Annotated in this window: 107 protein-coding genes (2 of these 107 running past the window's edge); 71 read left to right on the top strand and 36 right to left on the bottom strand. The window is 72.0% G+C overall.

Annotated elements, in window-relative coordinates; translation table 11 throughout:
• Positions 1-621, bottom strand: the 5' end (the start) of a protein-coding gene (locus O7615_RS31030) for a glycoside hydrolase (protein ID WP_278181349.1). Its footprint begins 1,479 nt before the window's first position; the window shows 621 of its 2,100 coding nt (coding positions 1-621); the start codon lies at positions 619-621; its stop codon lies beyond the left edge, outside the window.
• A gap of 193 nt (positions 622-814) precedes the next feature.
• Between O7615_RS31030 and O7615_RS31025 the strand changes: the two genes are divergently transcribed.
• The gene (locus O7615_RS31025; RefSeq protein WP_278181348.1) at positions 815-1,369 is read left to right on the top strand and encodes a hypothetical protein; all 555 of its coding nucleotides are present in this window, start codon (positions 815-817) and stop codon (positions 1,367-1,369) included.
• A 46-nt stretch (positions 1,370-1,415) separates the two neighbouring features.
• Here the strand turns inward: O7615_RS31025 and O7615_RS31020 are convergent, their stop codons facing one another.
• The gene (locus tag O7615_RS31020) at positions 1,416-2,789 is read right to left on the bottom strand and encodes an aminotransferase class I/II-fold pyridoxal phosphate-dependent enzyme (RefSeq protein ID WP_278181347.1); all 1,374 of its coding nucleotides are present in this window, start codon (positions 2,787-2,789) and stop codon (positions 1,416-1,418) included.
• A gap of 135 nt (positions 2,790-2,924) precedes the next feature.
• Between O7615_RS31020 and O7615_RS31015 the strand changes: the two genes are divergently transcribed.
• From O7615_RS31015 to O7615_RS30980, 8 genes are read left to right on the top strand one after another with little or no spacing between them, the layout of a single operon-like run.
• Positions 2,925-3,764 carry a nitrilase-related carbon-nitrogen hydrolase gene (locus O7615_RS31015; RefSeq protein ID WP_278181346.1) on the top strand — a complete coding sequence of 280 codons (840 nt, stop codon included), beginning with the start codon at positions 2,925-2,927 and terminating at the stop codon, positions 3,762-3,764.
• 10 nt (positions 3,765-3,774) lie between these two features.
• Positions 3,775-5,175 carry a dihydropyrimidinase gene (gene hydA / locus O7615_RS31010; protein ID WP_278181345.1) on the top strand — a complete coding sequence of 467 codons (1,401 nt, stop codon included), beginning with the start codon at positions 3,775-3,777 and terminating at the stop codon, positions 5,173-5,175.
• A gap of 17 nt (positions 5,176-5,192) precedes the next feature.
• On the top strand, positions 5,193-6,680 hold the full coding sequence (locus tag O7615_RS31005) for a CoA-acylating methylmalonate-semialdehyde dehydrogenase (RefSeq protein ID WP_278181344.1): 1,488 nt from the start codon (positions 5,193-5,195) through the stop codon (positions 6,678-6,680).
• Between the two features lie 5 nt (positions 6,681-6,685).
• Entirely contained in the window at positions 6,686-7,693 is a 1,008-nt protein-coding gene (locus O7615_RS31000) for a TIGR03842 family LLM class F420-dependent oxidoreductase (protein ID WP_278181343.1), read from the top strand.
• A gap of 5 nt (positions 7,694-7,698) precedes the next feature.
• Positions 7,699-8,559: an ABC transporter permease subunit gene (locus O7615_RS30995; RefSeq protein ID WP_278181342.1), complete on the top strand. Its 861-nt coding sequence runs from the start codon at positions 7,699-7,701 to the stop codon at positions 8,557-8,559.
• On the top strand, positions 8,556-9,332 hold the full coding sequence (locus O7615_RS30990) for an ABC transporter ATP-binding protein (RefSeq protein WP_278181341.1): 777 nt from the start codon (positions 8,556-8,558) through the stop codon (positions 9,330-9,332). Before O7615_RS30995 ends, O7615_RS30990 begins: the two co-directional genes overlap by 4 nt.
• Positions 9,329-10,156 (top strand): ABC transporter permease, encoded by an 828-nt coding sequence (locus O7615_RS30985; RefSeq protein ID WP_278181340.1) that lies wholly within the window; start codon positions 9,329-9,331, stop codon positions 10,154-10,156. Before O7615_RS30990 ends, O7615_RS30985 begins: the two co-directional genes overlap by 4 nt.
• Positions 10,157-10,187: 31 nt before the next feature.
• A complete protein-coding gene (locus O7615_RS30980) occupies positions 10,188-11,339 on the top strand; it encodes an ABC transporter substrate-binding protein (protein ID WP_278181339.1) in 1,152 nt (383 codons plus the stop codon).
• Positions 11,340-11,445: 106 nt separating this feature from the next.
• Here the strand turns inward: O7615_RS30980 and O7615_RS30975 are convergent, their stop codons facing one another.
• Complete coding sequence (locus O7615_RS30975; protein ID WP_278181338.1) at positions 11,446-12,792, bottom strand: aspartate aminotransferase family protein; 1,347 nt, start codon at positions 12,790-12,792, stop codon at positions 11,446-11,448.
• A gap of 97 nt (positions 12,793-12,889) precedes the next feature.
• Between O7615_RS30975 and O7615_RS30970 the strand changes: the two genes are divergently transcribed.
• Positions 12,890-13,630, top strand: coding sequence for a DUF2071 domain-containing protein (locus O7615_RS30970; RefSeq protein ID WP_278181337.1), 741 nt, complete (start codon positions 12,890-12,892; stop codon positions 13,628-13,630).
• Positions 13,631-13,928: 298 nt separating this feature from the next.
• On the opposite strand, the gene O7615_RS30965 is transcribed toward O7615_RS30970, so the two are convergent.
• Both O7615_RS30965 and O7615_RS30960 read right to left on the bottom strand, forming a co-directional pair.
• Positions 13,929-14,708: an MIP/aquaporin family protein gene (locus tag O7615_RS30965; protein WP_278181336.1), complete on the bottom strand. Its 780-nt coding sequence runs from the start codon at positions 14,706-14,708 to the stop codon at positions 13,929-13,931.
• The gene (locus tag O7615_RS30960; protein ID WP_278182293.1) at positions 14,705-15,031 is read right to left on the bottom strand and encodes a metalloregulator ArsR/SmtB family transcription factor; all 327 of its coding nucleotides are present in this window, start codon (positions 15,029-15,031) and stop codon (positions 14,705-14,707) included. The genes O7615_RS30965 and O7615_RS30960 overlap by 4 nt, the downstream gene beginning before the upstream one ends.
• 130 nt (positions 15,032-15,161) lie before the next feature.
• On the opposite strand from O7615_RS30960, the gene O7615_RS30955 reads away from it, so the two are divergent.
• Entirely contained in the window at positions 15,162-15,626 is a 465-nt protein-coding gene (locus tag O7615_RS30955; RefSeq protein WP_278181335.1) for an ArsI/CadI family heavy metal resistance metalloenzyme, read from the top strand.
• A gap of 3 nt (positions 15,627-15,629) precedes the next feature.
• Here the strand turns inward: O7615_RS30955 and O7615_RS30950 are convergent, their stop codons facing one another.
• The 3 genes from O7615_RS30950 to O7615_RS30940 all read right to left on the bottom strand — a co-directional run bounded on the left by O7615_RS30950 (position 15,630) and on the right by O7615_RS30940 (position 18,012).
• Complete coding sequence (locus tag O7615_RS30950; protein ID WP_278181334.1) at positions 15,630-16,400, bottom strand: DUF2470 domain-containing protein; 771 nt, start codon at positions 16,398-16,400, stop codon at positions 15,630-15,632.
• Positions 16,401-16,551: 151 nt separating this feature from the next.
• Positions 16,552-16,848 (bottom strand): DUF1540 domain-containing protein, encoded by a 297-nt coding sequence (locus tag O7615_RS30945; protein ID WP_278181333.1) that lies wholly within the window; start codon positions 16,846-16,848, stop codon positions 16,552-16,554.
• A 252-nt stretch (positions 16,849-17,100) separates the two neighbouring features.
• Positions 17,101-18,012 carry an AraC family transcriptional regulator gene (locus tag O7615_RS30940; RefSeq protein WP_278181332.1) on the bottom strand — a complete coding sequence of 304 codons (912 nt, stop codon included), beginning with the start codon at positions 18,010-18,012 and terminating at the stop codon, positions 17,101-17,103.
• Positions 18,013-18,094: 82 nt separating this feature from the next.
• Here O7615_RS30940 and O7615_RS30935 point away from each other — a divergent pair, with 82 nt between their 5' ends.
• Positions 18,095-19,063 (top strand): SDR family NAD(P)-dependent oxidoreductase, encoded by a 969-nt coding sequence (locus tag O7615_RS30935; RefSeq protein WP_278181331.1) that lies wholly within the window; start codon positions 18,095-18,097, stop codon positions 19,061-19,063.
• Between the two features lie 43 nt (positions 19,064-19,106).
• On the opposite strand, the gene O7615_RS30930 is transcribed toward O7615_RS30935, so the two are convergent.
• On the bottom strand, positions 19,107-22,475 hold the full coding sequence (locus tag O7615_RS30930) for an endo-1,4-beta-xylanase (RefSeq protein ID WP_278181330.1): 3,369 nt from the start codon (positions 22,473-22,475) through the stop codon (positions 19,107-19,109).
• 187 nt (positions 22,476-22,662) lie between these two features.
• Between O7615_RS30930 and O7615_RS30925 the strand changes: the two genes are divergently transcribed.
• Together O7615_RS30925 and O7615_RS30920 are read left to right on the top strand one after the other, a co-directional pair.
• Positions 22,663-22,881 (top strand): nucleotidyltransferase domain-containing protein, encoded by a 219-nt coding sequence (locus tag O7615_RS30925; protein WP_278181329.1) that lies wholly within the window; start codon positions 22,663-22,665, stop codon positions 22,879-22,881.
• Positions 22,863-23,501: a nitroreductase family protein gene (locus O7615_RS30920; RefSeq protein ID WP_278181328.1), complete on the top strand. Its 639-nt coding sequence runs from the start codon at positions 22,863-22,865 to the stop codon at positions 23,499-23,501. Before O7615_RS30925 ends, O7615_RS30920 begins: the two co-directional genes overlap by 19 nt.
• 377 nt (positions 23,502-23,878) lie before the next feature.
• Here the strand turns inward: O7615_RS30920 and O7615_RS30915 are convergent, their stop codons facing one another.
• Positions 23,879-24,862 carry an NAD(P)-dependent alcohol dehydrogenase gene (locus O7615_RS30915; RefSeq protein WP_278181327.1) on the bottom strand — a complete coding sequence of 328 codons (984 nt, stop codon included), beginning with the start codon at positions 24,860-24,862 and terminating at the stop codon, positions 23,879-23,881.
• A gap of 114 nt (positions 24,863-24,976) precedes the next feature.
• Here O7615_RS30915 and O7615_RS30910 point away from each other — a divergent pair, with 114 nt between their 5' ends.
• Together O7615_RS30910 and O7615_RS30905 are read left to right on the top strand one after the other, a co-directional pair.
• Positions 24,977-25,690 (top strand): TetR/AcrR family transcriptional regulator C-terminal domain-containing protein, encoded by a 714-nt coding sequence (locus O7615_RS30910; protein ID WP_278181326.1) that lies wholly within the window; start codon positions 24,977-24,979, stop codon positions 25,688-25,690.
• Between the two features lie 114 nt (positions 25,691-25,804).
• A complete protein-coding gene (locus O7615_RS30905) occupies positions 25,805-26,812 on the top strand; it encodes a hypothetical protein (protein WP_278181325.1) in 1,008 nt (335 codons plus the stop codon).
• A gap of 10 nt (positions 26,813-26,822) precedes the next feature.
• Here the strand turns inward: O7615_RS30905 and O7615_RS30900 are convergent, their stop codons facing one another.
• From O7615_RS30900 to O7615_RS30880, 5 genes are read right to left on the bottom strand one after another with little or no spacing between them, the layout of a single operon-like run.
• Positions 26,823-27,665 carry a carbohydrate ABC transporter permease gene (locus O7615_RS30900; RefSeq protein ID WP_278181324.1) on the bottom strand — a complete coding sequence of 281 codons (843 nt, stop codon included), beginning with the start codon at positions 27,663-27,665 and terminating at the stop codon, positions 26,823-26,825.
• Positions 27,655-28,602 carry a sugar ABC transporter permease gene (locus O7615_RS30895; protein ID WP_278181323.1) on the bottom strand — a complete coding sequence of 316 codons (948 nt, stop codon included), beginning with the start codon at positions 28,600-28,602 and terminating at the stop codon, positions 27,655-27,657. The genes O7615_RS30900 and O7615_RS30895 overlap by 11 nt, the downstream gene beginning before the upstream one ends.
• An 8-nt stretch (positions 28,603-28,610) precedes the next feature.
• Positions 28,611-29,888 (bottom strand): sugar ABC transporter substrate-binding protein, encoded by a 1,278-nt coding sequence (locus tag O7615_RS30890; protein WP_278181322.1) that lies wholly within the window; start codon positions 29,886-29,888, stop codon positions 28,611-28,613.
• Positions 29,889-29,908: 20 nt separating this feature from the next.
• The gene (locus tag O7615_RS30885) at positions 29,909-31,504 is read right to left on the bottom strand and encodes an FAD-dependent oxidoreductase (protein WP_278181321.1); all 1,596 of its coding nucleotides are present in this window, start codon (positions 31,502-31,504) and stop codon (positions 29,909-29,911) included.
• Positions 31,505-31,540: 36 nt separating this feature from the next.
• Positions 31,541-32,587 carry a LacI family DNA-binding transcriptional regulator gene (locus tag O7615_RS30880; protein ID WP_278181320.1) on the bottom strand — a complete coding sequence of 349 codons (1,047 nt, stop codon included), beginning with the start codon at positions 32,585-32,587 and terminating at the stop codon, positions 31,541-31,543.
• A gap of 207 nt (positions 32,588-32,794) precedes the next feature.
• Here O7615_RS30880 and O7615_RS30875 point away from each other — a divergent pair, with 207 nt between their 5' ends.
• Positions 32,795-33,352, top strand: a complete 558-nt coding sequence (locus tag O7615_RS30875) for a hypothetical protein (protein ID WP_278181319.1) — start codon at positions 32,795-32,797, stop codon at positions 33,350-33,352.
• A 118-nt stretch (positions 33,353-33,470) separates the two neighbouring features.
• Here O7615_RS30875 and O7615_RS30870 read toward each other — a convergent pair whose 3' ends face one another.
• Entirely contained in the window at positions 33,471-34,682 is a 1,212-nt protein-coding gene (locus O7615_RS30870; protein WP_278181318.1) for a S8 family peptidase, read from the bottom strand.
• Between the two features lie 214 nt (positions 34,683-34,896).
• Between O7615_RS30870 and O7615_RS30865 the strand changes: the two genes are divergently transcribed.
• Together O7615_RS30865 and O7615_RS30860 are read left to right on the top strand one after the other, a co-directional pair.
• Positions 34,897-35,736, top strand: coding sequence for an AraC family transcriptional regulator (locus O7615_RS30865; protein ID WP_278181317.1), 840 nt, complete (start codon positions 34,897-34,899; stop codon positions 35,734-35,736).
• Between the two features lie 69 nt (positions 35,737-35,805).
• Positions 35,806-36,237 (top strand): DUF2000 domain-containing protein, encoded by a 432-nt coding sequence (locus O7615_RS30860; RefSeq protein ID WP_278181316.1) that lies wholly within the window; start codon positions 35,806-35,808, stop codon positions 36,235-36,237.
• Here O7615_RS30860 and O7615_RS30855 read toward each other — a convergent pair.
• The gene (locus O7615_RS30855) at positions 36,212-38,125 is read right to left on the bottom strand and encodes an AfsR/SARP family transcriptional regulator (protein WP_278181315.1); all 1,914 of its coding nucleotides are present in this window, start codon (positions 38,123-38,125) and stop codon (positions 36,212-36,214) included. The genes O7615_RS30860 and O7615_RS30855 overlap by 26 nt on opposite strands.
• A 239-nt stretch (positions 38,126-38,364) precedes the next feature.
• Here O7615_RS30855 and O7615_RS30850 point away from each other — a divergent pair, with 239 nt between their 5' ends.
• Positions 38,365-41,145: a BTAD domain-containing putative transcriptional regulator gene (locus O7615_RS30850; protein WP_278181314.1), complete on the top strand. Its 2,781-nt coding sequence runs from the start codon at positions 38,365-38,367 to the stop codon at positions 41,143-41,145.
• Positions 41,146-41,391: 246 nt separating this feature from the next.
• Here O7615_RS30850 and O7615_RS30845 read toward each other — a convergent pair whose 3' ends face one another.
• Positions 41,392-42,414, bottom strand: coding sequence for a LacI family DNA-binding transcriptional regulator (locus O7615_RS30845; protein WP_278181313.1), 1,023 nt, complete (start codon positions 42,412-42,414; stop codon positions 41,392-41,394).
• A gap of 360 nt (positions 42,415-42,774) precedes the next feature.
• On the opposite strand from O7615_RS30845, the gene O7615_RS30840 reads away from it, so the two are divergent.
• The 14 genes from O7615_RS30840 (at position 42,775) to O7615_RS30775 (ending at position 58,753) form a co-directional block, all read left to right on the top strand.
• Positions 42,775-44,304, top strand: coding sequence for a sugar ABC transporter ATP-binding protein (locus O7615_RS30840; protein WP_278181312.1), 1,530 nt, complete (start codon positions 42,775-42,777; stop codon positions 44,302-44,304).
• On the top strand, positions 44,301-45,350 hold the full coding sequence (locus O7615_RS30835; RefSeq protein ID WP_278181311.1) for an ABC transporter permease: 1,050 nt from the start codon (positions 44,301-44,303) through the stop codon (positions 45,348-45,350). The genes O7615_RS30840 and O7615_RS30835 overlap by 4 nt, the downstream gene beginning before the upstream one ends.
• Positions 45,340-46,392, top strand: a complete 1,053-nt coding sequence (locus tag O7615_RS30830; protein WP_278181310.1) for an ABC transporter permease — start codon at positions 45,340-45,342, stop codon at positions 46,390-46,392. Before O7615_RS30835 ends, O7615_RS30830 begins: the two co-directional genes overlap by 11 nt.
• Positions 46,389-47,447: a rhamnose ABC transporter substrate-binding protein gene (gene rhaS / locus O7615_RS30825; protein ID WP_278181309.1), complete on the top strand. Its 1,059-nt coding sequence runs from the start codon at positions 46,389-46,391 to the stop codon at positions 47,445-47,447. Before O7615_RS30830 ends, rhaS begins: the two co-directional genes overlap by 4 nt.
• A gap of 18 nt (positions 47,448-47,465) precedes the next feature.
• Positions 47,466-47,807, top strand: a complete 342-nt coding sequence (locus O7615_RS30820) for an L-rhamnose mutarotase (RefSeq protein ID WP_278181308.1) — start codon at positions 47,466-47,468, stop codon at positions 47,805-47,807.
• Entirely contained in the window at positions 47,804-48,985 is a 1,182-nt protein-coding gene (gene rhaI / locus O7615_RS30815) for an L-rhamnose isomerase (RefSeq protein WP_278181307.1), read from the top strand. Before O7615_RS30820 ends, rhaI begins: the two co-directional genes overlap by 4 nt.
• Before the next feature lie 59 nt (positions 48,986-49,044).
• The gene (locus O7615_RS30810) at positions 49,045-51,075 is read left to right on the top strand and encodes a bifunctional aldolase/short-chain dehydrogenase (protein ID WP_278181306.1); all 2,031 of its coding nucleotides are present in this window, start codon (positions 49,045-49,047) and stop codon (positions 51,073-51,075) included.
• A complete protein-coding gene (locus O7615_RS30805) occupies positions 51,072-52,562 on the top strand; it encodes a rhamnulokinase family protein (protein ID WP_278181305.1) in 1,491 nt (496 codons plus the stop codon). Before O7615_RS30810 ends, O7615_RS30805 begins: the two co-directional genes overlap by 4 nt.
• Before the next feature lies 1 nt (position 52,563).
• Complete coding sequence (locus O7615_RS30800) at positions 52,564-53,337, top strand: (Fe-S)-binding protein (RefSeq protein WP_278181304.1); 774 nt, start codon at positions 52,564-52,566, stop codon at positions 53,335-53,337.
• A gap of 17 nt (positions 53,338-53,354) precedes the next feature.
• Positions 53,355-54,764 (top strand): lactate utilization protein B, encoded by a 1,410-nt coding sequence (locus tag O7615_RS30795; protein WP_278182292.1) that lies wholly within the window; start codon positions 53,355-53,357, stop codon positions 54,762-54,764.
• Positions 54,761-55,351, top strand: coding sequence for an LUD domain-containing protein (locus O7615_RS30790; RefSeq protein WP_278181302.1), 591 nt, complete (start codon positions 54,761-54,763; stop codon positions 55,349-55,351). The genes O7615_RS30795 and O7615_RS30790 overlap by 4 nt, the downstream gene beginning before the upstream one ends.
• 94 nt (positions 55,352-55,445) lie before the next feature.
• A complete protein-coding gene (locus O7615_RS30785) occupies positions 55,446-55,892 on the top strand; it encodes a helix-turn-helix transcriptional regulator (protein WP_278181300.1) in 447 nt (148 codons plus the stop codon).
• A 5-nt stretch (positions 55,893-55,897) separates the two neighbouring features.
• Positions 55,898-56,314, top strand: coding sequence for a VOC family protein (locus O7615_RS30780; RefSeq protein ID WP_278181299.1), 417 nt, complete (start codon positions 55,898-55,900; stop codon positions 56,312-56,314).
• A 60-nt stretch (positions 56,315-56,374) separates the two neighbouring features.
• Positions 56,375-58,753 (top strand): excinuclease ABC subunit UvrA, encoded by a 2,379-nt coding sequence (locus O7615_RS30775; protein WP_278181298.1) that lies wholly within the window; start codon positions 56,375-56,377, stop codon positions 58,751-58,753.
• Positions 58,754-58,820: 67 nt separating this feature from the next.
• Here O7615_RS30775 and O7615_RS30770 read toward each other — a convergent pair whose 3' ends face one another.
• Complete coding sequence (locus O7615_RS30770; protein ID WP_278181297.1) at positions 58,821-59,006, bottom strand: DUF397 domain-containing protein; 186 nt, start codon at positions 59,004-59,006, stop codon at positions 58,821-58,823.
• A gap of 405 nt (positions 59,007-59,411) precedes the next feature.
• On the opposite strand from O7615_RS30770, the gene O7615_RS30765 reads away from it, so the two are divergent.
• From O7615_RS30765 to O7615_RS30755, 3 genes are read left to right on the top strand one after another with little or no spacing between them, the layout of a single operon-like run.
• A complete protein-coding gene (locus O7615_RS30765) occupies positions 59,412-59,753 on the top strand; it encodes a metalloregulator ArsR/SmtB family transcription factor (protein ID WP_278181296.1) in 342 nt (113 codons plus the stop codon).
• Between the two features lie 3 nt (positions 59,754-59,756).
• Complete coding sequence (locus O7615_RS30760) at positions 59,757-60,251, top strand: SRPBCC family protein (RefSeq protein ID WP_278181295.1); 495 nt, start codon at positions 59,757-59,759, stop codon at positions 60,249-60,251.
• A 56-nt stretch (positions 60,252-60,307) separates the two neighbouring features.
• Complete coding sequence (locus O7615_RS30755; RefSeq protein ID WP_278181294.1) at positions 60,308-60,922, top strand: GNAT family N-acetyltransferase; 615 nt, start codon at positions 60,308-60,310, stop codon at positions 60,920-60,922.
• A gap of 128 nt (positions 60,923-61,050) precedes the next feature.
• Here O7615_RS30755 and O7615_RS30750 read toward each other — a convergent pair whose 3' ends face one another.
• Complete coding sequence (locus O7615_RS30750; protein ID WP_278181293.1) at positions 61,051-61,689, bottom strand: hypothetical protein; 639 nt, start codon at positions 61,687-61,689, stop codon at positions 61,051-61,053.
• A 537-nt stretch (positions 61,690-62,226) separates the two neighbouring features.
• Between O7615_RS30750 and O7615_RS30745 the strand changes: the two genes are divergently transcribed.
• Positions 62,227-62,769 (top strand): transposase, encoded by a 543-nt coding sequence (locus O7615_RS30745; protein WP_278181292.1) that lies wholly within the window; start codon positions 62,227-62,229, stop codon positions 62,767-62,769.
• Between the two features lie 37 nt (positions 62,770-62,806).
• Here the strand turns inward: O7615_RS30745 and O7615_RS30740 are convergent, their stop codons facing one another.
• A complete protein-coding gene (locus O7615_RS30740; protein ID WP_278181291.1) occupies positions 62,807-63,685 on the bottom strand; it encodes an alpha/beta hydrolase in 879 nt (292 codons plus the stop codon).
• A 195-nt stretch (positions 63,686-63,880) separates the two neighbouring features.
• Here O7615_RS30740 and O7615_RS30735 point away from each other — a divergent pair, with 195 nt between their 5' ends.
• Positions 63,881-65,761 (top strand): BTAD domain-containing putative transcriptional regulator, encoded by a 1,881-nt coding sequence (locus O7615_RS30735; RefSeq protein WP_278181290.1) that lies wholly within the window; start codon positions 63,881-63,883, stop codon positions 65,759-65,761.
• A gap of 23 nt (positions 65,762-65,784) precedes the next feature.
• Here O7615_RS30735 and O7615_RS30730 read toward each other — a convergent pair whose 3' ends face one another.
• Positions 65,785-66,405, bottom strand: a complete 621-nt coding sequence (locus O7615_RS30730) for a GNAT family N-acetyltransferase (protein WP_278181289.1) — start codon at positions 66,403-66,405, stop codon at positions 65,785-65,787.
• Positions 66,406-66,481: 76 nt separating this feature from the next.
• On the opposite strand from O7615_RS30730, the gene O7615_RS30725 reads away from it, so the two are divergent.
• A complete protein-coding gene (locus tag O7615_RS30725; protein WP_278182291.1) occupies positions 66,482-67,237 on the top strand; it encodes a phosphotransferase in 756 nt (251 codons plus the stop codon).
• 142 nt (positions 67,238-67,379) lie between these two features.
• Here the strand turns inward: O7615_RS30725 and O7615_RS30720 are convergent, their stop codons facing one another.
• The gene (locus tag O7615_RS30720) at positions 67,380-68,573 is read right to left on the bottom strand and encodes a GAF domain-containing SpoIIE family protein phosphatase (RefSeq protein ID WP_278181288.1); all 1,194 of its coding nucleotides are present in this window, start codon (positions 68,571-68,573) and stop codon (positions 67,380-67,382) included.
• A gap of 300 nt (positions 68,574-68,873) precedes the next feature.
• Here O7615_RS30720 and O7615_RS30715 point away from each other — a divergent pair, with 300 nt between their 5' ends.
• Genes O7615_RS30715 through O7615_RS30705 form a run of 3 tightly spaced genes read left to right on the top strand, consistent with a single transcriptional unit; the run spans position 68,874 to position 72,706 of the window.
• Entirely contained in the window at positions 68,874-70,529 is a 1,656-nt protein-coding gene (locus tag O7615_RS30715) for a hypothetical protein (RefSeq protein WP_278181287.1), read from the top strand.
• Positions 70,529-71,608, top strand: coding sequence for a hypothetical protein (locus O7615_RS30710; RefSeq protein ID WP_278181286.1), 1,080 nt, complete (start codon positions 70,529-70,531; stop codon positions 71,606-71,608). The genes O7615_RS30715 and O7615_RS30710 overlap by 1 nt, the downstream gene beginning before the upstream one ends.
• Before the next feature lie 3 nt (positions 71,609-71,611).
• Entirely contained in the window at positions 71,612-72,706 is a 1,095-nt protein-coding gene (locus O7615_RS30705; RefSeq protein ID WP_278181285.1) for a hypothetical protein, read from the top strand.
• A gap of 10 nt (positions 72,707-72,716) precedes the next feature.
• On the opposite strand, the gene O7615_RS30700 is transcribed toward O7615_RS30705, so the two are convergent.
• Genes O7615_RS30700 through O7615_RS30685 form a run of 4 tightly spaced genes read right to left on the bottom strand, consistent with a single transcriptional unit; the run spans position 72,717 to position 76,252 of the window.
• A complete protein-coding gene (locus tag O7615_RS30700; RefSeq protein WP_278181284.1) occupies positions 72,717-73,943 on the bottom strand; it encodes an ABC transporter permease in 1,227 nt (408 codons plus the stop codon).
• A 1-nt stretch (position 73,944) separates the two neighbouring features.
• Positions 73,945-74,640 carry an ABC transporter ATP-binding protein gene (locus O7615_RS30695; RefSeq protein ID WP_278181283.1) on the bottom strand — a complete coding sequence of 232 codons (696 nt, stop codon included), beginning with the start codon at positions 74,638-74,640 and terminating at the stop codon, positions 73,945-73,947.
• On the bottom strand, positions 74,637-75,713 hold the full coding sequence (locus O7615_RS30690) for a peptidoglycan-binding protein (protein ID WP_278181282.1): 1,077 nt from the start codon (positions 75,711-75,713) through the stop codon (positions 74,637-74,639). Before O7615_RS30690 ends, O7615_RS30695 begins: the two co-directional genes overlap by 4 nt.
• A complete protein-coding gene (locus O7615_RS30685; RefSeq protein ID WP_278181281.1) occupies positions 75,710-76,252 on the bottom strand; it encodes a hypothetical protein in 543 nt (180 codons plus the stop codon). Before O7615_RS30685 ends, O7615_RS30690 begins: the two co-directional genes overlap by 4 nt.
• 157 nt (positions 76,253-76,409) lie before the next feature.
• On the opposite strand from O7615_RS30685, the gene O7615_RS30680 reads away from it, so the two are divergent.
• From O7615_RS30680 to O7615_RS30610, 15 genes are all read left to right on the top strand, one after another.
• On the top strand, positions 76,410-77,066 hold the full coding sequence (locus tag O7615_RS30680; RefSeq protein ID WP_278181280.1) for a response regulator transcription factor: 657 nt from the start codon (positions 76,410-76,412) through the stop codon (positions 77,064-77,066).
• Positions 77,063-78,217: a HAMP domain-containing sensor histidine kinase gene (locus O7615_RS30675; protein ID WP_278181279.1), complete on the top strand. Its 1,155-nt coding sequence runs from the start codon at positions 77,063-77,065 to the stop codon at positions 78,215-78,217. Before O7615_RS30680 ends, O7615_RS30675 begins: the two co-directional genes overlap by 4 nt.
• Before the next feature lie 187 nt (positions 78,218-78,404).
• Positions 78,405-78,782 carry a c-type cytochrome gene (locus tag O7615_RS30670; RefSeq protein ID WP_278181278.1) on the top strand — a complete coding sequence of 126 codons (378 nt, stop codon included), beginning with the start codon at positions 78,405-78,407 and terminating at the stop codon, positions 78,780-78,782.
• Between the two features lie 26 nt (positions 78,783-78,808).
• A complete protein-coding gene (locus O7615_RS30665; protein WP_278181277.1) occupies positions 78,809-79,648 on the top strand; it encodes a c-type cytochrome in 840 nt (279 codons plus the stop codon).
• Between the two features lie 13 nt (positions 79,649-79,661).
• Positions 79,662-80,489: a Rieske 2Fe-2S domain-containing protein gene (locus O7615_RS30660; protein ID WP_278181276.1), complete on the top strand. Its 828-nt coding sequence runs from the start codon at positions 79,662-79,664 to the stop codon at positions 80,487-80,489.
• Positions 80,486-82,225, top strand: a complete 1,740-nt coding sequence (locus O7615_RS30655) for a ubiquinol-cytochrome c reductase cytochrome b subunit (protein WP_278181275.1) — start codon at positions 80,486-80,488, stop codon at positions 82,223-82,225. The genes O7615_RS30660 and O7615_RS30655 overlap by 4 nt, the downstream gene beginning before the upstream one ends.
• A complete protein-coding gene (gene coxB, locus O7615_RS30650) occupies positions 82,218-83,273 on the top strand; it encodes a cytochrome c oxidase subunit II (protein ID WP_278181274.1) in 1,056 nt (351 codons plus the stop codon). Before O7615_RS30655 ends, coxB begins: the two co-directional genes overlap by 8 nt.
• Before the next feature lie 8 nt (positions 83,274-83,281).
• Positions 83,282-85,780 carry a cytochrome c oxidase subunit I gene (gene ctaD, locus O7615_RS30645; protein WP_278181273.1) on the top strand — a complete coding sequence of 833 codons (2,499 nt, stop codon included), beginning with the start codon at positions 83,282-83,284 and terminating at the stop codon, positions 85,778-85,780.
• An 8-nt stretch (positions 85,781-85,788) separates the two neighbouring features.
• Positions 85,789-86,160: a hypothetical protein gene (locus tag O7615_RS30640; RefSeq protein WP_278181272.1), complete on the top strand. Its 372-nt coding sequence runs from the start codon at positions 85,789-85,791 to the stop codon at positions 86,158-86,160.
• A 127-nt stretch (positions 86,161-86,287) separates the two neighbouring features.
• A complete protein-coding gene (gene ccsA, locus O7615_RS30635; protein ID WP_278181271.1) occupies positions 86,288-87,040 on the top strand; it encodes a cytochrome c biogenesis protein CcsA in 753 nt (250 codons plus the stop codon).
• 85 nt (positions 87,041-87,125) lie between these two features.
• Positions 87,126-87,515: a cytochrome c maturation protein CcmE gene (locus tag O7615_RS30630; protein ID WP_278181270.1), complete on the top strand. Its 390-nt coding sequence runs from the start codon at positions 87,126-87,128 to the stop codon at positions 87,513-87,515.
• 11 nt (positions 87,516-87,526) lie between these two features.
• The gene (locus O7615_RS30625; protein ID WP_278181269.1) at positions 87,527-89,623 is read left to right on the top strand and encodes a cytochrome c-type biogenesis CcmF C-terminal domain-containing protein; all 2,097 of its coding nucleotides are present in this window, start codon (positions 87,527-87,529) and stop codon (positions 89,621-89,623) included.
• Positions 89,620-90,159, top strand: a complete 540-nt coding sequence (locus tag O7615_RS30620) for a redoxin domain-containing protein (RefSeq protein WP_278181268.1) — start codon at positions 89,620-89,622, stop codon at positions 90,157-90,159. The genes O7615_RS30625 and O7615_RS30620 overlap by 4 nt, the downstream gene beginning before the upstream one ends.
• A complete protein-coding gene (locus O7615_RS30615; RefSeq protein ID WP_278181267.1) occupies positions 90,156-91,130 on the top strand; it encodes a cytochrome c-type biogenesis protein CcmH in 975 nt (324 codons plus the stop codon). The genes O7615_RS30620 and O7615_RS30615 overlap by 4 nt, the downstream gene beginning before the upstream one ends.
• Positions 91,131-91,137: 7 nt before the next feature.
• Positions 91,138-92,091, top strand: a complete 954-nt coding sequence (locus O7615_RS30610) for a cytochrome c oxidase assembly protein (protein WP_278181266.1) — start codon at positions 91,138-91,140, stop codon at positions 92,089-92,091.
• Here the strand turns inward: O7615_RS30610 and O7615_RS30605 are convergent.
• Positions 92,043-93,077 carry a LacI family DNA-binding transcriptional regulator gene (locus O7615_RS30605; RefSeq protein WP_278181265.1) on the bottom strand — a complete coding sequence of 345 codons (1,035 nt, stop codon included), beginning with the start codon at positions 93,075-93,077 and terminating at the stop codon, positions 92,043-92,045. The genes O7615_RS30610 and O7615_RS30605 overlap by 49 nt on opposite strands.
• Positions 93,078-93,192: 115 nt before the next feature.
• On the opposite strand from O7615_RS30605, the gene O7615_RS30600 reads away from it, so the two are divergent.
• The 10 genes from O7615_RS30600 (at position 93,193) to O7615_RS30555 (ending at position 104,261) form a co-directional block, all read left to right on the top strand.
• Positions 93,193-94,416, top strand: a complete 1,224-nt coding sequence (locus tag O7615_RS30600) for an amino acid ABC transporter substrate-binding protein (RefSeq protein WP_278181264.1) — start codon at positions 93,193-93,195, stop codon at positions 94,414-94,416.
• A 6-nt stretch (positions 94,417-94,422) separates the two neighbouring features.
• The gene (locus O7615_RS30595; protein ID WP_278181263.1) at positions 94,423-95,310 is read left to right on the top strand and encodes a branched-chain amino acid ABC transporter permease; all 888 of its coding nucleotides are present in this window, start codon (positions 94,423-94,425) and stop codon (positions 95,308-95,310) included.
• A complete protein-coding gene (locus tag O7615_RS30590) occupies positions 95,294-96,457 on the top strand; it encodes a branched-chain amino acid ABC transporter permease (RefSeq protein ID WP_278181262.1) in 1,164 nt (387 codons plus the stop codon). The genes O7615_RS30595 and O7615_RS30590 overlap by 17 nt, the downstream gene beginning before the upstream one ends.
• Entirely contained in the window at positions 96,454-97,194 is a 741-nt protein-coding gene (locus O7615_RS30585; RefSeq protein WP_278181261.1) for an ABC transporter ATP-binding protein, read from the top strand. Before O7615_RS30590 ends, O7615_RS30585 begins: the two co-directional genes overlap by 4 nt.
• On the top strand, positions 97,184-97,942 hold the full coding sequence (locus O7615_RS30580) for an ABC transporter ATP-binding protein (protein ID WP_278181260.1): 759 nt from the start codon (positions 97,184-97,186) through the stop codon (positions 97,940-97,942). The genes O7615_RS30585 and O7615_RS30580 overlap by 11 nt, the downstream gene beginning before the upstream one ends.
• 6 nt (positions 97,943-97,948) lie before the next feature.
• Positions 97,949-98,905, top strand: coding sequence for a LamG-like jellyroll fold domain-containing protein (locus tag O7615_RS30575; RefSeq protein WP_278181259.1), 957 nt, complete (start codon positions 97,949-97,951; stop codon positions 98,903-98,905).
• Positions 98,906-98,942: 37 nt separating this feature from the next.
• Positions 98,943-101,039: a PQQ-dependent sugar dehydrogenase gene (locus O7615_RS30570; protein WP_278181258.1), complete on the top strand. Its 2,097-nt coding sequence runs from the start codon at positions 98,943-98,945 to the stop codon at positions 101,037-101,039.
• Positions 101,040-101,158: 119 nt separating this feature from the next.
• Positions 101,159-102,313, top strand: a complete 1,155-nt coding sequence (locus tag O7615_RS30565; RefSeq protein WP_278181257.1) for a Gfo/Idh/MocA family oxidoreductase — start codon at positions 101,159-101,161, stop codon at positions 102,311-102,313.
• Complete coding sequence (locus O7615_RS30560; protein ID WP_278181256.1) at positions 102,310-103,461, top strand: DUF993 family protein; 1,152 nt, start codon at positions 102,310-102,312, stop codon at positions 103,459-103,461. Before O7615_RS30565 ends, O7615_RS30560 begins: the two co-directional genes overlap by 4 nt.
• Entirely contained in the window at positions 103,458-104,261 is an 804-nt protein-coding gene (locus O7615_RS30555; protein WP_278181255.1) for a sugar phosphate isomerase/epimerase family protein, read from the top strand. Before O7615_RS30560 ends, O7615_RS30555 begins: the two co-directional genes overlap by 4 nt.
• Positions 104,262-104,304: 43 nt before the next feature.
• Here O7615_RS30555 and O7615_RS30550 read toward each other — a convergent pair whose 3' ends face one another.
• The gene (locus O7615_RS30550; RefSeq protein WP_278181254.1) at positions 104,305-105,249 is read right to left on the bottom strand and encodes an FAD-dependent oxidoreductase; all 945 of its coding nucleotides are present in this window, start codon (positions 105,247-105,249) and stop codon (positions 104,305-104,307) included.
• Positions 105,250-105,290: 41 nt separating this feature from the next.
• Positions 105,291-106,415: a GNAT family N-acetyltransferase gene (locus O7615_RS30545; RefSeq protein WP_278181253.1), complete on the bottom strand. Its 1,125-nt coding sequence runs from the start codon at positions 106,413-106,415 to the stop codon at positions 105,291-105,293.
• Between the two features lie 56 nt (positions 106,416-106,471).
• On the opposite strand from O7615_RS30545, the gene O7615_RS30540 reads away from it, so the two are divergent.
• Both O7615_RS30540 and O7615_RS30535 read left to right on the top strand, forming a co-directional pair.
• Positions 106,472-106,921 (top strand): MarR family winged helix-turn-helix transcriptional regulator, encoded by a 450-nt coding sequence (locus O7615_RS30540; RefSeq protein WP_278181252.1) that lies wholly within the window; start codon positions 106,472-106,474, stop codon positions 106,919-106,921.
• Positions 106,922-106,952: 31 nt separating this feature from the next.
• Positions 106,953-107,417: a VOC family protein gene (locus O7615_RS30535; RefSeq protein WP_278181251.1), complete on the top strand. Its 465-nt coding sequence runs from the start codon at positions 106,953-106,955 to the stop codon at positions 107,415-107,417.
• A gap of 30 nt (positions 107,418-107,447) precedes the next feature.
• On the opposite strand, the gene O7615_RS30530 is transcribed toward O7615_RS30535, so the two are convergent.
• Positions 107,448-108,923: a hypothetical protein gene (locus tag O7615_RS30530; protein ID WP_278181250.1), complete on the bottom strand. Its 1,476-nt coding sequence runs from the start codon at positions 108,921-108,923 to the stop codon at positions 107,448-107,450.
• Positions 108,924-109,230: 307 nt separating this feature from the next.
• Between O7615_RS30530 and argS the strand changes: the two genes are divergently transcribed.
• A complete protein-coding gene (gene argS, locus O7615_RS30525) occupies positions 109,231-110,961 on the top strand; it encodes an arginine--tRNA ligase (protein WP_278181248.1) in 1,731 nt (576 codons plus the stop codon).
• A gap of 150 nt (positions 110,962-111,111) precedes the next feature.
• Here the strand turns inward: argS and O7615_RS30520 are convergent, their stop codons facing one another.
• The 5 genes from O7615_RS30520 to O7615_RS30500 all read right to left on the bottom strand — a co-directional run.
• Positions 111,112-112,017 (bottom strand): permease prefix domain 1-containing protein, encoded by a 906-nt coding sequence (locus O7615_RS30520; RefSeq protein ID WP_278181247.1) that lies wholly within the window; start codon positions 112,015-112,017, stop codon positions 111,112-111,114.
• Complete coding sequence (locus O7615_RS30515; protein WP_278181246.1) at positions 112,014-112,418, bottom strand: PadR family transcriptional regulator; 405 nt, start codon at positions 112,416-112,418, stop codon at positions 112,014-112,016. Before O7615_RS30515 ends, O7615_RS30520 begins: the two co-directional genes overlap by 4 nt.
• 318 nt (positions 112,419-112,736) lie before the next feature.
• Positions 112,737-113,285: a nucleotidyltransferase family protein gene (locus O7615_RS30510; RefSeq protein WP_278181245.1), complete on the bottom strand. Its 549-nt coding sequence runs from the start codon at positions 113,283-113,285 to the stop codon at positions 112,737-112,739.
• A 113-nt stretch (positions 113,286-113,398) separates the two neighbouring features.
• A complete protein-coding gene (locus O7615_RS30505; RefSeq protein ID WP_278181244.1) occupies positions 113,399-113,902 on the bottom strand; it encodes a hypothetical protein in 504 nt (167 codons plus the stop codon).
• 42 nt (positions 113,903-113,944) lie between these two features.
• Positions 113,945-114,284 carry the 3' end of a hypothetical protein gene (locus tag O7615_RS30500; RefSeq protein WP_278181243.1) on the bottom strand. 401 nt of this gene lie beyond the right edge of the window, so the window shows 340 of its 741 coding nt (coding positions 402-741); the start codon falls outside the window, past its right edge; its stop codon occupies positions 113,945-113,947.

The following is a 114,284-nucleotide window of genomic DNA, read 5'->3' as shown; positions in this document are numbered from 1 at the left end:
GCGCTCGTAGCCGAGCACGTACTCGGCGAGGTAGTCGGCGAACGCCTGGTACATGTCGGGCCGGAGCTTGTTCGGGGGGCCGGAGGCGCCGGAGGAGATCACGCTGTTGTTCTGCTTCATCCAGGCCGGCGGGCTCCACACGCTGGCGAGGATCGTCTCGACGCCACGCGCCTGCGCCTCACGCATCAGCCACACCTGGTACGCGTCGAAGTCGGCCTTGCGCTGCGCCCAGTCGGGCAGATCCCACACGAACACGCCCGGCTCCGGCTCGATCGTCTGCGTCGGGCCGTCGTAGAGCTGGTCGCCCCACACCCCCACGCCGCCGTCGCCCACCATGACCCGGACGATGTCCAGGCCGATGCCGGCCTGAGCGTCGAAGACCATGTCCAGCATCTGCGAGGTCAGCGGCTCCCCGAGCCGTTGGATTCCACCCGCCTTGTGGAACGCGAACGCCCCGCCGAAGCCGTCGACCGTCTGCCGTTCGACGCTCCAGTCGACCACCGTGGTGGCCGGGGGAGCGGGCCGGTGCGCGGTGCCGCCCACGGCGGTCGAGGCCACCAGGCTCCCGGCCACCATCGCCGCGGTGGCCAGCCGGACCGTCCACACCGTTCGCCGCCGCATCGCTGGCTCCCGTCGCTCGAACCACCCGACCGTGCGGGCGTGCGGCCAGCGGGAACGCGGGCAGCCCTGCGCCATCGAGACGCCGTCGCGGGTGGTGGATCATCGACGTCCGCGGATCCAGGCTATGGGGCCGCGCGCTGAGGGGCAAGGCGAGGCCCGTGGTGGTCGGCGGGGCGTGCGGGATGATGCGGTGGTGGCAGCCTCCAACTGGATTCCGATCGCCGGTACCGCGCTCGGCGCGGTGATTGCCCTGGGCGGCACGATCCTGGCCGGCGTGCGCAACGATCGCGGTCAGCGCCGCCGGGACCGGGAGTCCGATCGTTTCCGGACATACGTCGACTTCGCATTGGCTCTCGACGCCGCCCACGCCGGCCTGCGTGAGGTTGCTCGCGACCGGGCCGAGGATCTCGACCGACGCGGGGCGGCGTTGTCCGCAGTGCACGCGTCCGGGCTGTACAGCGTGCGGGAGCGGCTGCTCATGTCGGCGAGTCCGGCGGTGATGGAGGCCGGGGAGCGGGCCTTCAGCCGGCTGATCGACATCCGTGACGCGATCCGGTCCGGCGCCGCGCTGTCGAGTCGCGGGTATCACGACGCGTACCACCCGTTCGCCGAGGCACTGTGGACGTTCCGGGTCGCCGTCCGGGTCGAGATCGGCCAGAGTCGTCTCGATCCCGTGGATCTCGATCGGGAATCCTGGTCGGAGCGAGAGCGGTGTGCGGTCTGCGGGCAGGCCGGCACCGCTGTCTGAGGCGCGGCCCAGCCGGCACCGCCGTCTGGGGCGTGGCCCGGCCCGGTCAGCGGGCGCCGCGGGGGAGTGGGAAGCTGCGCGGGCCGCTGCCCCGCGCACTCGCCCGCGCCGCCTCGGCCAGGACGTCGGCCAGCTCGGCGAAGCCGTCGCGCACCAGCCCGACGGTGACCCGGACGTGGTCCGTCCCGGTCGGACCGACCTCGAACGGCGCGCCGGGGGCCACCGCGATGCCGTGCGCGGCCAGCACCAGCATGGCGAGCTGCTGGTTGCCGACGGAGAGCCACAGGTTGATCCCGTCGTCGGCGGTCGCCGTCACCCCACGGGCGTCGAGTTCGGTCAGGAGTGCCTGCCGCCGCCGGGCGTACTCGTCGCGGGCCCGCCGGATGGCCGACGCCGTGCCCGGATCGGTGAGCAGGTCGAGCAGGAGCAGCTGGAGCAGCCGGCTGGACCAGCCGGGACCGAGCAGGCGCCGGTCGGTGACCGACACGATGACCGGGGCGGCCCCGGCGACCGCGGCCAGCCGCAGGTCCGGGCCGTGGCTCTTGGAGAAGCTGTGCACCCGTACGGTCCGGTCCGGCAGGTGGGTGCCGAGGCTGACCGGCGGCGCGGTGGCGATGTCGCCGGCGTGGTCGTCCTCGACGACGATCACGCCGGGGTGCCGGGCCAGCACCCCGGCCAGCGCCGCCGTCCGGGCCGGGGTCATGCTGACGCCCGTCGGGTTCTGCGCGCGGGGTTGGAGGTAGAGCGCCACCGCCCGGTCGTCGAGCGCGTCGGCCAGCGCGTCGGGCCGGAGACCGTCGCCGTCCAGCGGGATCGGCACCGGTGTCGCGCCGGCCGCTTCCAGCAGGTCCAGCATCGGCGGGAAGGCCGGGTTCTCCACCAGGACCCGGTCGCCGAGCCGGACGACGGTGGCGGTGATCCGGTCGAGGGCGTCCAGGGCGCCGTCGACGACGGTGAGCGCCGCCGGTGGGAAGGGCCACCGGGCACGCAGGGCCGCCTCCAGCTCCGGCAGCACCGGTTCGTCGAGGTAGCTGGTGGTGAGCCGGGCATCGTGGATCCGGCGCAACGCGTCGGTCAGGTCCGGCAGCAGATCGTGGTCGGGCACCCCGGTCGACAGGTCGTTGGGCAGCGTCGTCGGGCGCGTGGTGAGCCGGGCGTACCGCAGGTGCTCGCGGGGCCGGGCCGGGGTCCGGACGAAGGTGCCGGAGCGGCCGCGGGTCTCGATGGCGCCGGCCGCGGCCAGGCTCCGCCATGCCTCGCTGACCGTGGTGGGGCTGATGCCGAGCTGCCGGGCGACCGAGCGCACGGTGGGTAGCCGGGTGCCGGGCGGCAGTTGACCGCCGTGGACCAGACGGCTCACCGCGGCGGCGATGCCCCGGGCGCTGCGGTCGTCCACGGCACCAGTGATGAGCTGCAGCATGTTACATCTCCGAAATAGCCCGTAACAGGCAACCCATTGTCCGGCCCTACCTGTGTCACTAGAGTCCTACGCCATCCACCGTGTCAAGACAACCTCTCGACGACGACCACCACCACCCGACACCGGAGGAGCGCCATGGCCGACAGCATCACCGCCGCCCTGGTCCAGACGACCTGGACCGGCGACAAGGAATCCATGATCAAGGCGCATGAGGAGTACGCCCGCCAGGCGGCCGCCCAGGGCGCCAAGGTCATCTGTTTCCAGGAACTCTTCTACGGGCCGTACTTCTGCCAGGTGCAGGACCGGGAGTACTACTCGTACGCCGAGTCGATCCCCGGCCCCACCACCGAGCGTTTCCAGGCCCTCGCGGCCGAACTGGGCATGGTCATGATCCTGCCGATGTACGAGCAGGAGCAACCGGGCGTGCTGTACAACACCGCCGCCGTGGTCGACGCCGACGGGCGCTACCTCGGCAAGTACCGCAAGACGCACATCCCGCAGGTGCAGGGATTCTGGGAGAAGTTCTACTTCCGCCCCGGCAATCTCGGCTACCCGACCTTCGACACCGCCGTCGGCCGGATCGGTGTCTACATCTGCTACGACCGGCACTTCCCAGAGGGCTGGCGGGCCCTCGGGCTCGGCGGGGCGACGATCGTGTTCAACCCCTCGGCGACCAGCCGCAGCCTCTCGTCCTACCTGTGGCAGCTCGAACAGCCGGCCAGCGCGGTCGCCAACGAGTACTTCATCGGCGCGATCAACCGGGTCGGCGTGGAGGACCTGGGGGACAACGACTTCTACGGCACCTCGTACTTCGTGGACCCGGAGGGCCGGTTCGTCGGCGACGTCGCGGACGGGCACCAGCCCGAACTGGTCGTCCGCGAGCTGGACATGAACCTGCTCGCCGAGGTCCGTGACCGGTGGGCGTTCTACCGGGACCGTCGTCCGGACGCCTACGACTCGCTCGTGAAGCCGTGAGGGGGCAGCCATGCCAACGCTGATCACCGGCGGCACGGTCATCGGCCCGACCGGCCCGCACGCGCTCGACGTACTCGTCGACGGCGAGACGATCGCCGCCCTGCACACCCCCGGCACCGGCCCGGCCGGTGTGCCGACCATCGACGCGACCGGAATGTACGTCATCCCCGGCGGCATCGACGCGCACACCCACATGGAGCTGCCGTTCGGCGGCACGTTCGCGAGCGACACCTTCGACACCGGCACCAGGGCGGCCGCCTTCGGCGGCACCACCACCATCATCGACTTCGCCGTGCAGAAGACCGGCGAGGTGGTCCAGGACGGCCTGGCGGCCTGGCACGCCAAGGCGGCGGGCAACTGTCACGTCGACTACGCCTTCCACATGATCCTCGGCGGGGTGGACGACGACTCGCTCAAGGCCATGGACCAACTCGTCGCCGACGAGGGGATCACCAGCTTCAAGCTCTTCATGGCGTACCCGGGGGTGTTCTACTCCGACGACGGCCAGATCCTGCGGGCGATGCAGAAGGCCCGCGACAACGGCTCCATGATCATGATGCACGCGGAGAACGGCATCGCCATCGACGTCCTCATCCAGCAGGCGATCGCGCGCGGCGAGACCGACCCGATCCACCACGGCATCACCCGCCCGACCGCCCTGGAGGCGGAGGCGACCCACCGCGCCATCGCCCTGGCCGACGTCGCCGGGGACACCCCGCTCTACATCGTGCACCTCTCGGCCAGCCAGGCCCTCGCGCACGTCGCGCAGGCGCGCGACAACGGCCGCAACGTCTTCGCCGAGACCTGCCCGCAGTACCTCTACCTCACCCTGGAGGAGCAACTCGGCGCCCCCGGCTTCGAGGGCGCCAAGTGGGTCTGCTCCACCCCGCTGCGCAGCGGGAGGGAGAGCCACCGCGCCGACCTCTGGCGCGGCCTGCGCAGCAACGACCTCGCGATCGTCTCCACCGACCACTGCCCGTTCTGCTTCAAGGACCAGAAGGAGCTGGGGCTCGGCGACTTCTCGAAGATCCCCAACGGGATCGGCGGCGTCGAACACCGCGTCGACCTGGTCTACCAGGGCGTCGTCGACGGCAAGCTGTCGCTGCAGCGCTGGGTCGAGACGATCGCCACCACGCCGGCCCGGATGTTCGGCCTCTACCCCCGCAAGGGAATCATCGCGCCCGGCTCCGACGCCGACATCGTGCTCTACGACCCGAACGGCCGGACCCGGATCGGCGTCGAGACGCACCACATGAACATGGATCACTCCGCGTGGGAGGGCTACGAGATCGCCGGCCGGGTCCACACGGTCATCTCCCGGGGCACGGTCGTCGTCGCCGACGGCGAGTACTCCGGCCGCAAGGGTCACGGCCGGTACCTGCCCCGTGGCCTCTCCAGCTACCTGGTATGACGGAGGTTGGTGTCCAGATGAGACAGATACCGCACTGGATCGACGGCGCGGCGGTCGCCGGCACCGGCCCCCGCCGCCTCCCCGTATGGGATCCCGCCACCGGCGAAGCACAGGCCGAGATCGCCGCCGCCACCGCCGGGGAGGTCCGCGCCGCCGTACTGGCCGCCCGGGCGGCCTTCCCCGCCTGGCGGGCCGCCTCCCTCTCCCGACGGGCCGAGGTGATGTTCCGCTTCCGGGAACTCGTCGACGCCCACCGCAAGGAGATCGCCGGCCAGCTCAGCGCCGAACACGGCAAGACCACCGCCGACGCGCTCGGTGAGGTGGCCCGAGGGCTGGAGAACGCCGAGTTCGCCGCCGGCGCGCCCTACCTGCTGCGCGGCGGCTACTCCGAGGGCGCCTCCAGCGGCGTCGACGTCTACTCCATCCGCCAACCGCTCGGCGTGGTCGCCGGGATCACCCCGTTCAACTTCCCGGCCATGGTGCCGATGTGGATGTTCTGCAACGCGCTGGTCTGTGGCAACACCTTCGTGCTCAAGCCGAGCGAGAAGGACCCGTCGGTCTCGCTGCTCCTGGCGGACCTGCTGCGCCGGGCCGGGCTGCCGGACGGGGCGTTCAACGTCGTGCAGGGCGACAAGGAGGCGGTCGACACGCTGATCGCCGACCCGGACGTGCAGGCGCTGAGTTTCGTCGGCTCCACCCCGGTCGCGCGGAGCATCTACGAGGCGGGCACGCGGGCCGGCAAGCGGGTGCAGGCCCTCGGCGGCGCCAAGAACCACATGGTCGTCCTCCCGGACGCCGACATCGCGGCCGCCGCCGACGCCGCGGTCTCCGCCGGCTACGGCTCGGCCGGTGAACGCTGCATGGCGGTCTCGGTCGTCGTCGCCGTCGGCGCGGTCGCCGACCCGCTGGTCGACGCTATCGCCGAGCGGGTGCACCGGATCCGGGTCGGCGCGGCGAGCGACCCCGACGCCGAGATGGGGCCGCTGATCAGCCGGGAGCACCGGGACCGGGTCGCCGGCTACCTCACCCTGGCCGACGAGGACGCCCGGATCGTGGTCGACGGGCGGCGGACGACCCCGACCGACGCGGACGGCTTCTTCCTCGGCCCGTCCCTGGTGGACCGGGTGCCGACCGGCTCGGCGCTCTACACCGACGAGATCTTCGGCCCGGTGCTCTCGGTGGTCCGGGTGGACACCTACGACGAGGCTCTCGCGCTGGTCAACGGCAACGAGTACGGCAACGGCACGGCGATCTTCACCCGCGACGGCGGGGTGGCCCGGCGGTTCCAGTACGACGTGCTCTGCGGCATGGTCGGCATCAACGTGCCGATCCCGGTGCCGGTGGCCTACTACAGCTTCGGCGGCTGGAAGGCATCGCTCTTCGGCGACCTGCACATGTACGGCCCCGAGGGGATCGCGTTCTACACGCGGACGAAGGTGGTCACCTCCCGCTGGCCCGACCCGGCGACCAGCGAGGTCGACCTCGGCTTCCCGAAGGTGCGGTGAGCGGCATGGACGTCGGAGTGGTCTTCCAGCTGGACCCGCCCGCGGAGTCGGTGATCCGCCTCGCCGAGGAGGCCGAGCGGGCCGGTTTCAGCCACGTCTGGAGCTTCGATTCGCATCTGCTCTGGCAGGAACCGTTCGTGATCTACAGCCAGATCCTGGCCCGCACCGAGAAGATCATCGTGGGGCCGATGGTCACCAACCCGGGCACCCGGGACTGGACGGTCACCGCCTCGCTCTTCGCCACCCTCAACGAGATGTACGGCAACCGCACGATCTGCGGGATCGGGCGGGGCGACTCGGCGCTGCGCACCCTGGGCGCGGCGCCGACCAACCTCGCCCAGCTCCGCGAGTGCGTGCACGTGGTGCGGGAGCTGGCGAACGGCCGGTCGGTGACCTACCGGGACCGGGAGCTGCGGTTTCCCTGGGTGGACCGGAGCGCCCTGGAGGTCTGGGTCGCCGCGTACGGGCCGAAGGCGCTCGCCCTGACCGGCGAGGTGGCCGACGGGTTCATCCTGCAACTCGCCGACCCGGACATCGCCGCCTGGATGATCAACGCGGTCCGGACCGCGGCCGAGCGCGCCGGCCGCGACCCGGCCGCGATCAAGTTCTGCGTCGCCGCCCCCGCCTACGTCGGCGACGACCTCGCCCACCAGCGGGAACAGACCCGCTGGTTCGGTGGCATGGTCGGCAACCACGTGGCGGACATCGTCTCCCGCTACGGGGCGAGCGGGGCCGTGCCGGCGGTCCTCACCGACTACATCGCCGGGCGGCAGGGCTACGACTACGCCGAACACGGCCGGGCCGGCAACGCCCACACCGGCTTCGTCAGCGACGACATCGTGGACCGGTTCTGCGTCCTGGGCCCGGCGGAGGAGCACGTGCGCCGCCTCACCGAACTGCGCAAGCTCGGCGTCGACCAGTTCGCCGTCTACCTGCAACACGACGGCAAGGAGGACACCCTCGCCGCGTACGGTGAGCACGTCATCCCGACGATCAACGCGCTGCCGGGGTGAGCCCGATGGTCGCCGCCCGGGTCCGGGCGGTCGTCGGCGCCCTGGCCGCGGCCGCCGTCGCCGTCGGGCTCTGGGAGGGCTACAAGGTCGTCGGTGACCCGGACGGCACCGTCGTGTTCGGCACCCGGCTGCTGCCCCGGGCCGACGACGCGGCGATGCCGCACGTGCTCGACGTGCTGCGCCGCTTCGCCGAACCGGAGCTGACCGGCGGCCGACCGGTCGGCCTCGTCGTCGCCGACGCCTGCCTCTTCACGTTCGGCATCGTGGCGGTCGGGTTCCTGGCCGGCACCCTCTTCGGCCTCGTCCTCGCCGTGCTGATGCAACGGCTGCGGGTGCTGGAGCGGGGGCTGCTGCCGTACGTGATCCTGTCGCAGACCGTGCCGCTGGTCGCGCTCGCGCCGGTCGTCGCCGGCTGGGGCGGCGCGCTCAGCTTCGGACCGTACCCGTGGCAGCCGTGGATGTCGGTCGCGACCATCGCCGCCTACCTGGCCTTCTTCCCCGTCGCCGTCGGGATGCTGCGCGGCCTGCAGTCCCCGCCACCGATCGCGGTCGAGCTGATGCGCAGCTACGCCGCCAGCTGGTGGCGCACCCTGGTGAAGCTCCGGGTGCCGGCGGCCCTGCCGTACCTCTTCCCGGCGCTGCGGCTGGCCGGCGCGGCGGCGGTGGTCGGTGCCGTGGTGGGCGAGATCTCCACCGGCACGCCCGGCGGCATCGGCCGGCTGGTCATCGAGTACTCCCGGGAGGCGACCACGGACCCGGCCAAGGTCTACACGGCGATGACCGGCGCGGCGCTGCTCGGCCTGGCCGTCGCCGGCACGGTCAGTCTGCTGGAGCGGCTCCTGCACGGGCGAAGGGTGACGGCGTGAGTGACGCGGGATCTGTCGAGTTGCGGGGCGTCGGCAAGACGTTCAGCGGTGGCCGCGGCGACGAGGTGGTCGCGCTCACCGGCGTCGACCTCGCCATCGAGCCCGGCGAGTTCATCTCCCTGATCGGCCCCTCCGGCTGCGGCAAGAGCACCCTGCTGCGGTTGGTGGCCGACCTCATCGCGCCGACCACCGGCAGCGTGACCGTCGCCGGCAAGCCGGCCCGGCAGGCCCGCCTCGACCAGGAGTACGGCATCGTCTTCCAGCAGGCCGGGCTCTTCGAGTGGCGCACCGTGCGGCGCAACGTGGAGCTGCCGCTGGAACTGCGCGGCGTGGGCCGGGCGCAGCGGAAGGATCGGGCGGCGGAGATGCTGGACCTGGTCGGGCTCGCCGACTTCGCCGGTCACCATCCCGCCCAGCTCTCCGGCGGCATGCAGCAGCGGGTGGCGATCGCCCGGGCGCTCGCCGTACACCCGCCGTTGCTGTTGATGGACGAGCCGTTCGGGGCGCTGGACGAGATGACCCGGGAACGGTTGCAGGGTGAGCTGCTGCGGATCTGCGCGGAGACCGGCACCACCACCATCTTCGTCACCCACTCGATCCCGGAGGCCGTCTTCCTCTCCGACCGGGTGGTGGTGATGTCGGCCCGGCCCGGCCAGATCACCGACGTGGTCGCCGTCGACCTCGGGCCCCGCACCGAACAGACCCGCCAGTCGCCGGGCTTCTTCGCCGGCATCACCGACGTCCGCAGGGCGTTGCGTGGGGAGGGGACATGACGGCCCCGCCCGACCTCACGGCGTTCCGGCCGCGCCGGAACCGGGCATCCGGTCCGCTGGCGCTCGCCCGCGCGGTGCTGCCACCGCTGGTCGTCGGGGTCGGGGCCGTCCTGCTCTGGGAGGCCGTCGTCGTGGTCGGCCGGATCGCACCCTTCGTGCTGCCGGCGCCGTCGGCGATCTGGGCACAGTTCCTGCTCAACCGGGAGGTGATCGTCCGGGTCGGCCTCGCCAGCGGCACCAACGCCCTGGTGGGCCTGGTCGTCGGTGCGGTGCTGGCGATCGTCGCCGCGATGGCGGCGAGCCGGTTCCGGCTGCTGGCGGAGATGTCGCTGCCGGTCTCGGCGACGCTCAACGCGCTGCCGATCATCGCGTTGGCGCCGATCCTCAACAACATGTTCGAATCCACCAGCAGTGTTCCCCGCCGGCTCGTGGTGGCGATCGTCGTCTTCTTCCCGGTCTTCATCAACACCGCGCGTGGCCTGCGGGAGGTCAACCCGATCCACCGCGAGCTGATGGAGAGCTACGCGGTCGGCGGGTGGACGTTCACCCGGCTCGTCCGGCTGCCGGGTGCGCTGCCCTTCGTCTTCACCGGACTGCGACAGGCGTCGTCCCTCGCCGTGATCGCGGCCGTGGTCTCGGAGTACTTCGGCGGGCTGCAGGACGGCCTCGGCTCCCGGATCACCTCGGCGGCGGCGAACACCGCGTACCCGAGGGCGTGGGCGTTCGTGGTCGGCGCCTGCCTGCTCGGTCTCGTCTTCTACCTCGTCGCGCTCGTGCTGGAACGGCTGGCAACACCGTGGCGCTCCGGCGGATCCACCACCTGATCCCCGCTCTGGACAAACTCCTGGAGGACCGATGAGAAGACCCGCAAAACGGTACGCCATCGCCGTCGCCGCCGCATCGACCGTGCTGGCCGTGCTGGCCGGCTGCGGTACGGCCGACCCCGAATCACCCTCCGGTGGCGCGACGGACGGCGCCCCCATCCCGGTCAAGCTGCAGTTGCAGTGGTTCTTCCAGGCCCAGTTCGCCGGCTACATCGCGGCGGTCGACAAGGGCTTCTACGCCGAGCAGGGGCTCGACGTGACGCTGCTGGAGGGCGGCGTCGACATCGTGCCGCAGACCGTGCTCGCGCAGGGTCGGGCCGACTTCGCCGTCTCCTGGGTGCCGAAGGCGCTCGCCTCCCGGGAGCAGGGCGCGCAGATCACCAACGTGGGTCAGATCTTCCAGCGCTCCGGCACCTACCAGGTCAGCTTCGCCGACAGCGGCATCACCTCGGCGGCGGACCTGCGGGGCAAGAAGGTCGGCAACTGGGGGTTCGGCAACGAGTTCGAGCTCTTCGCCGGGATGACGAAGGCCGGGCTCGACCCGGGCCGGGACGTCACCCTGGTACAGCAGCAGTTCGACATGCAGGCCCTGCTGCGCCGGGACATCGACGCCGCCCAGGCGATGAGCTACAACGAGTACGCCCAACTGCTGGAGGCGATGAACCCGGCGACCAACGCGCTCTACCGGCCGGAGGACTTCACGGTCATCGACTGGAACGACGCCGGCACCGCCATGCTCCAGGACGCGGTCTGGGCCAACACCGAGAAGCTGGGGGACGCCGCGTACCAGGAGACGACGGTGAAGTTCCTGACCGGCACGATCAAGGGCTGGATCCACTGTCGGGACAACCCCGAGGAGTGCCGCGACCTCGTCGTCGCCCGCGGCGCGAAGCTCGGCGCGAGTCACCAGCTCTGGCAGACCAACGAGACCAACAAGCTGATCTGGCCGTCGCCCGCCGGCATCGGCATGATCGACGAGACCGCCTGGAAGCAGACGGTCGACCTCTCGCTGACCACGAAGAACCAGGACGGGCAGACGGTGCTCACCACGCAGCCGGAGGGTGAGGCGTACACCAACGAGTACGTGACGAAGGCGCTCGACGCACTCAAGGAGGAGGGCCTCGACGTCGCCGGCGCGGGCTTCACCCCGGCGACCGTGACGCTGAACCCCGGCGGCGCGTAACCCGCCGGTTCCCGCACACACCGCATCGCGCCGGCCGGTCCGGGTTCCGGGCCGGCCGGCGCCTCTGGGCTGGCCGGCGCTCCGGGGCCGGCCGGCGGCGCCGGGGTCAGCCGTCGGTGCTGACCAGCCGGTCGGCGATGTCGAGGGCGTCGTCGATGACGTCGATGCCCCGGAGCAGGTCGTCGGTGGAGATGACCAGCGGCGGCACCACGTGCACCCGGTTGAAGTGCGTGAAGGGCCAGACCCCGCCCGCCTTGCAGGCCGTCACGATCTCGGCCATCGGGGCGGCGTCCGCGCCGGCGGCGTTGTACGGCACCAGCATCTCCCGACTCCCGGGGTCGCGGACCAGCTCGATCGCCCAGAACAGGCCGAGCCCGCGCACCTCGCCGACCGAGGGGTGCCGGTCGGCCAGCTCCGCCAGGCGGGGACCGACCACCTTCTCGCCCAGCTCGCGGACCCGCTCGATGATCCCCTCGTCGCGCATCGCGCCGATGGTCGCCACGGCGGCGGCGCAGGCCAGCGGGTGCCCCGAGTAGGTGAGCCCGCCGGGGTACGCCCGCGCGGCGAAGGTCTCGTACACCCGGTCGCCGACCACGACGCCGCCGAGGGGCACGTAGCCGGAGTTGACCCCCTTGGCGAAGGTGATCAGATCCGGAGCGACCCGCCACCGGTCGAAGGCGAACCACTCGCCGCACCGCCCGAACCCGCTCATCACCTCGTCGAAGATCAGCATGATCCCGTGCCGGTCGCAGAGTTCCCGCACACCGGCGAGGTAGCCGTCCGGCGGTACCAGGATGCCGTTGGTGCCGACGACGGTCTCCAGCACGATCGCGGCGATCGTCTGCGGCCCCTCCAGGGTGATGACCTCCGCCAGGTGCCGCAGGGCGCGTTCGCCCTCGGTGGTCTCGTCGCCGGCGTGGAAGGCGGACCGGTAGGCGTACGGGCCGAAGAAGTGCACGACACCGGGAATGGCGGGTTCGCTGGCCCAGCGGCGCGGATCGCCGGTGAGCGCGATCGCGCCGTTGGTCGCCCCGTGGTAGGACCGGTAGGTGGCCAGGACCTTGTGCCGGCCCGTGGTCAGCCGGGCCATTCGGACGGCGTGCTCGTTGGCCTCCGCGCCGCCGTTGGTGAAGAAGACGTGGTTCAGGCCGTCCGGCGCCAGTTCGGTGATGAGGCGGGCCGCCTCACTGCGGGCGTCGTTGGCGAAGGTCGGCGCGACGGTGCAGAGCTTGGCCGCCTGCTCCTGGATGGCGGCGACGATCCTGGGGTGGCCGTGCCCCATGTTCAGGTAGACCAGCTGGGAGCTGAAGTCCAGGTAGCTGTTGCCGGCGTCGTCGGTGAAGGAACTGCCCTCAGCTGCGGTGATCACAGCCGGCTTGAGGGCGGCCTGCGCCGACCAGGAGTGGAAGACGTGGGCCCGGTCGTCGGCGTACGCGCGGTCGGTGTCGGTCATCGGTGCCTCCCTGGTCGCTGGCACTGAACGTACTGGCACAACTCGCTGCGTCCAATACTCGTTCTGTTACAGGTCGGTCTGCGGGCATGATGGATCGGTGGACGTGGAACCGGTAACCGCGCTGGCGCCCCGGGGCGTCCGCCGGTCGATCCTGGTGCAGGGCTGGCACGATCTCGCCTTCCTGCACTGGCCGGTCCGTCCGGAGTCGGTCGCGCCGCTGCTGCCGGCCGGCACCCGGCCCGATCTGCTCGACGGCGTCAGCTACGTCGGTCTGATCGCGTTCCGGATGGTCGGCGTCGGGCTCCTCGGCGGGCCGGGACTGCCGTACCTCGGCACCTTCTGCGAGACCAACGTCCGGCTCTACTCCGTCGACGCCGCCGGCCGGCGCGGGGTGGTGTTCCGTTCCTTGGAGGCCGCCCGGCTGCTGCCGGTCCTGGTCGCCCGGGCAAGCCTGCGGCTGCCGTACATGTGGTCGCGGATGCGCCTGGAACGCGACGGCGACGTCTACACCTACACCTGCCGACGGCGTTGGCCCGGGCCGCGCGGCGTCGGTGGACGGATGGTGGTCCGGGCCGGTGCGGCGATTGCCGAGCCGAGCCCGTTGGAACACTTCCTGACCGCCCGATGGGGCCTGCACGTACGGGCCCACGGCCGAACGATCTACCTGCCGAACGTTCATCCACCGTGGCCGCTGCGCCGGGCGGAGCTGTGCCACCTCGACGACGGACTCGTGGCGGCGGCCGGGCTTCCCGCCCCCGACGGGCCCCCGGTCAGCGTGCTCTTCTCGCCGGGCGTCGCGGTGCGCTTCGGCCCTGCCGCCCCGCGCCTGCGGGTGTGACTCCGCCGAGCAGACTGACGACGGGTGCCGCTGGTGACCCGCCCGGCGGCGAGTGGCGTCGGGCCAGCGGGGTCGCCGATGGTTCATCCAGGTGTGCCGGTGCCGTCGTGAGGAGTCAGGCTGTCGAGGAGCCGGGTGACGTACTCGCGGATCTGGTCGCGGACTTCGCGGACGACGGGCAGCGGCTGGTGGGCGGGGTCGGTGAGTTCCCAGTCTTCGTAGCGTCGACCAGGACCGAGGGTGTGGTCTGCGGTGCGGGCATGCTCATGGCAGCGGGTCCTCGTCTTGGCTGGTCTGATCAGGTGGATTCAGGTCTGATCTGGTGGATTCGGGCCGGCGCCCCTTCCGGGCGGGCCGGTGTCCATTCGACCGATGCGGCGGTGCGGGGCTGGGTCGGGTACCACCAGCTGATCGCGGTCAGCGCGAGGGCGGTGGCGGCGAGTTGGGCGGTGACGAACCCGAGCGCGGAGGTGGGGGTGATACCGGCGAAGGTGTCGGTGAACATCCGGCCGATGGTGACCGCGGGGTTGGCGAACGCGGTGGAGGCGGTGAACCAGTACGCGGCCCCGATCCACGCCCCGACCGCAGCCGGTGCGACCGCCTGGCGGTGGGTGTGGGTGAGTGCGGCGATCAGCAGGAGCAGGCCACCGGTCGCGACGACCTCGGCCAGCCACAGCCCGCCGCCGTCACGGTGGCGGGTGGAGATGGTGACGGCGGGCAGCCCGAACATCAGGTGAGCCAGCACCGTGCCGCCGATCGCGCCGAGGATCTGCGCGTTCAGGTAGGCGGCCAGGTCGCGGGCTGGCAGGCCGGTGCCGGCGCGGCGGCCGAGCCACCAGTCGGCGACCGACACGACGGGGTTGAGGTGGGCACCGGAGACCGGTCCGAAGATGAGGATCAACGCGCCGAGGGCGAACGCGGTGGCGATGCTGTTCTCCAGCAGTTGCAGACCCACGTCAGTCGGCGAGAGGCGGCTCGCGGCGATGCCGGAGCCGACCACGGCGGTGACGAGCAGGCCGGTGCCGACGAGTTCCGCTGACGCCCGGCGCAGCACCGCTCGGTGCGGGTCGGGTGTCACCCGGTCGCCCCGGCCGTGGAAGGGGCGGTGGAGACGTCGAGGAGCTGGGACAGGGCGGCGAGCCGGGCCGGGAGGATCCAGTAGTAGACCCAGGTGCCGCGGCGCTGGCAGTCGATCAGCCCGGCCTCCCGCAACACCTTGAGGTGGTGGGAGATCGTCGGCCCGGTCAGGGTGAACGCGTCGGTCAACTCGCACACGCACACCTCGCCGCCGGCCCGCGCGGCGATCAGCGACAGCAGCCGTAGCCGCACCGGATCACCGAGGGCCTTGAACCCTCGCGCCAGGCCGGCGGCGGTCTCGGCGGTCAGTGCCTCGGTGACCATCGGCGGGCAGCAGGTCGACGCGTCGGCGAGGACCGGAAGCTCTTGTCTCGACACTCGTCTAGTTTGACAACCGTCTAGACAGAGTGCAACTCTCTGTCTAGACGGTTATCTAAACAACCGGAGGTGTGGGATGTCCCGCGTCCAACTCGCCCTGCGCGTCGCCGACCTGGAGGGGTCGGTCGCGTTCTACTCGAAGCTGTTCGACACCGAGCCGACCAAGCGTCGGCCCTGCTACGCCAACTTCGCCATCGCCGAGCCGCCGCTGAAGCTGGTCCTGATCGAAGGCGCCCCGGACCGGCCCACCGCGATCGACCACCTCGGCGTCGAGGTGTTCGACGGCGCGGAGGTCACCGCCGCCACCGACCGGCTCACCGACGCCGGCCTGATCACCCTGACCGAGAACGACACCTCCTGCTGCTACGCCCTCCAGGACAAGGTGTGGGTCTGCGGGCCCGGCGACGAGCGATGGGAGGTGTACGTGGTGAAGGGCGACGCCGACCAGTACGGCAGGTCCGCGCAGGACCAGCCGGGTGCTGGCGACGACTGCACGTGTGGCGAGGCCACCGGCCAGCAGCCGGTCGCCGTCTCGTGTTGAGCCCTACTCGTCGGGGGTGACCGCCATGCCCGGCAGCAGCCGCCGCAGCTCCCGGTCGAGCGCCGCCTCGTCGGTGACCCGAACGCGGAACGGTAGGCGGACGTCGTGGTGCCGGTGCGCCGTCTCCGCCCGCAGGGTCAGCCCGTCGGCATCGACGGCGACCGGCACCACCCGGGCGCCGGTGGCGGTCAGTTCCGGGTCCACAAGGGCGGCGAATCGGTGCCCGAGCTGGGGGTGATGCCGGGCCAGGCGGGCCAGGTGCGCCGCCTCGACAGCGGCGACCGGGTCGGGGCGCGCCGCATGGTAGGTCGCGACCGGCACGTCGACGGCGACCCCGTGCCGTTCGACGCGCACGCCGTCGGGCTCGATCGACCACAGAGCCACCGGCGGCAGGCGAAGCAAGGCGATGACGGCATCGTGGTCGCAGGAGTCGAGGACGGCCGGGTCGAACCGGCGGACCGTGCCGGTCACAGTCACCCGCGCCCGTACCCGCGCGCGCACCGGCACCGGCACCAGGTGCGTGACATCGAGCCGGACCGCGCCATCGGTTCCGCGGGCGGCGACGAGCAGCCCACCGAGCGGGGTCATCGGGTCGACGCCGACGACGACGGTGCCGTCGGGGAGGACGGCGTGCGTGTCGATCAGGTCGACGGCGGTGCCGGCCACCTCCAGCCGCAGCGAGGTGCAGGTCGCGATGGCGGAGCGGGCCTCGACGGCGTCGGGTGACGGCCGGTCGTCGGCGAGCGTCGACGGTGATTCGGTTGCGGATGCCACACCGGCCTCCTTGCACCGCGGTCGAGTTGAGGTCAGCCTACCGTAATAGGTAAGGCTTGCCTTATTCAAGCGGACCGTGGTGCGAGGAGGCCGGTGACACTGCCGCTGTGGCCGGGCCAGGCCGGGCCAGGCCGGGGCGAGTCGGGCCTGCTCAGGCCGGTTGGTAGGTCAGGCAGTCGCTGGCCGTGGCACCCGAGCCGACCTGGACGGAGGGCGCCGTGCAGGCCAGGTTGGTGTTGTAGGTGCAGTCGGTGCGGGCACACGCGCCGACGCTGCCGGTGATCTCCGCGATGCCCCCGCGAACCGACGACTCGACGAACGTGGCGCAGGAGGCCGCGTCGCCGGCCGTGGCGACGGTCACGGCCGGGGCGTGACAGCCACCGTCGTTGAAGCTGCACGTGACGGCAGCGCATTCGCGCACGGCGGGCATCTGCAAAAGGGTCTTCATGGTTCCTCCGCTCACTCAATTCCCATGCTGAACGACCGAGGTGCGATCACGTCCCAGAATAACCCGGAAACCGTTCGCCGGCGCGTTTCCCAGAGTCGTACCGGGTGACCGATGGCGGCATAGCTGCTGCTCAGGATGGTTGTGGAGGGCTGTGAAAATTTGCTGTGGCGTGCCCTACCGAAGGTAAGCCTATGCTTTGTTATCGCCATTCAGAAAGGCAAGGCTACCCTTTGTTCCCGCATTCGAGGGTGTTTAGCCGGCCGTGCCGACTCGGCTGCGGTAGGCGCGCGGCGACAGGCCGGTGGTGCGCTTGAAGGCCACGCTGAGCGCGCTCTCCGAGCCGTATCCGACCGCCCGGGCGATGGTGGCCAGGGTGTCCTCGCTGCGGCGGATCCGGTCGGCGGCGAGCTCGATCCGCCAGCCGGTCAGGTACTCCAGCGGACCCTGGCCGACGACCTCCTTGAACCGCGCGGCCAGCGTCGAACGGGAGACCGTGGCGACCCGGGCCAGCTCGGCCACGGTCCAGGGGTGGGCGGGGCGGGCGTGCATCGCCCGCAGCGCGGCGGCGAGCACCGGGTCGGCCAGGCCGGCCAGCCAGCCGGAGCCACCGCCCCGGGCGAGGTGTAGGCGCAGCATCCGGATCAGCATGACCAGGGCGAGGTGCTCGGCCACCAGCGTGCCGCCCAGCGGCGCCGCCCGCAGTTCGGTGTCGATCTCCCTGATCGCCCAGCTCACGGTCGCGGCCTCCGGCCTCGCGGCGGGCACGTGGATGACGGGCGGCAGGCCGTCCAGCAGCAGGGCGCGGGCGCGCTCGGTGAAGGAGAACGCACCACCGACCAGGAACACGTCGTCTCCCGCGCCGACCCGGGCCACGCCGTCGACGGCTGCCGTGAAGATGGGCCCGGCCGGTTCGGGCGGCGCGTCCGGGTCGCTGGCCAGGGTGAAACCCCGAGGGCTGGTCAGCAGGAAGCAGTCGCCCTCGGCCAGCACGACCGGCTCGGGCACGCCGTCGACCCGCAGCAGGCAGGTGCCGTACCGGACGGCGTTGAACTTCACTCCGGCCGGCGGGTCGAAGCGGATCGCCCAGCGGCCGCCGGCCGACATGGCCGCGGACACGTGGCTGGTCGCGCCGACGAGCGCGAGCACGTCCTCCAGCGGATCCACGACCCCTCCCTTGGACGCCTACTAAAGAGTGACGGATCTTAGACTACGGACAGTCCAGCACATCCGCTCGTAGCGTGGGGTCATGACAACGCACACCCGAGTCAGCACCCCGTTCACCGCCCGTACCACCGCTGCCGAGATCCTCGACGGCGTCGACCTCACCGGTCGCCGGATGATCGTCACGGGCGGCGCCTCCGGCATCGGTGCGGCGGCCGTCCGGGCCCTGGCCGGGGCGGGGGCGGAGGTCACGGTGGCCACCCGCAACCCGGCGAGCGCCGACGCCCTGGTGGCGGAGTTCGCCGGAGCCGGCCCCGGCACCGTACGGGCGGCCGCCCTCGACCTGGCCGACCTGGGCTCGGTCGACGCCTTCGTGGCGGCCTGGGAGGGCCCCCTGCACGCGCTGGTCGGCAACGCCGGGATCATGGCGATCCCGACCCGGGAACTCACCCCGCAGGGCTGGGAACTCCAGCTCGGCACCAACTACCTCGGTCACTTCGCGCTCGCCCGCGGCCTGCACGACCACCTGCGCGCCGCCGGCTCCGCCCGGGTGGTGCTCGTCAGCTCCGGAGCGCACCTGCGGGAGGCGTTCGACTTCGACGACCCGCAGTTCGATCGGCAGCCCTACGACCGCTGGGCGGCGTACGGCCGGTCGAAGACCGCGGAGGTGCTGCTCGCGGTCGGCATCGCCGGGCGCTGGGCCGCCGACGGGATCACCGCCAACGCACTCAACCCCGGCTTCATCACGACCAACCTGCAACGCCACATGGACGACGAGACGCTGCGTGCGTTCGGGGCGATGGACGAGGCGGGCAACCGCATCGAGCAGCCCTACTTCAAGACGACCGCCCAGGGCGCGGCCACCACCGTGCTGCTGGCGGCGTCGCCGCTGGTCGAGGGGGTCACCGGGCGGTACTTCGACGACAACCAGGAGGTCGAGGTGGTGGCCGGCGGGCCGGAGGCCACCGGAGGGGTCGCCGCGCACGCGGTCGACCCGGCCGCCGCCGATCGCCTCTGGGCGTACGCGGATCAGGCCCTGGCGTCACGCGGATGACCGGGTGGCCGCGCCGGGCGGGGTGGCCCGGCGCGGCCCGGCGTCACAGATTGGCGCAGTACCCGATGCTGAAGGTGCTGGCGCCCGGTGCGAGGGTGCGGTTCCAGTCCACGCCACGGATCCGGTAGCTGCCGTCGGCCAGCCGTTCCCGCTTGAAGTTCCACGCGTCGTAGATGTCGCCCTCAAGGTTGACGACGCCGCTCCACGCGACGGGCTCGCTGCCATTGTTGGTGGCGACGATGTTGGAGCAGTAGCCACCGCCGCTGTCGGAGTACCACCGCGTGAACCTGGTCACCGTGATCTCCACGGTGGAGCCCTCCACCAGCCGGCCCACGCCCCACCGGGCGGTGCTCTGGTAGCCCACGCCGTCCTGCTCGGCCCAGTTGCGGATCGCCGTACGGGCACCGTTCGACGCGTCGTTGACCTGGAAGTCCAGGCCGTGGAACGTGTCGAGGCCGCCGTATTCGAGCAGGCTGATCGCCGCCTCGACGGTGTAACCCGTCTCGGTACGGACGGTCGCGCTCTCCAACCGGCCCGCCTGGAACGCCTCGTCGCCGGTGCCGAACGACACGGCGTTGTCGGCGTTGATCCGGATCTGGGTGTCGTCGTAGCGGTAGGTGCCGTTCTTGGCGTTGCCCGCGTCGACGTAGATCTCCACCGAGTCCTGGGTCCACGGGTCGGAGCCGGAGACGTCCACCACCGGGTCGGCGACCTCGGCCAGCACGTAGAGCGTCTGGTCCCGCCAGAGCGTACGGACCTGGGCGATCGCGCCGTCGGTGCCGGAGACCTCCTTGGCGGTGGTCACCGTGCCCGCGTTGGCCCAGACGGCGTCCACCGTGCCGTCGATCACCGGTGCGGTGGCGGCCTGGCGCACCTCCAGGTAGGACAGCTCCTCCACCAGGGTGAGGGTGCCGACCGCGCCCGGACTGTTCCAGCCGGACGTGGTGCCGTTGTCGCTGACCCGCACGTCGAGGGTGAGCGTGTCGCCGTGCTCGGCGTCGGTCAGCGGCAGGTGGGCGACCAGGTGGTAGCCGCCGTCCCGCGCGGCGGCGACGGCCGGCACGTCACCGGTGCCGTCCCGGGAGACCTGGTAGGTCTCGTCGCCCAGGACGAAGGTCACCCGATCGTCGGCGGACGCGGTGGCGTCGGTGACCCTGACGTACGCGGTCAGGTGGTCCGGCGCCCAGCGCAACTGGAACTGTGCCGTCTCCTCCACCGGGTGCAGCGGAAGCTTGCGCCAGGTCAGATCCGTGGGAGCGGCGGCCGTGAGGGCCACGTCACCGGCGAAGACGTTGGCGGTCCGCAGCCGCGCCGGCAGCTCACCGTCCACCGCCCCGTAGTAGGCGGGCTTGGCCCGCAGGTTGTCGTCGAAGAGCAACGGCGCGTTGGCGGAGCGCCAGGAACGCCCGTCGGTCAGGCCCCAGATCGTGACGGCCTTCAGGTCGTCGGCGTACGCCCGGAAGATCCGGAAGGCGTCCCGGTAGTAGTAGCCCTGCTCGATCAGGTTCGCCTGGGTCACCGGGGTGCCCGTGGTGACGTCGAGCTCGGTGACGGCCTGGGTCAGCGGCAGATCCGTGAACGCCTCCAGCGCGGCCTCCAGACTGCTGACCGGCGTGGACAGCGAGACGTGGAACTGGTGGCCCACCCCGTGGATCGGCACGTCGCGGTCGAGCAGCCGCTCGACGAGTGCCCGATAGCGGGTCTGCTTGCCGCTCTGCTCGGTGTTGTAGTCGTTGATGAACAGGGCGACCGGGTCGCTGCCCGCGACGGCGTGCACGTCGTTGAAGGCCTCGTGCGCGTACTCGAAGGCGAGGTCGATGTAGCTCTCGCCGAGGATCCGGTACCACTCGCTGCGGCGCAGACCGTCGGCGTGCTCACCGCTGTCGCCCACCACCTCGTTGACCACGTCCCACGCGTTCAGCGGGTTGGTGGCCGAGCCGAACAGGCCGTACCGATCCGCCAGCGACTCGGCGACACCGAAGATGTGCGTACGCATCCGGTCGCGCAGCAGCTGCTGGTGCGCCGCCGACGTGGTCAGCGGCTCGCCGTCCGCGTCCTGGAAGAACCAGGCCGGGGTCTGGCTGTGCCAGACCAGCACATGACCGTAGACGCGCAGGTCGTTGTCCCGCGCGAAGTCCAGCACGGCCAGCGCCTGCTCGTGCGGCCGGAAGTTGCCCGCGGCGTCGTACCACGCCTCGGGCTTCATGTGGTTCTCGTGGGTGACCTGGTTGAAGTGCCGGGTCAGCAGCTCGGCGGCACCGCCCACCGTCTCCCGGGCGTCGATCGCCGCGCCGACCGGGAAGTCGGTGGTCTCGTGGAGGCCGGTGAGGTCCTCGATGACCGGGGGCTCCGGCACCCGTACGACGATGTCGTCGACGAGGAAGTCGCTGGTGTTGCCGACCTCGTCCGCGCCCTGCCAGCGGGTCTCGAAGTAGAGGAAGGCGCTGTCCGCCGTCGGCATGGTGAAGCGGGCGCTCACCTCCGTCCAGCCGGTGTTGCTGATGGACTCGAACTGGGCGAGCGTGCTGAACGACTGGCTGTCGCCGGTGGTACTGGCGAGGCTGAGCCAGATCTGGTCGGTCGGCTGGCCCTCGGCGAACCGCAGCCAGGCATTGAACTCGTACGTCACGCCCGCCTCGAACAGGCCGCTCACGTCGCGGCCGATGCCGGCGCCCTGGTTCACCCGGTCGGTGACCAGCGCGGCGGACTCGCCGCCGTGCGCGACATCGGTGATCTCGACGGTGGGAGCGCCCGGGCCGCCGTCGCGCGGGCCCCAGCCGTCCAGCCCGTCCTCGAAGTCGGTGTCGATGACGACGGTGCCCGGCTCGGGTCCGCCCGGCCCGCCGTCCGGCCCGCTGATCAGGACGTCGTCGATGAGGAACGGGGTGTCCCCCTCCGCCTCGACGTAGAGGGTGGCGGCGCTGAGCCCCGCGGGCAGCGTGTAGTCACCGCCGATGCGTACCCAGTTGTCCGCGGTGGTGGCGATGTTGCCACCGATCCAGGTGTACGAGTTGTCGCCGCCGCCGGCCGGAGTCGTCTCGACGGTGAAGTGCACGCCGGCGGTGCCCTCGGTGCCGGCCGGGAGCTTCGCCCAGGCGGTGACCGAGTACTGCGTACCGGGCCGGAACAGGGCGGTCGCGCTGGTCGCCGGGCCCTGCCAGTTCGCGGTGCGGCCGGTGACCGACAGGCTCTTCGCGCTCTCGTGACCCTCGTCGGCAATGGCCAGGGTCACGTCACCGCGTGGCCCCCAGGGGGCGTACGAGTCGGACTCGAAGTCGTTGGAGAGGATGACCTCCGAGGCAGCGGCCGGGGTGGCCACTGCGGCGACGGTCGCGGCGAGCGCGGTCGCACAGAGCGCGGCGAGGATCCGCGACCGGCGTCGTGATCGATGGGAAGAATTCCAAAGGCGCATCGGTGGTCCCTTACGCAAATGGGCGGTGGTGGGGTACCTGGTATCGCTCCCCAGGCGACCCAAGCGCGTGAATGCTATGGCCGAGACCACCGCTGTGGCCAGGACTTCCGGAAGTGATCGGCGCACGACGAGGCGATGCCGGCCGTCGTTGGCGCGGATTTCGGCGCCCGCATCCTAGGCTCTGAGAATGGTCGATCTGCCGCAGACAGTGACGGACGTGACTGCTCGCTATCTGGAATTGGTGGACCGGCAGTTGCCGGGGCTGGTGGCGGGCCTCCACCTCGTCGGCTCCGTCGCCCTGGACGATTACCAGGAGAGTCGAAGCGACATCGACATCGTGGCGGTCACCACCCGGCCGCTGTCCGGGGCGGTGGCAGGATCCGTGGCATGGAGTTCGCAGAGGTGATCCGTCGTCGTCGGATGGTGCGGCACTACACCGACCGGCCGCTCAGTTCCGAGGTCATCGAGAGGATCCTGGCCAGCGCGCTACGCGCACCGTCGGCCGGCTTCTCACAGGGCTGGGCCTTCCTCGCCCTGACCGAGCCGGAAGACCGCGCCAGATTCTGGCCGTTCGTCCCCACCCGGGTCGCGCAGACCCCCACCATGCAGGACGCGCCACTCGTGGTCGTGCCGCTGGCCCACAAGGCCGCGTACCTCGCCCGGTACGCCGATGCCGACAAGGGCTGGACCGATCGCTCCGAGGCCCGATGGCCGGCGCCGTACTGGTACGTCGACACGGGCATGGCCGCGCTGATGATGCTGCTCTCGGCCGTCGACGAGGGCCTGGGTGCGTGCTTCTTCGGCATCATGCCCACGATGGGCGAGGATTCCGACCCCGGCGTCGATGTCCCCGCGCACACGGCCGCCTTCAAGGCCGAGTTCGCCATCCCCGACGAGTACGCGCCGATCGGCGCCATCTGTATCGGCTATCGCGCCGACGACCTGCCGCCACAGACCCCCACCGTCGCCGCTCGCCGCCGCGACGCCAGCGCGGTCATCCACCGCGGACAGTGGGGCGCCACCTGAGCCGTGCGGACCTGCCCGAGCGAGCAGGCGGCGGGGCAACTGTGCGAGGGACACGTCACCCCGTGTCAGGTGACTGTTTGTGACGGTGACGCCCTCCATGCAGTGCCACATCTCCACGCTTTGCTCTGCTTCAACCCACGCAATGGGTCCTGAACTGCACTGACGCGGCACCTCAGTCGGCGCCACAGCGAGCCGATCGGTGCGGATAGTAATCGTTGCGTGGGTTGAAGCAGAGCAAAGGAAGCGGGTGGAGGGTGGGCGGCTGAGGGCGAAACTACGCCAGGTAACGATCGTGGCTCGCGGGCGAGGGCTCGGCGAGCACCGCGGTCCTGGTCACCCGACGGGCACCGGCGGGGCGACTCTCGCCCCACGCGCTGTCAGATGGTGATGACCACTTTGGCGCGGGCGTGTTCACCTTCGAGGTACCGGATGGCCTGCGGGACCTCGGGGAGCGGATAGGTCCGGTCGATGACCGGGGTGAGGCGGCCAGCCTCGGCGTGGGCGCGAAGCGCGTCGAGGTGTTGCCGGCTGGGTGCGGTGGTGAGGATGACGATGCGCTGCCGGGTGAAGGGTGCCAGCAGCCGTCCGCGTGCGATGAGCCCGATCGGTCCGATGAGGCTGCCTCCCCGGTAGACGCCACCGCCGGAGAGCACCAGCGTGCCGGTCGGGGTCAGCGCCCGCCGGAGTGCGGTGAGCGAGCGGTTGCCGACGAGGTCGAACACGACGTCGTGGCGGCGGGCGTCGCGGGTGAAGTCGTCGCGGGTGTAGTCGACGACGTGGTCGGCGCCGAGGGAACGGACCAGGTCGACGTTGCGGGTGCGGCACACCGCGGTCACGGTCGCGCCGAACACCTTGGCCAGCTGGACGGCGAGGGTGCCGACGCCGCCGGAGGCGCCGTTGATGAGGACCCGCTGGCCGGGCTCGACCTGCCCGACGTCGCGCAGCCCCATGAGCGCGGTGATGCCGGCCAGCGGGAGGGCGGCCGCCTGCTGCGGTGTCAGGTTCGCCGGCTTCGGCGCGACCAGGGCCGCGGGCAGGCAGGCGTACTCGGCGAAGGCGCCGTTGGCGTCGCCGAGGTCGCCGAAGACGGCGTCGCCCGGGCGGACGTCGTGGACGTCGGCGCCGACGGCCTCGACCCGGCCGGCGAAGTCGCGGCCGCGGATACGCGCCCGGGGCCGCGTGCGGCCCATCGCCAACCGTGCCATCCGCGGGTCGCCGCGCATGGCATGCCAGTCGTACGCGTTGAGCGCGGCGGCCTCGACCCGCACGAGCACCTCGTCCGCGGCGGGCACCGGCGGGTCGACGTCGGCAAGCGTGAGGGTCTCCGGGGAGCCGTACCGGTCCTGGACGATCGCCTTCATCATGTCCTCCCCTCGCGGTGTACGGCGTACACCTGATGTGAGCAGTATGGGTGTACGCCGTACACCTGTCAACGCGGTTATGGTTTCAATCGCTGACGGGAGACGAGGACCGAGATGGCTGAGCAGGCAGAGACGCTGCGCCGGGCGCCGCTGAGCAGGGACCGGATCCTGCGCGCCGCCGTCGCGCTCGCCGACGAGACCGGGATCGAGTCGCTCAGCATGCGCAACCTCGCCCAGGATCTCGGCGTCGTGCCGATGGCCCTCTACAAGCACGTGGCCAACAAGGACGAACTGCTCGCCGCCATGATCGACACGGTCGTCGGTGAGATCGACCCGCCGGTGCCCGACATCGACTGGAAACGGGCCGTGCGCGGGCGCATCCTCTCGGCGCGGCAGATGCTCCGGCGCCACCCCTGGGCGCCGCTGGCGATCGAGTCGCGGAACGTGCCGACGCCGGCCATCCTCGCGTACCTCGACTCGATCGTCGGAACGTTCCGGGCCGGCGGGTTCTCCGCCGACCTCGCCCACCACGTGATGCACGTGATGGGCAGCCGGATCCTGGGCTTCAGCCAGGAACTGTTCGACGCCTCCCGGGACGCCGGCCGCTCCGGCGTGACCCCGGACCCGTCGGCCGGGTTCCCGCCGGAGATCGCGGCCCACTTCCCGCACCTCGCGGAGATCGCCACCGCGGCGTCCCACGACGACGAGTCGGTGGTGGGGCAGGGCTGCGACGACCAGTTCGAGTTCGAGTTCGCGTTGGACCTGCTGCTCGACGGCATCGAACGGCTGCAACGGCAACGCTGGACATCGTCGCGCCGACCCGGGTGAGTCGCCGGGTCCGCCCTGATAATCCGTATTAGCGTCTTGACGCTCCCGGAACGGCGCGCGCACACTCATCGATCAACGACCCCCCGTCGCCCGTCCCCGAACGGAGGGAACGCCATGACCCGTACCCCTGAAGGCTCCTATTCCCGACGCACGCTGCTGCGTGGCGCGGCGGCCGCCGGTGTGGCGACCGCGACCACCGGCTTCGGCCTTGCCGCCACGGCCGCGCCGGCCCTCGCCGGACCGGCCGGCTTCCCCACCTATCGATACGTGCGCGACGCGTTCGCCGGACCGTTGCGCTACAACCCGACCGGCGAGTTCATCTTCCCGTGCGTACGCGGTGTCTACGACAAGATCAGCGGCTACCTCGGCCGCTACCACCTCTACTACGCACCGCACGATGCGCCCGGCGGGATCTGCCTCGCCTACGCCGACCGGCTCGAAGGCCCCTACACCGAGTACGCCGGCAATCCCGTCATCGACCGGGTGCTGCCCACCACGACGGTGAGCCACGTGTCGTCGCCGCACGTCGTCTGGGACGCGCCCACCCGGCAGTTCTACCTCTACTTCCACGGTGAGAACTTCACCACCCGGGTGGCCCGCTCGACCGACGGCGTCCGCTTCACCGAGGAGACGCCGATCCTGTCGACGAGACTGGTGCCCAACACGACCGAGACCTCGTACGCGCGGGTCTTCGAACACTCGGTGGCGGGCCGGGGGAACCGCTACGTGATGGTGTTCATGGGGGCCCACACGGTCGGGCCGGGCACCCGGAAGATCTTCTGGGGCTGGTCGCCGAACGGCTGGAGCGGCTGGCAGTTCGCGCCGAACCCGCTGGTGAGCCCCGCCGGCGACGGGCTCACCGACATCTCCGCGCCGCACCTGTTGACGCGCAACGGCACCGCGTATCTCGCCTATCACGGCAACAACGGCAACATGTATCTGACCGAGGTCGGCAACAACTTCGACCGGGAGAACCATCTCGGCGTGTTCCACCGGCCGATCGCGTCGGACAACGGCCGGGTGGCGTCGCCCGCGTTCGGCACCGACGGCGGCGTGTCGTACATGCTCTACGAGGCGGGGCCCCGCCTCAACGCCCGGATCTGCGTGGCCCGCGCGGTCTAGCGGGCCGTCGTCATCCCTTGAGGCCGGTGGGGGCGAGGCCCTCGACGAACTGCTTCTGCGCGATGACGAAGACCACCAGGACCGGTAGGGCGGTCATCGACGCCGCGGCGAGCTGGACGTTCCACATCGGCCCGCCGTAGGCGTCGACGAACTGGGTGAGCGCCTGGGGCAGGGTGAACTTCGCCGGGGTGGAGAGGAACACGATCGGTTCGAGGTAGAGGTTCCAACTGTGCAGGAAGGTGAAGATGGCGACCGCGCCCAGCGCGGGCCGGGACAACGGCAGGGCGATCTTCCAGAAGGTGGCGAAGCGACCCAGCCCGTCGACCCGGGCCGCCTCCTCCAGCTCGCCGGGGAGGGCGAGGAAGAACTGCCGCATGATGAACGTCGCCAGCACGCTCGGCGCGCCGAGGATCGGCACCAGGATCAGCGGCCAGTGGGTGTCGATCAGGTCGAGCCGGAAGAACATCTGGAACAGCGGCACGATCGTGACCTCGCTCGGGATGAGCAGGCCGGCGAGGACGACCAGGAACAGCACGTTCTGGCCGCGGAACCGGATCCGCGCGAAGGCGTAGCCCGCCAACGCCGACACCGCCAGCGTGCCGACGGTGACCACCAGCGCGATGTAGAGACTGTTCAGGTACTGCTGGGCGAACGGTTGCAACTCGAACACCCGCTGGTAGGCGTCGAGCCGGGGGTTGGCCGGCAGGAGCTGGGGCGGGAAGGCGAAGATGTCCGCCACCGGCTTCAGCGACGAGGTGACCATCCACCAGGTCGGGAAGACGAACGGGACCGCCAGCACCAGCAGCACCCCGTAGAACGTCAGCCTGGTCCGCGGCGACAGGTCACGACTCATGGAAGACCCACCTCCTGCGCAGCTGCCACTGCAACACGGTCAGGGCGAGGACGATGCCGAACAGCACGATCGACAGGGTCGCGCCGTAGCCGAAGTGATGGAACTGGAACGCCTGCTGGTAGAGGTAGTAGACGAGCACGGTGGTCGAGGTGCCGGGCCCGCCCTGGGTGAGCACCGCGATCTGCGCGAAGACCTGTAGCGAACCGACCACCGTGATGATCGAGGTGAGCAGGATCGTCGGGCTGATCAGCGGAACGGTGATCCGCCAGAACTGGCGCAGCCGGCCGGCCCCGTCCACCTCGGCGGCCTCGTACAACACGCCGGGCACGCCCTGCAGGGCGGCCAGGAACAGCACCATGTTCAGGCCGACGTTCTTGAACACCTGCACGACGACGACGGAGAGCATCGCGGTGGCCTCGCCGCGCAGCCAGTTCGGCCCGTCGACGCCGATCGTGGCGAGCAGCCCGTTGATGCCACCGTCGTCCTGCAGCAGGAAACCCCACACGATGGTCCAGGCCACCAGCGACACCACGACGGGGGAGAAGAACAGGGTGCGGAACAGGGTCGTGCCCCGCAGCCGCTGGTTCAGCAGGACGGCCAGTAGCAACGCCAGGGCGAGATTGAACACCACCAGGCCGACGGAGAACAGCCCGGTGGCCCGCAGCACCCCACCGAGGTTCGGGTCGTCCGCGAGGGCCGCGTAGTTGTCGGCACCGACGAAGGTGAACGTGCCGGCGAGCACGTTCCATTCGTGCAGGCTGTACCAGACGACGAGGGCCAGCGGCAGGATCACGAAGACCGCGCTGCCGAGCAGCTGCGGAGCGATGAACAGGTAACCGGTGAGCTGGTCGCGGCGGCGGCTGGTCCAGAACGGTCGGGGCCGGTCCAGGGTGGGTCCGGCCGCGACCGGGCCCACCCTGGTGTCCGTACGGGTCATCCGTCGCCCTACTTCGCGAGCAACGGCTGGATCTTGTCGCAGACCCCGGCCAGGACGGCCTGGACATCCGCGTCGGCCTGCCACAGCGGGTCCAGCCCGGCACGGACCTGCTGGCTGATCTCGGCCTGCCCGGCGTGGCTCGGCTTGACCACGCCGTTGGTGATGCCGTCGATGACGACCTTCTGCAACTGCTCCGGCGTGAGCTTCGGGTTCGTCTTGGCGAGGGTCTCCGCGGTCAGCTGGGACTGGCGCGGCGGCGGGAAGAACTGGGCGAGCTTGGCCGAGTTGGTCGGGTTGGTGAGGAAGGCGAGGAAGTCGGCGGCGACGTCGGCGTGCGGGCTGTTCTTCAGCACCCCGATGCCGGCCTGCCCGACCACCGAGTACGGTCCCTTCGGCCCGGCGGGCAGGGGGACCAGGTCCCAGGCGAAGCCGTCCTCCAGCAGCGAGGCGCGGGAGATCTGGGTGATCGTCATGGCGGCGTCACCGGCGAAGAAGTCCGCCGTCGTACCCGGGCCGGGCAGCGCTCTGGTGGTGAAGATCGCGGTGTGCAGGGTGGTCATCGCCTCGACCATCTCGGGGCTGGCGAAGCCGCAGGTCCGGCCGTCCTCGCTCCACGCCTGGGCGCCCCATCCGGTCCAGTAGGTGGAGAGGTTGTCCCAGCCCTTGTAGTCGAAGTCGCGGATCACCAGGCCGGCCTTGCCGGTCGCGGCCTGGGTGGCGCCCGCGGCGGTCAACGCGGCGTCCCAGGTCCACCGTCCGGCGTCGATCAGCTCGGCGGGCGTCTGCTGCCCGGCCCGCTTCAGCAGGTCGGTGTTGACGAAGACGCCGAACGGCGAGGTGGAGAAGGGGTAGGCGTACAGCTTGTCGTCGTGTTGCCAGAGCGTGAGCGTGGCCGGGGAGATATCGTCGTACTGATAGCCCTCGGCCTTCGTCAGCGTGTCGTCCAGCGGCAGCAGCGCGCCGGAGGCGACGAAGTCGGGAGCGGAGTTCTCGAACACCCAGGCCAGATCGGGGGCGTTGCCGCCGGCGATCTGGGTGGTCAGCGTCGTGGTGTAGTTCTCGAACGGCAGCGGATCGAAGGTGATCTCGGTGACGTCGGGGTTGCCCTGGCGGTACTCGTCGGCGATCTCGTTGAACAGCTTCAGGTGCGCCTCGTTGGCCGACCAGACGGTCACCCGGAGGCTGGCCGGGCCGGTGTCCTCCGCCTCGCCGCCACCACAGGCGGAGATGGCGAGCACGCCGGTCAGTGCCGTGGCGACAACGCGTATTCCCTTTCCTGGTTTCATTATCTTCTCCTCACCGGGGGTCAGTAGCCCGCGATCTGCGGCCACCGTCGTTCGACGCCGGCGGCCGAGACCCGGTCGGTGAACTCGGCCAGCAGCCGGGGGGTGCTGCGGACCGCGCGCGGGGACTCGCCCCGCGCCAGACAGAAGTCGGCGAGCAGCCCGGCGACCTCGCCGACGTTCCACTCGACCGGGTGCAGCCGGTAGCTGCCGTTGGTGATGTGCGTGGTGCCGATGTTCTTGCCGGCCGGCAGCAGGTTCTCCATCCGCTGCGGGATCAGCGCGCCGAGCGGGATCTCGAAGGGACAGGAGCCGACGTCGATGTAGGTGTCGCCACCGGTCGACGGGTGCAGGTCGATGCGGTACATCCCCACGCCGACCGAGTCGGGGTACTGGACCGCGCCGTGGTGACCGCGCACCGCGAGGGAGAGGTCCTGCTCCGCGACCGTGTACTCGGCGCGGATCCGGCGGGACTCCCGGATGTAGGGCGCCTGGGCCAGGCCGTCGCGGCTGCCGGTCACGTCGCCGCGCAGCCGCAGCCCGGGAAAGCCGGTGCCGCCGTCCGGGCGCGGCGCCTCCGTCTGCAACCAGTACAGGACCGAGTACGACAGTTCGCGCGCCTGGGCCAGGTGCCACGACGCGTTCGGCACGTCGATGACCGGACCTTCGAAGTAGTCGATCATCGGCCAGTTGACCAGGGTGATGTCACTGTCGTACGCGCCGTCGGTGAAGTTGCGCCGGGCCGCGATCCGCCGGAACGTCCACAGGTTCCCGTCACCGGGGTTGACCCGCTGGTCGGCGTCGACGCGCAACGGGTCGTCGTCCGGGTTGGGGGTGAAGCTCCGCTCGACGATCTCCAGGGTGCGGGGGTGCGGCGACCGCCAGGACAGCAGCCGGTCGCCCCAGAAGTCGGGCTTGTAGTCGCGCCAGAAGTCGTACCCGGTGGGACGGTCGATGGTGTGATCGCCGTCGACGTGGTCGATCGCGAAGCAGACCGACACGGCCTGCATGTTCATCGGCTGCGCCTCGGCCGGCGCGCTGGGCTCGCCGGTCTGCGCCTGTGACTCGAACCCGGTGACGTACTCGGTGCCGGTCAGCGGCAGCAGCTCCCCGGTCTCGGTGGCGTCCAGGACGTACGGCGCGGTGACGTCGATCCGGTCGTCGCGGTCCCGGTGCGCCAGCGTGACACCGGTGACCCGGTCCCCGTCGGTGTCGGCGGCGACCGGCCGGTACGGCTGGAGCACCCGCAGCCGGCCCGAGCCGCGGTACGGGGCGAGCATCTGGTCGAGCACGGCGACGGCGACCCGTGGCTCGTGGCAGATCCGGCTGACCCAGCCGGCGCCCGGGTTGAGATCGGCCCACCGCCGGGAGCGTTCGGTGAGCGGGTAGTGGCGGCGGTAGTAGTCGCGGATGCCGTCACGCAGCGCCCGGTAACTGGCGGTGGCGCCGAACCGCTCGATCCAGGAGTGCTCGTCCGGCGGGACGCCCTGGCTGGTGAGTTGCCCGCCGAGCCAGTCGAACTCCTCGGTCAGGATGACCGACCGGCCGGCCCGGGCCGCGGCGAGCGCGGCGGCGACCCCGCCCAGCCCGCCCCCGACGATGAGGACGTCGGCACGCATCTGTACCACTTGCTTCCTTCCAGTCGCGCGGTCCGCCTACCGGCGGTCGACCGCCGGATCGGGGGCACCGAGGGTGTCGCCCTCGACGAGTTCGCAGGGCAGGAGTCGTTGCTGGACGCCGGCGGCGCTGCCGTCGATGACGCCGGTGAGCACCTCGACCGACTGCCGGCCCATCTCCTCGCGCGGGATGCGGAACCCGGTGAAGGCGACGTCGGTGGGGACCGGCACGGTCGGGTCGCCGAGGGTCAGGATCGACAGGCCACCGGGCACGGCCAGCCCGCGTCGGCGGGCGGCCGACTCCAGCGCCACGGCGGTGGCGAAGTCCTCCACGAAGACGACGGTGCTGCCGTCGGCGAGCAGCTCGTCGAGGATCGTGTCGGCGTCGCGGGCCGGCGTCGCCAGGTGGCGGGCGGCCTCCGCGTCCGTCGCGGCGACGTCGAAGCCACGCCGCCGGTCCGCGGAGGACTCGGCGGTCGCGTCGACGCCCAGGTAGGCCAGGCGGCGGTGGCCGCGTCGCAGCGCCAGGCCGACGAGCTGACCCACGGCGGCGGCGTAGTCGGTGCCGACGTAGGGCACCGGACCTCCGGCGTCGTCACGCCGGCCGACCGCGACGTACGGGTATCCGTCGCGGTTGAGCCGGAGCAGTTCCGCACCGTCGATCTCGCGTCCGAGCAGGATGCATCCGTCGGCCAGGCGCAGCCGGTTGTCCCGGTGGAAGATCCGTCGCCGGCCGTCGACCACCGGTGCGCTGGTGAACAGCAGCAGGTCGCAGCCGACCCGCTCGGCGTACTCCTCGATGCCCAGCAGAAAGGGGTGGAAGAAGTCCCGGCTGCGGCTGGGGAAGGCCGGCTCGTAGGTGAAGACGCCGATGATCCGGTTGAACCGTGCGGCGAGCCGGCGCGCGACCGGGTCGGCGGCGTAGCCGGTCTCGGCGATCACCCGCAGCACCCGCTCCCGGGTCTCGGGGGCGATCCGCACGTCGGCGTCGGCGCGGTTGTTGAGCACCAGCGACACGGTCGCCTGACTGACGCCGGCCAACCGCGCGATGTCACGCTGCGTGACGCGTCGGGGTGCAGGGGGCACGGTGGGGTCCTTCCGGTGCTGCTAATGCGTATTAGCGCTCGGGGTTGGAAGGAGCCTCGCCGGCCGGCCCGTCGATGTCAAGAGTGTGACGCCAGATTTCGGATCGATGAAACCCCTGAACTAATGCGGATTAGCGATCGGCGCGGTCGCGGCGGCCGACGCACCGCGCCGACCCGACGGCCGTCCCGCACTATGCTGAGCGTCGCCATGCTGACGCGACGAATCGGTCTGGTCGCCGCCGGTGCCGTAGCGGCGGCGGCCACCTGCGCCGGACCGGCGGCCGAGGATCTCGGGCAACCGGAGCCGGGCCCGGCGCACACTCGGGAACTCCTGACCGCGCCGCCCGCGGCTGCCGGTGAACCACCACGGGACCTGCTCATCCGGGACGCCGAACACACCTACCCCACCACCTCGTACGCCGGCGTGACCGTCGACGGAACGGCGCTGGTGATCCACCGCGTGCCGGTGCCGGGAGTGGGCCGCCTCGACACACGTCTGCGCGTGCGACACCCGGAACTCCGACTCGTCTTCGCCGACGCGCGACATCCGCGCACCGTCCTCGACCAGGTGTCGAGCAGCATCGTGGCGGACATCCCGTACTGGCGGGCGCGGGGAGTGGCCGTCGGGGCGGTGGCGGCACGCGCAGATGGCTCCGGGGTCAGGTTGGTGGTCGGCCAGGTGGGCGTGGGGTTGGCCGACGCCATGCGGGAGCGATACGAGTTCCCGGACCTCACGCTCGTCCACGGCGAGATCGTCCCCGCCTGACCTCCGCTCCGGCGTCGCACCGTCCGTCCGAACGGGATGCCCGCCGGCCCGGATGGACAGCGAACCGCCCGCGCCGAGTGCCGGCGCGGACGGTCGTGGTGCTGGGTGCCGCTGCGGCTCAGCTTCCGAAGGTGCCGATGTAGAGCAGGCGGTTGGGTGACCCGGCTCCGGGGTTGACGACCACGTTCGGGGTGGCCGCCGCGACGATGGCCGCGTTCACCGTCGCGGGGCTCGCCGTCGGGTTGTTCCGCAGGTAGATGGCGGCGGCCCCGGCCACGTGCGGTGCGGAGAACGACGTGCCGCTGCCGGTGTACGTGGCGGTGTTGCTGGTCCGCCAGGCGGCGGTGATCGAGACACCCGGCGCGAAGAGGTCGAGCGCGGTGCCGTAGTTCGACCAGGTGGGACGGGTGTCGGTGCGGTCGGTGGCGCCGACGGTCAGTGCCTCGGTGACCCGTGCCGGTGAGGTACCGGTGGCCGGGACGCCGGAGTTGCCCGCCGCGATGGTGTACGTGATGCCGGCGTTGATCGACCGGCGGACCGCGGCGTCGAGGGTGGCGCTGGCACCGCCGCCGAGGCTCAGGTTGGCCACGGCGGGTCGGGTCGCGTTGGCGGTGACCCAGTCGACGCCGGCGATGACTCCGGCCGTGGTGCCGGAACCGCTGTTGTTGAGCACCCGAACGCCGACGATGGTGGCGTTCTTCGCCACCCCGTACGCGGTGCCGGCGGCCACCGACGCCACGAAGGTGCCGTGCCCGTTGCCGTCGTCGGTGTTGTAGTCGTTGTCGACCGCGTCGTAGCCGTGCACGGCCCGGCCGCCGAAGTCCTGGTGGGTGATCCGTACGCCGGTGTCGACCACGTAGATCCGGACCCCGTTGCTCGGCCCGTAGGTGAACGACTGGTTCAGCGGCAGGTTCCGCTGGTCGATCCGGTCGAGCCCCCAGGACGGCGGGTTCGCCTGTGTGGCGAGCGCCTGCACCCGCTGGTCCTGCTCGACGTAGGCGACGGCGGGGTCGGCGGCCAGCCGACGGGCCGCCCGCTCGGTGAGGGTGGCGGAGTAGCCGTTGACGGTCCGCCCGTAGACCCGGTCGACCCGGCCGCCGTAGCGGGTGGCGAGACCCTCCGCCCGGCTCCGGTCGAGCTGCTGCCCGTCCTTGAGCACGACGATGTAGCCGCCCGCGACGGCGGTGGGCAGGTCGGCACCGAGGACCGTGCCGGTCGCCGGGGTCGCCGCCGCCGGGTTGACCCCGGCGGTGGCGAGTAGCGCGCCCGCGAGCGTGGCGGCGCCCAGGGCGCCGAGCCGACGGCGGGTGACGTGTGGGGTGAGCCTCACTGGGCTGCTCCTTCCTGAACCGGCCACCGCGGCGACCGGCGCGCTCCGGGCATGACTCCATTGTGGATGGACAATCCCGGGAGCCCTTGTGGTGCACCGGATCCGGTGCGATATGGACGTTAGGGAAGAACAAGCCATCGATGGTTGCCGCTAATTTAGGCTTCTGTTTCCGGGTTGAGCCAGCCGTTACAAGACGTGTGGCACCCTCAACCAGATGCACCTGCCGGAGCGAGCGCAGCCGATGCGGCGCAACGCCGGGACCGCGCTGGAGATGCGGGCCTGGCGGCCGAGGCTGCCCGGCGTCGCCGAGGTGCTGCACGCTCACGTCACCGGTCACGCGTACCCCATGCACGCCCACGACACGTGGACGCTGCTCATCGTCGACGACGGTGCGGTCCGCTACGACCTGCACCGGCACGAGCGGCTGGCCTCCCGCGACCTGGTGACGCTGCTGCCGCCGCACGTGCCGCACAACGGCTGTCCGGCCGGGCCGGACGGTTTCCGCAAACGGGTGATCTATCTCGACGCGAGTCACCTGGCGGTGGACCTCATCGGCTCGTCGGTCGGCACGTCCAGCTTCACCGATCCCTGGCTCCGCCGGGCACTATCCGCACTGCACGGCGTTCTCCGGCAACCCGGTGACGAGTTGCGGGCCGAAGGGCTGCTGGCGCTGCTCGTCGACCGGGTGCGCGTACACCTGGGCGAGCGCGCCGTCGCCGCCCCCCGCGATCACACGGCGGCCTATCTGCTGCGCGACCTCCTCGAACAGCACGTCGCGGACGGGGTGTCGCTGTACGACGCCGGCCGCCTGCTGCACTTCCATCCCTCGTACCTGGTCCGGACGTTCCACCGGGAGTTCGGTACGACGCCACACCGGTACCTCACCTCCCGGCGCGTCGACCACGCGCGGCGCCTGATCCTCGACGGTCAGCCGCTGGCCTCGGTGGCGCGGAGCAGCGGCTTCTACGACCAGCCCCACCTGACCCGCCACTTCACGCGCATCCTCGGCGTCAGTCCTGGCCTCTTCTCCCGCGCCGCCAGGTCGACCGGCTGAGCCGGGGCTGCCGCCCATCAGGTCACCTTCGTACAAGACCGCCGGCGGGCCGGGGCAGATCATCGGCTCATGCAACCTGACACAGCACCCGTACGCTTCGACACGAAGATCGCCGTACTGCTCCGCGACGACCTGCTCACCTGGCAGCGCCTGAACGTCACCGCGTTCCTGGTCAGCGGCATCGGGACGGCCGCCCCCGAGGTGATCGGCGAGCCGTACGAGGACGCGAGCGGTCAGCGGTACCTGTCCATGTTCCGCCAGCCGGTCCTGGTCTTCGAGGGCGGCGAGGAACTGCTGCGGTCGGCGCACGAGCGCGCGATCGGGCGGCAGCTGCCGGTGTCGGTGTTCACCTCTGACCTGTTCGCCACCGCCAACGACCGGGACAACCGGGCCGCCGTGCGGGCCGTCGCCACCGACAAGCTCGACCTGGTCGGGATCGCGGTCCACGGCCCGCGGAACGCGGTGGACAGGGTGCTCAAGGGCGCGAGCATGCACCACTGAGCTGTAGGGCGGGAGGGTGGCGGGTGCTGAGGTAGCGGTAGTGGTCGAACAGCCGGCGTCGCGCCGCCTCCCGCTCGACCGCCGGGTCGTACCGCTCCGACAGCTCGACGGCGCAGTCGCGGGTCATCTCGTGCAGGTGGTAGCGGCCCGCCGCGCGTTGGCCGACCAGGTTGTCGTCGACGAGTCGGTCCAGCATCGACTCGGCCACCGCGACCTCCAGACCGGCGAGCGCGGCCACCGCGTCCGGATCGAAGTCGTCGCCGGGATGCAGGCTCAACAGCCGGAACAGTCGGGCCAGCGGATCGGGCAGGGCGAGGTACGACGTGGCGAGGTTGTCGACGACCCTCGTGCCGTCCGCCGTCGAGAGCAGCCACACCCGACTCTGCCGGGTACGCAGCCGGCGCAGCAGGTCGGCCATGGTCCAGGTGGGCCGCACCCGCAGCCGGGCCGCGATGATCCGGATGGCCAGCGGCAGGCGGCCGCAGAGGCGTACGACCTCCTCCACCTCGGGCCCGGCGGCCGCCGCTCCCGGTGCCGCCGTGGCCCGCTGGAACATCGTCACCGCCTGGTCGAGCGGCAGCACGTCGAGGGAGAGCGGGGTCGCTCCGGCCAGCCCCACCAGCCGCCGCCGGCTGGTGACCACCGCGAGCGAGCCCGGTGCCCCGGGCAGAAGGGGCTGGATCTGCTGCTCGTCCACGGCGTCGTCCAGGACCAGCAGGACCCGCCGGTTCGCGGTCAGCGACCGCCATCCGGCAGCCCGGCCCGCGAGGTCCGGCGGCACCAGATCGTCCGGTACGCCGGCGCAGCGCAGCAGCACGCCGAGCGCGGCCTCGGCGGACAGTGGCGGGTCGCCGTGGCGGAGTCCCCGCAGATCCACGAAGAACTGGCCGTCCGGGTACGTCTCGCGGAGCCGGTGCGCCACCTGCACCGCGAAGCTCGTCTTGCCGACGCCGCCCATGCCGTCGATCGTGACCACCGAGAGGGCCCCCGGGATGGCGGCGCGCGCCAGCAGGCGGGTACTTTCCGCCACCCGGCCGGTGAAGTCCGGCGGCGGGGGAGGCAGGAAGGTGCGCCGCGCCGGGCGGGCCCGCTCCGCCGGCGGGTGGGTGGGCGGACGGACGGACAGCAGCTCCGCCGACTGCCGCAGGATGTCGGTCTCCAGGCGACGCAGTTCCGGACCGGGGTCGGTGCCGAACTCCTCGATCAGCCGACTGCGCAGTTCCTGGTACAGCTCCAGGGCGCGGACCGGCTGCCCGTCCCGGTACAGGGCGATCATCAACAGTCCGAACAGGCGTTCCCGGTGCGGGTACGTCCGCACCAGGTCGAACAACTCGCCCACGACCGCGTGGTGGTGACCGAGCTGCAACTCGGCGTCGATCCGATCCTCGACCGCCGCGGCGCGCTCCTCGTCCAGACCGGTGGCGACCCGGTGGCGTGCCCCGTCGGCGAGCGTCCCGGCGAGCACCGGCCCCCGCCACAGCCCGTCGGCCTCGCGCAGCAACTGGACGGTGCGGGCCGGCTCGGCGTCGCGGGCCCGGGTCACGAGATCACGGAACCGGTGGACGTCGACGGCCTGCGGTGCGACCGAGATCTGATAGCCGTCGCCGGACTTGACGATGGGGGCGCTGTCGCCCAGGGCAGCACGTAGCGTGGAGATGGAGACCTGGATGGCGTTGCGGGCGGTACGCGGTGGCTCCTGCTCCGGCCAGATCAGCTCGGTCAGCCGGTCGATCGGCACCAGCCGGTTCGCCTCCAGTAGGAGGGCGCCGAGGGCGACCCGGTGCCGGCGCGCCCCGATGGGTACCTGGCGGCCGTGCCGGTGCACCTCAAGGGAACCGAGGAGCCGGAAGCCGTGGTCCGACCGGAGCGGACGAGACGTTGACCTCATTCGTGCTCCTCCGGTATGCCCGGGTACGGACGGAGGAACGGTACGGTGGCCGACGTATAACCTGTGTACAAGCGATGTACAGCGTTGCCGTATCCAGGGCCGATGCGTGGGGGCGGCTGGGCTTGGGCGGTGGCCGGCCGCAATATCCACGGCACACCCCATGGATGGTCCCCTTGCGTTTCGACATTCTTGGCCCGCTCACGGTCCACCACGGGAACCGGCGCGTCCCGCTGGGCTCGATGAAACAACGCCTGCTGCTGGCCGCCCTGCTGCTCCGGGCCAACGACACCGTCGGCACCAGCGAGCTGGCGTCGGTGCTGTGGGCCGACCAACCGCCCCCCTCGGCCGCGGCGAATCTGCGCACGTACGTCCGAGGGTTGCGGCAGTTGCTGGGCGGCGACGACCGTGGGGACCGGATACCGGCCGCGGCCGGCGGCTATCTTCTCCGCGTCGGGCCGGACGAGCGGGACCTGGATCGGTTCGACGCGGCGGCCGCGCGCGGCCGGGAGGCCCTCGCCGCCGGCGACGCCGTCCGGGCCGAGGTCGAGCTGGGCGGCGCGGTGGAGTTGTGGCGCGGTATGCCCCTGGCGGACCTGCCGTTGCCGCCGGTGCTGGCCCGCCGGGTCGCCCCGTTGCAGGAACGGCGACTGCTCGCCGAGGAGGACTACGCGGAGGCGATGCTGCAGCTCGGCGCCGTGGTCGAGGTGGTGCACCGGCTGCGCGTCCTGCTCGACGAGCACCCGCTGCGGCAGCGGGCGTGGGGGCAGTTGATGCTGGGCCTGTACCGCATCGGCGACGTGGCGGGTGCGCTCGACGCGTTCCGGCAGGCCCGCCAGATCCTGGCGGAGGAGACCGGCCTGGACCCGGCCCCACACCTGACCCGGCTGCACGACGACATCCTGCACCACCGCCCCGGTCTGCTCACGACCCCGCCGGCCGGCCCCACCGAGCCGGAACCGGGACCGGCCGCGGTGGCGGACCTGCCCGCCCCGGCCGGCCCTCGACCTGAGCAGCTACCGCTCGCCGTGCCGGAGTTCGTCGGACGCGCCGCCGAGCTCGCCCGGCTGGACGCGCTTGTCGACACCGGCGGGTCGGTGCCGGCGACAGTGATCATCTCGGCCGTCTCCGGGATGGCCGGCGTGGGCAAGACCACGTTGGCGCTGCACTGGGCCCACCGGGTGGCCGGCCGCTTCCCCGACGGCCAGCTCTACGTGAACCTGCACGGGTACGACGAGGCCGACGTGGTGTTTCCGGACGACGCCCTGCAGGGCTTCCTCGAAGCGCTCGGCGTACCCCAGGCCCGGATTCCCGCCAGCACCGAGGCCAGGACCGGGCTGTACCGCAGCCTGCTGGCCTCCCGCCGGATGCTCGTGGTGCTCGACAACGCCCGCGACGCCGCCCAGGTACGTCCGCTGCTGCCGGGCGCCGGCGGTTGCCTGGTCGTGGTCACCAGCCGGGACCGGCTCGCCGAGCTGGTCGCCGCGGAGTGCGCCGAGCCGCTGCGATTGGACGTGCTCTCAGACTCCGAGTCGATGAGCCTGCTGGTCGGCCGGCTCGGCGCCCTCCGGCTCGCCGCCGAGCCGGACGCGGTCACCGACATCATCGCGGCCACCGGCCGGCTGCCGCTCGCCCTGTCGATGGTGGCGGCACGGGTCGCCACCCACCCGGCCTTTCCGCTCGACGCCTTCGCCGCCGAACTGCACTCGGCGGATGCGCGGCTGGACGCCCTGGCCGATGGCGACGTCCGGCGGGTCTTCTCCCGGTCCTACCTGGCCCTGAGCCCCGCCGCGGCGCGGCTGTTCCGGCTGCTCGGGCTGCACCCCGGCCCGGATCTGACCGCCGACGCCGCCGCCGCGCTCGCCGGCGTGTCCGCGGCGGCCGTCCGGCCACCACTGCGCGAACTGACCCGGCTGCATCTGCTGACCGAGCACGCGCCGGGGCGGTACTCCTTCCACGACCTGCTGCGGGTCTACGCCGCCGAACTGGCGGACTCGTCCGAACACGCCGAGGACCGGCGTGCCGGCCGCCGGCGGTTGTACGACCACTACCTGCACAGCGCCTACCCGGCGGCCCTGCTGCTCCAGCCGCAGTGGGCGCCCATCGACCCGGTGCCGCCGCTGCCCACGGCGGCCCGGCGGCCGGTGACCGATCACGACACCGCCCTGGCCTGGTTCACCGCGGAGCACCGCGTCCTGCTCCGGGTGGTCCGGCAGGCCGCCGAGTGCGGCTTCGAGGCGTACGCCTGGCAGATCGCGTGGGCGTCGAACACGTTCGTCGCCCCGCGTGGTCTCTGGCAGGACCAGCTCTCCGTCCAGCAGATCGCGCTGGCCGCCGCCGAGAAGATCGACGACATCGCCGGTCAGGCGACCGCCAACCGGTTGCTGTCGCGCGCGTTCACCCGCCTCGGCGAGCACGAGGACGCCGAGTACCGGCTGCGCCGCGCGCTGGAGCTGTACGAACGCCTCAACGACCCGACCGGCCAGGCGCAAACCCTGCACAACTACTGCGAGCTGTGTTACCTGCTCGGGCGGCCGGACGAGGCGCTCGCGCAGGCCCGCGAGGCGCTGCGGCTCTACCGGCTGGCCGGCAACCGCTCCGGTGCGGCCCGCACGCTGAACGCGATCGGCTGGCTGCTGGCCACCGCCGGTGAGTACGCCCAGGCCATCGCGAGCTGCACCGAGGCGCTGGCCGAGCAGCGCCGCAGCGGCGACCGCAACGGGCAGGCGGCGACGCTGGACAGCATCGGCTTCGCGTACGACCGGCTCGGTGAGTACGCCCGGGCGGTCGACTGCTACGAGGAGGCGATCCAGCTGTTCCGCGACTCCGCCGACCGGTACCACGAGGCGGAGACCCTCCTCCGGCTCGGCGACACGCGGGAGACGATGGGGGAGCCGGCGGCGGCCGTCGCCGCCTGGCGGCAGGCCGCACAGATCTACGACGAGGTCGGTGACCCGGCCATCGAGGACGCCCGCCGCCGGCTCGACCGGTCGGCGGAGTCCACCGCCGACCGTGCCGGATAGGCCCCCGTCGTCGCCCACCGGCCGCTCGCCGCGGGATCCTGCGTTCAACTGGTCCCGAGCTGAACGTCGGCCTGCCGCGGCGAGCCCTCCCCCCGGGTGCCTCACAACGCCGTCGTGGCGCTGCCGTGGGCTCAGCGTAACCGCCGGCGCTTACAGTTTTCTTATCCCGACTGATCGTTTACACCTCGGTGACTCCCGCACCGGTGGGTCATGTCACCGATGTGCGGACGATCAAGGTGACCCGGGTCAGCCGCGGCGTCGGTCGCTGGAGCGACGCACCACGAGTTCGGGCTGGAAGACGACGTGCCGGTGGCGGTGCGTCATGCCCGCCTCGGCCTCCTCCAGCAGCAACTGAGCGGCCGTACGGCCCAGCTGTTCGCGCGGCTGGCGTACCGACGACAGCGGCACCGCCGCCGCCCCGGCGAACTCGATGTCGTCGTACCCGACGATCGCCACGTCGTCGGGCACCCGCACGCCACGCTCGGTCAGCTGTTGCAGGACGCCGAGGGCGATCAGGTCGTTGGCGCAGATCACGGCGCTGGGTCGTTGCCCCGGTGGCCGGGTCAGCAGTTCCTCGGCCGCGCGCCGGCCGGCGGCCACCGTCAGGCTGGTCGTCGTCGCCACCCTCAGCTCGGCGGCGACGGCCCGCTCGGTCAGCGCCGCCTCGGCGCCGGCGTGCCGGTCGGCCACCTGGGGGATGGAGAAGGGGCCGCCGGCGTACGCGATGCGTCGGTGCCCCTGGTCCAGCAGGTGCGCCATGGCCAGCCGGCCACCCAGAAGGTCGTCCACCGCCACCGAGCAGCGACTGGCCTGCCCCGATCCGCGGTCGACGAGCACCACCGGAATGCCGCGGTTGTGGAGGCGTTCGAGGTTGGGCTGGACCCCGTGCGCGACGGGGGTGATGAGGACGCCGCGCACCCGCTGTTCCTCCAGCAGTTCGAGGTGCCGGCGTTCCCGGGCGCTGTCCTCGCCGCTGTTGCAGACGATGAGCATCGCGCCGGCGTCCTCGATGACCTGTTCGGCGCCGTGGACCACGTCGGTGAAGAACGGGTTGGCCACGTCGAGCACGACGATCGCCACGGTGCGGCTCTGGCCGGCGCGCAGCTGCCGCGCGGAGTCGTTGCGCACGTAGCCGAGTTCGGCGATGGCGTCGAGGACCCGCTGCCGGGTGGCGGGCGCGACGGTGTTCGGCCGGTTGAGCACGTTGCTGACGGTGCCGAGGGACACGCCGGCGTGCCGCGCCACCTCCTTGATGCTTGCCGTTGCCATGGGCTCCCTTCGCCGCGACGTGCTGTTCCTGCCAATCCCCCACGGCAGGCCCCCGGCCGCAGGTGATCGTGCGCAGTCTATCCCCGCTATAACGTTTCAACCCTCACCCCCCACAACGAACCCCACCCCCACCGCCCCGCCCGCGTTGATCATGAGGTTAGCGGCGACTTTGATCTCCAAACCCTCGCTAACCTCATGATCAACGGGTGGGTGGGGTCGCGTTTGGCGCGGTGGCTCATAACGAATCGGTAACCGGCTGGAAACCCTTGACCCGTGGTCGAGGCCACACCTAGGGTCTTGGCATTGGTGAAACGTTTCATACGTGTGATGGGTCATCTACGACAACCCGAAGGGGGCGTTGTGCTTCCGGTCCTGGCGCTGGAGGGTGTGGACAAGTCGTTCGGTGCCGTCGCCGCGTTGCGTGACGCCCGGCTGGAGCTGTTCGCCGGCGAGGCGCACGCGCTGGTCGGTGAGAACGGCGCCGGCAAGTCCACCCTGGTGAAGATCCTGGCCGGCGTGCACGGGCCGGACGCGGGCCGGGTGCTGCTCGACGGCGAGCCGGTCGCCTTCGCCAGCCCGGCCGAGGCCCGCGCGGCGGGCATCGCCGTCATCTACCAGGAGCCGACGCTCTTTCCCGACCTGTCGGTCGCGGAGAACATCTTCATGGGGCGTCAGCCGCGCAGGGGGTTGCGTCGCATTGACGTCGCGGCCATGCGGGCGCGCACCAACGAGTTGTTCGCGCGGCTCGGGGTCCGGATCGACCCGGACCGGCCCGCCCGGGGCCTGTCCATCGCCGACCAGCAGCTCGTCGAGATCGCCAAGGCGCTCTCCTTCGACGCCCGGGTGCTGGTGATGGACGAACCGACCGCAGCGCTCTCCGGCGTCGAGGTCGAGCGGCTCTTCGCCGTGGCCCGCTCGCTGCGGGAGAACGGCACGGCGATCCTGTTCATCTCGCACCGGTTCGACGAGGTGTTCGCGCTCTGCCAACGGGTCACCGTGATGCGCGACGGCCGGTGGATCGTCACCGACGAGATCGGAAACCTCACCGTCGACGGTGTCGTCCGCACCATGGTCGGCCGCGACATCTCCGCGCTCTTTCCCAAGCTGGCGACCGAACCGGGTGAGGTACGCCTCGAGGTCGACGGACTGACCCGGCACGGCTACTTCGACGATGTCTCCTTCACCGTGCGCGGCGGCGAGATCGTCGCGCTCGCCGGACTGGTCGGCGCGGGCCGCAGCGAGGTGGCCCGGGCGGTCTTCGGCATCGACCGGTACGACGCCGGCGAGGTGCGCGTCGACGGCCGGCGGCTGCGCCCCGGCGACCCACCGGCGGCGATCTCCGCCGGCCTGGCGCTGGTGCCGGAGGACCGCCGCCAGCAGGGACTGGTGATGCAGTTGTCGATCGAGCGCAACGCCACCCTGCCGCGCCGGTGGGCGCTGAGCAGGCTGGGGCTGCTCTCCGGCGGCAGCGAGCGGCGTTCGGCGGCGGACTGGGCCCGGCGGTTGCAGGTCAAGGCCGCCCGCAACAGCGACCCGGTCGCCACCCTCTCCGGCGGCAACCAGCAGAAGGTCGTGTTGGCCAAGTGGCTGTCCACCGGGCCCCGGGTGCTCATGATCGACGAACCGACCCGTGGCATCGACGTCGGCACGAAGGCCGAGGTGCACCGGCTGCTCTCCCAGCTCGCGTCCGAGGGGGTGGCGGTGCTGATGATCTCCAGTGAGCTGCCGGAGGTGCTCGGCATGGCCGATCGGGTGCTCGTCATGCACGAGGGCCGCCTGGTCGCCGAGCTGCCCCGCGACCGCGCCGACGAGGAGAGCGTCATGTTCGCCGCGACCGGGCAGGCCGTGACCGGGCAGGCCGCGACCGGGCGACGGGGGGCCGCCGCATGACCACCGCAGACGTACGGCCACCGGCCACCGCCGCGCCGGCCGGGCGGGAGTCCGGCGGCCGTCTCGCGCACCGGCTGTTCGTCGTCCGCGAACTGGGCATCCTGCTCGCGCTGGTGCTCCTGGTCGCGGTGACCTTCGGGGTGAACCAGCGGTTCCTCTCCGCACAGAACATCAAGGACCTGCTGCTCAGCTCGACCATCCTGGCGATCCTCGCGGTCGGCCAGGCGATCGTGATCATCACCCGGAACGTCGACCTGTCGGTCGGCTCGATCCTCGGCCTGTCCGCGTTCGCCACCGGCGCGCTCTTCGTCGACAACCCCGGCATCCCGATCCCGCTGGCCATCCTGGTCGGCGCCGCGCTCGGTGCGGCCTGCGGCGCGGTCAACGGCGGCCTGATCGCCGCCGCCCGGGTGCCGGCGCTGGTGGTCACCCTCGGCACGCTGTACGTCTTCCGGGGCCTCGACCACACCTGGGCCAGCGGCCGTCAGATCAACGCCGCCGACATGCCGCGCGCCTTCCTGCGGATGGGCAACGCCACCGTGGTCGGCGTCCCGGTGCTCGCGCTCTTCGCGGTCGCGGTGCTCGTCGCCGCCGGCTACCTGCTGAAGAACTACCGCAGCGGCCGGGAGCTCTACGCGATCGGCTCCGACCCCGACGCGGCCCGGCTGTCCGGCATCGCGGTGGGCCGCCGGGTCTTCTTCGCCTTCGTGGCCAGCGGGGCGCTCGCCGGACTCGCCGGCGTGCTCTACGCGGCCCGCTTCGGCACCATCGACGCGAACGCCGGGCTCGGCATGGAACTCAACGTGGTCGCGGCCGTGGTGGTCGGCGGCGTCGCGATCTTCGGCGGCAGCGGCTCGGTGTACGGGGCCGCCCTCGGTGCCGTCCTGCTGACCACCATCGGCAGCGCCCTGCCCGTCCTGGGGGTCACCCCGTTCTGGCAGCGCGCCGCCGTCGGCGCACTCATCCTGGCCGCCATCGGGCTCGACCGGGCGCTCGCCGTCCGCATGGCACGCCGTCTGCGAGGAGGCAAGACCCGTGGCAACTGACACCCTCGCCGCCCCGGCGCGTACCGCGACGGCGGGACCGCCCGCCTGGCGTCGACTGCTCGGCTCGTGGGACGCCATCCTCGTCGTCGCGCTGGTCGTGGTGGTGCTCGTCGCCACCGCCACGATCGACGGTGTCGGCAGCCCCCGCTTCTACCGGTTCCTGGCGCTGGAGGCGATCCCGATCGCCCTGATCGCGCTGCCGATGACGCTGGTCATCATCACCGGCGAGATCGATCTCTCGGTGGCGAGCACGGTCGGCCTCACCTGCTCGGTGCTCGGCCACCTGTGGCATCTCGGTGTCACGTCGCTGCCACTGCTGATCGTGTCGAGCCTGCTGCTCGGCGCCGTGCTCGGGGCGGTCAACGGCGTCTTCGTCACCATGTTCGGGCTGCCCTCACTGGCGGTCACCATCGGCACGCTGGCGCTCTACCGGGGTCTGGCGTACGTCGTCCTCGGTGACCGGGCGGTCGCCGACTACCCGCCGGCCTGGACCCAGCGGGCGGTCGCGCCCATCCCGGGCACGGTCATTCCCTGGTTCGTGCTGGTCCTGGCGGCCCTCGCCGTGGCGTTCGGCGTGCTGCTGTACGCCACCCCGGTCGGCCGCGCGCTCTACGCGATCGGGAACAACGCCGAGGCGTCCGTCTTCACCGGCATCTCGGTGCGACGTACCAAGTTCTGGCTCTTCGTCGCCACCGGCGCCATGGCGGCGCTGGCCGGCGTGTTCTGGACGTTCCGCTTCGCCAGCGCCCGGGCCGACAACGCGACCGGCCTGGAGCTGGCGGTGGTGGCGGCCGTGCTGCTCGGCGGCGTCTCCATCTTCGGCGGTCGGGGCGGGCTGGTCGGCGTGCTCGCGGCGGTCGCGCTGCTCGGCGTGCTCCGTAACGCGTTGCAGCTGGCCAACGTGCCGGCCAACACGCTCACCATCGTCACCGGAACGCTGCTCATCCTCTCCGTGGTCGGACCGAATCTCGTGCGGATGACGCGCGAGCGGCTACGTCGGCGCCGGCCCCCCGCCACCGCACCCGAAAGGAATCCATCATGAGCACCAGACGTACCCGGGTCGTCGCGACCGCCGTGCTGGCCGCCGTGGCCCTCGCCCTGGGCGCCTGCGCCGAGGACACCGGCACCGGCACCGACACCGGAGCCGGCGGCGACCCCTCCGGCACCATCAAGGAGGGGCTCAAGGTCACCTTCCTGCCCAAGCAGATCAACAACCCGTACTTCGAGACCTCCGACAACCAGGGCGGCCGGGCCGCGGTCGAGGAGTTCAAGGGCCAGTACGCGCAGACCGGTCCCTCCGAGGCGAGCCCGTCCGCGCAGGTGTCGTACATCAACACGCTGTCCCAGCAGGGCACGGACGTGATCATCATCGCGGCGAACGACCAGGACGCGGTCTGCGGCTCGCTGACCGAGGCCAAGGTCGGCGGGGCGAAGGTCATCACATACGACTCGGACACCAAGCCGGAGTGCCGTGACGCGTTCGTCAATCAGGCCACCGCGGAGGGCATCGCCCAGGCACAGATCAAGCTGATCTCCGACGCGGTCGGCCCGGACGGCGGCGAGATCGCCATCCTCTCGGCGACGGCGAACGCGACCAACCAGAACGCCTGGATCGAGCTGATGAAGACCGAGCTGGCCAAGCCGGAGTACGGCAAGCTCACGCTGGTGGCCACGGTCTACGGCGACGACCAGGACGAGAAGTCGTTCCAGGAGGCACAGGGTCTGCTGTCGAAGTACCCCAACCTCAAGGGCATCATCTCGCCGACCACGGTCGGTATCGCCGCCGCGGCCCGCTACCTCTCCGGCTCGTCCTACAAGGGCAAGGTGCAGCTGACCGGCCTCGGCACCCCGAACCAGATGCGCGAGTACGTCAAGGACGGCACCGTCAAGGCCTTCGCGCTGTGGAACCCGGCGGACCTGGGCTACCTCGCCGCGTACACGGGTGCGGCGCTCGCCTCCGGCATCATCACCGGCGCCGAGGGTGAGACGTTCACCGCCGGCAAGCTCGGCGAGTTCACCGTCGGCGCGAACGGCGAGGTCCTGCTGGGCGACCCGTTCGAGTTCACCGCCGACAACATCGACCAGTTCGACTTCTGAGTCACGGGGAGGTGTGGTGTGCGTCGGATCTGCTTCACCCTCCAGGTCAGGCCGGAGCGGATGGCGGAGTACCGGCGCCGCCACGCCGCCGTGTGGCCCGACATGCTGGCCGCGCTCAAGCACGCGGGCTGGCACGACTACGCACTCTTTCTCCGGGACGACGGACTGCTGGTCGGCTACTTCCTGACCGACGACCTCGACGCCGCGCAGGCGGCGATGGAGGCGACGGAGGTCAACGCCCGGTGGCAGGCGGAGATGGCGCCGTTCTTCGCCGATCTGCCCGACGGGCGACCCGACCGGGGGTTCCACGTCCTGACCGAGATCTTCCATCTCGAAGAGCAACTGGGGGAGCCACGATGACCGAGATCGACCCGAGCACCCGCAGACGGGTCCTCGACGCCCTGCGCGAGCAGCGCATCGAGACGCCCTCCTGGGCGTACGGCAACTCGGGCACCCGGTTCAAGGTGTTCGCGCAGGAGGGCGTGCCCCGCGACCCGTTCGAGAAGGTGGCGGACGCGGCGACCGTGCACCGCTTCACCGGAGTCGCACCGACCGTGGCGCTGCACATCCCCTGGGACCGGGTGGACGACTACCCCGCGCTGGCCGCGTACGCCAAGGAGCAGGGCGTCGAGCTGGGCACGATCAACGCGAACGTGTTCCAGGACGACGACTACCGGCTGGGCTCGGTCACCAACCCCGACCCGGCGGTGCGCCGCAAGGCCATCGGGCACCTGCTGGACTGCGTCGACGTGATGGACGCCACCGGGTCGCGCGATCTGAAGCTGTGGTTCGCCGACGGTACCAACTATCCGGGCCAGGACGACGTCCGGGCGCGCCAGGACCGGCTCGCGGTGGCGCTCCGGCAGACGTACGACCGGCTCACCGGCGACCAGCGGCTGCTGCTGGAGTACAAGCTGTTCGAGCCGGCGTTCTACCTGACCGACGTGCCGGACTGGGGCACCGCGTACGCGCACTGCGTGGCACTCGGCGAGCGGGCGCAGGTGGTCATCGACACCGGCCACCACGCACCCGGCACGAACATCGAGTTCATCGTGGCCGTCCTGCTGCGGGCGGGGCGACTGGGTGCCTTCGACTTCAACTCGCGCTTCTACGCCGACGACGACCTGATGGCCGGCGCGGCGGACCCGTTCCAGCTGTTCCGGATCATGCACGAGATCGTCCAGGCGGACGCGCTGCGCCCGAGCTACGGCATCGCGTTCATGCTGGACCAGTGCCACAACATCGAGCCGAAGGTGCAGGCCGTCATCCGGTCGGTGCTCAACGTCCAGGAGGCGACCGCCAAGGCGCTGCTGGTGGACGCGGCGGCGCTGGACGCCGCCCAGCGCTCCGGTGACGTGCTGGAGGCCAACGCCGTGCTGATGGACGCGTACCACACCGACGTCCGGCCGCTGCTGCGCGAGCTGCGGGCGGAGCTGGGCCTGGACCCGGATCCGGTCGCGGCCTACAAGCGCTCCGGCCACCTGGAGCGGGTCCGGGCCGAGCGGGTCGGTGGCGAGCAGGCGGGCTGGGGCGCCTGACGGCGCCCTCGTGACCCCGGCATCACTGAAACGTTCCAGATCGGATGGCGAAGGAAGTCATGACGAACCCCGCGGTGCGTGACCTGCTGACCCGCAGCAACCGGCTCGGCGCCGACCCGGCCAACACCAACTACGCCGGCGGTAACACCTCCGCCAAGGGCGTGGCCACCGACCCGGTGACCGGCGAACCCACCGACCTGCTCTGGGTCAAGGGCTCCGGCGGCGACCTCGGCACGCTCACCGAGGGTGGGCTGGCCGTGCTCCGGCTGGACCGGCTCCGGTCGCTGGTCGACGTCTACCCGGGGGTGGACCGCGAGGACGAGATGGTCGCCGCGTTCGACTACTGCCTGCACGGGCGGGGCGGGGCGGCGCCGTCCATCGACACCGCCATGCACGCCCTGGTCGACGCGGCGCACGTCGACCACCTGCACCCCGACGCGGGCATCGCGATCGCCACCGCCGCCGACGGCCCCGCGCTGACCGCGAAGATCTTCGGCGACCGGGTGCTCTGGGTGCCCTGGCGCCGACCCGGCTTCCAGCTCGGCCTCGACATCGCCGCCGTGCGGCGGGCCAACCCGCAGGCCATCGGCGTCATCCTGGGCGGGCACGGCATCACCGCCTGGGGTGCCACCAGCGACGAGTGCGAGGCCCACTCCCGCGAGATCATCGCCACCGCCGCCCGGTACCTCGCCGAGCACGGCCGCGCCGAGCCGTTCGGCCCCCTGGCCCACCCGCCGCTGCCGGAGCAGGAGCGCCGGGACCGGGCCGCCGCGCTCCTGCCGGTGCTGCGCGGGCTCGCCTCCACCGACCGGGCGCAGGTGGGCCACTACACCGACAGCGACGTGGTGCTCGACTTCGTCGGCCGGCAGCGGATGCCCGAGCTGGCCGCGCGCGGCACCTCCTGCCCGGATCACTTCCTGCGGACCAAGGTCCGCCCGATGGTGCTCGACCTGCCGCCCACCGCCGGGCTGGCGGAGACGGTCGCCCGCCTGAAGGAGCTGCACGCCGCCTATCGCGACGACTACCGGGCGTACTACGAGCGGCACGCCGACCCGGACAGCCCGGCGATGCGCGGCGCCGACCCGGCCATCGTGCTGGTGCCGGGGGTCGGCATGTTCAGCTTCGGGGCCACCAAGCAGACCGCGCGGGTCGCCGGCGAGTTCTACGTCAACGCCATCAACGTGATGCGCGGCGCCGAGGCGGTGTCGACGTACGCCCCGATCGACGAGGCGGAGAAGTTCCGCATCGAGTACTGGGCGCTGGAGGAGGCCAAGCTCCACCGGATGCCCCGGCCCAAGCCCCTGGCGACCCGGATCGCGCTGGTCACCGGCGGCGGGTCCGGCATCGGCCGGGCGATCGCCCACCGGCTCGCCGCCGAGGGCGCCTGCGTCGTGGTCACCGACCGGGACACCGCCGCCGCGCAGCGGGTCGCGGCCGAGATCGGCGGCCCCGACATCGCCGTGGCCGTACCGCTCGACGTCACCGACGAGGACCAGGTCGGCGCCGCCGTACGGGCGGCGGCACTCGCCTTCGGCGGGGTCGACCTGGTGGTGAACAACGCCGGACTGTCGCTGTCGAAGTCGCTGCTGGACACCACCGCCCACGACTGGGACGTGCAGCACGACGTGATGGCCAAGGGCTCGTTCCTGGTGGCCCGGGAGGCCGCCCGGGTGCTCATCGCCCAGGGCATGGGCGGCGACATCGTCTACATCGCCAGCAAGAACGCGGTGTTCGCGGGCCCGAACAACGTCGCGTACGGCGCGGCAAAGGCCGACCAGGCCCACCAGGTCCGGCTGCTCGCGGCCGAGCTGGGCGCGCACGGCGTGCGGGTCAACGGCATCAACCCGGACGGGGTGGTCCGCGGCTCCGGCATCTTCGCCGGCGGCTGGGGCGCCGACCGGGCGGCCGTGTACGGCGTACCGGAGGAGAAGCTCGGCGAGTTCTACGCCCAGCGCACCCTGCTCAAGCGGGAGGTGCTGCCGGAACACATCGCCAACGCCGTCGTCGCCCTCACCGCCGGCGACCTGTCGCACACCACCGGCCTGCACATCCCGGTCGACGCCGGCGTCGCCGCGGCCTTCCTGCGATGACGACGACGCCGCCACCCGCCGACCCGGGCACCGCCGTGGCACCGGTCCCGCGCGGCGCCCGCGAGGTCACCGTCGCGGCCGTCGACCTCGGCGCGTCCAGCGGCCGGGTGGTGGTCGGGCAGGTCGGCCGCGACGCGCTGCGTCTCACGGTGGCGCACCGGTTCGCCAACGAGCCGGTACGCGCCGGCGGAACCCTGCACTGGGACATCCTGGCCCTGTTCCGCGAGATACTGGCCGGGCTCCGCACGGCCGGCCCGGTCACCAGCATCGGCGTCGACTCCTGGGCGGTCGACTACGGGCTGCTCGACACCTCCGGCGCGCTGCTCGGCAACCCGGTGCACTACCGCGACGGCCGCACCGAGGGCGTCCTGGAGCGGGTGACGCGGCGGCTCGGCGCCGAACGCCTCTACGCCACCACCGGGCTCCAGCAGCTGCCGTTCAACACCCTCTACCAACTCGTGGCGGCCGCCGCCGCACCGCAACTCGCCGTCGCCCACCGGCTGCTCATGATCCCGGACCTGATCGCCTACTGGCTCAGCGGGCAGATCGGCGCCGAGGTCACCAACGCCTCCACCACCCAGCTGTACGACCTGCACGCGCGCACCTGGGCAACCGGCCTGATCGCCGAGGCCGGCATCCCCACCCACCTCTTCCCGCCGCTGCGGGAGCCCGGCACCCGGATCGGGCCGGCGCTGCCGGAGCTGGAGCTGCCCGGCACTCCGGGCGTGGTGGCGGTCGGCTCCCACGACACCGCCTCCGCCGTGGTGGCGGTGCCCGCCGCCGGTGAACACTTCGCCTACATCTCCTGCGGCACCTGGTCCCTCGTCGGCCTCGAGCTGGACCGGCCGGTGCTCACCGAGGCCAGCCGCCGCGCGAACGTCACCAACGAGGTCGGCGTCGACGGCACCATCCGCTACCTGCGCAACGTCATGGGCCTGTGGCCGTTGCAGGAGTCGCTGCGCGGCTGGGGCGAGCCCGACCTGCCCCGGCTGCTCGCCGCCGCCGCGCGCGAGCCCGCCTTCCGCAGCGTGGTCGACATCGACGACCCGTCGTTCCTGCCGCCCGGGGACATGCCGGACCGCATCACCGAGGCGTGCCGCCGGGCCGATCAGCCGGTGCCGCAGTCCCCGGCCGCCGTCGTGCGGTGCATCATCGACAGCCTGGCACTCGCGCACCGCCGCGCGGTACGCCAGGTGCAGGAACTCTCCGGCCGGCACGTCGACGCCGTGCACATCGTCGGCGGGGGAGCGCGCAACGCCCTGCTCTGCCAGCTCACCGCGGACGCCTGTGGGCTGCCGGTGCTGGCCGGCCCGGTGGAGGCCACCGCCATCGGCAACGTGCTGGTGCAGGCCCGCGCCGCCGGCGTGGTCGGCGACGACCTCGCCGCGCTGCGGCGGCTGGTCCGGGACACCCAGCAGATCGTGCGCTACGAGCCCGGCGGCGGGTCGGTCGCGGCGCCGGCGGCCGACCGGCGGGTGGAGGTGTGACGTGCGGATCGCCCTGTTCGTGACCTGCCTGGCGGACACCATGTTCCCCGAGGCGGCGAAGGCGACCGTGCGGCTGCTGGAGCGGCTGGGCCACGAGGTGGTCTTTCCCGAGGGGCAGACCTGCTGCGGGCAGATGCATGTCAACACCGGCTACCAGGCCCAGGCGATGCCGCTGGTACGCCGGCACGTCCGCGCCTTCGACCCGTACGACGTGATCGTCGCCCCCTCCGGGTCGTGCGTGGGATCGGTGCGGCACCAGCACGCGATGGTGGCCCGGCGCGGTGGTGACGCGCGGCTGGCCAGTCGGGCCGAGTCGGTGGCCGGGCGCACGTACGAGCTGTCCGAGCTGCTGGTCGACGTGCTCGGGGTGACCGATGTCGGCGCCTACTTTCCGCACCGGGTGACCTACCACCCGACCTGTCACTCCCTGCGGTTGCTGCGGGTGGGGGAGCGGCCGTTGCGGCTGCTGCGCGAGGTACGCGGGCTCGACCTGGTGGAGTTGCCGGCGGCCGAGCAGTGCTGCGGGTTCGGCGGCACGTTCGCGGTGAAGAACGCGGACACCTCGACGGCGATGCTGGCCGACAAGATGCGGCACGTGCTCGCCACCGGTGCCGACGTCTGCACCGCCGGGGACTCGTCGTGCCTGATGCACATCGGTGGCGGGCTGTCCCGGTTGCGGACCGGGGTACGCACGCTGCACCTGGCCGAGATCCTGGCCTCGACCGAGCGGGGCGGGACCACCGACGAGCGCGGGGAGCTGGTGGTGCGACCGTGACCCGGACCTTCCTCGGCATGCCGGCGACCGCACCCGCCGGCGTCGGGCAGTTGCGCGGCGAGGAGCCCTTCCCGACCGCCGCGCGGCGGGCACTGGCCGACCCGCAGCTGCGCCGCAACCTCGGGCACGCCACGGCGACGATCCGGGCGAAGTCCGCCGCCGTCATCGGCGAGGTGCCGGACTGGGAGCAGTTGCGGGCCGCCGGTTCCGCGATCAAGACCGACGTGCTGGCGCGCCTGCCCGAGCTGTTGGAGCAGCTCGAAGCGGCGGTGACGGCTGCCGGGGGAGTGGTGCACTGGGCCGCCGACGCGACCGACGCCAACCGGATCGTCACCGACCTGGTACGCGCCACCGGCAGCGACCGGGTGATCAAGGTCAAGTCGATGGCCACCCAGGAGATCGGCCTCAACGAGGCGCTTGAGGCGGCCGAGATCACACCCGTGGAGACCGACCTCGCGGAACTCATCGTGCAGCTGGGTGACGACCGGCCGAGTCACATCCTGGTGCCGGCGATCCACCGCAACCGGGCCGAGATCAGGGAGATCTTCCTGCGGGCGATGCCGGGGGTGGACCCGGCGCTGACCGACGAGCCGGCGGTCCTGGCGGCGGCGGCGCGACGGTTCCTGCGGCAGACGTTCCTGTCCACGCCGGTGGCAGTCTCCGGGGCGAACTTCGCGGTGGCGGAGACGGGCACCCTCGCCGTGGTGGAGTCCGAGGGCAACGGGCGGATGTGCCTGACCCTGCCGGAGACGCTGATCACGGTGATGGGCGTGGAGAAGGTGGTGCCGACCTGGCGGGACCTGGAGGTGTTCCTGCAACTGCTGCCCCGGGCCTCGACGGGGGAGCGGATGAACCCGTACACCTCGATGTGGACCGGGGTCACCCCCGGCGACGGGCCGCAGGCGTTCCACCTGGTGCTGCTCGACAACGGCCGCAGCGCCGTGCTCGCCGACGAGGTCGGCCGGCAGGCCCTGCACTGCATCCGCTGCTCGGCCTGCCTGAACGTCTGCCCCGTCTACGAGCGCACCGGCGGGCACGCGTACGGGTCGGTCTACCCGGGCCCGATCGGCGCGGTGCTCTCCCCGCAGCTGACCGGCGTCGCGGACAACGCCTCCCTGCCGTACGCCTCGTCGCTCTGCGGGGCCTGCTACGACGCCTGCCCCGTGAAGATCAACATACCGGAACTGCTGGTGCACCTGCGTGACCAGGTGCCCCACCCGCGTGGCGAGTCGGTGGCGATGGCCGCCGCCGCGTACACCATGGACCACCCGGCGCTGTACGCGACCGCGCAGCGGGCCGCGCTGCTGAGCCGGCTGGCCGGCCGGCGCGGTCGCGGCCTGCCACCGCCGCTGTCCGGCTGGACCGCCAGCCGTGACCTGCCCGACCCGCCGGCCCAGACGTTCCGCGAGTGGTGGGCGACGCGGTGAGCGCCCGGGAGACGATTCTCGGCCGGCTGCGCGCGGCCGGCGGCGGGGCGCCCGTCGCGGTGCCGCGCGACTACCGGCGGGACGGCCCGGTCGACCTCGACCGGCTGGTGGAGCGGCTGACCGACTACCGCGCCCACGTGCACCGGGTTACCGAGGCGGCCGTCGCCGACACGATCGCCGGCATCCTGGCGGCGCCGGCGACCGTCGTCGTGCCGCCGGGGTTGCCCGCCGCCTGGCTGCCCCCGACGGTGACGGTGCTGCGCGACGACGGCCTCGACAACGCCCGGATCGGCGCCGCGGACGCCGTCGTGACCGCCGCGGCGCTCGCCGTCGCGGAGACCGGCACCGTCGTCCTCGACGGCTCACCCGACCAGGGCCGTCGGGTCCTCAGCCTCCTGCCCGACCGGCACATCTGCGTGGTGCGCGCCGACCAGGTGGTGGCGGGCGTTCCGGAGGCGCTCGCCCGGCTCTCCCCGCACCGCCCGCTGACCTGGATCAGCGGTCCGTCCGCCACCAGCGACATCGAACTCAACCGGGTCGAGGGCGTGCATGGCCCGCGCACCCTGCACGTGATCCTGCTGCCGTGAGTGAGCGGTGGCGTCACCGCGCGACGCTGACCGTCTGCCCGACGCGCCCGCGCCGGACTCGCCGTGCGCCCGGTGACGTGGCACGATCGCTCAGGTGACCAGCAGATCTGCCACCGCGCAGCACCTGAGCGACCTCGCGCGGCTGCGCCGCGTCCGGGACCGGATCGACCGCGAGTACGCGCAGCCGCTGGACGTGGAGGCGCTCGCGCGCGGCGCGAACATGTCGTCGGGGCACCTCAGCCGCCAGTTCCGGCTCGCCTACGGCGAGTCACCGTACGGCTATCTCATGACGAGGCGCATCGAGCGCGCGATGGCCCTGCTGCGTCGGGGCGACCTCAGCGTCACCGAGGTCTGTTTCGCGGTCGGCTGTGCCTCGCTGGGCACCTTCAGCACCCGCTTCACCGAACTGGTCGGCGTGCCGCCCAGCGTCTACCGGCGCGAGGCGCGGGCGATGACGGGGATGCCCTCCTGCGTGGCGAAACAGGTGACCCGACCGATCAGGAATCGAGAAGCACGGGCCCCGGAACCGCAGCTAGCGTGACCGCCATGGACATCACGATTCACTCAAGCTTCCTGCCGCAGAACGACCCGGACGCCGCCCTGGCCTTCTACCGGGACACCCTCGGGTTCGAGGTCCGCAACGACGTCGGATACGAGGGGATGCGCTGGATCACGGTCGGTCCCGCCGGCCAGCCCGGCACGTCCATCGTCCTGCACCCGCCGTTCGCCGACCCCGGCGTGACCGAGGACGAGCGCCGTACCATCACCGAGATGATGGCGAAGGGCACCTACGCCATGGTGGTGCTGGCCACCCCCGACCTCGACGGCCTCTTCGCGCGGCTGCAGGCCAGCGATGCCGAGATCGTCCAGGAGCCGATGGAGCAGCCGTACGGGGTGCGCGACTGCGCCGTACGCGATGCGGCGGGCAACATGGTCCGCATCCAGGAAGTGCGAGCTGCTTAGATCGGGTCGGGTGACGCCGACGGAGTCGGCGACGGCGTCCCGCGTGAGAGGCGGATTCTGATGAGCAAGGACACCCGGTCGCCGGCGCCGCACGCCGCCGACAGCCATGATCTGATCCGCGTGCAGGGCGCGCGGGAGAACAACCTCAAGGACGTCACGGTCGAGCTGCCGAAGCGCCGCCTGACGGTGTTCACCGGCGTCTCCGGCTCGGGCAAGAGCTCCCTGGTGTTCGGCACGATCGCCGCGGAGTCGCAGCGGTTGATCAACGAGACGTACAGCGCCTTCGTGCAGGGCTTCATGCCGACGCTGGCCCGGCCGGAGGTCGACGTGCTCGACGGGCTGACCACCGCGATCATCGTCGACCAGGAGCGGATGGCCGCCAACCCCCGCTCCACGGTCGGCACCGCCACCGACGCCAACGCGATGCTGCGGATCCTCTTCAGCCGGCTCGGGCAGCCGCACATCGGCTCGCCCCAGGCGTTCTCCTTCAACGTCGCCTCGATCAGCGGCGCCGGCGCGGTGACCATCGAGCGCGGCGGCACCACGACGAAGGAGCGGCGCAGCTTCAGCATCACCGGTGGCATGTGCCCGCGCTGCGAGGGCACCGGACGGGTGACCGACTTCGACCTGTCCGCGCTCTACGACGACAGCAAGTCGCTCAACGAGGGCGCGGTGACGGTCCCCGGCTACAGCATGGAGGGCTGGCAGGGCAGGATCTACCGGGGCTCCGGCTTCTTCGACCCGGACAAGCCGATCCGCCGGTACACCAAGAAGGAACTGCACGACCTGCTCCACAAGGAGCCCACCAAGATCAAGGTCGAGGGCATCAACCTGACGTACACCGGGCTGATCCCGCAGATCCAGAAGTCGTTTCTGGCCAAGGACGTCGAGGCGATGCAACCGCACATCCGCGCCTTCGTGGAGCGGGCGGTGACATTCACCGCCTGCCCCGACTGCGCCGGCACCCGGCTCAGCGAGGCGGCCCGGTCGTCGCGGATCGGCGGGGTCAATATCGCCGACGCGTGCGCGATGCAGATCAGCGATCTCGCCGAGTGGGTGCGGGGCCTGGCCGAGCCCTCCGTCGCGCCGCTGCTGGCCGCGTTGCAGCACACCCTCGACTCGTTCGTCGAGATCGGGCTCGGCTACCTCAGCCTCGACCGGCCGTCCGGCACGCTCTCCGGCGGCGAGGCGCAACGCACCAAGATGATCCGCCACCTCGGTTCGTCGCTCACCGACGTCACATACGTCTTCGACGAGCCCACCATCGGGCTGCACCCCCACGACATCCAGCAGATGAACGGCCTGCTGCTGCGGCTGCGCGACAAGGGCAACACGGTGCTGGTCGTGGAGCACAAGCCGGAGACGATCGCCATCGCCGACCACGTCGTCGACCTCGGCCCCGGCGCCGGGACCGCCGGCGGCACCGTCTGCTTCGAGGGCACCGTCGAGGGACTGCGGGCCAGCGGTACGCTCACCGGCCGCCACCTCGACGACCGGGCCGCCCTCAAGAAGACGGTACGCACGGCCACCGGCCAGCTGCCGATCCGTGGTGCGTCAACGCACAACCTGCGCGACGTCGACGTGGACATCCCGCTCGGGGTGCTGGTCGTCGTCACCGGCGTCGCCGGTTCTGGCAAGAGTTCGCTCGTGCACGGGTCGATCCCCGCCGGCGCGGGTGTGGTCTCGATCGACCAGGCCGGCATCCGCGGCTCGCGACGGAGCAACCCGGCGACGTACACCGGGCTGCTCGAACCGATCCGCAAGGCGTTCGCGAAGACCAACGGCGTGAAGCCGGCGCTGTTCAGCGCCAACTCCGAGGGCGCCTGCCCCACCTGCAACGGCGCCGGCGTCATCTACACCGACCTGGCGATGATGGCCGGCGTCGCCACCGTCTGCGAGGAGTGCGAGGGCAGGCGGTTCCAGGCGTCGGTGCTGGAGTACCACCTCGGCGGGCGCAACATCAGCGAGGTCCTCGCGATGTCGGTGACCGAGGCGGAGGAGTTCTTCGGGGCCGGCGAGGCGCGTACGCCCGCCGCGCACCGCATCCTCACCCGGCTCGCCGATGTCGGGCTCGGCTACCTCAGCCTCGGCCAGCCGCTCACCACGCTCTCCGGCGGCGAGCGGCAGCGGCTCAAGCTGGCCACCCACATGGCCGAGGAGGGCGGGATCTACATCCTCGACGAGCCGACCACCGGCCTGCACCTCGCCGACGTGGAGCACCTGCTCGGGCTGCTGGACCGGCTCGTCGACGCCGGCAAGTCGGTCATCGTCATCGAGCACCACCAGGCGGTCATGGCGCACGCCGACTGGATCATCGACCTCGGCCCCGGCGCCGGCCACGATGGCGGCCGGATCGTCTTCGAGGGCACTCCCGCCGACCTCGTCGCCGCCCGGTCCACCATCACCGGCGAGCACCTCGCGGCCTACGTGGGCAGCTGACCAGTCAACCGATGTTGCGGTAGCCGGGTGTGGTCACATTGATGATCACCACACCCGGCACCGTTGCTCAGGCGTCGAGCGTGCCGGCTTTGATGCCCTGGACGAAGTGGGTCCATTGGCCGGCGGTGAAGGACAGCATCGGGCCCTGCCGGTCCTTGGTGTCGCGGACCTGGGCGGTGTGGTCGGCGTACCGGGCTTCGAGGCACGCGCCGTTGCCGCCGCTGCGGGTGCTCTTGCGCCACTGGGAATCCATGCGCACCTCCCTAATCGTGGTGCTCCGCATCGCGGATCTTCCTGATCATCGCCGTTGAGGCGGTGGCCGACAGGGTAGAGGTCTCCGGTCAGGCCCTCGACGTACATCACCCCCGGTCCTTCTTCGAAGTTCAGGATGTGGAAGCTGGACAGCATCGAGGCGTAGGCGCCCTCGCGGAACGGGATGACCTGGATGGTGACGCGACCAACGAGCGAAGGCCATCGACCAGAACGATCGGCGGGCATCCACGTGATGATCATGTCCCCGCACCGTCATGATCCGCCATTCGAACTTGCCGGCGTTCGGGCGCTGTCGGGTGGTCAGCCGGTGATGGCGTGGGCGGCCGTTCTCGTCCTTACCTCCAACCGGCTTGACGTATTCCGTTATGGGAATATAATGGCTGCCGTGGCACGAGCAGCGACGACGTCGGACGCGTTCAACGCGATCGCCGAGCCGCAGCGTCGGGACATCCTGGCGCTACTGCAGGCGGGTGAGCGGCCGGTGACCGACCTGGCCCAGGAACTGGGAATGAGCCAACCGCAGGCGTCCAAGCACCTGCGGGTGCTCCGGGAGGTGGGGCTGGTGCGGGTCCGCGGGGCGGGCAAGCAGCGCCTCTACGGCCTGGACGCCCGCGGGCTGCGGCCGGTCCACGAGTGGGTCGGCGGGTTCGAGCGGTTCTGGAACGAGAGCTTCGACCGGCTGGACGCCTACGTGCAGGACCTCAAACAGACACGGCAGGAGGAATGAGCAATGACAGGGACAGGGCAGGAAACAGGGGTGGGATCGGCGACGGCCGACCGGGAGATCGTGATCTCTCGGGTCGTCGACGCCCCGCGGGAGCTGGTGTTCGAAGCGTTCACCGAAGTCCGGCACCTGTCGCGGTGGTGGGGCCCAAACGGGTTCACCACCACCACGCGGTCCTTCGAGTTCCGCGTCGGCGGGGAGTGGGACTTCGTGATGCACGGGCCGGACGGAACCGACTACGCCGAATGGATCACCTGGACCGAGATCGTCCCACCGGAGCGGATCGCGCTGCTGCACGGTGAGTCCCGCGACGACCCGAACGCCTTCGAGTCGACCCTGGCCTTCGCGCCGCACGGCACCGCGACCCGGATCGTGATGCGCACGGTCTTCCCCACCAGAGAACTGCGCGACCGGGCCGTGGAGGAGTACCACGCGATCGAGGGCGGTGAGCAGACGCTGAGCAACCTGGCGGCCTACGTCGTCGAGATCGCCCAGAACTAGGGAGGGCAGCTGATGGCCGGGACGGTGCTCTTCAGCGGGTCGGCGATGATGAACTCATGCCACTCCTTGTCGACCCAGCCCTGCCCACCGGTTCCCTCCGAGCCACCGGGCAGCCCCGTCTCGGCATCGACGAGCACATGTTCCTACGGCCGTGGTGCAACGCGGACACCGCGACCGTGCGGGCCGCGTTCGCGTGTCCCGACATCCAACGTTGGCATGTGCGCCGGATGGACAGCGATGACGAGGCGCAGGACTGGATCGCGCACTGGGCCGATCGGTGGGCGAACGAGTCAGACGCCAGCTGGGCCATCGTCCGTAGCGCCGATGATCAAGCCGTCGGCCAGGTCGGCCTTCGGACGATCATGCTGTCGGAAGCGTCGGCGCAGCTTTCGTACTGGGTCCTGCCCACTGCACGCGGGAGAGGTGTTGCCGTGCGCGCGGTCCACACGCTGACATCGTGGGCGTTTGGCACGCTGCGGATGAACCGGCTCTTCCTGGTCCACTCGATCGCCAACTCGGCGTCATGCCGGGTCGCGCACAAGGCCGCGTTCGGCATCGAGGGCACCCTACGCGGTTACCTGCGGCACGCCGACGGGTGGCACGACGCCCACCTGCACGCGCGGCTGCGAACCGACGCCGGCACCCCTCCAGAGCCCGGCGGGGTCGAGTAGCCGCTCGGCGATAGAAGCTTGGTTCGACACGGCGGAACCGGGGCGTGGCGTCCTCATCAGGCCGCCGATCAGGTGCTCAGCGCCCGGTCTTGGTGGGAGACCGGGCGCTGGGCGGGGGGTCGGGGCTCTCAGGCGGTGGTGTCGGCTCGCTCTGGCGAGGGGGCGGCGAATGTCTTGCTGGGTGGGGTGCGGAAGGCGTGGACCAGGCCGGCGAGGGAGAGTAGTAGGAGCAGCGCGGCGCCGAGGTACATGACGGTGGCGGCCTGTCCGGCCTTGGTTCCCATTTCGCTGAAGCCGTAGGAGGTGAGTAGCAGGCCGCGGAGTGTTTCGCCCTTGAACACGGTGTCCCGCTGGGCGCTGACTTCGGCGAGTTGGGCTTGCAGGTCGGCCAGTGCCGGGTCGTTGGTCTGCTGGGCGGTGGCGACCTGCTCGCGTAGCTGGCTCTGCGGCTCGCCCAGGTCGGCGTAGGTCTGTCCGCCGGCCATGTTCTTTAGGTGCAGCCCGATGTACTCGTTGGCGTAGCACTCGGCCTGTTTGCCGGTGGTGAGTTCCTTTCCCGCGTTCTCCACCAGGCAGTCGACGTTTTTCTCGTCGTCGCTGAGTTGGTCGGCGGGGGTGAAGGTGATGTTCTGGGCGCCGAGTTGGTCGCGTACGTAGGTGTTGGCGAAGTTGGCGTTCGAGGTCAGGACGATCCCGATGACGAGTAGTAGGGCCGCGAGGCCCAGCCCACCGATGCTGAACAGAATGTCGAGCGTCCTGCGCTTCACGCGATTCTCCAAGGGGTTGGTTGCCGAGTTTCGACTGTCATATCGTGGCCCGCCGGTCCGGCGTCCAGCAGGGTCGAACTCCCGCACCCGGAAGGACCTTCGACCCGGATGCCCACCGACACGGTCAGCGGATGTGTGGTTGACCGGCTACAGATCACGGGAGGGAACAATGACGCGGATGCCGCTGCCCACCCCACGCTGCCCACCGCTCGCCTTCGACTGCGTGCCTTCGACGACGCGGATGCGAACGACCCCTTCGCGCTGCACAGCAGCGCCTACGTGTTGCGCTCCCGAACACACACGGCAGTGCTCCGTCGTTCACGGCGGAGGTGAAGCCGTGTCCCACGCCGGGTCAGCGGCAGTCGCTGGCCCGGGTGTTCGGGTGTGCGCGGGTGGTGTTCAACGACGGGCTGCGCGCACGGCAGGAAGCGCACCGGCAGGGGCTGCCGTATCTCTCGGACGGGCAGCTGTCCTACGCGCTGATCACCGAAGCGAAGACCACGCCCCGAGCGGGCGTGGCTGAGCGAGGTGTCGGCGGTGGTGCTGCAACAGGCCCTCGCGGACCTGAGCGCCGCCTACCGGAACTTCTTCAACTCGGTCTCCGGCAAGCGCAAGGGTCGCAAGGTCGCCCCGCCCCGGTTCCGGTCCCGCAAGGACAACCGACAGGCGATCAGGTTCACGGCCAACGCCCGGTTCAAGGTGCTGGACAGCGGCCGGCTGCGCCTGCCGAAGAAGGTCGCCAGGGCGCACGCTCAGGTGGCCGAGGGCCGGCGAGACTGGCAGCACAAGCTCTCGACATCGATCATCCGCGACAACCAAGCGGTGTACGTCGAGAATCTGTGCGTGGCCGGTCTCGGCCGGACTCGGCTGGCCAAGTCGGTGCACGATGCCGGCTGGGCGCAGTTCGTGGACATGTTGGAGTACAAGTCGAGCAGGGATATCCCGGCCGCGGCGAAGAACATCAGGACCGCCGGACGGGCGGACCTCAAAGACCGTGGGGCGCAGGTAAGACCGGCACCCGTGCCGGCACCACGCAGGGAAGCGGTAACCCACCGGGAGCTTGCCCACTCGGGGGCGTAGCAGACCGGAGTCCTCGCCATTCATGGCGGGGAGGACGTCAACGCGCAAGCAGGCTGCGCAGGACCTTGATGATCTCGTCGGGCGCTTCCTCGGCCATGAAGTGTCCGGCCGACGTGGTGCGGTGGTCCAGATCGGTAGCCCAGGTGTGCCACAGCGCGGCGGCGTCGTAGCCCAGTGCGGCTCCCCAGTCCTGCTGGACGACGGTGATCGGCATCGACAGCCGATTCCCGGCGGCCCGGTCGGCCCGGTCGTGGTCGACGTCGATGCCGGCCGAGGCGCGGTAGTCGGCGACGATGGAGGGGACCGCCTCGCGGGAGGCTTTCAGGTACTCCGCCCGCAGGTCCGCCGGGATGGCCTGGGGGTTCTTGACCCATATGTCCAGGAAGTAGCTGAAGAAGGCGTCCGCGCTGGCGCTGATCATCTGCTCGGGCAGGCCGGGCGGCTGGGCCATCAGGTACAGGTGGAAGGCAACCGCGGCGGAGGACCCGTGCAGGATGTCCCACATGTCCAGCGTCGGCAGGACGTCGAGGATGGCGAGGTGACTGATCGTAGCGGGATGGTCGAGACCGGCGCGGATGGCGACGAGGGCGCCGCGGTCGTGTCCGGCCAGGGCAAAGCGCTCGTGGCCGAGCTTGTTGGCGAGGGTGACGATGTCGGCGGCCATGGTCCGTTTGGCGTACGTGTCGGCGTCGCGCGCGTCGGGCTTGTCGCTGGCCCCGTAACCGCGCAGGTCGGGACAGATCACAGTGTGGTCGCTGGCCAGGTCGCCGGCGACGTGCCGCCACATGACGTGGGTCTGCGGAAAACCGTGCAACAGCACGATCGGGCTGCCCGTACCTCCCACCGCCACGTTCAGGGTCACCTCGTCGTCGACCGAGACGCGCTGGTAGTCGAAACCGGGAATGGCAATTGTCATGATCGTCCTTTTCTCGTCGGGTGGACGATCCCAGCGTGCCGGTCGCGGATGAGCAAACGATGAGCGCGATACCTTGAGCGGAGGTGCGGAAGGGCGGTTCGATCAGTGCAGGTCAGCGTCGGTGTTCTCGGGCCGGTTGTCGGCTGGGACGGCACTGGCGCGCCGATGGACCTGAAAGGGCCGAAACATCGCGCGGTGCTGGCGCGACTCGTCGTCGCGCGCGGTCGGGTGGTACCGGTCAACCACCTCGTCGATGATCTGTGGCAGGAGCCCTCGCCAGGCGCGGTGAGCAGCGTCCGCACGTTCGTGGCGGCGTTGCGGCGGGCGCTGGAGCCGCAGCGTCCACCGCGTGAGCCGGCACGGTTGCTGGTCACCGAGGGCCCGGGCTACGCGCTGAGGTTGGCGCCGGATGCGGTCGACGCCTGGCGGTTCGAGGACGAGGTCTCCGCCGCGTCCACGGCGTCCCCGCACGAGGCACTCGACAGGCTCGATCGTGCCCTGAGCTGGTGGCGGGGGCCCGCGTTTGCCGGCGTCGACGACGAGCCGTGGTCGCGTGTCGAGCGCTCCCGCCTTGAACAGCTACGGCTGAACGCGATCGAGCAGCGGGCCGAGGCGCAACTGGCCGTCGGGCGCGCCTCGGACGTCGTACCCGATCTCGACGCGCACGTGGCCGAGCATCCGTGGCGGGAGGAGGCGTGGCGGCTGCTGGCGCTCGCCCTGTATCGCACCGGACGCCAGGGTGATGCGCTTGCGGTGCTGCGCCGCGCCCGCGGCCTGCTCCTGGAACAGCTCGGCGTCGATCCGAGCCCGCGACTGCGGCGCCTGGAGACCGACATCCTCCGGCACGACGATCGGATCAGCGACGGCCCGGGCTCACCGGGACCGCACCGGGTCTGGGCGGAGACCGCAGCGGCATACGACCGTACGGTAGCGTCCGGCTCCCGATCTCGACTGGAGTCGACGGTCGGCCTGCTGCGAAGTCTCGCCGTGACCGGGGCGAGCGGGCTTGAGGCGGCGCGGAATCAGCGGATCGCGGCCATCGCCGCCGCCGAGCAGCTGGGCGATCCTGACCTCACCGCCCGGGTGATCGGCGGCTACGACGTCCCCGCGATCTGGACGCGCTCGGATGATCCGGCGCAGGCAGCGCAGATCGTGACGGCGGCCGAGCGGGCCCTGACCGCCCTACGCCCCGACTCGTCCGAGGCCACCCGAGCCCGACTGCTGGCCACGATCGCGGTGGAGTCACGCGGTACCCGCGCGGCCCGCGGCCCCGAGGCGGCCCAGGAGGCGGAGCGGATCGCCCGCCGCCTGGGCGACCCCGCCCTGCTGGCCTTCGCGCTGAACGGGGTGTTCATGCAGACCTTCCACCGCGCGGGCCTGGCTCCCCAGCGGAACCAGATCGGTGCCGAACTCGTCGCCCTCTCCGCTCAACACGGCCTCGGGACATTCGAGATCCTCGGCCATCTCGTCCAACTGCAGGCCCACAGCGCGCTCGCGGACTTCGCCACCGGCGACCGGCACGCTGCCGCGGCGGACCGGCTCGCCGAGCGGTACGACCGCCCGCTGGTCGGCGTGTTCACCCGGTGGTACCGCGCGCTGCGACTGGCCGCGACCGAACCGTCGCCACCGGCGGTGGAAGCGGCCTACCGCGACGCGGCGGCGCAACTCGCCACTGCCGGCATGCCCGGCGTCGAGCGGGGCCTGCTACCGCTGGCCCTGCTCTGCCTGCACGTGTCGCACGGTGAACCGGTCCGCTTCGACGACGACACCGACTGGGGCCCGCACACACCCTGGGTACGCCCGCTCGTCCTACTGCGACGGGACCGCCCGGCCGATGCCGCCGCGGCGCTGCGTCGGATCCCGGATCCGCCGCGCGACCTGCTGTTCGAGGCCCTGTGGTGCCTCACCGCCCAAGCTGCCATCGCCCTCGACGACCGGACGGCGATGACACGCGCCCGGAGCGAACTCGCGCCGGCCGCCAACGAGTTGGCCGGCGCCGGCAGCGGCATGCTCACCGTCGGCCCGGTCTCACGTCATCTCGACGACCTCGACGCCGCCCTCGGCCGCATCCGGTGAGCCGCATCCGGTGAGCCGGACGTTCACGAAGGCTGCGGTGGGCGGCGCATGCTCAGGTAGGCGGGGCCGCCGGGGAACAGTTCGCCGAGCGGTCGGGTCACGGTGAACCCGAAACGCTGGTAGTAGGCGACGTTCGCCGGGTCGGAGGTGTGCAGCCCGACCGTGGCGCCGTCGACGTCGGCCAGGGCGAGCACCGGGCTGAGCAGGTGGCCTCCGACGCCGCGCCGCTGAGCGGACGGGTCGACGCCGAGGGCGATCAGGTACCACCCGTCGATGGTGTCCGCCTCGATCGCGGCGCCGGTGCGCAGCCAGGGCCGGGCGCGGCCGCCGGCGGTGAGCAGCGCGACCGTGAGTGCCGGCGTCATGCGCAGCTTGCGCCCGGGGGTGGCGGGCCAGGCGCCCGGCGGCATCCAGAGGGCGGCGCCGCCGACACGATCACCTATCCGGGCGACGTCCAGGCGACCGTGTCGCGCGGCATCCCGAGCGGTGGCAGTCAGGAATGGCCGAAGAACCCGCAGACGCCGGGCGCGGTCCGGGAACAGGTGCTGGAACGCCGGGTACTCGGCGTGGCTTCGGCAGAGCACTCCCGCCGCGGCCGCGGCCATCGCCGGGCCGGCCGTCTCGATCCGCAGCTCCGCGTCCATCGGCCGAGCGTACGCGGCATCCACCCGCATGACGCGCCCGCAAGTCCTCGGCGGCGTCGATGGTCGTCCCGGGATAATGGTCGACGTGGCGGAAGTCGAGGTCGTCGTCGCCCATGACGAGCGGGCGACCCTGCGTGTCGGTGCGGTGTTCCTGAAGATCGACGCTGATCAGACGCGCACCGACGTCGAGGTCGAGGCGATGACTCTGGCGCCGATCCCGACTCCGCGGGTCCTGTGGCGCAAGCCGCCCGTACTCGCGCTCGCCGCCCTGCCCGGGATGGCGCTGGGCCGCCTCGGCCAGCCCTCGCCCGCGTCGTCGGCGGCGTGGGCCGCGGCGGGTGCGGCCGCGCGGACGCTGCACGACGCGCCCCTGCCGCCCTGGCCCGGTCGGCGCCTCGACGAGATCGTGTCGCGCCTCGACGGCGAGTGCGAGTGGCTCGTCGCGCATGGTGTCCTTCCCACCGACGTGGTCACCCGCAACCGCCAGGTTGCCGAGGCCGCGCTGCGGCCGTGGACACCGGTGTTCATGCATGGCGACCTGCAGATCACCCACGTCTTCGTCGACGGTGACGAGATCACCGGTGTGCTCGACTGGTCCGAGGCGGCCCGGGGCGATGCGCTGTACGATCTCGCCGTCCTGACGCTCGGACACGAGGAACACCTTGACGACGTGGTCGCCGGCTACGGCGCCGATGTCGACCTCGACGTGATCCGTGGGTGGTGGTCGTGGCGCAGCCTGGTGGCGGCCCGCTGGCTGGTCGAGCACGGCTTCGACCCATCCCTGCCGGGCTGCGAGTTCGACGTGTTGAGATCCCGGATGAGACGAGGTTGACCACCCAGCCCAGGTTCATCTCCTCCCGGAAACCCAGCAGCTGGTAGAACCCGCTGCTCGCGACCGGGTCGGCGGTGGTGATATCGGGCACGGCACGGCGAATCGTCATGCCGAATCCTGGCATGCGTGGTGGCGCGGACGCCTACGCAGCGGCGCCGGTCGACCGGCGGCGGATCGCGAGCAGCGCGATGTCGTCGGTCGGGCGGTCGTCGACGAGGTTGGCCATCACGGTGGTGCAGACCGTCTCGGCGGGGCCCGGCTCGATGGTCGCCCGGAGCCGGTGCAGTCCCTCGTCGATGGGTTCGCCGCGCCGTTCGACCAGGCCGTCGGTGTAGCAGACCAGGACGGTGTCGTCGGGGAAGTCGAGGACGGTCGTCCGGCGGGGGTGGCCGCCGCCGAAGCCGAGCGGGTGATCGACGGGTAGGTCGAGCAGTTCGGCGGGCCTGTCCGGCGCGGCGCGGGCGGGTGGCGGGTGACCTGCCAGGGACAGGTGGATGCGGTTCCGGTCGGGCGGCAGCATGGCGTAGAGGGCGGTCGCGAGGTGTTCCGGCTCGAAGTGCCGGATCTTGCGGTCGAGGCGGGTGAGCACCTCGGCCGGGTCCGGGCATTCCAGCGCGTACGCGCGCAGGGCGCTACGCAGCCGGCCCATCACCACGGCCGCGCGTAGTCCGTGACCGGCCACGTCGCCGATGACGACACCGAGCCAGCCGGAGGGGAGCAGGAAGACGTCGTACCAGTCACCGCCGACGCCGATGTCGTGCCCGGGAAGGTAGCGGGCCGCCATGTCCACCCCGGACACCTCCGGCAGCTGCGGCGGCAGCAGGCTGCGTTGCAGCGCCAGAGCCGCGGCACGATCGAGGTGGGCCTGCCCGGCCTGGCTGGCCTGGGTCGCCCGGTCCGCGGCGAGTTGCAGCAGCTGGACATCTTCCGCGCTGAATCGGCGGGGTCGGCAACTGCCCACCTGCAGCACCCCGACCACATCCGCGTTCGCCAGCAGCGGCACCGCGGCCAGCGACCGGAGGTCCGAGGCGGCCGAGTCGACGCCGGCGACGGCGACCGGTAGCCGGTCCCGGACGATCCGGGCGGCCAGTCCGCTCCAGGCAGGGTCACGGTGACCGGCGGAGCCGTCCGGACGACCCGAGACGGCGGTTTCCATCAGCTGCCGGGCGTGCGGATCAAGGTGCAGCACGACGGCGACGTCCACCCGCAGGATCCGCCGGACGCGGTCGAGGAGTTCGGCAAGCAGCTGGTCGGCACCCATCTCGGAGAGGCTGACGTCGACCACCGCCTCCATCCGGCGGAGCCGTTCGTCGGCATCCAACTCGCTCGCCGTCACCGATACAGGTTAGACCTGCCCACCCCTCGGAAGGCCGTCGACGAGCGTGCGGGGCGCGGCGGGTCGCCCCGCCGGAGCCGGTGCGATCACGACCAGGGCGTCGGTTCCGCCGCCGCCCGTCACCTGTTGTCCACGCGGCGTCAACCTCAGATCCGCCCGATGGCGGTACCTTGCGGTCTTCCGTGAGTCGTCAGCGACCCGTTCTCCGAACGCGTCGGCGGGCTCTGCGGTGCGCCATGAATCCATGAATGCGGACACAGCGCTCGGGCGCGTGTACGCGGGGGAAGGACGGTTCTGCGGGTGTGGCTCGGGGCTGACAAGAAGGAGTTCGAGGCATTCCTCGACTCCGCTGCTGTCTACTGGCGCAAGAACCTGGGGTCCATGCCGTCCCAGAACTACATCGTCGTCGAGGTGTTCCACCAGGACATCAGGGTGGCGATGCGTAACCTGTCGGTCGCCAACGCGATCCGCCGGATCGTGCCGGCCCAGCTCGTGGTCGTGACCGGCGTGGAGCAGATGTGGCACGAGGCGCTGTGGACCGAGTTCGACGTGAAGTTGGTCGAGCGGGTCGCGGAGGCGTACGGCGCCAGCGAGGTCATCGACCTCTACCGCCTTGTCGAGGGTTCGGCCAGCTCCGCCACGCCGGGCGCCGTTCCGGTGACGCTGTTCGGGCGGCCGTTGCCCCCCGGCGCGCCGATCGGCGAGGAGACCCTGGAGGAGTTCGTCAGCGCCACCTACTGCCGGGTGACCAAGCGGCCCCGGCCGCCCGAGGATCCCGCCGCCGACCCGCGCTACCGGCGGCGGCAGGCACTGGCCCGGGCCATGTCGTCGTGCTACGACGCCCTGCTGGGCAGCGGATCCGCGGTGGCGCTGGTGACCAGCCACGTCGACTACGACCACTGGGGCCTGGCGGTCGACTCCGCCCGGCGCGCCGGCGTACCGGTCGTGCACACCCAGCAGACGGGGTGCCTCAAGGCGTACGCACTGTTTCCCGAGACCGACACCGGTGAGCACACCTTCCGCGGCGAACTCACCCACCAGATCGGTGCCTTCTTCGAGGAGCGGGTCTGGTCGCGGCGCGGCGAGGTGCGGCGGAACGCGGAGCTGGTCGCCTGGCGGTCGAAGGTCAACCTGGGTCGGCCCAGCTGGTGGCGGGGCGGTGCCAGCGCCTCCGTCGACATCACCAACAGCGAGGAGCGGGCCCGGCTGCGCACCCACTTCGCGGCCCGCCTGGGGTTCGACCCGTCCCGGCCGATCGTGGCGGTGTTCAACCACGCCGTCTCCGACGCGCCCGGCACGAACCACCAGTCCTTCCCCACCCTGGCCGACTGGTTCGAGGAGACGGCGCGGTTCGCCAGCACCGCCACCGAGGTCCAGTGGCTGTTCCAGGACCATCCGAGCCAGTTCCGGTACGACAGCACGGACTTCTTCGACTCGGTCGCCCGGCAGTACGGGCGGCACCGGCACATGGTGTTCCAGCTCAGCAAGGATCTCAGCAAGAACGGCCTGTGGAGCCTCGTCGACCTCGGCGTGACCGTTCGCGGCAGCGTGAGCAACGAGCTACCGGCGTACGGCATCCCGGTGATCCAGGCCGGCTGGTCCGAGTGGAGCGAGTGCGGGTTGTCCACCGTCGTGAACGACCCGGAGTCCTACTGGAAGGCCCTCGACGCCGCGATCACCGCGATGCTGAACGGCGCGGAGACCATCTCGGCCGAGCAGGTCGAACGCGCCCGACTCTGGCTGTGGTTCTACCGCAGCGCCACGGACCTGTTCACGCCCCAGGTGCCGCACTGGGAGGTCTGGCCCGCCGACTACATGCTCCGCGCGGTGCGGACCGCGTTCCGGCACATCGAGAGCGACGCGGACCCGCTCTTCGAGGCCGTGGAACGGATGTGGACGCGGCGCGAGCCGGTGCTGACCCGGACGGACCTTCAGGTGCCCGGGGGTGTCCGGTAGTGGCGATCGGCGCATGGTTCGCCACGGAGTTCGACGATCCGACCCCCGCGCGGGAGCTGCCCGCGCTGTTCACCTCCGGCGGCGACCCCGAGGTGCTGGTCGCCGACCAGATGGCCCGAGGCATCGCGATCGTGGGACGGGTGCAGGGCGCGTCGGGCGCGGTCGTGCTGAAGCTGCGCACCGGCGGCCGGCCCGTCCGCGTCCGGGTGAACCTGCACGTCGACGGCGCCTCGCAGACGGCCTGGTCCCGCGCGGCGGCACCGGCCCGGGGAATGCGGGAGCTGCCGCGTCTGGTCATGGTCCGAGCCCAGGGCGCGGATCGGGCCGCCGCGCTGATCAGCCGCCAGCGGGGGCGGTTGCGGTTGGTGGAGGCCCACGCCTGGGTCGAGTTCGACCTGCGGGCGGACGAGGTGGGCCAGGACGGTCTGCTGATCATCGAACTCGCGGACGCCACCCTCCCGGGCTGGGCGGCCTCGGCACTGAGCCAGCTCGCGGCGATCGGGGTCCGCATCAACCAGGTCGAGGTCCACGCGATCGAGGACCTCGCCGAGGGGCAGGGCTCGGGCCGTCTCGCGGGCGGGCCCGCGCAACTCGCCGGTCTCGTCAGCGCCGGCGGGCTGGTGGGGGCACGGGGTCGCGGCCAGGGCCATGCCCGGTCGAGGTTCGTCGTGGTCAACGCGGGCGGCGCCACGGTGCGCTGCCGGCTGCGGATCACGACCGCGTCCGGCCCCCCGCCCGCGATCCGCCAGCCGAGCCAGGCGTGGCTGCGCCGGCAGCGGGGCCAGACCGTGCTGAAGGCGTTGCGGGTGGCACAACGCGGGGCCGGCCACGCACTGTTCGAGGCGTCGCCCTTCACCCGGCCGCCCCACCCGGATCGCCTGGCCGTCCGGGCCGTGAGCCTCCTGGACGGCACCGAGTGCCCGGTGCGCGCGACGGCATCGGCCGAGGACGCGCTCGACGTGGTGATCGCGCGTACGGCACCCGGGCCGGTGTTGATCGGGCTCGCCGAGCGGGAGGCCCCAGCCGTACGGCGACGGGTGGCCGAGATTGTCTGCCAGGTCGTCGAGTTGGAGTGGTGACCGGTGCTTGACGCTACCGCGTACGACCTGGTGCTCACCGACGACGCGACGGCCAACCAGGAGGCGATCGAGCGGCTCCTGGCCTCGGGAGCGGGCGGAACGGTGCGGCTGCCGGCCGGCACCTTCCCGTTGGAGCGGGGGGTGGTCGTCGGATCCGGTTGGACGCTGGCCGGGGCGGCACACGGGGACGGGCCGGTGGCGACCTGGCTGACGTCGTCCGCGTCGGACGGGCAGCCCATCGTCCACGTGCTGGGCTCGCGGGTGGCGATCCGGGATGTCGGTTTCCTCCCGCCGCCGTGCGCGCCGGGGGAGCACGGCGGCGACCGGGGCACCGCCATCACCGTCGGCAGCTACTTCTACCCGGCCGAGGCGGAGTGGATCGAGGAGATCGAGATCCGGCGGGTCCAGGTCGAACGCCGGGACGCGCGCGCCGCCAACTGCATCGCCGTGGTCGGCGCGGTACGCGACATCACCATCGCCGAGGTGTCGATCGTGGGGGGTTGCACCGGGATCGCGGTGCACTGGGGTGCGGTCGGCGAGGGGGTCGACGCCATCGTCGGGCCGTCCTACCACCCGCACCACCTGACCATCCGCGACCTGCGGGTGTCCGACGCGTTCGAGGGGTTCTACCTCAGCTCGGTCCACGACGTCGTGGTGGAGCGGGTCTGCCTGTCGGAGGTCGAGATCGGTTTCCGGTTGCTGCCCGGCGACAACACGGACCGCTTCCACGCCTCGGACGGCAGCGCGGTCGGCGAGCGTATCCGGGTGTCACACGCCTGCGTGTCCTGGAACGGCCCGTTGTACGCGGTGCGGATCGCCGGCTGGGGTCGCAGCGAGATCGACCACTCGGTCCGGGTGCTCGAATACCGGGACGTGCTGGTGCGGGAGTGCACCCTGGTGCCGTTGCCGCTGGCCACCGGCGGGTCCGGTGACCCGCTGCGCCCGCGCTCACCCGTCGTGATCGAGCAGGCCGCCGGAGTGCTCCTGGACGCGATCCGCGTCGACTCGCGGAACGGCGCCGGCGCGGCCTGCTGCCCGCTGCGGGACGCCGGGCCGGTCGATCCCCGGCGTCCCAGCGTCCCGCAGGCCCCGCGCTAGCGCTGGCGAGTCATCCCGCCACCGCCAGGGCTTCGGTGGGGGCGAGGCGGGAGGCCCGGATCGCCGGATAGAGGCCGGCCACGCCGCCGATGAGCAGTGTCGCGGCGACGCCGCCGACCGTCGCCCAGGCCGGCACCACGGTCGGCCAGCCCTGGGAGAGCGCGTACCCGGACGTCACCAGGATGCCGAGCAGCACCCCGCCGGTCCCGCCGAGCGCTGACAGCAGCAGCGACTCGGCGAGGAACTGGGTGCGGATCTGTCCCCGGGTGGCGCCGAGCGAGCGACGCAGGCCGATCTCGGCCCGCCGTTCCAGAACCGAGATGACCATGGTGTTGGCCACCCCGACGCCGCCGACCAACAACGCCACCGCGCCGAGACCGAGCAGCAGCGCGGTGAAGGTCTCGTCGGTGGCCTGGGCGGCGGCCAGCGCGTCCGACGGGCGGGAGACGTCCACCTCGTTGGGCGCCTCCGGATTGGCGGTCGACCCGAGCACGGCCCGGACGGCCTCGACCTGGCTGGCCTCCGCGCGGGCGTAGACGGTGGTCGGATGGCCGTCGAAGCCCAGGTGGCCGGCGGCGACATCCCAGCCGACGAGGGCCGAGCTGTCCAGCTCCGGCGCGAGCGGTGCCGGGACGAGGATGCCCACCACGCTGAACCAGCGGCCACCCAGCCACACCTGGACATCAGGCCCGGCGGCCAGGAGTCCGAGCCGCTCGGCGGCGGTCGCGCCGAGCACCACCGCCGGATACCGCGCGGTGGCCTCGTTGAGCCAGGTGCCGCTCGCCACCTCGGCACCGACCGTGTCCAGCAGCCCGAGCTGCGCCGCCCGGACGGCGACGCCACCGGTCTCCGCCGCCGGGATGAGGTCGGTGCGGTAGACCTTCGCGTCGGCGACCTGACCGGTGGCCGTCACCTGGGCCACCGGCCCGATCCGGCCGATCATCGCCACCGCCTCGTGCGGAAGCTGGGCGTCCCCGCCGAAGAAGGTCCGGCCCGGTGACACGGTCAGCAGGTTGGTACCGAGGGCGGCGAGGGTGCGGTCCAGCTCGGCTCGGGACGACGCCGAGATGCCGACCACGGCGATCATGGCGGCGATGCCGATGGCGATGCCCAGCGCGGAGAGAAACGCCCGCAGCGGCCGGGTCCGTAGCCCGACACCGCCCACCCGCACGACATCGGCGGGAGGCATCCGTGCCGGGGAGAGCGGAGCCGGCCGGTCCGGTGTACGTACGGTCATCTCAGCTCACCCCGCTCGACGCGGGCCGCGAGTCGGCGCGCAGCCGCCCGTCGCGCATCTGCACCTGGCGCGGCAGGCTGTCGGCGATCTCCCGGTCGTGCGTGATCACGACAACCGTGGTGCCGGCCCGGTGGAGTTCGTGCAGCACGTCGAGCACGGCCGTCCCGGAGCTGGTGTCGAGGTTGCCCGTCGGTTCGTCGGCGAGCAGTATGGCGGGTTCGCCGACGACCGCGCGGGCCACCGCGACCCGCTGCCGTTCGCCGCCGGAGAGTTCGTGCGGCCGGTGGCCGAGCCGGTGGCCGAGGCCGACGCGGTGCAGTGCGGCCTGCGCGCGTCGCCGCCGTTCCCGGCGGGGTACGCCGGCATACAGCAGGCCGTCCGCCACGTTGTCGACCACCGGTACGCCGGGGGCCAGGTGGAACTGCTGGAACACGAAGCCGATCCGGGTGGCGCGTAGTGCGGAGAGTCGCCGGTCGGACAGCCGCGCCACGTCGTGACCGTCGATCAGCACGGTGCCCGAGCTGGGGCGGTCCAGCGTGCCGATGACGTTGAGCATGGTCGACTTGCCGGAGCCGGACGGCCCGACGATGGCCACCAGTTCGCCGTAGCCGACCCGCAGCGACACCTCCGCGAGCGCGACCACTCCGCCGGCGTACCGCTTGCTGACCCGGTCGAGCACGACCACGTCCCCGGTCATCGCGGCATCCCGACGGTGCTGCCCTCGGTGACGCCGTCGCCGCTGACCTCGACCCGGCCGTCGGCGAACAGCCCGGTGGTGACGGCGACGATCCGGCTCGACCCTCCGTCGAGGACCTCCAGCCCGTAGCCCCCCTCGGCCAGTGCCAGCAGCGCGGCCACCGGGACGGTCAGCACGTCGGCGCGTTCGCTGACGGTGAAGGTCACACTGGCGGACGCCCGGTCGAACTCGGCCAGGGCCTGCTGGTCGGAGACGGTGACGGTGACCTCGATCTTCGTTTCCGCTTCAGACTCACCGGCCGCGCCCGCCGCACCGCTGCGGATGACCGTCTCGACCGTGTTCACCTTCCCCGCCACCCGCCGACCGTCCGGCAGCGTGACCTCGACCGCCGCACCGCGCTCGGCGAGTCGCTGGTCGTCGACGTCGAGTTCGGCGGTGACCAGCCGGTCGGTACCGGTGTACCTGAGCACCGCCTGACCGGGCTGGACGGCCGCACCCACATCGAGCTGGTGACTCTCCACCCGGACCGGACCGTCGGCGTACCCGATCCGGCCCAGCTCGACGCGGCCGGTCTCGGGCACGCCGAGGTCGTCCTGCCACGCCCGGACCGCGTCGGCGGTGGCCCACGTGTACGTGCCGTCGACGGTGAAGCCGGAATAGCCGAGCTTCCTCAGGTTCCGCTCCAGCTGTTCGACGTCCGGCCCCTCGACGCCGGGCTGGAGCGTCCGGTAGGCGGGCAGCCGGCCGTACAGGAGGATCACCGGGTCGTTGTCGACGGCGTAGAGTGGCTTGCCGCGCGACACGGTGGCGCCGGTGTCCGGCAGCGCGGTGAGCGTGCCGGACAGGCGGCTGGTGGCGGTCCGGCTGGGCCCGTACCCCAACTCGCCGTCGACGGTCTCCGCGGCGGCGAGGGTCTGCCGGGTGACGGTGGCGCTGGCGGGAGGTGCGGAGCGCGCCTCGGCGTCGTCGCCAGCACCACCACCGAAGCCGACCGCCGCGGCCACGCCGGCCCCGGTGACGAGCAGCAGCGCCACGCTGCCGACCGCCGCGGGCAGACGGGTACGGCGGGTCATCGATCGCCTCCGAACTGTGGCGCGTGCTGCCGGCACTTTTCCATCGCCGTGCGGAACGTGGGGTCGTCCGGGTTGATCCGGAGGGCGTCCCGCGAGATCTGGATCCGGCCGTCCGGGGCCGGGTCCGGGAAGTCCGGTACGCCGTTCTCCCGCATGCACCTGGCCATCACCCGCATCTGTTCGAGTTGCTCGGCGTCGAGCTGTGGCGGCTGTCCGCCGTTGGGCAGCAGGTGACGGCACTTCTCCATGCCCGCCTCGACCTGCTTCGGGTCGACGCTGCCGTCGAAGCGGAACATCGGCCCGTTACCGGCCTCCGGATCGGGCATGTCCACGCCGTTCTCTCGCATGCAGCGGGCGAAGTCCAGCTGCCGTTCGGCATCACTGCCCCCGGTGCCGGTGCCGGTGCCGCCCGCCGAGGCGGAGGGCGTTGCCGCGGTGTCGCCGGCCGTGGCCACGCCGGTACCGCCGTCGTCCCGACTGGCGCAACCGGCCAGCGCGAGCGCGAGCAGTACGGGGAGCATCAGAGTTCTCCGTCGCATCGTCGATGTCCTTTCCGGTCATCCGGCGGCCTTCGCCGGACCGTCCGCCCGGCTGCTGCGGCCGGACGACCGGACCAGTCCACGGCAGGGTCCGTATCGGGGGCGTAACCGATCACGTTTACGCGGGCGTTATCCCCGGTCGCGGCACCATTGGCGGATGCGAGTGCTGGTGGTGGAGGACGAGGACGTGCTGGCGGACGCCATCGCGGAGTGGCTGCGCCGGGAGGCGTTCGCGGTCGACGTGGCGTACGACGGTGACGCCGCGCTGGAGCGGCTGGGCGTCCACGAGTACGCGGTGGTCGTGCTCGACCGGGACCTGCCGGTGGTGCACGGCGACGACGTGTGCCGGGCGATCGTCGACTCCGGCGGCGAGACGCGGGTGCTGATGCTCACCGCCGCCGCGGCGGTACGCGAGCGGGTGTCCGGTCTCGCCCTCGGCGCGGACGACTATCTGGTGAAACCGTTCGCGCTCGTGGAGCTGGCCGCGCGGGTGCACGCGCTGACCCGCCGGTCCCGCCCGGCGGCACCTCCGACGCTGCACCGCGCGGGTATCACGCTGGACCCGGGTCGTCGCGAGGTGCACCGCGACGGCCGGTACGTGCCGCTGTCCCGCAAGGAGTTCGCGGTGCTGGCCGAGCTGCTGCGTGCCGACGGTGCGGTGGTCTCCGCCGAGGAACTGCTGGAACGGGCCTGGGACGAGCACATCGACCCGTTCACCAACGTGGTCCGGGTCACCATGATGAAGCTGCGGCGCAAGCTCGGCGACCCGCCGGTGATCGAGACCGTGCCGGGAGTGGGGTATGCGATCCGGTGAAGCGGCTGACTCTGCGGGCCCGCCTCACCCTGGTCTACGGCGGCCTCTTCCTCCTCGCCGGCATCGTCCTGCTCGGTGTCACGTACGTGCTGGTGGACCAGCGGATGCCGCAGCCGTTCCGGGTCGAGCCGGATCGGGCCGCGGTGGTCACCCGCACCCCGCCGGGCGAGCAGGACTTCGACAAGATCCGCATGCTGATCCAGGACGTGCAGAGCGAGGCGAAGCGCAATGCGCTGGAGTCGCTGCTCACCCAGGGCGGCTTCGCGTTGGTGGTGGTCTCGGCGGCGGCTGTCGCGATCGGCTGGCTGATCGCCGGCCGGGCGCTGCAGCCCCTGCACCAGATCACGGGGACGGCCCGCCGGATCGCGGGCGCGGGCTCCGCCGGCCGAGGGCTGCACGAGCGGATCGCGCTGACCGGCCCCCGCGACGAGGTACGCGAACTCGCCGACACGTTCGACCAGATGCTGGAACGGCTGGACCGGTCCTTCGACGGACAGCGACGGTTCGTGGCGAACGCCTCGCACGAACTGCGAACGCCGCTGGCGCTGAACCGGGCGCTGGTGGAACTGGCGGTCAGCCGGCCGGACGCGCCGACCGATCTGCGCCGCCTCGGCGAGGCGCTGCTGTCGGTGAACGAGCGGCACGAGCGGCTGATCGACGGCCTGCTCACGCTCGCCGACTCGGAGAGCGAGCTGACCGAGCGTACCCAGGTCGACCTGGCCGAGATCGCCGCCCACGTGATCGACCAGGCCGGCGCGGCGTTCCCCGGCGTCCCGGTGCGCCGGTCGCTGGGCCCGGCCCGGGCGGCCGGCGATCCGGTACTGCTGGAGCGGCTGACGTTCAATCTGGTGGAGAACGCGTTGCGGCACAACGTGCCGGTGCAGGGCTGGGTGGAGGTGCGGACCGGGGTGGTCGCCGGACGCCCCACGCTGGTCGTGGTCAACACCGGCCCGGTGATCCCGAGCTACGACGTGGAGACGATGTTCCAGCCGTTCCGGCGGCTGAGCCGGGAGCGGGTGGCCGGTACGCGGGGCTTCGGGCTCGGGCTGTCGATCGTGCGGGCGGTGGCCCGGGCGCACGGCGGCGTCGCCGAGGCCGCACCGCGTCCGGAGGGTGGCCTGTCCGTCACGGTGACGCTGCCGCCGTCCTGACCGTCCACGACAGTAGAGATGGCCTGGGACGGCTTTGTTCCGACCACCACCAGGTGGGCGATTGGGTATGGTGAGCCAGAACTATCCGATTAGCCGGTATTGCCCATAGTGTGCCGTGTTCGCCGAAGGTGCGGACGGATAGGTCGGCGCACCGTGAGCCCCACCAACAGCCTTAGGTGGTGTGGAGGTGACGCGATGGCTGGTGCTGGCGCTGGCGGCGGCGTCCCTCCTCGGGCTGGGCGGATGCGCCGCCGACCCACCCACGCCGCCGCCCGAGGTCGTCGACGGTGACGTCCAGCGCGGCCTCCGGTTGATCGAGCACTACGGCTGCGGCACCTGTCACGCGGTGCCCGGGGTGCCGGGTGCCGAGGGTCAGGTCGGTCCACCGCTGGCTGGGATCGGCAACCGTTCCTATCTCGGCGGACGGCTGACCAACAACGCGACGAACATGCAGCGGTGGATGCGGAACCCGCAGGAGGTGGATCCGGGCACGGCGATGCCGGATCTGGGTGTGACGGAGGCCGACGCCCTCGATCTCACCGCCTTCCTGTTCACGCTCAAGTGACGTCTCCGACCGGGAAGGAGGGCCAGGTGGCGGCCACCGCGTGGGGCGACAGCACCCCGGTCCGGCGAGCCGTGCGGTGGGGTCGCCTGGCCGCGGTCGTCGCCGCCTGCCTCTTCGGCCTGCCGTCGGCGATCCCGGTGACCCCGGCGACCCCCACGATCTCGCCGCCGATGTCCGCGCGGGCGGCGGCGTTGCCCCTGGCGCCGCAGGACACGGACCAGGCCGCGCTGCTGTACTTCCGGGACTGCGCCGCCTGCCACGGTCAACGGGGCGCCGGCACCGCGCAGGGGCCGTCGATCACCGACGCGGGCGCGGCCTCGGTGGACTTCCAGCTCAGCACGGGACGGATGCCGCCGGCCTCACCGCGGGACGAACGCCGCCGCTCGGAACCGGCCTACGGCCCGGAGGACCTCGACGCGTTGGTGCGCTATGTCGCGGGCTTCGGTGACGGACCACCGATCCCGCAGGTCGGGCCGGGCGACCTGGGCACCGGCCGGGTGCTGTACCTGGCCAACTGCGCCGCCTGCCACTCGGCGACCGGCACCGGCGGGATGCTGTCGGGCGGCCGGATCGCACCGAGCCTCCTGGGGGCGACCGCCGTCCAGGTCGCGGAGGCCGTCCGGGTCGGACCCGGAGCGATGCCCGTGTACCCGGAGTCCCTGCTGGACGCCGAGGACGTGAACGCCGTCGTCGCGTACGTGGAGGCGCTGCAGAACAGGCGGCAGGACCTGGATCCGGGTGGGCTGGCGCTGGGCCGGATCGGTCCGCTCCACGAGGGTGTGGTCGCGGTCGCCGCCGCCGCGCTGCTGTTCGTGTTGCTGGCGCGCTGGCTGGCCCGCCGCGAGCCCATGGGCGGGCGCAGATGAGCGGGGGGCGGGGATGAGCCGGGAGCGGGGCACCGCGTCGGTGGCCGTGCTGTTCGGCGTCGCCGCCGCCTCGGCGGCCGGCTTCGCCACGGCGTACGTCGTGGACGCCGGGACGCAGTGGCTGGGCGTCACGCTGGGCCTGGCACTCGTCTGCCTGGCCCACGGGCTGTCGCTCTGGGCGCGACGGTTCCTGCCCACCGGAGGGTACGTCGAGGCCAAACCCGAACTGGGGACGAGGACGCCGACACTGCCGCCTCCCGTGATCCATGAGGAGACCCCGGCGGCACAGGTCGGGCTGCGCCGTCTGCTCGTCGCCACCGTCGGCGTCCTGGGCCTCGCCGCGCTGTTTCCGCTGCGGTCGCTGGTGGGTCCACGGATGACCGCGCCGAACCGGGAGTTGCGGAGCACCCCGTGGCAGGCGGGGCGCCGGTTGCTCGACAACCGCGACGCACCGGTACGGGCCGACGACGTGGGCCCCGACAGCATCGTCGTGGTCTACCCCGAGGATCACCGCGAGGCGCCCGGAGCGCCGGCGTTCGTCGTACGGCTCGCACCGGAGGGCGAGGGCACCGGCCCGTCCGGCGCCGCCGGGCTGGCGGCGTACTCGCTGCTCTGCACGCACGCCGGATGCCCGGTGGGACAGTACGAGCCGGACGCCGGTCGGGTCTTCTGCCCGTGCCACCAGTCGGCGTTCGACCTGCGGGCCGGCGCGCGACCGGTGAGCGGGCCGGCCGCTCGCCCGTTGCCGTCGTTGCCGATCGAGGTCGACGCCGACGGTCGGCTACGCGCCGCGGGCGGCCTCAGCGCGGCGCCCGGCCCGGGATACTGGAGCCGGTCGTGATCACCCCCCGGCTGGTCCGCGCGCTGGACTCGCGGCTCGGTGTCCGACCCGTGGCGCGCAAGACGCTGACCAAGGTGTTTCCGGACCATTGGTCGTTCATGCTGGGCGAGATCGCCCTGTACTCGTTCGTGGTGCTGGTGCTCACCGGCGTCTTCCTCACCTTCTTCTTCGTGCCCAGCGGCGCCGAGACGACGTACCGGGGCAACTACGCCCCGCTCGACGGCGCGCAGGTGTCCTCGGCCTTCGCCTCGACCGTGGCGCTCAGCTTCGACGTACCGGCCGGGCTGCTCATGCGGCAGACGCATCACTGGGCCGCGTCGATCTTCGTGGCGGCGATCGCCGCGCACCTGATCCGGGTCTTCTTCACCGGCGCCTTCCGCCGCCCCCGGGAGATGAACTGGGTGGTGGGCGTGGCCCTGCTGGTGCTGGTCCTGATCACCAGCTTCGTCGGCTACTCGATCTCCGGCGACCTGTATGCCGGCACCGGGCTGCGGATCGCCTACTCGGTGGTCGAATCCGTCCCGGTGATCGGCGCCTGGCTGGCCTACCTGCTCTTCGGCGGCGAGTATCCCAACGAGCTCCTGGTGCCGCGGCTCTTCGTCGCGCACGTGTTGCTCATCCCCGCGCTGCTGGTCGGCCTGATCTCGCTGCACATGGCGATCCTGATCCGGCAGCGGCACACCCAGTTTCCCGGCCCCGGCCACACCGAGCGCAACGTGGTCGGCTCCCGGCTGTGGCCCGGCCACGCCGCCCGCACCGTGGCCCTGTTCGGCTACGTGGCCGGCGCCGCCGTCCTCCTGGGCGGGCTGGTGCAGATCGATGCGATCTGGTTCTACGGCCCCTACGACCCGGCCCAGGCCACCACACCGGCGACGGCCGACTGGTACCTGGCCTGGACCGACGGGCTGCTGCGGCTCTTCCCGCCGCTGGAGTTCCGGATCTTCGGGTACCTGGTGCCGGCACAGTTCCCACCCGGCGCCACCCTCGTCGTCGCGGCCGTCGCGTTGGCCGCGTGGCCGTTCCTGGAGTCCCGGCTCTCCGGCGACCGAGCGCCGCGCCACCTGCTCGACCGGCCGCGCGAGCACCCGGTGCGCGTCGGTGTCGGTGTCGCCGCGCTGACGGCCCTGGTCGTGCTGAGCGCGGGCGCGTCCAACGACGTCATCGCGCGGATGCTGAACACGCCGGTCACCGACGTCACGTCGTTCCTGCGGATCCTGGTGGTGACGCTGCCCTGGATCACCGGCGCGGCGGCGTACTGGGTCGCCAGGGCGCTGCGGGACCGGCCGGAGTCGACACTCGGCTCGCTGAGCCTGTCCGAGCTGCGCTCCGCCCGCCGGCCGTCGCGGTCCGGCCGCCCCGGCAGGCGCGACAGCTCCGACAGGCCCGGCAGGCCCGACGGCCCCGGCCCGCCGGAGGACGCGCACGTGGAACTGTGGCACCACGCCGACGACTGCTGGCGTTGGCGGTACGTCGCGCAACGTGGCGCCGTCAGTCTGATCAGCACCGACTCGTACCCCGACCGGCGGTCCGCCGTCGCGGCGGCCAGCACCGCGTACCCGGGGCTGCGCGTCGAGGAGGTGCTCGCACCGGCCGTCGTCGGCGCGGCGCCGCCGGGTCGGGACAGGCCGCGCGGTCTGACGGGACTCCTCGGCCTGGTCGCGCTGTTCGTCGTCGGGCGCCGCCGGGCCCGTCGGGCGCCGCGCGAGGAACAGCGCGAGGAGGTACGGGTTGACTGAGCGACTCCCGCCCGGCGCGCGCGGGCCGACCGGCGCCGGGGGTACGACCCGGTCCGGTCGCGCGTTCGGTCTGGGCGCGCTCCTCGTCGTGGCGGCACCCGCGCTCACCGGGTGCGGGCCCGAGCGCACGATGCTGTCCCCGGTGAGCACCGACGCCGGCCGCGCCGCCGACCTGTGGTGGCTGATGTTCTGGATCGGTGCGGTCATCTGGACGCTGGTGACCGCCGCGACCCTCTACGCGCTCTACCGCCGTGGGCGAGGCCAGCAGGATCCGCTGGCCCGTCGACGCTGGGAGAACACCCCGCTCATCTGGGGCGGGATCGTGCTGCCGAGCATCGTGCTCGTCCTCGTCACCGGGGTGACCGTCGACGCGATGCGGCGTACCGACCACCGGGCCGGGCCGGGCACCATGGTCGTGCAGGTCATCGGGCACCAGTGGTGGTGGGAGGTGCGGTACCCGGAGCGGGACGTGGTCACCGCCAACGAGGTGCGCGTGCCGGCCGGCCGGCCGGTGCGGATCGAGCTGACCACCGCCGACGTCATCCACAGCTTCTGGGTGCCGGCGCTCGCCGGGAAGGTCGACCTGATCCCGGGCCGGACCAACACGCTGTGGATCAACACCGACCGGCCGGGTGTCTACGAGGGGCAGTGCGCCGAGTTCTGCGGCCTCCAGCACGCCAGGATGCGCTTCCGGGTCGTGGTGGCACCGGAGCCGACGTTCCGGCAGTGGCTCGCCGGGCAGGAGCAGCCGGCCACGGAACCGGCCGACGAGCTGGCCGTACGCGGCCGGGAGGTGTTCCTCTCCGCGTCCTGCGTCCACTGCCACAGCATTCGCGGCACCGCCGAGGTCGGTGCCAGCGGGCCCGACCTGACCCACCTGGCCAGCCGCGACACGCTGGCCGCCGGCATCATGCCCAACACGAAGGGACATCTGGGCGGCTGGATCGTCGACCCACAACAGGTCAAGCCCGGAGCCCGGATGCCGGGCAGCGACCTGTCACCCGATGACCTCCAGGCGCTGCTCGCCTACCTCGGCTCTCTCGAGTAGGCGGCGCCATGTCCCTCACCACGGGTCTGCCCGACGCCGCCACCGGCGACCAGCCCGGCTTCGCCGCCCTGTGGCGCAACCCGCGCGGCATCTGGGGCAGTCTCTCGGCGGTCAGTCACAAGCCGCTGGGCGGCCGGTTCATGATCACGGCGGGCGTGTTCTTCCTCGTCGGGGGCGTCGAGGCGCTGCTGATGCGCGTCCAGCTGGCCCGACCGGAGAACCGGTTCCTCGACGCACAGACCTACAACGACCTGTTCACCATGCACGGCACCACGATGATGTTCCTGTTCGTGGTGCCGTTCATCGAGGGCCTGGCCAACTACCTGCTGCCGGTCCAACTCGGCGCCCGCGACCAGCCCTTCCCCCGGTTCAACGCGTTCAACTACTGGTGCTACCTGTTCGGCGGCATCCTGCTGTACAGCAGCTTCGCGGCGGCGGCCGTACCGGACGCGGGCTGGTTCGCCTACGTGCCGCTGAGCAGCGACCCCTACTCACCCGGCCCGGGGATGGACTTCTGGCTGTGGGGGCTGGCGCTGGTCGAGTTGTCCGGCATCGGCGCCGCGGTGGAGATCCTGGTGCTGACCCTGCGGATGCGGGCACCCGGCATGTCCCTGGCCCGGATGCCGCTGTTCGGCTGGGCGATGATGACCGCGTCCGGGCTGATCCTGCTGGCGTTCCCGCCGCTGCTGATCGCGACCGGCATGCTGGAGTTCGACCGGCTGCTCGGTGCCTCGTTCTTCGTGGTCGACAAGGGCGGCAGCGCGCTGCTGTGGCAGCACCTCTTCTGGATCTTCGGCCATCCGGAGGTCTACATCATGTTCCTACCCGCCGCCGGAATCGTGTCCCAGGTGGTGCAGGTGCACGCCCGCCAGCGGCTGATCGGCTACCCGTTCGTGGTGCTGGCGTTCGTGCTGACCGCCGTGATCAGCCTCGGCCTCTGGGTCCACCACATGTACACCACCGGGCTACCGCCGCTGACCATGAGCTTCTTCACCGCCGCGAGCATGACGATCGCGATCGCCAGCGGCATCCAGGTCCTGGCCTGGGTGGCCACGATCTGGCTGGGCCGGCCCCGGTTCACGGTGGCGATGTTGTTCGTCGTCGGGTTCATCGTGACCTTCGTCGCCGGCGGCATCACCGGTGTGATGGTCGCGTCGGTACCGTTCGACGAGCAGGTGCACGACACCTACTTCGTCGTGGCCCACTTCCACTACGTGCTGATCGGCGGCGTGGTCTTCCCGCTGCTCGCCGCCCTCTACCACTGGCTGCCCAAGATGACCGGTCGCCGGCTGCACCATCGGGCGGGCGTGCTCGCCTTCGCGCTGGTGTTCGTCGGCTTCCACCTGACGTTCTTCCCGATGCACCTGGCCGGCATGTGGGGCATGGTGCGCCGCGTCTACACCTACGACACCGACCTGGGCATCGGCGGTGTCAACCTGCTGTCGACGGTGGGCGCGTTCCTGCTGGCGACCGGCGTGCTGGTGTTCGTCATCGACCTCGCCGTCGCGTGGCGGCGCGGTGCCCCCGCCGGGCCCGACCCGTGGGGCGGGGACGGCCTGGAGTGGTCCGTGCCGGCACCGCCACCGCCGGAGAACTTCGCCCGGATCCCGCAGGTCGGCGGCCGCTACCCGGGCTGGCAACCCGCCGCCGACGCCGACGAGCGGACGCGGGCGTTCGACCGGGCCCCGGGAGGCTTCCGGGCCACCCCGACGACCAGCGTCCTGCTGGCCGAGCCCGAGGCCACCGTGCACCTGCCCGGTCCCACCCGCTGGCCGCTCGTCCCGGCGCTGGGGCTGGTGGCCACCGCCGCCGCCCTGGTGTTCCAGGCGTACCCGATCGCGGTGGGAGCCCTGGTGGTCGTCGCCGTCGGGTTCGCCGGCTGGTTGCGCCGCAACGAGGCCGAGCGGTCACCGGAGCGGGCCGGCGTCCAGATCGGCGGCCTGCCGGTGGACGTGCACGGCGTGCGCTCCGTCGGCTGGTGGGGCGCGATGGCGGCGATCGCCGTGCTGGCCACCGCCGGTGGCACGATCCTGGCCTCGTACCAGTTCCTCCAGGTCACTGCCACCGGCTGGCCGCCGGCGCTGCCGCAGCGCCCCGGCGCGGTGCTGCCGGCGGGCCTGCTCGCGGCCCTCGTCCTGGCGGCCGGCGGTGCCCTCTGGCTGTGCACCCGCGCCGAGATCCACCGCCGGACGGCGCTGGTCGTGCTGACGGTCGTGGCGGTGGCCGGTGTGACGGCCGGCGGGTTGACGGTCGGTACGTACGTCGCCGCGCCGCCGGTGCCCTCCCGGCACGCGTACGACTCGATGGTCCTGCTCGTGCTGGTGTTCCAGGCGGCCCTGGTGCTCGTGGCGCTGCTGGCGACCGGGCTCGCCTGTCTGCGCTCGGCGCGGGGTGGGCCGCCCGGGCGTGTCCGGTTGCTCATCCAGATCTGCGCCGGCTACTGGTCGCTCACCGCCGTCTGGTGGGCGCTGGCCGCCGGTTCCCTCTATACCGCGCTGGTCGGCTAGGAGGCGCCGTGCGACGGGACCGGCGCGACGCGTACGCCATCGCCTTCGTCCTGCTCGGACCGGCCGTGGCCTGGCTGGTCGCGCTGGCGGCGAGCTACGCCGTCGCGGACGCCGGCTGCACCCTGCGCGATAGCGGGCGGCCGTTTCCCGTGAACGTGCCCGTCACCATCCTCGCGCTCAACGTCGTGCTGGCCGCGGTGCCCGTGGTCGCGGGACGGGTGGCGTGGCGGCTGTTCCGGCGCCCCCGCGGTCGCGACCCGGTCGTCCGCACCGAGACGACCCGCTTCGCCGGCGTCGCGGGGATCGGTCTCGCGGTGATCTTCCTGTTCGGACTGGTCCTGGTCGCGATCAACCCGCTGTTCTTCTGGCACTGCGGCTGAGCCCGGTGGCGGTCCGGCGGCGGGCGGTGCTGGTGGTGCCAATGATGCCTAAATCGGAGAAATGCCCCCTATGGCTCCCGGGTTGGGTAATCCTGGCCTGGACGCGTCGGTGAGGAGAGGGACCGCCATGACTCAGCTGCACCGCATCCTCGGCCTAGGCGCGGTGTGCGCGGCGGCGACCGCGATCGTCCTGGCGGCCACCGCACCCCCGGACGCCGTGCAGGGCGAGGCGCAGCGGCTGATGTACGTCCACGTGCCCGCGGCCTGGACGGCCTACCTCGCCTTCACCGGCGTGCTGGTGGCCAGCGCGGCATACCTGCGAACCGGCCGGCGGCGTTGGGATCGGTGGGCGACGGCCTGCGCGGAACTCGGGGTCGGCATGATGGCGCTGGCCATCGCGTTGGGCAGCATCTGGGGCCGGGTCACCTGGGGCATCTGGTGGACCTGGGACGCACGGCTCGTGTCGGCCGCCGGGCTGCTGCTGGTCTACCTCGGATACCTGTCGGCTCGCGAGTTGGGCAGTGACCCCGACCGGATCGCGCGCCGCGCCGCCGTGCTCGGCATCCTCGCCTTCGTCATGGTGCCGGTGGTGCACTTCTCCGTCTTCTGGTGGCGCACCCTGCACCAGTCACCGACGCTGCTCGGGCCCGATCCGAGGCCACCGATCGCCGCGTCCATGGCGGTCACCCTGGCCGGCGCGGTGCTCGCCTTCACCCTCGCCGGAGCGTGGGTGGTCACCCGGCGCGTGGCCCGCCTGGCCGAGGCCGTCGCCCGGCCACCGGCGCCGGATCGTACGGCGCCGCTCGCCGAGCCGGCGCAGCCGCCCGCCGTCAGGACCGGGCCGCCACCCGCCGACCAGCGCACCGAGGTGCCCGCGTGACCGCCTGGCTCGCCGTCGCGGCGGGGTACGGCCTGACCGTCGCGGTCTGGGCCGGCTACGCGTGGTGGTCGGGACGGGGACGGACATGAGCCGCGCCCGGGTGACCGCCGTGGCGGTGCTCTGCCTGGTGGCCGTCGGTCTGGCCGGGCTCGCCGCCAAGGGGTTGAGCGAGAGCGTGGTCTACTACCGGACACCGTCCGAGATCGTCGCCGGCCAGGCCCGGGTGCACCACGACCTGCGGGTCGCCGGCACCGTCGTGCCCGGCTCCGTCCACCAGGCCGGTACGGAGACGAGGCTGCGGCTGACCGACGGCACCGCCGACATCGAGGTCGTCCACCGGGGCGGGCTGCCCGGCATGTTCGGCGAGGGACGCGGCGCCGTCGTAGAGGGGCTGCTGGGCGCCGACGGGATCCTGCACGCCGAGCGCGTCATCGCCAACCACGACAACGAGTACCGCCCCGCCGCCGACCGATGAGCGTGTCGTTGGTGGGTACCGCCTGTCTCGGTCTGGGGACGGTCGCCTCGCTGGCCGCCACTGTGGGGTGGGTGGCGCGGTCCCGCGACGGGCGACGCCGGGCGCCGCGCGCCGCGACCTGGGCGCTCGCCCTCGCGGCCCTGGCGGCCTTCCTGATCCTGGAGTGGGCGCTGCTCGACCGGGACTTCAGCGTGCGGTACGTTGCCGAGCACGGCGGTCGGGACGTGCCGCTGTACTACACCCTGACCAGCCTGTGGAGCGCCCTGGAAGGCTCGCTGGTGCTCTGGTTGCTGGTGCTGGGTGCCGTCGTGGTGCTGGCGTTCCGGCATCCCCCGAGGACCGAACCGCACCTGCACCCACCGGCGATGGCGGTGCTCACCGCGACCGCCGCGTTCTTCTTCGGCCTGGTGCTGCTCGCCGGCAACCCCTTCGAATCGGTGGCGACGGTGCCGCCGGACGGGCCGGGACCGAATCCGCTGCTGCGCAGCCATCCCGCCATGGGCGTGCACCCGCCCCTGCTCTACGCCGGTTACGTCGGGCTGGCGGTGCCGTTCGCGTACGCGATCGCGGCTCTGGTGACCGGCCGGGCCGGCGCGGGCTGGGCGCGGACGGTCCGCCGGTGGACGTTGCTGGGCTGGGCGGCCCTCACCGCCGGCATCGCGGTCGGCGCGTGGTGGTCGTACGCCGTCCTCGGCTGGGGCGGCTACTGGGCGTGGGATCCGGTGGAGAACGCCTCGCTGCTGCCCTGGTTGACCGCCACCGCGTTGCTGCACTCGCTGCTGGCCCGGCGGCGCGGCGGGGGCCTCACCGGGTGGACGGTCTGCCTGGCCGCCCTGACCTTCTCCCTGGTGATCCTCGGTACCTTCCTCACCCGCTCCGGCGTGGTCGGCAGCGTGCACGCCTTCACCCAGTCCGGCGTCGGGCCGCCGCTGCTGGCCTTCCTCGCCGCCGTCACGGTCGGCTGGCTGGTCCTGCTCGCCCTGCGCGGCGACCGCCTGACGGCCCGGGCGGCGGGGGCGGACCGGGCGGCGGGGACAGAGCGAGCGGCGGGGGAGGTGCGGCCGGCCGGTGCGTCGCGGCCCTGGCCCCTGCTGTCGCGGCGCGGCGCGCTCGTCGGCAACAACCTGCTCCTCGCCGCGGTCGCGGCCACCGTCGGTGTCGGCACGCTGTTTCCCACCGTCCGGCAGTTGGTCTCGGGTGCGGAGTCGACGGTCGGCCCGGTGTACTACAACCGGGCGCTGGCCCCGCTGGCCCTGGCCGTCCTGGCCCTGATGGCGGTCGGCCCGCTGCTGGCCTGGCGCGCGGACCCGCCCGTGCGGATCGCCCGCCGGCTCGCCACGCCCGCGATCAGCGCCGGCCTGGTCGCCGGTCTGGTGGGCCTGAGCGGAGATCACCGGCCGGCCGTGGTGGTGGTGTGCGGCCTGGCCGCGTTCATCGCCGCGAACCTCGTCCACACGACGGCCGCGCGCCTGGCCGGCGCGGGCAGGCCCGGCGCGGACGGGGCCGGTGCGGACAGGGGCAGCGCGGGTGCGGGCGGCGTGGGCGGGCGCCGCTGGTGGCGGGTACTGCGGGGCAACCGGCGCAGCCTCGGCGCGCAGATCGCCCACCTGGCCGTGGCGATCGCGGCGGTGGCGGTCGTGGTCTCCGGTGCAGACCCGCCCGCCGAGCAGCGGGAGATCGCCATCGACGGCACGGCGACGGTGCGCGGGGTGACGATCCGACTGGTCGGGTTGGACTCGCGGGTGACCCCGGGACAGGAGCGGGCGACCGCCCGCCTGGAGGTCGATGCCGGCGGCGGCGCGCCGCGCCGCGCGTCCCCGACGCTGGCGCTCCTCCCCGACCACGGGATGGTCGTGGCCACCCCGGCGATCGACACGGGGCTGCGTAGGGACGTGTACATCACCCTCCTCGCCGCCGACCCGCAGGCGGGTACGGCGCTGCTGCGGGTATCCGTCAATCGCCTGATCGGGGTGCTGTGGTGCGCGGCCGGACTGCTGCTGGTCGGCACTGCCCTGGCCGGCTGGCCGCGACGGCGGACCCCGATCAGGCCCGCCGAGCAGGCCGCCGGCCCGGGGAGCCGGGTGCCGGTGGGGGAGGCGAGCCGGTGACCCGCCCGCCGGTGGCCCGTCGTGCCGTGCTCGTCGCGGCGGCGGCCGCCGCCGGGCTGGTCGCCACCGTGCCGCTGGCCCACGCCCTGCGACCCGGGGCCGCCACCCGGGCCGCACCGGCGGACCGCGCCGCGCCCCCGCTGGCCGGCACCGGGCCGGACGGGACCTTCTTCGACCTGACCACGCTGCACGGGCAGGTCATCGTCGTCACCGTCTGGGCGTCCTGGTGCGCACCCTGCCGCCGGGAGTTCCCGGTGCTGCTCGCCGCGCTGGAGCGGTGGCATGGGGCGGGGCTGCGCGTGGTCGGTCTCAACACCGCCGACCGGCCGGAGAGCGCGCGCCGGTTCCTGCGGGAGGCGGGTGCGCAGGCGATGCCCGTGGTGTCCGACCAGGACGGGCGGCACGCGGTGGCCTGGGCCGCCCGGGGTGTTCCCGAGACCATCGTCGTCGACCGGGGTGGCCTGGTCGCGGCCCGGCACCAGGGAGAGGTGACGTGGGCATGGTTGCAGTCCTCGGTCGAACCCCTCCTCGCGTGAGGCGGATTCTGCACGGGCTGCTGGCCGTCGCCGCGCTGCTGCTGTTCGCCGCCGGGCTGAGCCGGGCGGCCCGGGTCGGGCCGGAACCCGGTGACGAGGACGCGCGGGTACGCGCCATCGCCGCCACCGTCCGGTGCCCGGAGTGCGTCGGGGAGTCCGCGGCCGACTCGCAGGCCCCGATGGCCCGAGGCATCCGCGAGACCATCCGCGAGCAGGTCCGGGCCGGGCGGGAGCGGGACGAGATCCAGCGGTGGTTCGTCGACCGGTACGGGCCGGGCATCCTCCTCGAACCGCCCGCCCGAGGGCTGGGGCTGCTGCTGTGGTGGTTGCCGGTGGCGTTCGTGCCGGTGACCCTCGCCGCGCTCGCGGTACGGTCCGCGCTCCGCCGCTCCCGGCGGGGGAGGGCCGCCGCCCGCGCGCCCGCCCGGCAGGTGATTCCCCCGGGCCGGTCACGCCGGGGTGCCGTGGTGCTGGCGGTGGCCGTCGCGGTGGCCGTCGTCCTGCCCGTCGGGATCGTGATGGCCGCCGGTGGCGCGGACCCGGCCGCGCCGACGACTGGGGACGCCACCGTGGACGCGGAACTCGACGCCCTGGCCGCCGCCACCCGCGCCGCCCCGGACGACGCGGGGAGTTGGTTCTCCCTGGGCCGCGCATTGGAACACCGGGGGAGGCTGGCGGAGGCGGCCGGGGCCTACGAGCGGGCGGTCGGGCTGGACCCGGAGGATCCGGCGGCGATGTTCCGGCTCGCCTTCGCCCACGCCCGCGCCGGCGACCCGGACCGGGCCCGTCCGCTGCTGCGGGAGATCCTGACCCGCGACGGGCGGCACGCCGAGGCGCTGCTGCTGCTCGGCATGCTGCAACACGAGGCGGGGCAGCCGGATGCTGACGGGACGTTGCGCCGCTTCCTCGACGTGGCCGGCGACCATCCCGCCGCCACCGGGGTACGCCGGCTGCTCGACGGCGCCCGATGATCCGCCCGTGCCCGATGACGTGCGCGCGCCGACGCTGACGGTGGAGCCCGTCGTCCTGGCCCACGTCACCGGGGCCACCTCCTGGTGGTGGGCGGATCCGGCGACGATGCTGGCCCTGATCGTCACCGGGCTGCTGTACGCACAGGGGCGCCGCGCCCTGGCCACCCACCGGTCACGGGAGGTGCTGCTGCCGCGCTGGCGCGTCCGCTGCTTCCACGCCGGGCTCCTGGTGCTGGTGGCCGCCCTGGCGGGGCCGGTCGACGCGGTGGCCGGCGAGCTGTTCTGGGTGCACATGGTGCAGCACCAGCTGCTCGCGCTGGTGGCGCCGCCGCTGTTGATCCTGGGCCGGTCCGGCCTGGTGATCGGCGGCGCGCTGCCGAGGCCGGTGCGCCGGATCCTGCTTCCCGGCCGATGGCTGCCCCGGGCGTTGCGCTCCGGCGCGGTGGCCGCCGCCGGGGCGGCGGCGGTGCACGCCGGCACCTGGTGGCTGTGGCACCTGCCCGGTCCGTACGAGGCGGCGCTGCGGTCGGACGCCGCCCACGTCGCCGAACACGTGCTCTTCCTCGGCAGCGGCGCGGTGCTCTGGTCGGTCACGCTGCGGCGCCGGCCGCGCGTCGGCCTGCCGGTCGCGCTGCTGTCGGTGGTGGCCGCGATGCTGCCCACCTCGGCGCTCGCGGCGCTGCTCACGTTCAGCACCAGGTCGTGGTACGACGGCCACCACGCCGCCGACTGGGGTCTGACGCCGCTGGAGGATCAGCAGCTGGGCGGGGCGTTGATGTGGTTCCCCGGCTCGTTGAGCTACCTGGCCGTCGCCGCGGTGATCGTGTTCCGGGGGCTGACACCGCCGCCTGCACCGCCGTGTCCACCGCCGACGGCGGGCGCCGGGCGCCGCCCGGTGGACCTGGCCGCCGGTCAGGAAGCGGGGGCGGGGCCGGTCGAGTCGCGTACCACCAGCAGGTGACCGGTCGGCCGGCGCCGGGGCCGGGCCGCCCGTGGTTTGAGGGCGAGATTGAGTGCCATCCGGCCCATGTCGGTCATCGGCAGCCGGATGGTGGTGAGGCTGGGCGCGAGGTCGGCGGCGACCGAGACGTCGTCGAAACCGACGACCGACATCCGCTCGGGCACCGCGATGCGGTGCGCGCGCAGCGTGGACAGCACCCCGATCGCCATCGTGTCGTTGAGGGCGATGATCGCGGTCGTCTCCGGGTGGTCGCAGAGGATCTGCTCGGCGGCCATCCGGCCGCCGGCGCGGGTGAAGTCGCCGTGGACGACGGGGATGCTCGCCAGGGAGAGCCCGCGCTGGCGCAGCGCGGCCGAGACGCCGGCGAGCCGGTCGGCGATGGTGGTGAGCCCCTCCTTGCCGGCCGCGATCGCGATGCGGCGGTGCCCGAGATCCAGCAGGTGCCCGGCGAGCGCCCGGCTGCCGGCCTCGTTGTCGGGGACGACCGCGTCGACGCCGAGGGCGTGCCGGCCGATGACCGCGACCCGGCCGCCCTGCTTCTGGAACTCCGACAGCTCGGCCCGCGCCTCGGCCTCCACCCGGGGGTCGTTGTAGCCGGAGCCGGCGACGAGGATGATGCCCACCCGCTGCGCGATGAGGTGGCGCAGTTGCCGCAGCTCGGCGTCGGGGTCGCGGCCGGAGTGGCAGATCTGCACCAGCAGCCCCTCCTGGCCGGCGATCTCGATGACCCCGCTGGCGATCTCCGCGAAGTAGGGGTCGTCCACCTGGTGCACGACCAGACCCACAGTGGAGCTGGCGCCGCCGGCGAGGGTGCGGGCGTACGGGTTGGCGACGTACCCGAGTTCCCGGGCGACCTGCCGTACGCGACCGGCGACCTCCTCGCTGACGCCTTCGCGGCCGGCGAGGGCGCGGGACGCGGTCGCCAGCGAGACCCCGGCGCGTTCGGCCACGTCGATGAGGCGAAGCCTGGTGCCAGGCTTGGGCATCGGCAACTCTCCTGAAACATCCATGTCATCCGACTATTGCCAGTGACGTCGGGCACAGCCTAGGCTACGTAAGCGCTTTCGTAAGCGCTTCCGTCCCGGCAAAGGAGCGTACGGGATGACAACCCGTTATAAGCGAATCCAGTGGATGACAGCCCTCGGCGCGACGTTGACCCTCGCGCTGGGTGCCTGCGGTGGTGGCGGCGGCGGTTCGACCGCCGGCGACGGGCCGATCGTGATCGGCATCTCCCTCCCGCTGACCGGAGACTTCTCCGAGCCCGGCAAGGGGGTCCAGCGCGGGTACGAGGCCTGGGCAAAGATCACCAACGACAACGGTGGCCTGCTGGGCCGCCAGGTCGAACTGAAGATCCTCGACGACCAGTCCAACGCCGACCGGGTGGTCGCCGACTACGAGCAGCTCATCGGGCAGGACCAGGTCGACCTGGTGGTCGGCCCGTTCTCCACCCGCCTCGTGGTGCCGGCGGCCCGGGTCGCCGAGGAGTACGGCATGCTCTTCGTCGAGCCCGCGGGCGCGGCGAAGGAGGTCTTCGAGCAGGGGTTCAAGAACCTCTTCTACGCCGCCCCCGCGGTGGCCGACGACCACTACAACCACCTGGCCGAGTACATTCTCGCGCTGCCGGAGGGCCAACGGCCGGCCACCGCCGCGTACGCCGCCATGGACGATCCCTTCGCGCAGGGCACGGCGTACGGCTTGAAGGAGAAGCTGGAGGCCGGCGGTGTCCGCACCCTGGTCGACGAGGTCTACCCGCCCAACACCACCGACTTCGGCAGCATCGCGGCGAAGATCGCCGCCTCCCGGGCGGACATCGTGGTGGGCGGCTCGCAGTACCAGGACGGCGTGAACCTGATCGTCGCCCTGCAACAACTGCAGTACCAGCCGAAGCTCGCCGCCTTCTCGACCGCGCCGACGAACCCCGAGTTCGCCGCCGCGATCGGCAACAAGACCGAGGGGATCCTGGCGCCGACCGGCTACGCGCAGGACGCGCCGTACCCGAGCAACCGGGAGTTCGTCGAGAAGTACACCGCGCAGTTCGGCTCGCCGCCGGAGGAGGACGAGGCCAACGCCTACACGACCGGTCAGGTCGTCGCGGCGGCGGTCACCGCGGTCGGCTGCGCCGAGCAGGGGGAGTGCCAGCAGAAGCTGGTCGACTGGGTACGCGGCAACACCGTCGAGACGGTGGTCGGCCCGCTCTCCTGGGACGACACGGGCAAGCCGACGGGCGCCCACATGATCCAGCAGTGGCTGGGCGGCGAGATCAAGATCGTGCTGCCGGCCGAGGCCAAGGAGGCCGACCTGCTCTACCCGAAGCCGGCCTGGTAGGCGCCGATGCCCTCGGGTCCTCTGCTCCTCCAGAGCGTGATCCTGGGTCTGCTGCTGGGAGGGCTCTACGCCCTCCTGGCGGCCGGCCTGACCCTCTACTTCGGCATCATGCGGGTCGTGATGATCGCCCACTCGGCGTTCCTCATCCTCGCCGCCTACCTCGCCTGGTGGTCGCACACCCGGCTGGGCATCGACCCGCTGCTGTCGATGATCGTCACGGTGCCGCTCTTCTTCGGCTTCGGGGTGCTGCTGCAACGCGGGCTGCTGGCCCGGCTGCGACCGGCCACCCTGACCATGATGTCGGTGCTGCTGACGTTCGCGATCGCGGTCACCATCGAGGGGCTGCTCGGGTACGCGTTCACCGGCACCCAGCGGCGCATCCAGCTCGGCTACGGCTCGGCGAGCCTCGGCCTCTTCGGGGCCCGGATCGCGGTCGTCAAGCTGATCGCCTTCGGCCTCGCGGCCATCGCCCTGCTCACCCTCTACCTGCTGATGAAGAAGACGTCGTTCGGCTGGGCGCTGCGGGCGACCATCCAGCACCGCGACGCCGCGCGGCTGGTCGGCATCGAGACCGAACGGATCGCCGGGTACGGCTTCGGCATCGGCCTGGCCACGGCCGCGGTGGGCGGCACCGCGCTGGCCCTGGACACCACCATCTACCCGTCCCTGCACTGGCACTGGATCGGCCCGCTGATGGCCATCATCGTGGTGGGCGGCCTCGGCAGCGTGCCCGGAGCGGCCATCGCCGCCATGGTGCTCGGCCTGGCGCAGAGCCTGTTGCAGATCCCGCTGGGTACGACCTGGGCGCAGACGGTCTTCTATCTCGCCCTCTTCGCGACCCTGGCCTTCCGGCCACAAGGATTCTTCGGAGGTCGCCTTGCCCAGCGCTTCTGAGCAGTCGACGGCCGACCCGGGCACCCCGGTCAGCACGGCCGCACCCGCCAGCACGGCCAGCACGGCCAACCCGATCGGCCGCGGCCTCCGCGTGGTGGCGGTCGTCGTGCTCGCGGCCGCGGTGCTCTCGTTCCCCTCGCTGGCACCCAACCCGTACATCCTCTCCGCGGGCATCGTGGTGCTGAACTACGCCGTGCTCTCCACGTCGTGGAACTTCGTCGGCGGGTTCACCGGCTACATCTCCCTCGGCCACGGTGCCCTGGCCGGGCTGGGCGCCTACGGCACCGCGCTGCTGGTCACCAAGGCCGGGCTGCCGAGCTTCGTGGCCCTGGCGGTCTCGGCACTGCTGGTGGCGGCGCTGGCGGTGCCGATCGGCGTCGCCGCGCTGCGGGTACGGGGCGCCTCGTTCGTGATCGTCTCCATCGCGCTGGTACTGATCCTGCTGCTGGTCTTCCAGAGCTGGGCCGCCCTGACCGGCGGGTCGCGGGGGCTGGTCGTGCCGCGACCGTTCCCCGGGCTGCTGCGCCCCGAGCACCACCGGGTCTTCTACTTCCTCTTCGCCGCGCTGCTCGGCCTCGCCCTGCTGGCCTGGTGGCTCATCGACCGCTCCCGGTTCGGTCTCGGACTCAAGGCGATCCGCGAGGACGAGGACAAGGCGGAGGCGCTGGGCACCCCGACCTTCGCGTACAAGCTGGTGGTCTTCGTGGTCTCGGCCGGTTTCACCGGCCTGGCCGGCGGGCTCTACGCGCTCTGGTTCGGCGACCTCGACCCGGTCTTCCAGTTCTCCATCCTCACCGGCTCCTACATGGTGCTGATGGCGTTGCTCGGCGGCGTCCGGCACCTGTTCGGCCCGCTGGTCGGCGCCGTGGTGGTCGGCGTCGCCCTGGAGTACTTCAAGGTGGAGTTCGGCGACACGCAGCTGCACCTGGTCGCGACCGGGCTGCTGCTCGCGCTGGTCGTGCTCTTCATGCCCGACGGGGTGCTGCCGGCCATCGGCGGCGTGCTCAACCGGGTGTTCCGGCCGGCGCAGAACTCGATCCGTGAGGTCACCGCCGCGCAGTTGCGGGACCAGCGGGCCGAGACGGCGCCGGAGCGCGAGCCGGTCGACGCCGGCCACGCCACCGGCGGCAGGGAGGGAACCCCATGACCGAGGTACGCAGCCTGACGACCGAGGGCCTGACCAAGGCGTTCGGCGGCGTGGTGGCCATCGACGCCGCCACCGTCGAGTTCCGGCACGGCCAGGTCAACGCGCTGATCGGGCCGAACGGGTCGGGCAAGACCACGTTCTTCAACTGCGTCACCGGGATGATCCGGCCGGACAGCGGGCGGACGACCTACCGGGGGCGGGACATCACCGGCAGGGCGCCGCACGCCATCGTCCGCGCCGGCATCGGCCGCACCTTCCAGCTGTGCCGGGTGTTCCCCCGGATGACCGCGCTGGACAACGTGCTCGCGGCCGTCCGCCCGGCCGGCCTGCTCGGCCAGCTGCGGGGGGCCCGCGCCCGGGCGGAGGTGGACCAGGCCCGGGGCTGGCTCACCCGCCTGGGCATCGAACACCTGGCCGACGTGGAGGCACGCAACATGTCGTGGGGCCAGCAGAAGCTGCTGGAACTCGCCGGCGTGCTGATGAGCGGCCCGGAGACCGTGCTGCTCGACGAGCCGGCCGGTGGCGTGAACCCGGCGCTGCTGGACCGGATCGGCACCCTGGTCCGCGAGCTGAACGCCGAGGGGAGAACCTTCGTGATCGTCGAGCACAACATGGACCTGGTGATGAGCGTCAGCGACCACATCGTGGTGTTCGACCGGGGCCGCCCGATCGCCGAGGGCCCGCCGTCGCTCATCCGCTCCGACGAACGCGTGCTGGGGGCATACCTTGGCGTCTGAGATCGAACTCGTCGACATCCAGGCCGGCTACGGGCGCGCCGCGCCGGTGCTGCGCGGCCTGACCGTCTCGGTGCCCGCGGGCACGATCGTCTGCCTCGTCGGTCCCAACGGCGCCGGCAAGTCGACCGTCCTGAAGGTCGCCAGCGGGCTGCTCAGGCCCCGCTCCGGGCGGATTCTCGTCGGAGGCGTGGACGTCACCGGCCAGGGGCCGCAGCGGATGCTCGCCTCCGGCGTCGCGCACGTCCTACAGGGGCACAGCGTGTTCCGGGAGATGACGGTGGCGGAGAACGTCCTGCTGGGCGGCTACACGCTGAAGGACAAGGCGCTCATCGCCGAGCGGACGGCCTTCGTCCGGGACCTCTTCCCGGTGGTCGCGCAGCGCTGGGAGTCGCTCGCCGGGCTGCTCTCCGGCGGCCAGCAGAAGCAGGTCGAGTTCGCCCGGTCCCTGATGGTCGACCCCAAGGTCGTGCTGCTGGACGAGCCGTCGATGGGCCTGGACCCGAAGGCGACCAGCACCGTGTTCGAACAGGTGGTGCGGATGCGCGACGCCGGCACGGCGGTGCTGCTCGTGGAGCAGAACGCCCGGCGGGCGCTGGAGACGGCCGACCTCGGGTGCGTGCTCGACCTCGGGCGCGTACACATCTCCGGGCCGGCGGCCCAGCTGCTGGCCGATCCCCAACTCGGCGAGCTGTACCTCGGCGGCCGGCCCGCCGAGCCCACCGCCCCATCCCCGCGAAACGAGGTGTAGCGCGCGATGACCAGAACCAGACGCGTCGTCGTCACCACCGCCGCCCTGCTGGCGGCCGGCCTGGTGGCGGTCGTCGCGACACCCGCCGCCCAGGCGAATCGGCAGCACCCGCGCGACGTCCACCCGCACCTGCGGTCGCACCTGGTCGCGTTCTACGACTTCGACCATCCGGTGCCCGGCGACCCCGCGCTCGAACGTGACCAGGGCCGGTCCGGCACCGAGATCGAACTGGTCAACGGCGGCGCCGCCATGCGGGTGGCCGACCGCGCCTACCCGGGCAGCGGCCGGGCGTTGCAGACCCGGCAGGTCGACCCCGACCGGGCGGGCAACGACGACTGGAAGGCCGGCACCTGGTCGGCCAGCGGCGTACGGACCCTGCGCCCGTTCGCCGGCACCGGGGGTACCACGGTGATGGGCTGGTTCAAGCTGCAGATGGACGTCCCGGCACCGGACTCCACCACCACCGACCCGGCCGACCGGTTCAACGCCATCGGGCTGGCCGGCATCCTGACCGGCGACTCCGACGGCCACGGCGTCCGGGCGCTGCTCGAACTCATCGACGTCGACGGCGAGCTGCGGCTGGTGGCGCTCGGCCGGCGCCTCGACGGCGGCCAGTCGCAGACCTTCGCCGCTAGCGAGGACTGGCGCACCCTGCTGCCCAAGGGCAAATGGGTGCATCTCGCCGCCACCTTCGACTTCACCACCGGCGCGATGGCGCTCTACCGCGACGGCAAGCCGCTGGACGGCTTCTACACCCGCACCGACGACCCGTGGCTCGTGTCGGGGCCCGGCCCGCACGTGACCACCGCCTCCGACCCCCGGGGCATCAAGATCGGCGGAAGTTTCCCGCAGAACACGCTGGAGCGCAACCCGTGCGACTGCCGCATGGACGGGCTGATGTTCCTCGACAGCGTGATCTCGGCGAGCGACGTCGCGAAGCAGTACCGCTACCTGGCCCGCTGACCACCCTCGGCACCGTCCCACCGAGAAGGAGACCCGCGTGCGTAGCATCCGCAACACCGGCAGCATCCGCAGATCCGCGCTGACGGCCGGGTTCACGGCCGCCGTCCTCGTCCTGTCCACCCTGGTCGCCGGCCCGGCCCGGGCCGCGGAGCCGGTCCACGACCCGATCATCGAGATGCCCACCCAGTCCCGGCTCGGGCTCGTCCTGACCGAGTACGCGAGCTTCCCGCAGTCCTTTCCGAACCCCGCCCCGGTCGACGAGCGGCTCATGCGTACCGCCCGGATCAACACGATCATGGAGGTGCCCGACGGTTCCGGCCGGCGAGCCGTGCCGGACCTCAACGGCAGTCTCTACCTGGTCAAAGACGGCGTGCCGCAGGTCTACCTCGACGTGGCCGCGACCTTCGCGCCGCAGTTCTTCTCCGGCCGGGGCCTCGGGCAGGGCTTCGGTTACGTGACGTTCCACCCGCAGTTCGGCGCCAACGGCCGCTTCTACACGATCCACACCGAGCAGGCCGCGACGACCACGGCGGTGCCGGACTTCGCCCAGGCCAACAGCATCTTCCACGGCGTCATCACCGAGTGGACGGCGACCGACCCGTCCGCCGACACCTTCGCCGGCAGCCGCCGGGAGGTGCTCCGGATCGGCTTCGCCGGCCAGATCCACGGCATCCAGGAGATCAACTTCAACCCCACCGCGAAGCGCGGAGACGCCGACCACGGGCTGCTGTACCTGGCGGTCGGCGACGGCGGCACCGGCGTACGCAACACCGAGCCGCAGAACCTCGGCATGGTGCACGGCAAGTTGCTGCGGATCGACCCGCGCGGCACCAACTCGGCCAACGGGCGGTACGGCATCCCGCCGACGAACCCGTTCGTCGGCCAGGCCGGCGCCCTCGGCGAACTCTACGCGGTGGGCTTCCGCGACCCGCACCGGTTCAGCTGGGACCGGGCCACCGGGCGGATGTACCTCGGGCACATCGGTGAGCACGCCATCGAGGCGATCTACGAGGTGCGCGCCGGCGACAACTTCGGCTGGAGCGAGCGGGAGGGCGCGTTCGTCTTCGACAGGGCGGCCGGCGCCTGCGACAAGCTCCTTCCGTTGCCGCCCAACGACGCGGACTTCGGCTACACGTACCCGGTCGCCGCGTACGACCACAACCCCGCTCCCGGCTGGGACTGCACCTCGGACGTGGGTGTCGCGGTGGCCGGCGGCTTCGTCTACCGGGGCCGGAGCCTGCCCGCCCTGAAGGGCAAGTACGTCTTCGGTGACCTGGTCGACGGTCAGGTCTTCTACACCGAGGCGAACCGGATGCGCCGGGGCGCGGATCCGGCCCCGCTGCACAAGCTGGCCCTGTTCGACCCGGCCGGCAATCCGGTGCGGATGCAGGACCTCTCCGCCCCCGGCGCGCCCGGCAACCCGGAGCGGGTCGACCTGCGCTTCGGCACCGACGCCGCCGGCGAGCTCTACATCCTCGCCAAGGCCAACGGGAAGATCTGGAAGGTCACCGGCACCCGGGTCTTCGCCAGCGGCGACGTCGGCCGGGTCAGGCTGCACAAGCCCTCGGGCCTGCGGGACTGGACGCCGGTCACCCCGTCGAAGTGGCGGTTCCGCAAGGACGAGGTGATCCTCGCCGAGGAGGGCGTGAGCCGGCCCGGCCCGCGCCGGCCGTTCGAGTACGCGGTCGTGACGGCCGGACCCCGGTGGTCGTCGGTGCAGATCGAGGCGCAGGTCCGGCTGGACACGCCGGTGGAGGTCAGCAACCGCGACGTGATCATCGTGTTCGGCTGGCGCTCGGACACGGAGTTCTACTACGCCCACCTCTCCACCGACAACACGATCTATCCGCACAACGGCATCTTCAAGGTCGACAACGCGGACCGGGAGCGCATCGACTACCAGTGGAACGGGCGCTCGCGCGGTGCCGACCCGGCGATCGTCGACGCCGACTGGCACCGGGTGCGGGTCGTGCACCTGCCGGCCACCGGCGAGATCGCGGTCTACGTCGACGGACGCAAGGACCCGCTGATGACCGCGAAGGACAGCACATTCGGCTCCGGACGGGTCGGGTTCGGCTCGTTCGACAACGTCGGCCGCCTGCGTCACCTGACGGTGACCGGGAAGCCGGCCTGACCCGGTCCGGTGGGGAGGGCGGCAGCGCCGCCGTCCTCCCGCCGGACCGGTGACGAGGCTCGTCGCGGCGCCCGAAAGAGTCGGGCGGCCGGAGGAAGTGGTACCTGGAGGGTGAGGCGATGACGGCACGTGTCCCGATCGGGATCGTCATGAACGGTGTGACCGGGCGGATGGGTTACCGGCAACACCTGGTCCGGTCTCTGCTGGCGATCCGGGAGCAGGGCGGCGTGCCGCTGCGCACCGGCGCCCGGCTCTGGCCGGAGCTCGTGCTGGTCGGGCGGAACGAGGCCAAACTGCGCGACGTGGCGGCCCGGCACGGGTTGACCGAGTGGAGCACCGATCTCGCCGCCGCGCTCGCCCGCCCGGACGTGTCGATCTACTTCGACGCCCAGGTCACCAGCGAGCGGGAGAAGGCGATCGGCCTGGCCATCGGGGCGGGCAAGCACATCTACACCGAGAAGCCGACCGCGACCACCCTCTCCGGCGCGGTCGAGTTGGCCCGGGCCGCCGACGCGGCCGGCGTACGGCACGGTGTGGTCCAGGACAAGCTCTTCCTGCCCGGTCTGCGCAAGCTCGACCGGCTGGTGCGGGGCGGCTTCTTCGGCCGGATCCTGTCGGTACGCGGCGAGTTCGGCTACTGGGTCTTCGAGGGCGACTGGCAGGAGGCGCAGCGTCCGAGCTGGAACTACCGCAGCGCCGACGGGGGCGGCATCGCGGTCGACATGTTCCCGCACTGGCACTACGTGCTGGAGCAGATCTTCGCCCCGGTGCGGGCGGTCACCGCACATGTCACCACCCACATCCCGCAACGCTGGGACGAGGACGGCCAGCCCTACGAGGCGACCGCCGACGACGCCGCGTACGCCATCTTCGAACTTGACGGCGGCATCGTGGCGCAGGTCAACTCCTCCTGGGCGGTCCGGGTCAACCGGGACGAGCTGGTGGAGTTCCAGGTCGACGGCACCGAGGGCAGCGCCGTGGCCGGGCTGCGCCGCTGCCGCGTGCAGCACCGCGCCACCACCCCGAAGCCGGTCTGGAACCCCGACCTGCCCTCCACCGACGACTTCCGGTCCCAGTGGCAGGAGATGCCGGACAACGAGACGTACGACAACGGCTTCAAGGCGCAGTGGGAAATGTTCCTGCGTCACGTCGCCGAGGACGCCCCGTACACCTGGGACCTGTGGGCCGGCGCGCGCGGCGTGCAACTGGCCGAGTTGGGCCTGCAGTCGGCGCGCGAGGGCCGCCGCATCGAGGTCGAGGAGTTGCACCCGTGAGCCGTACGGTCGGCCTGCCCGACGGGCCCCTCACGCTCTCCGGCGCCGGGCGCGAGCACGCGACACCCGGTGCCCGCTTCACCGGCCGGATCGCGTACGCCGCCGCGCACGTGGTGGCCGACCCGCGAGCGGAGAACGTGCCCGGTGCGCCGGCCACCGTGGACTGGGACGCCACGCTCGCGTTCCGCCGGCACCTCTGGTCGTACGGGTTCGGGGTGGCCGAGGCCATGGACACCGCGCAGCGGGGCATGGGTCTGGACTATCCGACCGCACGGGAGCTGGTGCGCCGCTCGGCGCGGGCCGCCCGGGCCGAGGGCGGCGCGATCTGCGCGGGCGTCGCCACCGACCAGTTGCCGGCCGGCCCGGCCACGCTCGACGAGATCCGCAAGGCGTACGCCGAGCAGCTCTCCGACGTGCAGGACGCCGGCGCCACGCCGGTGCTCATGTGCAGCCGGCACCTGGCGGCGGCGGCCCGCTCGGCCGACGACTACCTGGACATCTACGGCCGGTTGCTCGACGAGGCGGACGGCCCGGTGGTCCTGCACTGGTTGGGCCCGGCGTTCGACCCGGCGCTGACCGGCTACTGGGGCGACGCCGATCCGGTCCGGGCCGCCGACATCGTGGTCGCGCTGATCGAGGCGCACAGCGCCAGGGTCGACGGCATCAAGGTGTCGCTGCTCGACGAGGAGTTCGAGGTGGCGCTGCGCCGGCGGCTGCCGTCCGGGGTGCGGCTCTACACCGGGGACGACTTCAACTACCCGGCGCTGATCCGTGGCGACGGCACCGGCCACTCCGACGCGCTGCTCGGGGTGCTGGCCGCCATCGCGCCACCGGCCGCGGCCGCGTTGCGCGCCCTGGATCACGGCGACGTCGCGGCGTACGACGAGATCCTCGCGCCCACGCTGCCACTGGCCCGGCACCTGTTCGGCGCGCCGACCTACTACTACAAGACGGGCATCGTCTTCCTGGCCTGGCTCGCCGGCCACCAGGACCACTTCACGATGGTCGGCGGCCTGCAGTCCGGGCGGTCACCGGCGCACCTGGGGCGGCTGCTCCGGCTCGCCGACGCGGCCGGGTTGCTGCCCGACGCCGAGCGGGCCGCGCAGCGGGCGCGGGCGTTCATGACGACCGCGGGGGTGACGCAGTGAAGCGGTTCGCCCTCAACTCCGCGACGACGAAGCGGTGGCCGCTGCCGCAGCTCGTGGCGGGCTGCGCCGACGCCGGCGTCTCCGGTGTGGGGCTGTGGCGCGAGGACCTGGCCGCGCACGGCGTCGCGGAGGCGGCGGCGCTGGTCCGCGACGCCGGCCTCACCGTCACCTCGCTGTGCCGGGGTGGCTTCTTCAACGTCCCCGGATGGCAAGACGAGAACCGGCGGGCGATCGACGAGGCGGCGGCGCTCGGCGCCCCGGTGCTGGTGCTGGTCTCCGGCGGGCTACCCGACGGCAGCCGCGACCTCGACGCCGCCCGGGCCCACGTCGGCCGGTCGATCGAGGCGCTCGTGCCATACGCCCAGGAGGCGGGCGTGCGGCTCGCCGTCGAGCCGCTGCACCCGATGTTCTGCGCCGACCGGTGCGTGGTCGCCAGCCTCGGTCAGGCCCTCGACCTGGTCGAGCCGTACCCGCCGGAGACGGTCGGCGTGGTCGTCGACACGTACCACCTCTGGTGGGACGACCAGGTCTGGGCGCAGATCGCGCGGGCCGGCCGGGAGAACCGGATCGCCTGCTTCCAGGTCGCCGACTGGGTGACGCCGCTGCCGGCCGGGGTGTTGCTCGGCCGTGGCCTGCCCGGCAGCGGCAGCGTCGAGCTGCGCCGCTTCCGGGAGGCCGTCGACGCCGCCGGGTACACCGGCCCGGTGGAGGTGGAGGTCTTCGCCGAGGAGGTGTGGTCGCGGCCGGGCCGCGCGGTGCTCGACGAGGCGATCGCCGGCTACCTGACGCATGTCGCCTGACGTGCGCGGGCAGGTGGGTTCCGGCGCCGGCGGCGGGATCCGGTCAGGACAGCCCTGACACGAGTTCGGCCACCTCGTCGGCGCAGCCGTAGGAGAGGGTCACCCCGGCGCCGCCATGGCCGTAGCAGTGCACGACCGGACCACGCTCGACGACCTCGGCCTCCAGCCGCACGCGGGGCCGACCGGGCCGCAGGCCGACCCGGTGACGGAGCACGCGTGCCCCGCGCAGCGCGGGCACCAGCGCGGCGCACCGGTCCAGGATGCCGGCGGCGGTGCCCGGCCGGACGGTCAGATCCTCGTCGCCCTCGTCGGCGGTGCCGCCGAGCAGCACCGTGTCACTCCTGGGCACGATGTAGGTCAGGCGCCCGGGGTCGGTCTGGTCGAGCAGCCATTCGCTGAGGCCGACCTGCGCGACGACGACCACCTGTCCCCGTACCGGCGTGAGGGATCCGTCGCCGAGCAGTTTCCTGGCTCCCAGCCCGGTGCAGTTCACCACGGCGTCCACGCCCGCGAACGCCCCGGCGAGATCGTCCACCTGTCCGCCGCGCACGGCGACCCCTGCCTCGGTCAACCGGCCGAGCAGCCAGGGCAGGTGCACCGCCATGTCCACCACCGGCACGGTCAGTTCGTAACCGTCGAGGTAGCCGGCGGGTAGCCGTTCGTCGGTCGGCCGACCCAGCTCGGGAACCGCGTCGCGCCACCACGGGTCGGGGGCGGGCGAGCGGAACAGCTCCCGCCCGAGACGCAGCCGGACCCCGGTGGACGGGTCGGCGGCCAGGCCGCACAGCGTCGCGTAGGTGAGCGACGACCATCGGGTCACGTCCGCCTCGGGGTAGGCGCGGTAGGGATACCAGAGCGCCGCGGCGAGAGCCGACGTGGTGCTGTCGCCGACCTTCCCGGCGACCACGTCGACGTCATGACCGGCCTGTGCCAGGCGGAGCGCGCTGGTCAGGCCGACGACACCGGCACCGATGACCCGGACCCTCATGCCTGGAGATCACACCACATCGGCGCCGTGGCGGACAGGGCTCAGGCGGTCAGCTGCCGTTCCTTGGTGAGGTGCACGATGTCCGGGGTGTCGTCGGCGGTGGCGCTCAGGGTGTAGCCGGCGCGCTGGTAGAGCCGGATGTTGCGGGTGCTGCGGTGCCCGGTGAACAGCGCGCAGTGCGTGGTCTCCGCGGGGGCCTGCCCCTCGGCGTACGCGAGCAACCAGGAGCCGATGCCGTTGCCCGCCTGGTCGGGCGCCACCATCAGACGACCGATCAGCCACGCCCGCTCGTCCGTCCGGGCGCGCACCGCCGCGACCAGGCGACCGTTGCGACGTACGCACCACAGCCGCCAGGTCGACAGCGAGGCGCGCAGGTCGTCGAGGGTCTCCCGCAGCGGCGGCAGGTCGAGGGTGTCGTTGGCGAACGCCTCCTGCACCCAGCAGCATCGCTGCAGGACGAGCAGCTCGGCCAGGTCCGCCGGCCGGGCCTCGGCCAGCGTGAGGCCCTCTACCGGCCCACCGACGGTGGCGTCGTTCCCGCCGGCCCCGGTGCGCAGGGGGCGCAGCGCGCAGGCCACCCGGCTCAGCTCCACCAGCACGCCCCGGGCGGCTCGATCGAGTGCCGCCGACGCGACCACCCGGCCGTCGCGGGTGCTCTCCGCGATGCGCAGGGCGACGGTGGCGCCGATGGGCATCATCTTCAGGGTGGTGACCACCTGCTTCGCCATCTGCACCGACCGGGTGCCGGCCGAGGTGTTGCCGTAGCTGACGAAGGCCACCGGCTTCCACGCCCACTCGTGGTAGAGGAAGTCGAGGGCGTTCTTCAACACCGCCGGCATGCCGAAGTTGTACTCCGGTGTCACCACCACGAACGCGTCGGCCGCCGCCACCCGCCGGCTCCACCGGCGGGTGTGCTCGTGCAGGTAGCTGCCGCTGGCGGGGTGCTCGGGCTCGTCGAGCAGCGGCAGCCCGATGTCGGCCAGATCCGCCACGTCGACGGTGATCCCGTCGGGTGTGGCGCCCGGCCGGTCAGCGTCCGGCCGGTCAGCGTCCGGCGTGGCCGTCCGGACGAACCAGTCGGCGATCGCCGGTCCGAGACGGCCGGGGCGGGTGCTGGCGACGATGACGAGGAGGCGCAGCGGCGCGCCGGAGTTGTTCGATGACATGTCAACGATAGTACGAGGGCTTTCTGTGACGTGTCAACGAGGGGTAGGGTGGTCGGGTGGACACCGCCTGGCTGAGTGAGGACGAGGAGCGGGCGTGGCGGGCCTTCCGGCGCCTGCTCGTCGCGCTGCCCGCGCGGATCGGCCGGGACCTGGCCCGCGACTCGGGGCTGTCGCCGGCGGACTACGAGGTGCTGAGCACCCTGTCGGAGAAGCCGGACCGTCGGTGGGCGCTCAAGGACCTGGCCGCCAAGATGGAATGGTCGCGCAGCCGGCTGTCCCACCACGCGGCCCGCATGCAGGCCCGGGGGCTCATCGAGAAGGAGCCCGATCCGCAGGACGCGCGGGGCTGCATCCTGCACCTGACCGACGACGGCTTCGGGGTCCTCGAACAGGCGGCGCCGTACCATCTCGTCTCGGTGCGGTCCCGCTTCCTCGCCCACGTCAGCGCCGACGAGCTCGCGACGCTGCGCAGGCTCTCGACCCGAATCGCCGACCTGCCCGACTGAGCGGGTCCTTCCGGAGAGGATGTTGACGGCAATGAGTTCACCCGAGGTGCCCGCGTCGCCGGTACGCCAACTGCGGCTCGTGGTGGAGGCCGACGACTACGAGGCGGCGGTGCGGTTCTACCGCGACGTGCTGGGCCTGCCGGAACAGGCGGCGTTCTCCAGCGGCGACGACGCCCGGGTGGTGATCCTGGACGCCGGCCGCGCGACGCTGGAGATCGCCAATCCGGCGCAGAAGCGGATGATCGACGAGGTCGAGGTGGGGCGACAGGTCGCACCGCGCATCCGGGTGGCGTTCGAGGTCGACGACACCGCCGCCACCACCGATCGGCTGGTCGCCGGCGGCGCCGCGCAGTTGGCACCACCCACCACCACGCCGTGGCAGTCGGTCAACGCCCGCCTCGACGCCTCGGCCGGTCTGCACATCACCGTGTTCCAGGAGCTGCGCACGCTCGACGAGCGGGCCACGCTCGACGGCTTCGGCACCGACCCTTCGTGACCGGTGCGCCGGGCAACCGGCCCCGCCGGCTCAGTCGCCGGCTGGTTGCGGGGTGCCGCAGAGCTTGGTGCCGGGCGGGATGACCTCGTCCGCGCTGTGGATGAGGTACGGCGGCGGCCCCAGCTTGCCGGACGAGTTGATCGGTTTGACGTTGATCAGGTTGAGAAACTTGTTGATCACGTTCACCACCGGGGCCAGGATCGTGTAGCCGATGCCGTACGAGCCCCGGACGCCGATCCCCACCCCCCGGCAGACCGCCAGCGGGGCACCCAGCGCCGAACCGATCGTCGTCCCGTAGGCCGTCGACACCTCGAAGAAGAGGCCGGCCTTGAGCACGAACGCGCTGAACCCGACATCGAACCGGACCCGGTGCTCGATGAGCAATCCCATCACCCCGACCGGCACCCCACGCAGGGAATTGATCAGGCTCTCCTTGCGCTGGAAGTTCTTGCTGACCTGCGGGCCGAACCTGCCGTTGGCGTACCCGTAGCCGAGCGAACCGGCGAGCGAGAACTCGCCCTGGCCCTTGATGGTGCCCACCTTCGCGCCGAACGCGGTGGTGACCTTGACCGTCTGGCTGATGGTCAGCGCCAGCGGTACGCCGAGCACGGTGCCCAGCGGGATGCTGAACTCCACCGGGATGGGGAGCACCGCCCTGATGTTCTGCCCGTCCCGGATGCCGGCCTCGAACGAGTACCGGACCCCGAAGCCACCGCTGACCGACAGCTCCGCCCGGCCGATGGAGCCGCCCTTGATGCTGAGATAGAAGCCCGCCGTCGGCTGCGCGAAGGTGAGCGTGGCCCGCCCGAACAGCTTCGTACCGTTGTGGTCGTAGTTGAAGCTGACCCCGGCGCCACTGTTGAGGCTGACGCCGGTGGAGAAGTTGGCGACGACCGATCTGACCTCGCCGCCGCCGCGGATCGGTGCCGGCTGCGCGGGGCGGGGCGGCAGCGGGGCGAGCCGCAGCGGCGCGCTGCGGCCGGCCCGGCCGGACGGGGTGGGTAGCGCCTCGTCGGCCTCCTCCTCGGGCGTCGCCCAGATCGGCTCACCGGCCTGGTAGATCACCGGGTCCTCGATCGCGATGTCCCGCATCTCCAGGACGCCGTCGCGGATCACGTCGGTGACGGTGACCGGCCCGATCGTGACGAGCAGATCGCCTCCCTCGTGCTGGAGGTCGAGCACCCGGCCGACGCCGCGACCGGTGACGAACATGACCTTGCCGGGGGCCAGGTCACCGGCGCGGGGCGCGGCGCCGTCGATCCGCCAGGTCAGCCCATCGGCGGTGACCGACCGGACCGAGCGGCCACCGCCGCCGACGAGGACCACGTCGGGCTGGTACGTCAGGTCGGGATGCGGTGCGGGCGCCATCCCGTACCGCAGCGCGGACTCGCTGTACGGGTCCTCGTCGACCGTGCCGGCCGGATCGACCGGCGACCCGCCGGTGCAGGCCGTCGCGGCGAGCAGCAGCGTCACCGTGAGGACAGCCGAGACAACCTTGCGCACCATGCGACCGACCCTAGAGAGTCGTTGCCACCGGGGAATCAGGGTTTTTCCTATGACGTCACGCGGCGTACCGGCGGATGACCGACAGCCCGGCGCGGCGCGTACACTGCCGGGCATCTGGTCGCGCTCGGTTCGCGGCCCTGGCGTTCGAGGCGGTGGAGATGGATTCGGTGCTGGTCGCCGTCCGCCGCTCGCGCCTGCGACGACGATAGTCGTCCGTCCTTTCTCGCGCGCTCCGCCCGTCGTGCCCGCACCCGCCGTGCGGCCGGCCGGCCTTCGTGACGATCCCGTCCCGTCCTGGGGAGTACCCGTGACCGTGCCCTCGCTGGCCTCGTCGTTGTCCGACACCGTCACCGCCGCGGCGGCCCGACTCGGGCTGCCGGACCTCGCGCCGCAGGTCCGACGCTCGGAGCACGCCGACTTCCAGGCCGACGGGGTGCTGGCGGCGGCGCGGCTGCTGCGGCGCAGCCCGCGCGACGTCGCGGCGGAGGTCGTCGCGGCGCTGCCCGCCGACGGTCCCGTGGCCGCCGCCGGGGTGGCCGGGCCGGGCTTCGTCAACCTGGACCTGACCGACCGGGCGCTGCTGGCGCAGCTCGCCGGCCGGCTCGCCGCACCCCGGCTGGGCGTCGGCACCCCCGAGGCCGGCGTCGTCACGGTGATCGACTACTCGCAGCCGAACATCGCCAAGGAGATGCACGTCGGCCACCTGCGCTCCACCATCATCGGGGACGCGCTGGTGCGGATCCTCGAACACCTCGGCGGCACCGTGGTGCGCCGCAACCACATCGGCGACTGGGGCACCCAGTTCGGCATGCTCATCCAGTACCAGGTCGAGCACCCCGCGCCGCAAACCACGGACGACGCCGCCACGATGCGCCGGCTGGCGACGCTCTACCGGCAGGCCCGGTCGGAGTTCGACGCCGACCCCGCGTTCGCCGACCGGGCCCGGCGGCGGGTGGTGGCGTTGCAGGCCGGTGACCCGGCGACCGTCGCCGCCTGGCGGGACATCGTCGCCGAGTCCACCCGCTACTTCACCGACGTCTACGACCGGCTCGGCGTGCGGCTGACCGGCGCCGACGCGGTGGGGGAGAGCGCGTACAACACCGCGCTGCCCGATGTCGCCGCCGAGCTGGAGCGCCGGGCGGTCGCGGTGACCAGCGACGGTGCGCTCTGCGTCTTCTTCGATGACGTACGCGGGCCGGACGGCGACCCGACGCCGCTGATCGTCCGCAAGCGCGACGGCGGGTTCGGCTACGCCGCGACCGACCTCGCGGCGCTGCGGCAGCGGGTCGCCGAGCTGCACGCCGACCGGCTGCTGTACGTCGTTGACGCCCGGCAGGCGCTGCACTTCCGGATGGTCTTCGACACCGCCCGGCGGGCCGGCTGGCTACCGTCGGCCGTGCCCGCCGTGCACGTGGCCTTCGGCACCGTCCTCGGCCCCGACGGACGGCCGTTCAAGACCCGGGCCGGCGACACCGTACGCCTGGTCGACCTGCTCACCGAGGCGGTCGACCGGGCCCGCGAGGTGGTCGCCGCCAAGAACCCGGGGTTGACCGGGGCGGCGCTGCACGAGCGGGCCCGGCAGGTCGGCATCGGCGCCGTCAAGTACGCCGACCTGGCCACCGGTCGTACCCGCGACTACACCTACGATCCGCAGCGGATGCTGGCGCTGACCGGCAACACCGGCGTCTACCTCCAGTACGCGCACGCCCGCGTCCGCTCCATCCTGGCCAGGGCCGGGGGTGCCGACGCGACGGTCGACCCGACCGCCGCGCTGGAACCGGCCGAGCGGGCGCTGATCCTCGACCTCGACGCCTTCGCCGACACCCTCACCGAGGTCGTCGCCGGCTACGAGCCGCACCGGCTCTGCGCCTACCTGTACCGGTTGGCGCAGACCTTCACCGCGTTCTACGAACGCTGCCCCGTGCTGCGTGCCGAGCAACCGTGGCGCGGCAACCGGCTCGCGCTCTGTCGTCTCACCGGCGACACCCTGCGTATCGGCCTGGGGTTGCTCGGCATCGACGCCCCCGACCAGCTCTAGCGATCCCCCGGCCGCCGCGCCGGTCGGTGCGGTGGCCGGGTTCGGTGGCCGGGGTTCGGTGGCTTCCCTGCGCGCCCTGTCGAGCTGAATCACCTGTGCTATCGCCGGCCGGCATAGCCCCCGGCGGTCGGCGCGCTGGCGCTGGCACCGTCAGGCCGGGTGGCGCTGACCGAACTGCATGCGGGCGAGCATGACCAGCATGGCGGCGGTGCCGGCGAGCAGGGCGAGCCAGGACCAGACCCAGCCGACGGTGACGCCGAGCACCACAAAGGCCGCGATGGCGATCAACCAGGTGGTGGCCGTGTAGAGCCCGAACCGGGCGGCGGCGGCCGGATCCTGGGTGAAGCGGTCGACGCCGTCGCGGTGCGTCGCCTCGATGCGCAGCACCCACGGCTTGTGTCGGTTGGTCTGGGTGCCGCCGAGATAGGTGAACAGCACCACCGAGGCGACCACCGCGAGGGCACCACCGAGCAGCCACGGCAGCGCGTCGCTGGTCAGGTAGTGCCATCCCGCGCCGAGCGCGGCCAGCCCGAGGGCGACGGCGAGCCCGTACCCGGCGGCTCGGGGCGTGGGCATCGGGTAGCTGGTCGAGGTCTCCTGGCGCAGGGCGTCGGCGGTGCCGGCGCCGGCACCGACCGCGACGGCGGCGACCGCGACGAGCAACCAACCCGACGGTACGGCCGTGCCGGTCGCCGCGAGCGCCACGAGGACGAGCCCGGCGACGCCGAGCGTGGCCAGGAACGCCGTGCGCACCAGGAATCCGGGTGCCGGGCGGACCCGGTGGCGGGCCCATTCCGGCGCCGGTGACCCGCCGTCGCCGGCCGGGGCGGCGTCGAGCAGTGGACCGAGGTCGCCGAGTTCCGTCATGGCCTGGCGGGCGGCGGTCGCGGGGTGCAGCCCGGTGTCGACCAACTCGCCGACGCGGGCGACCAGGTTGGCCCGGATCTCCTCCTTGAGATCCTGCCGTTCGGGGCTCATCTCGGCGCCGGCGAACGCCTCGTCGAGGAGGCGATGGACGTCCAGCGCGGCATCGTGGGTCGAGCGTGCGGTGGTCATGCGGACTGCCCTCCAGCAGATGTGTCGGGGTGGCCGGAGCGGTCGGCCAGGTCGAGCAGGGTGTCGATGAGGTCGCGGGTCACCGACCAGGCCGCCACGTTGCGGTGGTAGACGGCCCGGCCGGCGTCGGTGATCCGGTAGTACTTGCGCCGGCCGCCCTGGGTCTCGTCGCCCCAGTACGACTCGATGAGCCCGTCGCGGGCGAGGCGGCGGTAGCTGGCGTAGAGGGTGGCTTCCTTGATCTCGTGACGGCCACCGGTGCTGTCCCGGATCCACTTGAAGATCTCGAAGCCGTAGCTGTCGGTGCGGCGCAGGATGCCCAGCACGATCGTGTCGGTGTGACCGCGCAGCAGGTCGGCGGCGAGCACCTCGTCGTCGGCGAGGACGGACTTATCAACCACGACAACTACTGTATCAGATCAAATACATGGTCAGTTGTAGCCCGCCGTCGAGTCGACGCCGCACCGCCAAGGCAGGCAGGACCACCCGTAGCCGGTCCCGGCCTGAACTGACCCGGCGACTCCCGGAAGACGGACACCGCACGTTCGGGCCGGAGATCTGGAAGTAGCCGAGGCGGGTCGGCGCGAACTTCTCAAGAAATGAGATGCGGACGCGAGATCTTGGAAAGTTTCCGTTCGGCGCTCACGGGAAGTGTCCAAGATCTGGACCGGCTGCGTAGTGGGACCCGGATTACCGGTTCAAGGTTGCGTGGCGAGGCACTAGATCTCCAGCCGTAGTCCGGTCCATCGGTCGCGCCATCCCTTGGCCCCTACGCGGTGCTGTACCTTCGCGCGGCCCGCTACGGTATTGAAGGCTGGCGAGGGGCGGACAACCATTCCCACGAGATCAGCCAGCCCGTGGCAGGACACCAGGCGAACAGAGTCACCTCGCAGGGTGACCGCGACGCAAGTTGCCGTTTCCGGCCAGCGCGATATCGCGTCCAGGGTGGACGTGTAGGGCTCGTCGCCATCGCGCAGATGCATCCGTGCTTGATTGCGGATCTCCCACGGCACCCCAGGCAGGGCCGTGGTGGCTAGGGCTTCGGCGCGCGCGTCTTCGCGTGGGTCCAGCTTCTCCGGGTCGAAGTAGGCGACATCCACGTCGCGCTCCGGCGAGACCGGGAGGTCGCTGATCGCGTCCCAGACGCGGTTGCGTACGAAGCCGGCACCGATCCACCAGTCCGGTAATCCAAGGTCGGCCGTGGCCCGAAGGATTTGCATTGCTCCCGGGTCTGACTCGATCACGCCCACAACGTCCTGCGCGCTCATGACCACCCAGGAACCCTAGACCAGCGGACGTACGTACCGCTTGCGAGGCAGGGGCTCAGGGCAGAACGCCGGCCGGTCAGGCCCAGGATGTCCCTTCGCGCAGCACGATCGAGTCAGGCGGGCCGGCTGCGCAGCCAGGTGCGGTAGCGGCGTAGCGCGAACGCCTGCAGTGCCGTCTCCTTGGCGAGTGCGAACGTGGGGTTGATGCCGGGTCTCGTCCGCCGTCCCGCGCCGAGGCGGCGTAGCTGGTGGCGTACCCGCGCCATGCTCGCGGCGGAGGCCACCGCCTTGTCCTTGATGCGAACCGGCTTGAGCTGGACCCTGGCATCCGCGTCGTGCCGCCACCTGGTCGGCAGGTCCGGATCGATGGCCAGGGCGCTGCCCACGCCGACGAGGTCGACACCGCTGGCCACTACTTCTTCTGCGACGGGGCGTCGGGTCACGCCACCGGTGAGCATCAACGGAATCTCACTTGTCCGCACGAGTTCTTCGGCGAGGGTCAGGAAGTAGGCCTCTCGGGCGCGGGTGCGGTCGTCACCGGACTGCCCGGTCATGGCCGGGCTCTCGTAGCTGCCGCCCGACAGCTCCACGACGTCCACGCCAAGTGGCGCCAGCATCGCGATGACCGACCGGGCGTCGTCGGCGTCGAAGCCGCCGCGTTAAAAGTCGGCCGAGTTGAGCTTGACGGCCACGGCGAACTCTGGAGCGACGACGGCACGCACTGCGCGGACGATGTCGAGGAGCAACCGGGCCCGGTTCTCCAGGCTGCCGCCCCACCGGTCGGTGCGCTGGTTGGCCAGCGGAGAGAGGAACTGGGAGAGTAGGTACCCGTGTGCGGCGTGGATCTCCACGCCGTCGAAGCCGGCCTCGTAGGCGCGCCTGGCGGTGGTCGCGAACCGGGCGATCGTCTGCTCGATCTGGTCCCGTGTCATCGCGACCGGCTCGGCGAACCGCTTGCTGTTCCTGCCGAGGTTGACGCGGATCGCCGAAGGTCCCCAG

It is taken from the genome of Micromonospora sp. WMMD1082 (genome assembly GCF_029626175.1).
GTDB lineage: Bacteria > Actinomycetota > Actinomycetes > Mycobacteriales > Micromonosporaceae > Micromonospora.
Note: the sequence above shows the minus strand (reverse complement) of the source record. Positions and strands in the feature narration are given on the sequence as shown.

Coding starts and splice junctions, on each gene's coding strand:
- O7615_RS30915 (WP_278181327.1), bottom strand. CDS start 24,862: ATGAAGGCGATCGTCCAGGACCGGTACGGCTCCCCGGAGACCCTCACG.
- rhaS (WP_278181309.1), top strand. CDS start 46,389: ATGAGCACCAGACGTACCCGGGTCGTCGCGACCGCCGTGCTGGCCGCC.
- O7615_RS30535 (WP_278181251.1), top strand. CDS start 106,953: ATGAGTTCACCCGAGGTGCCCGCGTCGCCGGTACGCCAACTGCGGCTC.
- O7615_RS30845 (WP_278181313.1), bottom strand. CDS start 42,414: ATGGCAACGGCAAGCATCAAGGAGGTGGCGCGGCACGCCGGCGTGTCC.
- hydA (WP_278181345.1), top strand. CDS start 3,775: ATGCCAACGCTGATCACCGGCGGCACGGTCATCGGCCCGACCGGCCCG.
- O7615_RS30930 (WP_278181330.1), bottom strand. CDS start 22,475: ATGCGCCTTTGGAATTCTTCCCATCGATCACGACGCCGGTCGCGGATC.
- O7615_RS30895 (WP_278181323.1), bottom strand. CDS start 28,602: ATGACCCGTACGGACACCAGGGTGGGCCCGGTCGCGGCCGGACCCACC.
- O7615_RS30980 (WP_278181339.1), top strand. CDS start 10,188: ATGAGAAGACCCGCAAAACGGTACGCCATCGCCGTCGCCGCCGCATCG.
- O7615_RS30865 (WP_278181317.1), top strand. CDS start 34,897: ATGCACCTGCCGGAGCGAGCGCAGCCGATGCGGCGCAACGCCGGGACC.
- O7615_RS30755 (WP_278181294.1), top strand. CDS start 60,308: ATGCCACTCCTTGTCGACCCAGCCCTGCCCACCGGTTCCCTCCGAGCC.
- O7615_RS30955 (WP_278181335.1), top strand. CDS start 15,162: ATGTCCCGCGTCCAACTCGCCCTGCGCGTCGCCGACCTGGAGGGGTCG.
- O7615_RS30900 (WP_278181324.1), bottom strand. CDS start 27,665: ATGAGTCGTGACCTGTCGCCGCGGACCAGGCTGACGTTCTACGGGGTG.
- O7615_RS31005 (WP_278181344.1), top strand. CDS start 5,193: ATGAGACAGATACCGCACTGGATCGACGGCGCGGCGGTCGCCGGCACC.
- O7615_RS30795 (WP_278182292.1), top strand. CDS start 53,355: ATGCCGGCGACCGCACCCGCCGGCGTCGGGCAGTTGCGCGGCGAGGAG.
- O7615_RS30505 (WP_278181244.1), bottom strand. CDS start 113,902: ATGCTGGCGCCACTTGGCGTGGACGTCGTGGAGCTGTCGGGCGGCAGC.
- O7615_RS30885 (WP_278181321.1), bottom strand. CDS start 31,504: ATGCGTGCCGACGTCCTCATCGTCGGGGGCGGGCTGGGCGGGGTCGCC.
- O7615_RS30805 (WP_278181305.1), top strand. CDS start 51,072: ATGACGACGACGCCGCCACCCGCCGACCCGGGCACCGCCGTGGCACCG.
- ccsA (WP_278181271.1), top strand. CDS start 86,288: ATGACTCAGCTGCACCGCATCCTCGGCCTAGGCGCGGTGTGCGCGGCG.
- O7615_RS30985 (WP_278181340.1), top strand. CDS start 9,329: ATGACGGCCCCGCCCGACCTCACGGCGTTCCGGCCGCGCCGGAACCGG.
- O7615_RS30520 (WP_278181247.1), bottom strand. CDS start 112,017: ATGACCACCGCACGCTCGACCCACGATGCCGCGCTGGACGTCCATCGC.
- O7615_RS30960 (WP_278182293.1), bottom strand. CDS start 15,031: ATGGTCACCGAGGCACTGACCGCCGAGACCGCCGCCGGCCTGGCGCGA.
- O7615_RS30835 (WP_278181311.1), top strand. CDS start 44,301: ATGACCACCGCAGACGTACGGCCACCGGCCACCGCCGCGCCGGCCGGG.
- O7615_RS30760 (WP_278181295.1), top strand. CDS start 59,757: ATGACAGGGACAGGGCAGGAAACAGGGGTGGGATCGGCGACGGCCGAC.
- O7615_RS30605 (WP_278181265.1), bottom strand. CDS start 93,077: ATGCCCAAGCCTGGCACCAGGCTTCGCCTCATCGACGTGGCCGAACGC.
- O7615_RS30995 (WP_278181342.1), top strand. CDS start 7,699: ATGGTCGCCGCCCGGGTCCGGGCGGTCGTCGGCGCCCTGGCCGCGGCC.
- O7615_RS30925 (WP_278181329.1), top strand. CDS start 22,663: ATGGTCGATCTGCCGCAGACAGTGACGGACGTGACTGCTCGCTATCTG.
- O7615_RS30690 (WP_278181282.1), bottom strand. CDS start 75,713: ATGACCCGCCGTACCCGTCTGCCCGCGGCGGTCGGCAGCGTGGCGCTG.
- O7615_RS30905 (WP_278181325.1), top strand. CDS start 25,805: ATGACCCGTACCCCTGAAGGCTCCTATTCCCGACGCACGCTGCTGCGT.
- O7615_RS30860 (WP_278181316.1), top strand. CDS start 35,806: ATGCAACCTGACACAGCACCCGTACGCTTCGACACGAAGATCGCCGTA.
- O7615_RS30660 (WP_278181276.1), top strand. CDS start 79,662: ATGAGCCGGGAGCGGGGCACCGCGTCGGTGGCCGTGCTGTTCGGCGTC.
- rhaI (WP_278181307.1), top strand. CDS start 47,804: ATGACCGAGATCGACCCGAGCACCCGCAGACGGGTCCTCGACGCCCTG.
- O7615_RS30855 (WP_278181315.1), bottom strand. CDS start 38,125: ATGAGGTCAACGTCTCGTCCGCTCCGGTCGGACCACGGCTTCCGGCTC.
- O7615_RS30890 (WP_278181322.1), bottom strand. CDS start 29,888: ATGAAACCAGGAAAGGGAATACGCGTTGTCGCCACGGCACTGACCGGC.
- O7615_RS30875 (WP_278181319.1), top strand. CDS start 32,795: ATGCTGACGCGACGAATCGGTCTGGTCGCCGCCGGTGCCGTAGCGGCG.
- O7615_RS31020 (WP_278181347.1), bottom strand. CDS start 2,789: ATGCTGCAGCTCATCACTGGTGCCGTGGACGACCGCAGCGCCCGGGGC.
- O7615_RS30920 (WP_278181328.1), top strand. CDS start 22,863: ATGGAGTTCGCAGAGGTGATCCGTCGTCGTCGGATGGTGCGGCACTAC.
- O7615_RS30565 (WP_278181257.1), top strand. CDS start 101,159: ATGACGGCACGTGTCCCGATCGGGATCGTCATGAACGGTGTGACCGGG.
- O7615_RS30695 (WP_278181283.1), bottom strand. CDS start 74,640: ATGACCGGGGACGTGGTCGTGCTCGACCGGGTCAGCAAGCGGTACGCC.
- O7615_RS31015 (WP_278181346.1), top strand. CDS start 2,925: ATGGCCGACAGCATCACCGCCGCCCTGGTCCAGACGACCTGGACCGGC.
- O7615_RS30630 (WP_278181270.1), top strand. CDS start 87,126: ATGAGCCGCGCCCGGGTGACCGCCGTGGCGGTGCTCTGCCTGGTGGCC.
- O7615_RS30850 (WP_278181314.1), top strand. CDS start 38,365: ATGAAACAACGCCTGCTGCTGGCCGCCCTGCTGCTCCGGGCCAACGAC.
- O7615_RS30510 (WP_278181245.1), bottom strand. CDS start 113,285: ATGAGCGCGCAGGACGTTGTGGGCGTGATCGAGTCAGACCCGGGAGCA.
- O7615_RS30935 (WP_278181331.1), top strand. CDS start 18,095: ATGACAACGCACACCCGAGTCAGCACCCCGTTCACCGCCCGTACCACC.
- ctaD (WP_278181273.1), top strand. CDS start 83,282: ATGTCCCTCACCACGGGTCTGCCCGACGCCGCCACCGGCGACCAGCCC.
- O7615_RS30575 (WP_278181259.1), top strand. CDS start 97,949: ATGACCAGAACCAGACGCGTCGTCGTCACCACCGCCGCCCTGCTGGCG.
- O7615_RS30545 (WP_278181253.1), bottom strand. CDS start 106,415: ATGTCATCGAACAACTCCGGCGCGCCGCTGCGCCTCCTCGTCATCGTC.
- O7615_RS30550 (WP_278181254.1), bottom strand. CDS start 105,249: ATGAGGGTCCGGGTCATCGGTGCCGGTGTCGTCGGCCTGACCAGCGCG.
- O7615_RS30910 (WP_278181326.1), top strand. CDS start 24,977: ATGGCTGAGCAGGCAGAGACGCTGCGCCGGGCGCCGCTGAGCAGGGAC.
- O7615_RS30595 (WP_278181263.1), top strand. CDS start 94,423: ATGCCCTCGGGTCCTCTGCTCCTCCAGAGCGTGATCCTGGGTCTGCTG.
- O7615_RS30775 (WP_278181298.1), top strand. CDS start 56,375: ATGAGCAAGGACACCCGGTCGCCGGCGCCGCACGCCGCCGACAGCCAT.
- O7615_RS30685 (WP_278181281.1), bottom strand. CDS start 76,252: ATGCGACGGAGAACTCTGATGCTCCCCGTACTGCTCGCGCTCGCGCTG.
- O7615_RS30770 (WP_278181297.1), bottom strand. CDS start 59,006: ATGGATTCCCAGTGGCGCAAGAGCACCCGCAGCGGCGGCAACGGCGCG.
- O7615_RS30945 (WP_278181333.1), bottom strand. CDS start 16,848: ATGAAGACCCTTTTGCAGATGCCCGCCGTGCGCGAATGCGCTGCCGTC.
- O7615_RS30780 (WP_278181299.1), top strand. CDS start 55,898: ATGGACATCACGATTCACTCAAGCTTCCTGCCGCAGAACGACCCGGAC.
- O7615_RS31000 (WP_278181343.1), top strand. CDS start 6,686: ATGGACGTCGGAGTGGTCTTCCAGCTGGACCCGCCCGCGGAGTCGGTG.
- O7615_RS30530 (WP_278181250.1), bottom strand. CDS start 108,923: ATGGTGCGCAAGGTTGTCTCGGCTGTCCTCACGGTGACGCTGCTGCTC.
- O7615_RS30810 (WP_278181306.1), top strand. CDS start 49,045: ATGACGAACCCCGCGGTGCGTGACCTGCTGACCCGCAGCAACCGGCTC.
- O7615_RS30725 (WP_278182291.1), top strand. CDS start 66,482: ATGGTCGACGTGGCGGAAGTCGAGGTCGTCGTCGCCCATGACGAGCGG.
- O7615_RS30975 (WP_278181338.1), bottom strand. CDS start 12,792: ATGACCGACACCGACCGCGCGTACGCCGACGACCGGGCCCACGTCTTC.
- O7615_RS30700 (WP_278181284.1), bottom strand. CDS start 73,943: ATGACCGTACGTACACCGGACCGGCCGGCTCCGCTCTCCCCGGCACGG.
- O7615_RS30730 (WP_278181289.1), bottom strand. CDS start 66,405: ATGGACGCGGAGCTGCGGATCGAGACGGCCGGCCCGGCGATGGCCGCG.
- O7615_RS30585 (WP_278181261.1), top strand. CDS start 96,454: ATGACCGAGGTACGCAGCCTGACGACCGAGGGCCTGACCAAGGCGTTC.
- O7615_RS30680 (WP_278181280.1), top strand. CDS start 76,410: ATGCGAGTGCTGGTGGTGGAGGACGAGGACGTGCTGGCGGACGCCATC.
- O7615_RS30600 (WP_278181264.1), top strand. CDS start 93,193: ATGACAACCCGTTATAAGCGAATCCAGTGGATGACAGCCCTCGGCGCG.
- O7615_RS30740 (WP_278181291.1), bottom strand. CDS start 63,685: ATGACAATTGCCATTCCCGGTTTCGACTACCAGCGCGTCTCGGTCGAC.